This window comes from Aquirufa sp. TARAVU-A1A (assembly GCF_054558675.1).
In genome coordinates, this window is the sequence record NZ_JBPXKP010000007.1 from 1 (window position 1) to 114,074 (window position 114,074).

114 protein-coding genes, 6 tRNA genes, 1 rRNA gene and 1 riboswitch (1 of these 122 running past the window's edge) are annotated in these 114,074 nt (G+C 42.1%); of the genes, 53 read left to right on the plus strand and 68 right to left on the minus strand.

The genetic code is table 11. The features are described from left to right. From rrf to proC, 6 genes are all read left to right on the plus strand, one after another. A 5S ribosomal RNA gene (gene rrf, locus V7S75_RS09975) occupies positions 1–108 on the plus strand; the annotation flags it as partial. 579 nt (positions 109–687) lie between these two features. Further along, positions 688–1,239, plus strand: a complete 552-nt coding sequence (locus V7S75_RS09980) for a hypothetical protein (RefSeq protein ID WP_459513566.1) — start codon at positions 688–690, stop codon at positions 1,237–1,239. A gap of 8 nt (positions 1,240–1,247) precedes the next feature. Next, a complete protein-coding gene (locus V7S75_RS09985; protein WP_459513568.1) occupies positions 1,248–1,652 on the plus strand; it encodes a MerC domain-containing protein in 405 nt (134 codons plus the stop codon). Positions 1,653–1,716: 64 nt separating this feature from the next. After that, positions 1,717–3,177: an Asp-tRNA(Asn)/Glu-tRNA(Gln) amidotransferase subunit GatB gene (gatB, locus tag V7S75_RS09990; RefSeq protein WP_459513570.1), complete on the plus strand. Its 1,461-nt coding sequence runs from the start codon at positions 1,717–1,719 to the stop codon at positions 3,175–3,177. Then, positions 3,177–4,286, plus strand: coding sequence for a peroxiredoxin family protein (locus tag V7S75_RS09995; RefSeq protein ID WP_459513572.1), 1,110 nt, complete (start codon positions 3,177–3,179; stop codon positions 4,284–4,286). Before gatB ends, V7S75_RS09995 begins: the two co-directional genes overlap by 1 nt. 4 nt (positions 4,287–4,290) lie before the next feature. Continuing rightward, a complete protein-coding gene (proC, locus tag V7S75_RS10000) occupies positions 4,291–5,091 on the plus strand; it encodes a pyrroline-5-carboxylate reductase (RefSeq protein ID WP_459513573.1) in 801 nt (266 codons plus the stop codon). Here proC and mutL read toward each other — a convergent pair. From mutL to V7S75_RS10085, 17 genes are all read right to left on the minus strand, one after another. Then, a complete protein-coding gene (mutL, locus tag V7S75_RS10005) occupies positions 5,080–6,915 on the minus strand; it encodes a DNA mismatch repair endonuclease MutL (protein WP_459513575.1) in 1,836 nt (611 codons plus the stop codon). The two genes, proC and mutL, sit on opposite strands and share 12 nt — an antisense overlap. An 81-nt stretch (positions 6,916–6,996) precedes the next feature. After that, the gene (rplL, locus tag V7S75_RS10010; protein ID WP_377976610.1) at positions 6,997–7,383 is read right to left on the minus strand and encodes a 50S ribosomal protein L7/L12; all 387 of its coding nucleotides are present in this window, start codon (positions 7,381–7,383) and stop codon (positions 6,997–6,999) included. A gap of 68 nt (positions 7,384–7,451) precedes the next feature. Continuing rightward, complete coding sequence (gene rplJ, locus V7S75_RS10015; RefSeq protein ID WP_459513576.1) at positions 7,452–7,985, minus strand: 50S ribosomal protein L10; 534 nt, start codon at positions 7,983–7,985, stop codon at positions 7,452–7,454. A 2-nt stretch (positions 7,986–7,987) separates the two neighbouring features. Continuing rightward, positions 7,988–8,686: a 50S ribosomal protein L1 gene (gene rplA / locus V7S75_RS10020; RefSeq protein WP_377976611.1), complete on the minus strand. Its 699-nt coding sequence runs from the start codon at positions 8,684–8,686 to the stop codon at positions 7,988–7,990. A 37-nt stretch (positions 8,687–8,723) separates the two neighbouring features. Next, a complete protein-coding gene (gene rplK, locus V7S75_RS10025; protein WP_315577535.1) occupies positions 8,724–9,161 on the minus strand; it encodes a 50S ribosomal protein L11 in 438 nt (145 codons plus the stop codon). Positions 9,162–9,385: 224 nt separating this feature from the next. Next, a complete protein-coding gene (locus tag V7S75_RS10030) occupies positions 9,386–10,099 on the minus strand; it encodes an FkbM family methyltransferase (protein WP_459513577.1) in 714 nt (237 codons plus the stop codon). A gap of 67 nt (positions 10,100–10,166) precedes the next feature. Further along, positions 10,167–10,763, minus strand: coding sequence for a transcription termination/antitermination protein NusG (nusG, locus tag V7S75_RS10035; RefSeq protein WP_459513579.1), 597 nt, complete (start codon positions 10,761–10,763; stop codon positions 10,167–10,169). Positions 10,764–10,796: 33 nt separating this feature from the next. Next, positions 10,797–10,988 (minus strand): preprotein translocase subunit SecE, encoded by a 192-nt coding sequence (gene secE, locus V7S75_RS10040; protein WP_315577538.1) that lies wholly within the window; start codon positions 10,986–10,988, stop codon positions 10,797–10,799. A gap of 35 nt (positions 10,989–11,023) precedes the next feature. Continuing rightward, a tRNA-Trp gene (locus V7S75_RS10045) sits at positions 11,024–11,094 on the minus strand. A 65-nt stretch (positions 11,095–11,159) separates the two neighbouring features. Next, positions 11,160–11,906, minus strand: coding sequence for an NIPSNAP family protein (locus V7S75_RS10050; RefSeq protein ID WP_459513581.1), 747 nt, complete (start codon positions 11,904–11,906; stop codon positions 11,160–11,162). A 160-nt stretch (positions 11,907–12,066) separates the two neighbouring features. Beyond that, positions 12,067–13,254 (minus strand): elongation factor Tu, encoded by a 1,188-nt coding sequence (gene tuf / locus V7S75_RS10055; RefSeq protein WP_377976614.1) that lies wholly within the window; start codon positions 13,252–13,254, stop codon positions 12,067–12,069. 76 nt (positions 13,255–13,330) lie between these two features. Next, positions 13,331–13,402, minus strand: a tRNA-Thr gene (locus tag V7S75_RS10060). Between the two features lie 93 nt (positions 13,403–13,495). Continuing rightward, positions 13,496–13,568 (minus strand) — tRNA-Gly (locus V7S75_RS10065). 46 nt (positions 13,569–13,614) lie between these two features. After that, a tRNA-Tyr gene (locus V7S75_RS10070) sits at positions 13,615–13,697 on the minus strand. A 103-nt stretch (positions 13,698–13,800) separates the two neighbouring features. Continuing rightward, a complete protein-coding gene (locus V7S75_RS10075; protein ID WP_459513583.1) occupies positions 13,801–15,039 on the minus strand; it encodes an outer membrane beta-barrel protein in 1,239 nt (412 codons plus the stop codon). Further along, a complete protein-coding gene (locus tag V7S75_RS10080) occupies positions 15,036–15,758 on the minus strand; it encodes a hypothetical protein (RefSeq protein ID WP_459513585.1) in 723 nt (240 codons plus the stop codon). The genes V7S75_RS10075 and V7S75_RS10080 overlap by 4 nt, the downstream gene beginning before the upstream one ends. Beyond that, on the minus strand, positions 15,755–16,261 hold the full coding sequence (locus V7S75_RS10085; RefSeq protein WP_459513587.1) for an RNA polymerase sigma factor: 507 nt from the start codon (positions 16,259–16,261) through the stop codon (positions 15,755–15,757). Before V7S75_RS10085 ends, V7S75_RS10080 begins: the two co-directional genes overlap by 4 nt. Before the next feature lie 149 nt (positions 16,262–16,410). Here V7S75_RS10085 and murI point away from each other — a divergent pair, with 149 nt between their 5' ends. Next, positions 16,411–17,220, plus strand: a complete 810-nt coding sequence (gene murI, locus V7S75_RS10090; RefSeq protein WP_459513589.1) for a glutamate racemase — start codon at positions 16,411–16,413, stop codon at positions 17,218–17,220. Here the strand turns inward: murI and V7S75_RS10095 are convergent. From V7S75_RS10095 to V7S75_RS10180, 18 genes are all read right to left on the minus strand, one after another. Then, positions 17,217–17,507 carry a hypothetical protein gene (locus V7S75_RS10095; protein WP_377976618.1) on the minus strand — a complete coding sequence of 97 codons (291 nt, stop codon included), beginning with the start codon at positions 17,505–17,507 and terminating at the stop codon, positions 17,217–17,219. The two genes, murI and V7S75_RS10095, sit on opposite strands and share 4 nt — an antisense overlap. After that, positions 17,500–18,033: a DUF420 domain-containing protein gene (locus V7S75_RS10100; RefSeq protein WP_459513591.1), complete on the minus strand. Its 534-nt coding sequence runs from the start codon at positions 18,031–18,033 to the stop codon at positions 17,500–17,502. The genes V7S75_RS10095 and V7S75_RS10100 overlap by 8 nt, the downstream gene beginning before the upstream one ends. Positions 18,034–18,036: 3 nt before the next feature. Beyond that, on the minus strand, positions 18,037–18,753 hold the full coding sequence (locus V7S75_RS10105; protein WP_459513593.1) for an SCO family protein: 717 nt from the start codon (positions 18,751–18,753) through the stop codon (positions 18,037–18,039). Between the two features lie 24 nt (positions 18,754–18,777). Continuing rightward, positions 18,778–19,089 carry a cytochrome C oxidase subunit IV family protein gene (locus V7S75_RS10110; protein WP_459513594.1) on the minus strand — a complete coding sequence of 104 codons (312 nt, stop codon included), beginning with the start codon at positions 19,087–19,089 and terminating at the stop codon, positions 18,778–18,780. Positions 19,090–19,107: 18 nt separating this feature from the next. Continuing rightward, positions 19,108–19,875 carry a cytochrome c oxidase subunit 3 gene (locus V7S75_RS10115; protein WP_377976622.1) on the minus strand — a complete coding sequence of 256 codons (768 nt, stop codon included), beginning with the start codon at positions 19,873–19,875 and terminating at the stop codon, positions 19,108–19,110. A gap of 11 nt (positions 19,876–19,886) precedes the next feature. Next, positions 19,887–20,465: a cytochrome c oxidase subunit 3 gene (locus V7S75_RS10120; protein ID WP_459513595.1), complete on the minus strand. Its 579-nt coding sequence runs from the start codon at positions 20,463–20,465 to the stop codon at positions 19,887–19,889. Between the two features lie 3 nt (positions 20,466–20,468). Beyond that, positions 20,469–21,317 carry a heme o synthase gene (gene cyoE / locus V7S75_RS10125; RefSeq protein ID WP_459513597.1) on the minus strand — a complete coding sequence of 283 codons (849 nt, stop codon included), beginning with the start codon at positions 21,315–21,317 and terminating at the stop codon, positions 20,469–20,471. Next, positions 21,314–22,252: a COX15/CtaA family protein gene (locus V7S75_RS10130; protein WP_459513599.1), complete on the minus strand. Its 939-nt coding sequence runs from the start codon at positions 22,250–22,252 to the stop codon at positions 21,314–21,316. The genes cyoE and V7S75_RS10130 overlap by 4 nt, the downstream gene beginning before the upstream one ends. A 28-nt stretch (positions 22,253–22,280) precedes the next feature. Then, the gene (locus V7S75_RS10135; RefSeq protein WP_459513600.1) at positions 22,281–24,173 is read right to left on the minus strand and encodes a cytochrome c oxidase subunit I; all 1,893 of its coding nucleotides are present in this window, start codon (positions 24,171–24,173) and stop codon (positions 22,281–22,283) included. 36 nt (positions 24,174–24,209) lie between these two features. Beyond that, complete coding sequence (locus V7S75_RS10140) at positions 24,210–25,289, minus strand: cytochrome c oxidase subunit II (protein WP_459513602.1); 1,080 nt, start codon at positions 25,287–25,289, stop codon at positions 24,210–24,212. A 33-nt stretch (positions 25,290–25,322) separates the two neighbouring features. Beyond that, entirely contained in the window at positions 25,323–26,684 is a 1,362-nt protein-coding gene (locus tag V7S75_RS10145) for a quinol:cytochrome C oxidoreductase (RefSeq protein ID WP_459513604.1), read from the minus strand. Positions 26,685–26,715: 31 nt separating this feature from the next. Further along, positions 26,716–27,324: a c-type cytochrome gene (locus tag V7S75_RS10150; protein WP_459513606.1), complete on the minus strand. Its 609-nt coding sequence runs from the start codon at positions 27,322–27,324 to the stop codon at positions 26,716–26,718. A gap of 37 nt (positions 27,325–27,361) precedes the next feature. Further along, entirely contained in the window at positions 27,362–27,880 is a 519-nt protein-coding gene (locus tag V7S75_RS10155; protein ID WP_459513608.1) for a DUF3341 domain-containing protein, read from the minus strand. A gap of 28 nt (positions 27,881–27,908) precedes the next feature. Beyond that, positions 27,909–29,309 (minus strand): NrfD/PsrC family molybdoenzyme membrane anchor subunit, encoded by a 1,401-nt coding sequence (gene nrfD, locus V7S75_RS10160; protein ID WP_377976631.1) that lies wholly within the window; start codon positions 29,307–29,309, stop codon positions 27,909–27,911. 30 nt (positions 29,310–29,339) lie between these two features. Then, a complete protein-coding gene (locus V7S75_RS10165) occupies positions 29,340–32,384 on the minus strand; it encodes a TAT-variant-translocated molybdopterin oxidoreductase (RefSeq protein ID WP_459513610.1) in 3,045 nt (1,014 codons plus the stop codon). Positions 32,385–32,429: 45 nt separating this feature from the next. Continuing rightward, the gene (locus tag V7S75_RS10170; protein WP_459513831.1) at positions 32,430–33,635 is read right to left on the minus strand and encodes a cytochrome c3 family protein; all 1,206 of its coding nucleotides are present in this window, start codon (positions 33,633–33,635) and stop codon (positions 32,430–32,432) included. A 213-nt stretch (positions 33,636–33,848) separates the two neighbouring features. Further along, positions 33,849–33,919: transfer RNA gene (locus V7S75_RS10175), tRNA-Cys, on the minus strand. 163 nt (positions 33,920–34,082) lie between these two features. Continuing rightward, positions 34,083–35,318 carry a metallophosphoesterase gene (locus V7S75_RS10180; protein ID WP_459513612.1) on the minus strand — a complete coding sequence of 412 codons (1,236 nt, stop codon included), beginning with the start codon at positions 35,316–35,318 and terminating at the stop codon, positions 34,083–34,085. A gap of 50 nt (positions 35,319–35,368) precedes the next feature. On the opposite strand from V7S75_RS10180, the gene V7S75_RS10185 reads away from it, so the two are divergent. Then, a complete protein-coding gene (locus V7S75_RS10185; RefSeq protein WP_459513614.1) occupies positions 35,369–36,157 on the plus strand; it encodes an NAD(P)H-binding protein in 789 nt (262 codons plus the stop codon). Between the two features lie 130 nt (positions 36,158–36,287). On the opposite strand, the gene V7S75_RS10190 is transcribed toward V7S75_RS10185, so the two are convergent. After that, complete coding sequence (locus V7S75_RS10190) at positions 36,288–37,478, minus strand: M20 metallopeptidase family protein (protein ID WP_459513615.1); 1,191 nt, start codon at positions 37,476–37,478, stop codon at positions 36,288–36,290. Between the two features lie 174 nt (positions 37,479–37,652). On the opposite strand from V7S75_RS10190, the gene V7S75_RS10195 reads away from it, so the two are divergent. Both V7S75_RS10195 and V7S75_RS10200 read left to right on the plus strand, forming a co-directional pair. Further along, positions 37,653–38,168: an HNH endonuclease gene (locus V7S75_RS10195; RefSeq protein ID WP_459513617.1), complete on the plus strand. Its 516-nt coding sequence runs from the start codon at positions 37,653–37,655 to the stop codon at positions 38,166–38,168. After that, complete coding sequence (locus V7S75_RS10200; RefSeq protein WP_459513618.1) at positions 38,168–38,959, plus strand: DUF2520 domain-containing protein; 792 nt, start codon at positions 38,168–38,170, stop codon at positions 38,957–38,959. The genes V7S75_RS10195 and V7S75_RS10200 overlap by 1 nt, the downstream gene beginning before the upstream one ends. On the opposite strand, the gene V7S75_RS10205 is transcribed toward V7S75_RS10200, so the two are convergent. After that, positions 38,952–39,416, minus strand: a complete 465-nt coding sequence (locus tag V7S75_RS10205) for a hypothetical protein (RefSeq protein ID WP_459513620.1) — start codon at positions 39,414–39,416, stop codon at positions 38,952–38,954. The genes V7S75_RS10200 and V7S75_RS10205 overlap by 8 nt on opposite strands. 96 nt (positions 39,417–39,512) lie before the next feature. Between V7S75_RS10205 and prfA the strand changes: the two genes are divergently transcribed. Beyond that, a complete protein-coding gene (gene prfA, locus V7S75_RS10210; protein WP_459513621.1) occupies positions 39,513–40,583 on the plus strand; it encodes a peptide chain release factor 1 in 1,071 nt (356 codons plus the stop codon). A 34-nt stretch (positions 40,584–40,617) separates the two neighbouring features. Here prfA and V7S75_RS10215 read toward each other — a convergent pair whose 3' ends face one another. Further along, positions 40,618–41,646, minus strand: coding sequence for a sensor histidine kinase (locus V7S75_RS10215; RefSeq protein WP_377976640.1), 1,029 nt, complete (start codon positions 41,644–41,646; stop codon positions 40,618–40,620). A gap of 58 nt (positions 41,647–41,704) precedes the next feature. Between V7S75_RS10215 and purB the strand changes: the two genes are divergently transcribed. The 12 genes from purB (at position 41,705) to V7S75_RS10275 (ending at position 53,129) form a co-directional block, all read left to right on the plus strand. After that, a complete protein-coding gene (gene purB / locus V7S75_RS10220; RefSeq protein ID WP_459513623.1) occupies positions 41,705–43,060 on the plus strand; it encodes an adenylosuccinate lyase in 1,356 nt (451 codons plus the stop codon). A 48-nt stretch (positions 43,061–43,108) separates the two neighbouring features. Continuing rightward, positions 43,109–43,492, plus strand: a complete 384-nt coding sequence (locus V7S75_RS10225) for a VOC family protein (RefSeq protein WP_459513625.1) — start codon at positions 43,109–43,111, stop codon at positions 43,490–43,492. A gap of 188 nt (positions 43,493–43,680) precedes the next feature. Further along, on the plus strand, positions 43,681–45,090 hold the full coding sequence (locus V7S75_RS10230; protein ID WP_459513627.1) for an anthranilate synthase component I family protein: 1,410 nt from the start codon (positions 43,681–43,683) through the stop codon (positions 45,088–45,090). Positions 45,091–45,096: 6 nt separating this feature from the next. Continuing rightward, the gene (locus tag V7S75_RS10235; protein ID WP_377976644.1) at positions 45,097–45,663 is read left to right on the plus strand and encodes an anthranilate synthase component II; all 567 of its coding nucleotides are present in this window, start codon (positions 45,097–45,099) and stop codon (positions 45,661–45,663) included. 1 nt (position 45,664) lies between these two features. Next, positions 45,665–46,654: an anthranilate phosphoribosyltransferase gene (gene trpD, locus V7S75_RS10240; protein WP_459513629.1), complete on the plus strand. Its 990-nt coding sequence runs from the start codon at positions 45,665–45,667 to the stop codon at positions 46,652–46,654. Between the two features lie 12 nt (positions 46,655–46,666). Next, complete coding sequence (gene trpC, locus V7S75_RS10245) at positions 46,667–47,452, plus strand: indole-3-glycerol phosphate synthase TrpC (RefSeq protein WP_459513631.1); 786 nt, start codon at positions 46,667–46,669, stop codon at positions 47,450–47,452. A gap of 3 nt (positions 47,453–47,455) precedes the next feature. Beyond that, positions 47,456–48,052, plus strand: a complete 597-nt coding sequence (locus V7S75_RS10250; protein WP_459513633.1) for a phosphoribosylanthranilate isomerase — start codon at positions 47,456–47,458, stop codon at positions 48,050–48,052. Next, complete coding sequence (gene trpB / locus V7S75_RS10255) at positions 48,049–49,242, plus strand: tryptophan synthase subunit beta (RefSeq protein ID WP_459513634.1); 1,194 nt, start codon at positions 48,049–48,051, stop codon at positions 49,240–49,242. Before V7S75_RS10250 ends, trpB begins: the two co-directional genes overlap by 4 nt. Before the next feature lies 1 nt (position 49,243). After that, positions 49,244–50,023 carry a tryptophan synthase subunit alpha gene (gene trpA, locus V7S75_RS10260; RefSeq protein ID WP_459513635.1) on the plus strand — a complete coding sequence of 260 codons (780 nt, stop codon included), beginning with the start codon at positions 49,244–49,246 and terminating at the stop codon, positions 50,021–50,023. A 107-nt stretch (positions 50,024–50,130) separates the two neighbouring features. Then, positions 50,131–50,484 carry a 50S ribosomal protein L19 gene (gene rplS, locus V7S75_RS10265; RefSeq protein WP_377976650.1) on the plus strand — a complete coding sequence of 118 codons (354 nt, stop codon included), beginning with the start codon at positions 50,131–50,133 and terminating at the stop codon, positions 50,482–50,484. 123 nt (positions 50,485–50,607) lie between these two features. Further along, the gene (locus V7S75_RS10270) at positions 50,608–51,756 is read left to right on the plus strand and encodes a Gfo/Idh/MocA family protein (RefSeq protein ID WP_459513637.1); all 1,149 of its coding nucleotides are present in this window, start codon (positions 50,608–50,610) and stop codon (positions 51,754–51,756) included. Then, positions 51,753–53,129: a Gfo/Idh/MocA family protein gene (locus V7S75_RS10275; protein WP_459513638.1), complete on the plus strand. Its 1,377-nt coding sequence runs from the start codon at positions 51,753–51,755 to the stop codon at positions 53,127–53,129. The genes V7S75_RS10270 and V7S75_RS10275 overlap by 4 nt, the downstream gene beginning before the upstream one ends. Here V7S75_RS10275 and V7S75_RS10280 read toward each other — a convergent pair. Further along, complete coding sequence (locus tag V7S75_RS10280; RefSeq protein ID WP_377976653.1) at positions 53,126–53,836, minus strand: ABC transporter ATP-binding protein; 711 nt, start codon at positions 53,834–53,836, stop codon at positions 53,126–53,128. The two genes, V7S75_RS10275 and V7S75_RS10280, sit on opposite strands and share 4 nt — an antisense overlap. 128 nt (positions 53,837–53,964) lie before the next feature. On the opposite strand from V7S75_RS10280, the gene V7S75_RS10285 reads away from it, so the two are divergent. Beyond that, positions 53,965–54,999: an acyltransferase family protein gene (locus V7S75_RS10285; RefSeq protein WP_459513641.1), complete on the plus strand. Its 1,035-nt coding sequence runs from the start codon at positions 53,965–53,967 to the stop codon at positions 54,997–54,999. Positions 55,000–55,154: 155 nt separating this feature from the next. Here V7S75_RS10285 and fusA read toward each other — a convergent pair whose 3' ends face one another. Continuing rightward, a complete protein-coding gene (gene fusA / locus V7S75_RS10290) occupies positions 55,155–57,248 on the minus strand; it encodes an elongation factor G (protein ID WP_459513642.1) in 2,094 nt (697 codons plus the stop codon). 134 nt (positions 57,249–57,382) lie between these two features. Between fusA and V7S75_RS10295 the strand changes: the two genes are divergently transcribed. Continuing rightward, on the plus strand, positions 57,383–58,057 hold the full coding sequence (locus tag V7S75_RS10295; RefSeq protein WP_459513644.1) for a ComF family protein: 675 nt from the start codon (positions 57,383–57,385) through the stop codon (positions 58,055–58,057). An 8-nt stretch (positions 58,058–58,065) separates the two neighbouring features. Here V7S75_RS10295 and gldJ read toward each other — a convergent pair whose 3' ends face one another. Together gldJ and mfd are read right to left on the minus strand one after the other, a co-directional pair. Beyond that, positions 58,066–59,283 (minus strand): gliding motility lipoprotein GldJ, encoded by a 1,218-nt coding sequence (gene gldJ, locus V7S75_RS10300; protein WP_377977024.1) that lies wholly within the window; start codon positions 59,281–59,283, stop codon positions 58,066–58,068. Between the two features lie 111 nt (positions 59,284–59,394). Then, positions 59,395–62,724: a transcription-repair coupling factor gene (gene mfd, locus V7S75_RS10305; RefSeq protein ID WP_459513645.1), complete on the minus strand. Its 3,330-nt coding sequence runs from the start codon at positions 62,722–62,724 to the stop codon at positions 59,395–59,397. Positions 62,725–62,779: 55 nt separating this feature from the next. Then, positions 62,780–62,874, plus strand: a riboswitch (TPP riboswitch). Positions 62,875–62,965: 91 nt separating this feature from the next. Here mfd and V7S75_RS10310 point away from each other — a divergent pair. Next, positions 62,966–65,338, plus strand: a complete 2,373-nt coding sequence (locus tag V7S75_RS10310; RefSeq protein ID WP_459513647.1) for a TonB-dependent receptor — start codon at positions 62,966–62,968, stop codon at positions 65,336–65,338. A 38-nt stretch (positions 65,339–65,376) separates the two neighbouring features. On the opposite strand, the gene V7S75_RS10315 is transcribed toward V7S75_RS10310, so the two are convergent. Next, positions 65,377–66,114: a glycosyltransferase family 2 protein gene (locus V7S75_RS10315; RefSeq protein ID WP_459513649.1), complete on the minus strand. Its 738-nt coding sequence runs from the start codon at positions 66,112–66,114 to the stop codon at positions 65,377–65,379. Positions 66,115–66,171: 57 nt separating this feature from the next. On the opposite strand from V7S75_RS10315, the gene V7S75_RS10320 reads away from it, so the two are divergent. Next, positions 66,172–67,215: a TerC/Alx family metal homeostasis membrane protein gene (locus V7S75_RS10320; RefSeq protein ID WP_459513651.1), complete on the plus strand. Its 1,044-nt coding sequence runs from the start codon at positions 66,172–66,174 to the stop codon at positions 67,213–67,215. Positions 67,216–67,304: 89 nt separating this feature from the next. On the opposite strand, the gene V7S75_RS10325 is transcribed toward V7S75_RS10320, so the two are convergent. Further along, entirely contained in the window at positions 67,305–68,192 is an 888-nt protein-coding gene (locus V7S75_RS10325) for an AraC family transcriptional regulator (RefSeq protein ID WP_459513653.1), read from the minus strand. Positions 68,193–68,307: 115 nt separating this feature from the next. Between V7S75_RS10325 and V7S75_RS10330 the strand changes: the two genes are divergently transcribed. Next, positions 68,308–69,099 (plus strand): phytanoyl-CoA dioxygenase family protein, encoded by a 792-nt coding sequence (locus V7S75_RS10330; RefSeq protein ID WP_459513655.1) that lies wholly within the window; start codon positions 68,308–68,310, stop codon positions 69,097–69,099. Between the two features lie 170 nt (positions 69,100–69,269). On the opposite strand, the gene V7S75_RS10335 is transcribed toward V7S75_RS10330, so the two are convergent. Continuing rightward, entirely contained in the window at positions 69,270–70,103 is an 834-nt protein-coding gene (locus V7S75_RS10335; protein ID WP_459513657.1) for a dienelactone hydrolase family protein, read from the minus strand. Between the two features lie 80 nt (positions 70,104–70,183). On the opposite strand from V7S75_RS10335, the gene V7S75_RS10340 reads away from it, so the two are divergent. Further along, a complete protein-coding gene (locus tag V7S75_RS10340) occupies positions 70,184–73,552 on the plus strand; it encodes a ThuA domain-containing protein (RefSeq protein ID WP_459513659.1) in 3,369 nt (1,122 codons plus the stop codon). Between the two features lie 123 nt (positions 73,553–73,675). Here V7S75_RS10340 and V7S75_RS10345 read toward each other — a convergent pair whose 3' ends face one another. Genes V7S75_RS10345 through V7S75_RS10360 form a run of 4 tightly spaced genes read right to left on the minus strand, consistent with a single transcriptional unit; the run spans position 73,676 to position 77,933 of the window. Next, positions 73,676–73,897, minus strand: a complete 222-nt coding sequence (locus V7S75_RS10345; protein WP_377976670.1) for a VF530 family protein — start codon at positions 73,895–73,897, stop codon at positions 73,676–73,678. A 4-nt stretch (positions 73,898–73,901) separates the two neighbouring features. Continuing rightward, complete coding sequence (locus V7S75_RS10350) at positions 73,902–75,761, minus strand: ABC-F family ATP-binding cassette domain-containing protein (RefSeq protein WP_459513662.1); 1,860 nt, start codon at positions 75,759–75,761, stop codon at positions 73,902–73,904. A gap of 6 nt (positions 75,762–75,767) precedes the next feature. Continuing rightward, positions 75,768–76,631 carry a twin-arginine translocase subunit TatC gene (tatC, locus tag V7S75_RS10355; RefSeq protein ID WP_459513664.1) on the minus strand — a complete coding sequence of 288 codons (864 nt, stop codon included), beginning with the start codon at positions 76,629–76,631 and terminating at the stop codon, positions 75,768–75,770. Positions 76,632–76,640: 9 nt separating this feature from the next. Further along, entirely contained in the window at positions 76,641–77,933 is a 1,293-nt protein-coding gene (locus tag V7S75_RS10360) for a serine hydroxymethyltransferase (RefSeq protein WP_459513666.1), read from the minus strand. A gap of 155 nt (positions 77,934–78,088) precedes the next feature. On the opposite strand from V7S75_RS10360, the gene V7S75_RS10365 reads away from it, so the two are divergent. Continuing rightward, entirely contained in the window at positions 78,089–80,008 is a 1,920-nt protein-coding gene (locus V7S75_RS10365; protein WP_459513668.1) for a protein-disulfide reductase DsbD family protein, read from the plus strand. After that, the gene (locus V7S75_RS10370; protein ID WP_459513670.1) at positions 80,008–80,454 is read left to right on the plus strand and encodes a hypothetical protein; all 447 of its coding nucleotides are present in this window, start codon (positions 80,008–80,010) and stop codon (positions 80,452–80,454) included. Before V7S75_RS10365 ends, V7S75_RS10370 begins: the two co-directional genes overlap by 1 nt. A 59-nt stretch (positions 80,455–80,513) precedes the next feature. On the opposite strand, the gene V7S75_RS10375 is transcribed toward V7S75_RS10370, so the two are convergent. Both V7S75_RS10375 and V7S75_RS10380 read right to left on the minus strand, forming a co-directional pair. Continuing rightward, a complete protein-coding gene (locus V7S75_RS10375) occupies positions 80,514–80,762 on the minus strand; it encodes a hypothetical protein (protein WP_459513672.1) in 249 nt (82 codons plus the stop codon). A 58-nt stretch (positions 80,763–80,820) separates the two neighbouring features. Then, positions 80,821–82,548 carry a M3 family oligoendopeptidase gene (locus V7S75_RS10380; protein ID WP_459513674.1) on the minus strand — a complete coding sequence of 576 codons (1,728 nt, stop codon included), beginning with the start codon at positions 82,546–82,548 and terminating at the stop codon, positions 80,821–80,823. Positions 82,549–82,609: 61 nt separating this feature from the next. Between V7S75_RS10380 and V7S75_RS10385 the strand changes: the two genes are divergently transcribed. Next, on the plus strand, positions 82,610–83,431 hold the full coding sequence (locus V7S75_RS10385; RefSeq protein WP_459513676.1) for an aldo/keto reductase: 822 nt from the start codon (positions 82,610–82,612) through the stop codon (positions 83,429–83,431). 102 nt (positions 83,432–83,533) lie between these two features. Here V7S75_RS10385 and V7S75_RS10390 read toward each other — a convergent pair whose 3' ends face one another. Together V7S75_RS10390 and V7S75_RS10395 are read right to left on the minus strand one after the other, a co-directional pair. Further along, on the minus strand, positions 83,534–84,586 hold the full coding sequence (locus V7S75_RS10390) for a 2Fe-2S iron-sulfur cluster-binding protein (protein WP_459513677.1): 1,053 nt from the start codon (positions 84,584–84,586) through the stop codon (positions 83,534–83,536). Position 84,587: 1 nt separating this feature from the next. Next, on the minus strand, positions 84,588–86,090 hold the full coding sequence (locus V7S75_RS10395; protein ID WP_459513679.1) for a glycoside hydrolase family 10 protein: 1,503 nt from the start codon (positions 86,088–86,090) through the stop codon (positions 84,588–84,590). 163 nt (positions 86,091–86,253) lie between these two features. Here V7S75_RS10395 and V7S75_RS10400 point away from each other — a divergent pair, with 163 nt between their 5' ends. Continuing rightward, complete coding sequence (locus V7S75_RS10400) at positions 86,254–86,547, plus strand: hypothetical protein (RefSeq protein ID WP_459513681.1); 294 nt, start codon at positions 86,254–86,256, stop codon at positions 86,545–86,547. Then, complete coding sequence (locus V7S75_RS10405) at positions 86,535–87,170, plus strand: hypothetical protein (protein ID WP_459513683.1); 636 nt, start codon at positions 86,535–86,537, stop codon at positions 87,168–87,170. Before V7S75_RS10400 ends, V7S75_RS10405 begins: the two co-directional genes overlap by 13 nt. Before the next feature lie 6 nt (positions 87,171–87,176). Here V7S75_RS10405 and V7S75_RS10410 read toward each other — a convergent pair whose 3' ends face one another. Further along, on the minus strand, positions 87,177–87,872 hold the full coding sequence (locus V7S75_RS10410) for a response regulator transcription factor (RefSeq protein ID WP_459513685.1): 696 nt from the start codon (positions 87,870–87,872) through the stop codon (positions 87,177–87,179). A gap of 101 nt (positions 87,873–87,973) precedes the next feature. Here V7S75_RS10410 and V7S75_RS10415 point away from each other — a divergent pair, with 101 nt between their 5' ends. After that, the gene (locus tag V7S75_RS10415; RefSeq protein WP_459513686.1) at positions 87,974–89,035 is read left to right on the plus strand and encodes an AI-2E family transporter; all 1,062 of its coding nucleotides are present in this window, start codon (positions 87,974–87,976) and stop codon (positions 89,033–89,035) included. Here the strand turns inward: V7S75_RS10415 and V7S75_RS10420 are convergent. Genes V7S75_RS10420 through V7S75_RS10430 form a run of 3 tightly spaced genes read right to left on the minus strand, consistent with a single transcriptional unit; the run spans position 89,021 to position 91,443 of the window. Beyond that, positions 89,021–89,749 carry a LytR/AlgR family response regulator transcription factor gene (locus V7S75_RS10420; protein ID WP_459513688.1) on the minus strand — a complete coding sequence of 243 codons (729 nt, stop codon included), beginning with the start codon at positions 89,747–89,749 and terminating at the stop codon, positions 89,021–89,023. The two genes, V7S75_RS10415 and V7S75_RS10420, sit on opposite strands and share 15 nt — an antisense overlap. A 5-nt stretch (positions 89,750–89,754) precedes the next feature. Next, positions 89,755–90,798: a sensor histidine kinase gene (locus V7S75_RS10425; RefSeq protein ID WP_459513690.1), complete on the minus strand. Its 1,044-nt coding sequence runs from the start codon at positions 90,796–90,798 to the stop codon at positions 89,755–89,757. A gap of 3 nt (positions 90,799–90,801) precedes the next feature. Then, positions 90,802–91,443: a histidine phosphatase family protein gene (locus V7S75_RS10430; RefSeq protein WP_459513692.1), complete on the minus strand. Its 642-nt coding sequence runs from the start codon at positions 91,441–91,443 to the stop codon at positions 90,802–90,804. A 70-nt stretch (positions 91,444–91,513) separates the two neighbouring features. Between V7S75_RS10430 and V7S75_RS10435 the strand changes: the two genes are divergently transcribed. Together V7S75_RS10435 and V7S75_RS10440 are read left to right on the plus strand one after the other, a co-directional pair. After that, positions 91,514–91,936 carry a hotdog fold thioesterase gene (locus V7S75_RS10435; protein ID WP_459513694.1) on the plus strand — a complete coding sequence of 141 codons (423 nt, stop codon included), beginning with the start codon at positions 91,514–91,516 and terminating at the stop codon, positions 91,934–91,936. Beyond that, entirely contained in the window at positions 91,936–93,045 is a 1,110-nt protein-coding gene (locus tag V7S75_RS10440) for a chorismate-binding protein (protein ID WP_459513696.1), read from the plus strand. The genes V7S75_RS10435 and V7S75_RS10440 overlap by 1 nt, the downstream gene beginning before the upstream one ends. Here V7S75_RS10440 and V7S75_RS10445 read toward each other — a convergent pair. The 7 genes from V7S75_RS10445 to V7S75_RS10475 are packed head-to-tail and all read right to left on the minus strand — an operon-like array spanning position 93,029 to position 99,101. Further along, the gene (locus V7S75_RS10445; RefSeq protein WP_377976688.1) at positions 93,029–94,354 is read right to left on the minus strand and encodes a hemolysin family protein; all 1,326 of its coding nucleotides are present in this window, start codon (positions 94,352–94,354) and stop codon (positions 93,029–93,031) included. The genes V7S75_RS10440 and V7S75_RS10445 overlap by 17 nt on opposite strands. A gap of 1 nt (position 94,355) precedes the next feature. Then, on the minus strand, positions 94,356–94,577 hold the full coding sequence (locus V7S75_RS10450; RefSeq protein WP_377976689.1) for a hypothetical protein: 222 nt from the start codon (positions 94,575–94,577) through the stop codon (positions 94,356–94,358). Next, positions 94,574–97,120: a cytochrome c biogenesis protein CcsA gene (gene ccsA / locus V7S75_RS10455; protein ID WP_459513699.1), complete on the minus strand. Its 2,547-nt coding sequence runs from the start codon at positions 97,118–97,120 to the stop codon at positions 94,574–94,576. The genes V7S75_RS10450 and ccsA (V7S75_RS10455) overlap by 4 nt, the downstream gene beginning before the upstream one ends. 2 nt (positions 97,121–97,122) lie before the next feature. Beyond that, entirely contained in the window at positions 97,123–97,566 is a 444-nt protein-coding gene (locus V7S75_RS10460; RefSeq protein ID WP_459513701.1) for a cytochrome c maturation protein CcmE domain-containing protein, read from the minus strand. Continuing rightward, positions 97,563–97,769: a CcmD family protein gene (locus V7S75_RS10465; RefSeq protein WP_459513703.1), complete on the minus strand. Its 207-nt coding sequence runs from the start codon at positions 97,767–97,769 to the stop codon at positions 97,563–97,565. The genes V7S75_RS10460 and V7S75_RS10465 overlap by 4 nt, the downstream gene beginning before the upstream one ends. Position 97,770: 1 nt before the next feature. Beyond that, positions 97,771–98,445: a cytochrome c biogenesis protein CcsA gene (gene ccsA / locus V7S75_RS10470; RefSeq protein WP_459513705.1), complete on the minus strand. Its 675-nt coding sequence runs from the start codon at positions 98,443–98,445 to the stop codon at positions 97,771–97,773. Next, a complete protein-coding gene (locus V7S75_RS10475; RefSeq protein ID WP_459513707.1) occupies positions 98,433–99,101 on the minus strand; it encodes a heme exporter protein CcmB in 669 nt (222 codons plus the stop codon). Before V7S75_RS10475 ends, ccsA (V7S75_RS10470) begins: the two co-directional genes overlap by 13 nt. Positions 99,102–99,281: 180 nt before the next feature. Between V7S75_RS10475 and V7S75_RS10480 the strand changes: the two genes are divergently transcribed. Together V7S75_RS10480 and feoB are read left to right on the plus strand one after the other, a co-directional pair. Next, on the plus strand, positions 99,282–99,509 hold the full coding sequence (locus tag V7S75_RS10480; RefSeq protein WP_377976695.1) for a FeoA family protein: 228 nt from the start codon (positions 99,282–99,284) through the stop codon (positions 99,507–99,509). 3 nt (positions 99,510–99,512) lie between these two features. After that, the gene (feoB, locus tag V7S75_RS10485) at positions 99,513–101,639 is read left to right on the plus strand and encodes a ferrous iron transport protein B (protein ID WP_459513710.1); all 2,127 of its coding nucleotides are present in this window, start codon (positions 99,513–99,515) and stop codon (positions 101,637–101,639) included. Here feoB and V7S75_RS10490 read toward each other — a convergent pair. Both V7S75_RS10490 and V7S75_RS10495 read right to left on the minus strand, forming a co-directional pair. Beyond that, the gene (locus V7S75_RS10490; RefSeq protein ID WP_459513711.1) at positions 101,636–102,085 is read right to left on the minus strand and encodes a PaaI family thioesterase; all 450 of its coding nucleotides are present in this window, start codon (positions 102,083–102,085) and stop codon (positions 101,636–101,638) included. The two genes, feoB and V7S75_RS10490, sit on opposite strands and share 4 nt — an antisense overlap. A 23-nt stretch (positions 102,086–102,108) precedes the next feature. After that, a complete protein-coding gene (locus V7S75_RS10495) occupies positions 102,109–102,528 on the minus strand; it encodes a DUF2147 domain-containing protein (RefSeq protein WP_459513713.1) in 420 nt (139 codons plus the stop codon). 154 nt (positions 102,529–102,682) lie between these two features. Between V7S75_RS10495 and V7S75_RS10500 the strand changes: the two genes are divergently transcribed. Genes V7S75_RS10500 through V7S75_RS10510 form a run of 3 tightly spaced genes read left to right on the plus strand, consistent with a single transcriptional unit; the run spans position 102,683 to position 104,834 of the window. After that, on the plus strand, positions 102,683–103,444 hold the full coding sequence (locus V7S75_RS10500) for a phosphosulfolactate synthase (protein ID WP_459513715.1): 762 nt from the start codon (positions 102,683–102,685) through the stop codon (positions 103,442–103,444). Between the two features lie 3 nt (positions 103,445–103,447). After that, complete coding sequence (locus V7S75_RS10505) at positions 103,448–104,086, plus strand: VTT domain-containing protein (protein WP_459513717.1); 639 nt, start codon at positions 103,448–103,450, stop codon at positions 104,084–104,086. Between the two features lies 1 nt (position 104,087). Further along, on the plus strand, positions 104,088–104,834 hold the full coding sequence (locus V7S75_RS10510) for a shikimate dehydrogenase family protein (protein WP_459513719.1): 747 nt from the start codon (positions 104,088–104,090) through the stop codon (positions 104,832–104,834). Here V7S75_RS10510 and V7S75_RS10515 read toward each other — a convergent pair whose 3' ends face one another. Then, complete coding sequence (locus tag V7S75_RS10515; protein ID WP_459513721.1) at positions 104,835–105,338, minus strand: phosphoribosyltransferase family protein; 504 nt, start codon at positions 105,336–105,338, stop codon at positions 104,835–104,837. Positions 105,339–105,436: 98 nt separating this feature from the next. On the opposite strand from V7S75_RS10515, the gene V7S75_RS10520 reads away from it, so the two are divergent. Together V7S75_RS10520 and ruvX are read left to right on the plus strand one after the other, a co-directional pair. After that, a complete protein-coding gene (locus V7S75_RS10520) occupies positions 105,437–105,985 on the plus strand; it encodes a YcxB family protein (protein WP_459513723.1) in 549 nt (182 codons plus the stop codon). 1 nt (position 105,986) lies between these two features. Continuing rightward, a complete protein-coding gene (ruvX, locus tag V7S75_RS10525; RefSeq protein ID WP_459513725.1) occupies positions 105,987–106,400 on the plus strand; it encodes a Holliday junction resolvase RuvX in 414 nt (137 codons plus the stop codon). Positions 106,401–106,436: 36 nt separating this feature from the next. Here the strand turns inward: ruvX and V7S75_RS10530 are convergent, their stop codons facing one another. Continuing rightward, the gene (locus V7S75_RS10530; RefSeq protein WP_459513727.1) at positions 106,437–107,264 is read right to left on the minus strand and encodes a phytanoyl-CoA dioxygenase family protein; all 828 of its coding nucleotides are present in this window, start codon (positions 107,262–107,264) and stop codon (positions 106,437–106,439) included. A gap of 190 nt (positions 107,265–107,454) precedes the next feature. Here V7S75_RS10530 and V7S75_RS10535 point away from each other — a divergent pair, with 190 nt between their 5' ends. The 9 genes from V7S75_RS10535 to V7S75_RS10575 form a co-directional block, all read left to right on the plus strand. Further along, complete coding sequence (locus tag V7S75_RS10535) at positions 107,455–108,294, plus strand: hypothetical protein (RefSeq protein WP_459513728.1); 840 nt, start codon at positions 107,455–107,457, stop codon at positions 108,292–108,294. Between the two features lie 36 nt (positions 108,295–108,330). Beyond that, on the plus strand, positions 108,331–109,059 hold the full coding sequence (locus V7S75_RS10540; protein WP_459513730.1) for a transporter: 729 nt from the start codon (positions 108,331–108,333) through the stop codon (positions 109,057–109,059). 36 nt (positions 109,060–109,095) lie between these two features. After that, positions 109,096–110,499: a BatD family protein gene (locus tag V7S75_RS10545; RefSeq protein WP_459513732.1), complete on the plus strand. Its 1,404-nt coding sequence runs from the start codon at positions 109,096–109,098 to the stop codon at positions 110,497–110,499. A gap of 4 nt (positions 110,500–110,503) precedes the next feature. After that, positions 110,504–111,589 carry a chorismate synthase gene (aroC, locus tag V7S75_RS10550; RefSeq protein ID WP_459513734.1) on the plus strand — a complete coding sequence of 362 codons (1,086 nt, stop codon included), beginning with the start codon at positions 110,504–110,506 and terminating at the stop codon, positions 111,587–111,589. Continuing rightward, positions 111,589–112,029: a nucleoside deaminase gene (locus tag V7S75_RS10555; RefSeq protein ID WP_459513736.1), complete on the plus strand. Its 441-nt coding sequence runs from the start codon at positions 111,589–111,591 to the stop codon at positions 112,027–112,029. The genes aroC and V7S75_RS10555 overlap by 1 nt, the downstream gene beginning before the upstream one ends. 73 nt (positions 112,030–112,102) lie before the next feature. Then, entirely contained in the window at positions 112,103–112,714 is a 612-nt protein-coding gene (locus V7S75_RS10560) for a superoxide dismutase (RefSeq protein WP_459513738.1), read from the plus strand. Between the two features lie 91 nt (positions 112,715–112,805). Beyond that, positions 112,806–112,879 (plus strand) — tRNA-His (locus tag V7S75_RS10565). A 54-nt stretch (positions 112,880–112,933) separates the two neighbouring features. Further along, on the plus strand, positions 112,934–113,551 hold the full coding sequence (locus V7S75_RS10570; protein ID WP_459513740.1) for an NYN domain-containing protein: 618 nt from the start codon (positions 112,934–112,936) through the stop codon (positions 113,549–113,551). 11 nt (positions 113,552–113,562) lie between these two features. Beyond that, positions 113,563–114,074, plus strand: the 5' portion of a protein-coding gene (locus V7S75_RS10575) for a carotenoid biosynthesis protein (RefSeq protein WP_459513742.1). 127 nt of this gene lie beyond the right edge of the window; only the first 512 of its 639 coding nucleotides appear in the window; the start codon lies at positions 113,563–113,565; its stop codon lies beyond the right edge, outside the window.

Here is a 114,074-nt window from a genome sequence, read left to right on the forward strand (position 1 = left end):
GAGCCGATAGGACGGGTGTTCACCTCTTCCCATCTCGAACAGAGAAGTTAAGCCCCGCACCGCTGATGATACTGGGATCAAACCCGGGAAAGTAAGTAAGCTCCAAGTTATTATAGAAGACCTGCACTAAAAGTGTGGGTCTTTTTTTTTGGCCCAAAGGCATCAGTCGCTAGTCACTAGTCGTCAGTTGTCTGTGGTCAGTCCGGAGGGAATTAGTCCGGAGGGGGTTACTCACTAGTCTTCAGTCCGGAGGGATTTAGTCCGGAGTCCGAAGGAGCTGTACGTTTTTCACTCTTCACTCTTCGTTCTTCACTCTTACCTGGCGAGAAGTCCGGAGGGAATTAGTCGAGAGTCCGGAGGAGCTGTACGTTTTTCACTCATCACTCTTCGTTCTTAACTCTTACCTGGCGAGAAGTCCGGAGGGATTTAGTCCGGAGTCCGAAGGAGCTGTACGTTTTTCACTCTTCACTCTTCGTTCTTAACTCTTCCCACTTTCCTCTCCATTTCTAACTCATCGTTGTTAGTTCTACATTATTTCTTATGATAAACTCATACCCATGTGTTAAGTGCGCGCATCATCTCGTGCTATTCATAGTAATTTTTTGTAAATATTCTATTATTTTTTTATTTGCAACATTGTTGCAAAAACATATATTTGTTTATATTTGTGTATTATTTATTCAATTTATGTATAAGTATTGCTGGATTTTAGCTGCCTTTATCTTTGTTTCATGTATTCATGGAGACAACATTGAGCCAAGTGATGATAATGAATTAATCACGACGGTTAAATTAGTATTTACCCCTCAGGAAGATGAAGATAGTTCGATCCCTTTAGCTTTTTATTGGAAGGATACAGAGGGTGATGGGGTTGTTGATCGTCTAGATCCCATTGTTTTAGATGATGACACAAAATATGACTTACAGGTTCAGCTATTTGATGAAACGAAGACTCCTCGTGTTGATATAACAAAATCAATTGTAGAAGAAGCCGACGTGCATTTATTTGTATATAAAATCCTCCCTGCCTCATTGCTAAAACTAAGTATTAAAGACCGAGATTCTAAAGGTCTAGCGCTTGGTTTACGTGGGGATGTTAAAACAGGTTCCAAAGGCAATGGCAAGATGCGCGTGTTATTGAAACATCAGCCACCTGTAAATGGCCAAGTTGTTAAAAACGGACAAGAAGAACCCGGTAGTACGGATGTGGACATTGAGTTTAATATATCTATTAAATAATTAGCTTTATGTCTAAATATAAGCGTGTCAAACAAATGATTCCCATGGAAAGGTTAGGACTTTTTCTTTCTTTCCTTTGTGCTATTCATTGCCTGACAATGCCTTTTGTTGTTTTTTTTGCACCTTATATCTTAGGTAGTCTAGCATTTTCTGCTAAAATTGAATGGTTGTTAGTACTTTCAAGCTTTGGCTTAGCAGCCTACATTTTAATCCTCGATTATCAGAAACATAAACGTCTTAAGCCACTTTATTTTTTAGCCCTTGCTTTAGCTTTAAAGGTTTTAGAAGTTAGTTGGGGTAGTTCATCCTATAATTGGATTTTTGGCGTACTTTTAGGTGGATCCGTGGCCTATGCCTATTGGGTTAATTACAAACATAAAACTGCCTGTACGTGTAAAATGAAAGCATCTTAAGGGTATTTTTCGCCTAGGTTTTTTTATCTTTACTGAGTTTTACCTAGTATTAGCCTATAAATTCGTGAGTACTTTTCATTCTTCGACCTTTGAACCGGTAATTGGCCTTGAAATACATGCCCAATTACAAACGGATTCTAAAATTTTTGCTAGTGATCCGGTTCGTTTTGGTCAGGATGCGAATACACTTATTTCGCCCATTACCCTCGGTCATCCCGGAACTCTGCCGCATTTGAATAAAAAAGCAGTTGAGTTTGCTATAAAAATGGGCTTTGCCTTAGGTTCCGAAATCGCCCGTTGGCAAAATTTTGATCGAAAAAATTATTTCTATCCTGATCTTCCAAAGGGCTATCAAATTACACAAGATAAAACACCTATCTGTATTGGTGGTTCTATTCAAGTTCATTTAGCCGAAGGACTAAAAGTATTGCCTTTTCATCATATTCACCTGGAGGAAGATGCGGGAAAGTCTTTACACGAAGGCGATAATCCCTTTAGCTTTATTGACTACAACCGCGCCGGTACACCCTTAATTGAAATGGTGACTGAACCTGCCATTCACTCTGCGGAAGAAGCTTTCGCCATGGTGTCTGAAGTGCGTAAATTAGTTCGCTATTTAGGTATTTGCGACGGAAATATGGAAGAAGGCTCACTTCGCGCCGATGTGAACATTTCTTTGCGGCCCAAAGGTACTTTTACCTTAGGAACGAAAGTGGAGATTAAAAACATGAACTCTTTACGGAATATTCAACGAGCAATCGAATATGAATGCCGCCGACAAGAAGAGGCTTTGTTGAAGGGTGAACAACTCATGCAAGAAACGCGGACTTTTGATGCACATACAGGAAAAACGCATAGCATGCGGGTGAAAGAAACCATGAATGACTATCGCTATTTCCCTGAGCCTGATTTGGCACCTCTTGAAATTTCAGAGAAATGGTTAGCTGAGATCCGTGAATTGATGCCAACTTTACCTTGGGAACAAGAAAATAAATTTATTGAGCAATATCAATTACCTGCTTATGACGCTCATTTCTTAGCTGAAACGCGTGAAATGGCTTTGTATTTCGAAGCTGTAACTTCACATACTCAGGCATATAAAGCTGTCGCAAATTGGCTAATGGGCCCAGTGAAATCCCATCTAAATGATAAGGGATTATCAATTGCTGATTTTGAAATGGATGCCAAACATTTGGCTGAAATAGTGGATTTGGTCGAAAAAGGAATCATCACACACAATTTGGCAGTACACCAGTTATTCGAGCTTTGTTTAGCTTCTCCAGCCAAGGAACCTAACCAAATCATCGAAGAACAAGGTTGGTTGAATCAAGATACCAAAGACGAATTGCCCGCCTTTGTTGAAGCCGCACTTGCCGCATATCCAGATAAAATCAAGGAATATCATCAAGGGAAAAAAGGACTCATCGCACTATTCATTGGAGAAGTGATGAAGCGTTCGAAAGGAACTGCTGATCCCAAACGAGTGAATCAATTAGTCAGCGAAGCACTCCAACAACTTAAGTAATGAAGAAGATCCTGCTGTGCTGGTTGTTAGCTAGTTCATTTCTTGGCAAAGCGCAAGATTTTGTACTGACTGTCCGTGCTAATCAAGTAGCGGCGCAGCGGAAAATTTATTTGGAATGGATCAATGGCCGCGGTCAAGCGGTAAAGATCGATTCTTTGCTTCCTGATGCGAATCATCAAGTGATTTTTAAAGGAAAGGTGCTCGATCAAGGGGGCTTTTATCTGATTAATTTTTTCGATGTTCCTAATCCTCAAAAGGTATTGGTCATTCTTGAGGGCGGCGAAAAAGTATTTGTCCAAGCCGACGGTAGAAACACACCTGAAAAGGCTGGTACTTCTCAAGTCAAAAGCGATGCCGCCAACATCGTATTTATGAATCAAATAATTGCTCTGACGGATGTTCTAAAAGGGAAGGTTGAGGCCTGGACGAAGGAATTACAAGATAAACCGGGAGAGCAAGATCGTATTCAGAAGGCATTTGATGCGGCCCAACAAGAACAATTTGCTAAAATTAAGGCATTAATTCCCTCAATGGGTACGCATTTAGTGGCCTTGTGGGCGACTAATTTTTTACCAGCGGATAAAGAGCTAGCCTTATTAGAGGAAATCGGTGAGCGCTTTCGCAAAGCAAGACCCAATCATCCCCAAGTGAAACCTTTTCTGGAAAATTTAAAGCGACTGAAAGGTGTTTCCGTCGGTTCTGAAGCCCCAGAAATTGCTTTGCCTACTCCTGCGGGACCAATCATGCGCTTATCTGATTTAAGAGGAAAATATGTACTGATTGACTTTTGGGCAAGCTGGTGCGGCCCTTGTCGGCGCGAAAACCCCAATGTCATTAAAACCTATGCCGCTTATAAAGACAAAGGATTCGAAATTTTTGGGGTAAGTCTTGATCAAGATAAAGCTGCATGGACTAATGCCATTGCCAAAGATCAATTAACCTGGCCTCACGTGTCCGATTTACAATATTGGAATTCTGTAGCGGCTCAGGCCTATCAAGTTTCTTCGATTCCGATGACTTTTTTATTGGATCCGCAAGGCAAGATTATCGCCAAAGGGCTTCGAGGAGATTCATTGAATCAATATTTAGCAAACCTTTTTACCAAATAGCGTTATGAAAATCGCAATCATTGGATGTGGAAATATGGGTATGGCTTTTGCCAATTCATTTATTCAGTACAATTTAGTTCAAAAGGAAGATTTATTGTTGATTGAAAAGAATCAAGAACGTGGTGCTGTGTTACAAGAACAGAAAGCGGGGCTTGTCGTAGATACAATATCAGATAAAATTTCGGGAGTAGATTTGGTTATTTTATCCGTAAAACCGCAAGATTATCCCAGTGTGGCAAGTGAATTGGCTAGCTTATTATTACCTCATCAAATGGTGTTATCGATCATGGCCGGTATTCCGATTGCTAAGTTGCAGACTTCCCTGCAACATGATTTGATTGTACGTGCGATGCCCAATACGCCTGCGTTGTTAGGCATGGGAATGACTGCTTTTGCCGCTGCCGCTGCGGTAGGTTTAGCGGATATCCGGAAAGTGGAAAACTTGATTAATTCCACAGGCCGAGCCGTATTTTTAGAAGATGAGGCGCTTATTGATGCCGTGACTGGATTGAGTGGAAGTGGGCCTGCGTATTTCTTCTATTTAATTAAATCGATGATAGATGCAGGGATTGCCATGGGCTTTGATCCAGCGATGTCTGCTTTATTAGTTAAGCAAACGATGCTAGGATCTTATCACTTAATGCAAACCAGTGATAAGTCGTTGGATGAATTGATTCAAGCTGTTGCTTCTAAAGGTGGAACGACAGAGGCTGCATTGAAGACTTTTGCTGAAAAGCAAGTGGGAGAAGGCTTACAACAAGGTATTTTCGCAGCACGTGATCGTGCGGTTGAACTAGCGAAGTAATTGAATTAAAGACTCTTCGTTTAATACTTGGCTAATGGCTTCGCCATTAGGAGAAGAGTTTGGATTTGTACTCGCAAATAGTTGTTCAATTAGCGCATTAATCTCCAACTCATTTAATCTTTTTTGATGAAAACGGGCCGCTGACCGGTTGGCCATCGTTTGTGCAATCTTTTCAGCCCGATGCGCACTTAGGTCACTTGAGGCATGTTTTAACTGCTCCAATATACCTTCTAATAGCGCTTGGCCATCCTCATCCCCAATTTCCGATGGAACACCTAGGATTTCAATTTGACCAGTTGAATTTTTCTGTAATCTAAATCCTAGGTCATTGATTTCATGACTGATTTCGCTTAATAGAAGCTGATCCGCTGGATTAATATCTAGGAACTTAGGGAAAAGTAACTGCTGGGATGCCCCATTTTTGCGCTGCAAATTATCCATGAATTGATCGTAAAGAACGCGCTGATAAGCACGTTTTTGGTCGATTAACAATAATCCACTGGAGATACTGAGCACGATAAATTTATTCAGGATCTGAATCGACTGAAAATTGGATTGCGAACTACTTAATTCAGGGCGATCATTTGCTTTGCTCTGAACGGTTTTAAATTCGTTCATGGCAGAAGGAAAAAGGGCAGATTGCGTTTGAGGGGCTTGTTGTTCAAACGCGTCAATGTTATTCTGCAATCCTTCGTATAATTTCTTCCATGCGTCTTGAACGGGTTTCGGTTTGTAGCTTGAATCGCTGTAAGCCGAGTGTGGTTCTTGGCGTGGGCTGCTTGGTTGAGGCGAATGAAAATTAACATTGCTATCAAAGTCCAAGGAAGGAATTAAGTTATGAATACTTAAAGTCTTCCGAACGGCGGATTGAATAATGGCGTAAATGGACCTTTCGTCTTCGAATTTGATCTCTGTTTTCGTTGGGTGAACATTGATGTCAATGTGCGCCGGATCGATGCTTAGAAACAAAACATAGAAGGGGAAGGCCCCATCGGGCAATAGGCGCTCGTAAGCGCTCATGACTGCGTGGTTGAGGTAGGCGTTTTTAATGAAGCGATCATTCACAAAGAAGAACTGTTCGCCTCGTGTTTTTTTAGCATGTTCGGGTTTTCCCACATAGCCTTTAATGGATACGTAACTCGTATTTTCTTCACAAGCCGCTAATTGCTCCCGGTAGGTTTTGCCAAAAAGATCGACAATCCGCTTGCCTAATTTTTCAGGCGGCAGGGAATAGGTTTCTTGCTCGTTTTGAATGAAGGAAAATTTAATCTCGGGATGTGCCAAAGCGATGCGTTGGAATTCATCGAGTATGTGGCGAATTTCAACGGGATTGGACTTAAGAAAATTCCTTCTTGCGGGGATATTATAAAATAGGTTTTTGACAGCAATGGAAGTTCCTTGAGGAGCTTGAATACTTTCTTGGCTCTTTAAAACGGAGCCATCAATTTTGATGCAAGTGCCTAATTCATCATCGGCACGCCGAGTTTTTAATTCAACTTGTGCAACGGAGGCGATGGAAGCCATGGCTTCACCACGAAAGCCCATGGTTTTAATGCTGAATAAATCTTCTGCTCGGCGAATTTTAGAGGTAGCATGGCGTTCAAAGCACATGCGTGCATCGGTTTCCGACATGCCACAGCCGTCATCGATGACTTGAACGATGCCTTTACCGGCATCTTTGATAATCAGCTGAATAGAAGTAGCACCGGCGTCAATCGCATTCTCCATGAGTTCTTTGACGACAGAGGCAGGTCTTTGCACGACTTCTCCTGCCGCAATTTGATTGGCTATGGCATCGGGGAGGAGTTGGATAATATCGCGCATGTTTGTTTGTATTCAGCTTTCAAATAAACCAAAAAAAAGGGAATGTTGCCATCCCCTTTTTTGAATAATCAGGTAATTGAATTATTTCAATTCAACTTCAGCACCAGCTTCTTCTAAAGATTTTTTCAAACCTTCAGCTTCGTCTTTAGATACACCTTCTTTAACTGCTTTTGGAGCAGCATCTACTACGTCTTTAGCTTCTTTCAAACCTAAACCAGTTAAGTCTTTCACTAATTTAACGATCGCTAATTTGTTAGGACCAGCTGATTTCAAGATTACATCGAAAGATGATTTCTCAGCAGCAGCCTCACCACCGTCAGCGCCACCAGCTGCAGGACCTGCAACCATAACAGCACCAGCAGCAGCTGGTTCGATACCGTACTCATCCTTAAGGATAGTAGCTAATTCATTTACTTCTTTTACAGTTAAGTTCACTAATTGCTCAGCGAACGCTTTTAAATCTGCCATTGTTTGAAAATTTAATTGTTAAGAATTAATTATTTGTTGGAGCTAAGCTCCGATTAAACGTGTTAAAATTATTCAGGACGCTCAGACAAAGTCTTAACGAGACCAGCCAATTTCTTCTCACCGCTAAGTAATGCTGAAACAACATTTTTAGCAGGCGATTGCAATAAGCCAATAACTTCTCCAATCATCTCGTTTTTCGACTTGATGTTCTCTAGGGCTGTTAATTGACCTTCGCCAATGTACAAGCCACCTTCGATGGAAGCACCTTTGAATGTGATTTTATCTTTTCCAGCTGCTTTTTTGAATTCTTTGATCAACTTAGCCGGTACTTTAGCATCTTCTGGAGAGAAGATAACACCTGACATGCCAGTCAAAACTTCAGCATCAAATGGAGTATAATCGTTACCTGTTTTAGCTAAGGCTTTCGCGATTAATGTGTTTTTGAAGATTTTATACTCTAAACCTTTCGCAAAACACATACGACGGAATTCCGTTGCTTCGGCTACTGTTAAACCGGCTGTACTTGCAATGTAGAAGTACGGAGTTGCCGCGAACTTTTCGCTCAACTCATCAATAATCTGATTTTTTTCTTCTCTTGTCATGATTACAATCCAGCTATAGATCCTTTATCAATGATGATGCCCGGAGACATTGTCGAAGATATGTTGATCGATTTAACATATGTACCCTTTGCAGAAGATGGCTTCAATTTCAACAAAGTGTTGATAACTTCTTGCGCATTTTCAGCAATTTTATTTGCATCAAAAGAAACCTTACCGATAGAGGTATGGATGATACCAGTTTTGTCAACTTTAAAGTCGATTTTACCTGCTTTTACTTCTTTTACTGCATTTCCTACTTCCAAAGTTACTGTACCAGACTTTGGATTAGGCATCAGACCGCGAGGTCCTAACACACGTCCCAAACGGCCTAATTTTGCCATCACTGTTGGCATTGTAATGATTACGTCGATATCGGTCCAACCGCTCTCGATTTTTGCAATGTAATCATCCAATCCTACGTGATCAGCACCGGCTGCTTTTGCTTCCTCTACTTTATCTGGAGAACACAATACGAGTACACGTACGTCTTTACCAGTTCCATGAGGTAGGGCAACCACACCACGAACCATTTGGTCCGCTTTGCGGGGGTCTACGCCTAAGCGAACATCAATGTCCACAGAGGCATCGAATTTTGTATAGGAAATTTCCTTCAATAATGCGGCTGCTTGATCAAGCGTATACGCTTGCGTCGCATCGTATTTTGATAGGGCTTCCTTTTTTTTCTTCGTAAGTTTTGCCATTACCTTTTAATTAAAATGTTTATTTCTGATGGTTAAATCAGAACGGTTTATCACCAGAAACAGTAATACCCATTGATCTTGCCGTTCCAGCAATCATACTCATTGCCGCTTCAATTGTAAAACAGTTCAAATCTGGCATCTTCGTTTCCGCGATAACGCGAACTTGATCCCAAGTTACTGAACCTACTTTTTTCAAGTTAGGTTGAGCCGAACCGGATTTAACTTTCGCAGCGTCCAATAACAAAATTGGTGCTGGAGGAGTTTTTACAACGAAATCAAACGATTTGTCTGCGTAATAAGTAATTAGGACCGGCAATACTACGCCGTTTTTATCTTGAGTACGCGCATTAAACTGCTTGCAGAACTCCATGATATTTAATCCTTTCGAACCTAATGCAGGACCGATGGGTGGTGAAGGATTGGCTTGGCCACCTTTGCATTGAAGCTTAACGTAACCAGCTATTTCTTTTGCCATGTTAAAACATCGTTTATTTAGTGAAATTAGAGGTTTTTCTGCCAATAAGGGTGGAAGCTTCCTTATCTGAATCCCCTCCGGGTGACCTTCCTGTGTAACAATACATTCCGGCCCATTCTGCCTTTGAAATTTTCAAATGACATAATGCCGCTTTTTAAACGGACTGCAAAATTAAGGGAAAATAATTAGAATGCAAGTGTCTGCGAGAAGAATTTTAATTGATCTTAGGCTTTTTTGAAAATCATCTCATAGAAATTCCCAAATCCATGCTTGATCGTTCTTTCAACCTCATAGCCATTTGCTTGCAATAAGGCTTGAATGGTTTCAAAAGAGTCTAAATTTTGATACATGTCATCTTGATGATTTTCAAGTTGAATCCGGTCAATATGGCAACCCTCAATTGGGAATAGCCCTTTAAGGCATTTTAATTCATGCCCCTCCGTGTCAATCTTGAGGACATCGATATGTGTGATCTTCTGTTCCTGAATGTAATCACGCAGGCAAATTGTTTCGATTTGCAGCGTGTCGCTAATGATTTCCGTAGGCTTAACACCTAGTACCTGTGCCTTCTTGGCCAAATATTTGCTATCCGGATTTAAAGCTTCAAAAGATGAGGTTAAGTCTAATTTATTGATGTAAAAAGTAAGGACCTGTTTCGCATGCGATACGCCTTTATTAACCAAGCGGATGTTTGCCTGGCCTGCGTATTTATGTGTCAATAATTGAAATAGACTCGGATTGGGTTCGAAAGAGGTAATTTGGGCATTGGGACGAATGGAAAGAAAGAAATCTGCCGATTGCCCTTTGTTTGCTCCCACGTCAAAAATACGCGGGGTTTCGGGTAAAGCCTGTTTGTAAAATCGCTTTAATTTAGGGTAGAATTGAATAGCTTCATTCAGCCCAATAAGGTATGAAATAAGTCTAATTCGGTTGTTCATGCACCAAGTTTATTCTGTCAAAAAAAAAGCCTTGGGTTCCCAAGGCTTTTACTAGTAACTAGCGATATTATTTCTCTACTTGTGAGTAGTTTAATTCCAATGGTGTGTTACGGCCAAAAATCTTAACCATAACAGATAATTTTTTACTATTCTCGTGAATCTCTTCAACAGTACCTTCAAAGGAAGCAAATGGTCCATCGATTACGCGAACTGTTTCTCCTTTAATGAAGCTGATTGATGCATATTCTTCAACCGCCGCAGCTTCATCTACCTTACCTAAAATACGATTTACTTCGCTTTGGCTCATCGGCACAGGTTTTTTAACGATTACTTTCGTCTTTTTTACTTTTCCGCCTTCGACCTTTGTGACTTCAACCTCCTCATTGTTTGCCTGTAAAAAGCCGATTACACCTGGAGTAGAAGTTAAAATGTGACTTACCTCTCCAGCTAAGTCAGCTTCCACCATGATATACCCTGGAAACAAGTTTTTCTCACGAATAACTTTTTTGCCTTTACGGATTTCGTAAATCTTTTCAGTCGGGATTAGAATTTGTGGAACAGAATCTGACACACCTTGGCGTGCAAGCTCATTTTCCATATAGGTTTTCACCTTTTTTTCCTGCCCTGAGATTGCTCTCAATACGTACCATTTAGTCTCTGCCATGGAAATTGCTTTTTTAGGATTGGGTTAGCCTTATTAAAATGAACTATAGAATAAATCCAATCCAGATTTAAACGCCAAATCTACGACTCCTACCAATAAGGCAAAAATCAATGAGGCAACTAAAACTAAAACAGAACTTGATTGCAAGTCTGTGAATTTAGGCCATGTAACGTTCTCCGTTACTTCTACCCAAGATTCTTTAATCAATGATGTAAAACTGCTCATAATTTACCGATTATCGGTTTTTGTTAATTTCATTGCACGGGCACAAGGATTCGAACCCTGACCAAAGGTTTTGGAGACCTGCATACTACCATTATACTATGCCCGTAGAAAGGATTGCAAATTTAGATAAAAAAACCTAATTAACAAACCTCTCATCGTTTTATTGATTTTTTACCATTGCGAATAGCTTGTAGGTTCTAGAAACCGACGGACCGTTCTCGAATGGCTATTGACATATCGGGGATCATTAACAATGCGTTTCCAATCTGCATCAGCACTAAATTTGGCCCAATTCGCATCACGCTCCGCCATGCTTTCAAAAGCAACCATGTATGTGAGGCATGGCGTATTTTCGCCGGCTAATGCCTCGCCAAAGAATACATTATGTAAACCTACTTTGTCGAAGATTTTCAATTCATCATCGTTAAACATGGCCACTTTTCTGCGCAGCGCGTCTTCATTATAGGCCTCATAGGTACGCCATTCGTATATTCTGCCTGGATTTGTTACGGGTAATTTCATGGTCGGATGACCCGAAAAGCCTTTCGCCAAATACGTGCTAATTTTCTCAAACATGGGCTTTTCTAATCCGACATATTCAAAATAAGGCTTCGCCGTTTCTTGGTAATTGGCATCTTTGAGTAAGGCATCCTTGTATCCGGCATAGGCTTCGAGGGATGCAAATGGGATCGCAACAACGATAATGGCCGGTTCGGGCTTGCCTAAATCTTTGAAGACGCCAATTTTATTGACTCCGTATTTGTTTAACGCTGGTATTAATGCCTTGGATAAATAGTTTTCCAAAATCCCCGTATTCCCTCGGAACTTCATTTGATAGGTTCTGATTTCATAATATTCCTGGCTAAATGCCGAAATGGAATATAAGAGAACTGATAATAATAGAAATAACTTTTTCATGTGATAATATGTTCGAGGTTAAAATCGTTCAAGCCTCAGGCGTTAGCTTTGGCAAACCTGAAAGGATTGCCAAAGCTGAAGGACACGCCCAGGCTTCTCACAAGTATACAAAAAAAAAGAGCGGTCATTGACCGCTCTTTCCCGTATAGGCTAATTAAAATTAGTCTAAGATTTCAGTTACCTGACCAGCACCTACTGTACGGCCACCTTCACGAATCGCGAAACGTAACCCTTTGTCCATAGCTACTGCGTTCAATAACGTAACATCAATTGTTAAGTTATCACCAGGCATACACATTTCAACTCCTGCAGGTAAAGTAATTTCACCTGTTACGTCTGTCGTACGGAAGTAGAATTGTGGACGGTATTTGTTAAAGAATGGAGTGTGACGTCCACCTTCTTCTTTTGACAAGATATAAACCTCAGCTTTGAATTTAGTGTGAGGCTTCACTGAACCTGGCTTACAGATTACCATACCACGACGGATATCAGTTTTCTCAATACCACGTAACAATAAACCTACGTTATCACCAGCTTCACCACGATCTAAGATCTTACGGAACATCTCAACACCAGTTACTACTGATTTCAAGTTTTCAGCTCCCATACCTAAGATATCAACTGCCTCACCTGAGTTAATAACACCAGTCTCGATTTTACCTGTTGCTACTGTACCACGACCTGTGATCGAGAATACGTCTTCAACTGGCATCAAGAATGCCTTATCAACATCACGCTTTGGAAGTGGAATCCAAGAATCTACTGCATCCATTAATGCTTCGATTGTAGCTACCCATTTAGCATCTCCGTTCAATCCACCTAAAGCAGATCCTTGGATTACTGGAATGTTATCGCCATCGAATTCGTAGAATGAAAGAAGCTCACGGATCTCCATTTCAACTAATTCTAATAATTCTGGATCATCAACCATATCCACTTTGTTCATGAATACAACCAATTGAGGTACACCTACTTGGCGAGCCAAAAGGATGTGCTCACGTGTTTGTGGCATTGGTCCGTCAGTTGCAGCAACTACCAAGATAGCACCGTCCATCTGAGCAGCACCAGTAACCATGTTCTTCACGTAATCCGCGTGACCTGGACAGTCAACGTGTGCATAGTGACGGTTAGCTGTAGCGTACTCTACGTGAGCCGTGTTAATCGTGATACCACGCTCTTTTTCTTCTGGAGCAGAGTCAATGGAAGAGAAATCTTTCTTCTCAGCAAGACCTTTTTCAGAAAGAACTTTAGTGATAGCAGCTGTTAAAGTTGTTTTACCGTGGTCAACGTGGCCAATTGTACCAATGTTAACGTGGGGTTTACTTCGGTCAAAATTCTCTTTTGCCATGATTATTTAGTTCTTAATTAAGTTATAAAAAATTTCAAATTGTACTTATTCAAATTCGGCCTTGCTTCATGCCTAGAGCCTTTGAGCAGGATTGAACTGCCGACCTCTTCCTTACCAAGGAAGTGCTCTACCACTGAGCTACAAAGGCAAAACCTTGCGGCCATCTCGGTTCGTCTCGTTAGACTCACCACAAATAAAAATATTACTCAGGCGGTTTTCACCTAAGTAACATTTTATTCTGAGCGGGAGACGGGGCTCGAACCCGCCACCTATAGCTTGGAAGGCTATCGCTCTACCAAATGAGCTACTCCCGCTGGCTAGATTCTCCTGTAAAAAGAATCTAAATTCAATAAATAAATGTGGGGACAGATGGATTCGAACCACCGTAGGCATTCACCAGCAGATTTACAGTCTGCCCCATTTGGCCGCTCTGGTATATCCCCTTCATTTTGTTTCAGCGAAACGTTTTGCTGAAATAGTTCGCAAAAGTAGCTCCTTTTTTGATTTCCACAAAGCTCTCGCCAAAAAAAATGTGATAATTTTTTATTAAAGTTTAATTCCGAAGCTAAATGCCGTTAATTGTGGGCCTAAATTCTTTTGAAACAGAGGAGATAAATCATAATTAAAGAACAATTCTCCCACATGACGTAATGCAATTTCGGCCTTTACTCCATAGCGTACTTGATTCAGATTGAAATTCGAACCAATTCGGGCTAGGTTTTCGTTCTTTTCCTCTATGGTTTTTGTCCAGCTATCCAAGCGATAACTCACATAGCCTCCTAATCCGATCATACGAACTGCCGACTGCTTGCTAAATGCGAAATGCGGCATAATGGGTAATGTAATATAAGATACCGTGAGTTTATTTTTGCTAAATTGAATTTCATTGCCTTGTGCGTCTAGTAAAGGTTGAAAGATAGTCGATCCACCCGTTTTCGTAACCACACGATTGTGATCAAACATGAAATTATACCAATCAAATGAAAATCCATATCCCACACGAAATGCACTTTTCTTGCCTCGTGAAATCGTTGCGGAATGGGTAAAATCGAGACTAACAAATCTTGACCCTAAAGGCTTAAGTTCTGAATCCGATGATAGGTATGGGCTAGGATATATAGCAATTACATTTTCAGGCATTTTCCCAGAAAGCCCATTGAGTCCAATGTAAACGTTGAAGCCTTTTCGTTGGTATAGGTTTAATTGCTTCTCTTTAGAATTTACTTTAGTAGAGTCTCTGCCCCAAATTACTTTGGTCTCTTCGCCATTCGCCTCTTTGACCTGTACCCCATTCCAATCCACGTGCACCTCTTCCTTCCCATCTTTCACGTGAATGCCATTCCAGCCTACGCGCACTTCTTCTTTCCCATCACTGTGAATAACAAGCGCTTTGCCCAAGCTATCATTTTTAATGTTGATCCGCTTTTCTCCATCATTCGGATAGGTCATTTTGAACGTTTTTTCTGGCCCCGTATAGGTAGCGCCCGATTTGATAACGCCTATTTTGACTTTGCTATTCCCAATTTGAACGGACAAACTGCTATCTCCTTCCGTATTCGTTCGAATCACACCGCGTACAACTTGCCATAAACTATCCGAAAGTACTAAGCCCTTGCTTTGAAAGACCTTCTCCAATTCCTCCCGAAGACTTTTGTTTTTGTCTTGATTCCCGCCAATAATAGTTTGGTTTCGCTTGTCAATTTTTAATAATAAGCTGTCTGGATTATTATTTGCCCAAAGCTGTTGTGTCAATCCGAATAGGATGATGATTAATAATGCTCTCATTGTATTTGAAATGTTTGTTTAACGGTTTGTTCTGCACGATAATAGGTATTCGCTACCTGGTGAATGCCATCTTCCAATGGCCGATTTCCTTCTTTCAATTGCTGCCAGTCTAATTCCTCGCCAGCTACAACTTGCTTCACTTGTTTAATCAAACGACCCAGTAGGCCTTTTCTCTTTTTTATAGGCGTTGCATCAAGCTGAGCTACCGATAAAGGTTTTGGACTTTCGATCGGATCAATGTCTACCCGAACCCAAATTTCCTCTTCAGCTTCTGGTTTGGGATCTACCTTCGCTATCACGGGTTGTTGGTCATTGAGTATAATTCCAGGTTCAACGGATGGCGTATAAACTTGTTCGGGCTCCCTATGCTTTTGTTCTTTGATTATTACTTCAGGGGCAGCCTTTTGGGTAGCTAAAACCGGCATCTCATCGGGGGTAGCTTGATTGGGTTGCTTATTTTCAACTTGCGTTACGCTTGGCCCAGTTTTAGCAGAATCAACGCTGCTTTCCCAGTTCAAGCCAATCAAAATGGCGATAACTGCCGCTGCCGACCACACCCACGTATTCATGCGCAACCATATTGGCCGTACACGTTTTTCGTCTAACTGTTTTTCCATTCGCTCCCACATATTCGCGGGAACCTCTGATTCATGTGCTTGAATTTGCTTTTGCCAAGCTTTTTCAAGCGCTTCCCAAGAAGTATTATTTGGCTTTTTCATGATTCAATTAATTTTATTTTTTGCTGGATCATTGTCCGAGCTCTTGATAACTGTGATTTTGATGTTCCCGAAGAGATAGCTAATAACGTGGCGATCTCATCGTGGCTGTATCCCTCTATCGCGTACAAATTAAATATGGTTCTGTAGCCCGGGGGTAATTCAGCAATGATGGCTTCGATTTCCGCTGTTCTCAAGTGCATCAACGCATCTGCTGGTTCTCCCACATCCCAAGCTTCTTCAATGTTCTTGGTGAATACATCCCCTTGTTTTCGAATTTTCATCAAACACTCATTCACCACAATCCGACGAATCCACCCTTCAAAACTGCCAGATTCATTAAAGGTTTCCACTTTTGAAAACACTTTCATGAAACTTTCCATCAATGTATCTTCTGCATCTGGCCCGTTGCCTAAATACCTTCGACATACGGCCATCATTTTCCCCGAGTAGCGATTAAATGTCGCATGTTGCCCCTTGCGGTCCTGTTTTTTGCAGGCCTGCACCAATGATAGCTCAAGGTTTTCGGAGGGTAAATGTTTATGCAAAGTTGACAAAATGTTAATTGTACGTAAAGATGGTTAAAAAGTCAAAATGGTTGCGTGGGTTTGAAAAGAATCCCAAAATTCCGTTCTTTACATCCAATTAGAATCATATGCCAAACGCAGCACCCATTGGGATTTTTGATAGTGGAATCGGCGGATTAACGCTCGCGCATGCCATCACCGAAGTGATGCCCCATGAGAATATCGTCTATTTTGGCGATACCGCGCATTTACCTTACGGGGATAAATCTTCCACTGCCATACAAGCATATTCCTTAAAGATCTGTAATTTCTTGATGGAAAAGAATTGCAAATTAATTCTCATAGCCTGTAATTCTGCTTCCGCTGCTGCTTATGATTTGGTAAAAACCTATGTAGGAACCAAGGCCATCGTTGTCAATGTCATCGATCCAGTCATTGATTATTTAGACCAAAACTGGGAAGGGAAAACAATTGGTCTCATCGGGACAAAACAAACGGTCAACTCAGGTATCTACGCGACCAAAGCCGAAGCGCTTGGAAAAAATATCCATATCAAATCGCTCGCAACTCCTTTGTTGGCCCCCATGATTGAAGAAGGGTTTTTCAATAATAACATCTCGGAACAAATCATTAAGGAGTATTTGGCGCATGAGAATTTAGCCAATATCGAAGGCCTGATTCTGGGATGTACCCATTACCCCTTGATTAAGAAACAGATAGATGCGTATTTCCAAGGGAAAATTCCTGTGATAGATACTTCTTTGATCGTTGCGGCAGCCATTAAACAGCTTTTAGCGAAGCAAGATTTATTGGTTGATTCGCAATCGAAAGCTTCCCGACAATTCTTTGTGTCGGATTACACGGACTCTTTTGAAAAATCGACGCAGATTTTCTTCGGAGAAACAATCAAGCTGACGCAGTATCCGATTTGGGATTAATTAGCCTTTCCCATCAATTGAGAAACGCGTTGACGTAATTGCCATTTGGCAATGCGCTCCTTTTGCTCCTGTTTGCTTTGTTTGAACCAAAGCCAAGCAATGCCACCCACTAACAAATAAGGTGCTGTCAATAAGTACAAGATACCCGTGTTCAAGCCTGTTGCGATATTCGAGCGACCATTGGAAACGGTACTTTCTACTGTCGTCCGACACATCGCACATTGTGCATCGACATCCAGTTGGATGAACAATAATAAGCAAACGATGAAAAATATACGCTTATACATAGTAAGGGGAAATCATGAGGTAAACAATTACACCCGAAATTGAAACATATAACCAAATCGGATAAGCCCATTTAACCGTTTTCTTATGGGCAGCTATATCACCTGTCAAGGCATGGTATAAAGCCATCAACACGAGACGAACAACTCCGATGGACAAGATAATGTGCGAAGCAAGTAAGAAAAAATAAATGCTTTTGATTATTCCTTCGCCTCCAAATTTGGTGGATTCGTTGGCTACGTGGTACAAAATATATAAGATAAGGAATATAGCACCTTGTAATACCGCAGCACCCATGGCTTTGCGATGTCCCTCAATGTTCTTTTTCTTCACAGCGATTAATCCAATAATTAAACTCAACGCGGTCGTACTGTTGATAATTCCGATTAAATGGGGAAGAACCTTTGTCCAATCGCCCAAGGGTAATTTACTTGGCAAGGATAACAAGCCCGCAACGGCTAAAGGTATCGCAATGGAGATCACATTGATGATCAAATTATTTTTCGGGGACTTGGTTAATGTTAACATCTGCTATTCTGTCGTATAAATGCTTTTTAAAACTTTGATTTCCATAATCAAACGGTCCACTTCTTTCTTATCCGTACCATCGTAGAATCCACGAATGACGCCTGATTTATCTACCAATACTAAACGCTCAGAGTGAATAAATGTTTCGTCGGGATTCTTAATCGCCGCATCATATTCCGAAGCATCTGCCAGTGGTACATGGAAGCCTTTTAAAATTAATGGATAGATTTCTTTTTTCGCTCCGGTTAAAAATGTCCAACGTGTCGAATCGGCCTCGAAGCGTTTCGCGTATGCCGAAAGCTTTGCAGGCTCATCGTAGTTCGGATCGACCGAAATGGAAATAAAATGAACGTCTTTATCTTGGTTGAAGGTATCTGTAGCCCGACTAACCTGCGAAGTGATTTTAGGGCAAATGGTTCCGCAACGGGTAAAGAAGAAATTGGCAACATAAATTTTGCCTTGTAATGCTTTGGAAGAAAATACCTTGCCGTTTTCGTCGGTCAGTTGGAAAGCTGGAATCGTTTGAAATACCGTATCGAGTTCGGATTCGTTCCAGCGGGGATTTAATCGTTTGGCCATTTTGATTTCCCCGGTCGTAGAATCGATCGCTGGAATAAAACGGGGTAGGGTATAATGATTGGTACCGAATGTCTTTAGCCCTAAAAAGATAAAGACAGGCACTATTAATGTTATTAACAAGATGCCTGTCTTCTTATTCATAATTCCTGTAAGGAAAATGGTCTACTAATACATGTGACCGCCTTCGTAAATCAAGGCTACTAAAAGCCAAACTACAAAGATTGTCGGAACTAAAATCATCCAAATTAGTGACTTCACTTCATGCTTTAAGTGCATGAATTCACCTACGATGTAAAATGCTTTAACGATTGTCATGCCGCAGAAAATAGCAACACGCAAGGTATTAGCTGGCATGGTGAATGCGATAACGAATTCAATAGCCGTTAAGATCAATAAGATCCAAAATGTTTTCCAAATCGCTCCTGTGTTTGGAGCGGCGATTTCTTTTTCAGAAGTTTCGTGTGCTACGTGAGCCATAATATCGATGAATAAAGATTATACTAAATAGAAGAAGGTAAATACGAATACCCAAACCAAGTCAACAAAGTGCCAATAAAGACCTACTTTCTCAACCATTTCATAATGCCCTCTGCGCTCGTAAACGCCAGTCGCTGCATTAAAGAAAATTAAGATATTCAAGATAACTCCTGAGAATACGTGTGTTCCGTGGAATCCTGTAATGAAGAAGAATAAATCCGCAAATGCAGGAGGACCATATGGATTACGAACCAAATTAGCTCCTTCGATGGGTGTTACTACGCCATCAATCAATTGCTTCGCTGCGATTGACAAATCTTCTGGACCGTGGATAAAGTGTGTCCATTCCCAAGCTTGTGAACCCAAGAAGGTAAATCCACCTACGATAGTCCACAACATCCATTTCTCAACATCTTTACGGTCTCCACGGTGACCAGCTTCTACAGCTAATACCATGGTTACAGAAGAGGCAATCAAAATGAAAGTCATGATACCTACGAATACCAATGGCAATGACATTCCATGTAAAAATGGAACGGCTTCAAATACCTTTTCAGGGATAGGCCAGTGTGTTGTAGCAAAATAGAACGTATCAGGAGTTCCTTCCCAAGCGGGTTGGCTGAAACGGATCATTCCGTAAGTGATCAATAAGGCTGAGAACGTAAAGGTATCTGATAGGAGGAAAAACCACATCATTAATTTTCCGTAACTCGCTTTTAAAGGTTCTGATCCACCCGACCATGTTAGGTTTTCGGGTACAGCAGGGGCAGTGTGTGCAACTGACATGCGGTAATTGCTTAATTGTTAAAAACTAAAAATAAAAATAAATATACCCATAAAGCATCTAAAAAATGCCAATAGGTGGTACAAATCTTAATTTGGGTCAATGCTTTTGCATTAATCTTCAGTCGGAAAGCTGCCACTAATGCAACCAATAACACAATCAATCCGGAGATTAAGTGTAGCCCATGTAGGCCTGAAAGTACATAAACAAAAGAACCTGACGGATTTCCTACAAAGAATACGTTCTTTTCCACTAATTGGATCCAACCGTAAAATTGCATGATTAAGAATATTAATCCGAGCACAAAAGTAATAGAAATACTTATTCGAAGCGCATTAAATTGGTCTTTTTTTGCTGCTAGGTATGCAAAATGCATGGATACGCTACTGGCTAGTAAAACGATTGTACTGTAAGTAAACAAATTTGGTAATTCGAATTCAACCCAGTTACCTTCTGCTTTTCTTACGAGATATGCACTCGTAAACGCAGCAAACAACATGATAATGGATACAATGAATAACCACATAGTAAATACTTTCGGATTCACCGAACGTGTTTCATTGGCTGCAAGGAGTTCTTCTTGATTTTTCATGACTTAAGCTTTATCAAATAAAAAGGCGATTTGAACAATTAATAAATAAATGAAGGAACCAAACATCATCCAGCGGGCTGCCTTGTCTGTGGGTTTCATCATTAAGTAAAAGGTCTGTCCTAAGAACAAGCTACCGGCCACAATTGTTATGATGGCCGACGTAATTCCTGTCATATGCATCATATACGGTAGGAATCCCAAAGGAATCAAAAATACCGTGTAAATCATGATCGTAAATGCCGTTTTCAAATCCTTTTTCCCATCATTCGGCAACATGCGGAATCCCGCTTTTTTATAATCTGCGTCTGCCACCCATGCAATCGCCCAAAAGTGAGGGAATTGCCAGAAAAATTGAATAGCAAATAATATTCCTGGTTCCCAACCGAAACGCTGTGTGGCTGCGACCCAACCGATCATCGGAGGGAATGCGCCTGGGAATGCACCTACAAATACAGAAATGGGCCCCACTCGTTTTAGCGGTGTGTACACATAGCCGTAAAGGATGTACGAAAGTAAGCCAATCGCTGCCGCTTTCCAGGTGAAATAGCCTAATAAGCCTATTGCGAAAGCCGCAATAATCAGCCCGTAAATCTGCGCATTCTTTGGTGTAAGCGTTTGGGTGGGTAGTGGACGTTTGGCCGTACGCTTCATCAATTTATCGTACTCAATTTCTTTCAATTGGTTTACGATATTAGCGGCGCCCGTTAGGAAAAATCCTCCCAAAGAAATCAGAATAATATCAAGTGCCTTATGTTCTACCGGGGCCAATAAAAAACCAAAAGTTCCCGAAAACGCTACAGTCATCGAGAGTCTTGATTTTAATAAAGCGATGTAGGGTTTTATATTGTTCATATACTACGTGTTTTTAACCACGCATGCACGTGAAGACCCAATAAAACTAATGAACTCGTTAAGTGTATCGGTTGGGAGCCCAATGGTAACGCGAAATAGGCCATAAGTACACCTGAAAACAAGGATATTCCGATGCAAATGACAAATGCCTTTACGTAGAGTGTATTATTTAATTTAGTCGTTTGAACATTTTTCCAAAGGAAATAATGGCTAATCAGAATCGCCCAAGAAAATGTACGGTGTACGATGTAACCTAAGTCTAAGTTTTCAATCCATTGAGCTTTGGCATTTTCGCCTAATGCACGAATCACCTCATCCATGTTTTCACGCACTTGTGTTCCCAGTAAAATTTGAATACAGATAATGATTGCATTGATTGCAATCCATTTTCGTTGTGACTGCGCTAAATCAATTTTGGGCTTGTCGGTCTGTAATGCTTTTAATAGGAAAAATAATACGCCGGTGGTCAACAGCATGTGCATGGTCACCACACCGGGTAAAAGGAAGGAATCAACGACATATTTTCCTAATACAGCATTAGCCAATACAAGTAGAAATGCAGCCAAAGTTGGTAGAAATACGCTACGACCTTTTTTAATGGATAATACAAGGCTTGTAGCCATAAAAAGACCTGTAAGGGCACCCATTAATCGGTTAAGGTATTCAATCCATGTTTTGGTTGGATTAAATAACACCTCTCCATGTAGCTTTTCCTTGTAGATTTCTTGGTAGTTGAAGGGCAATTCCGAAATATGGGTAGGAGGGATGAATTGTCCAAAGCATTTAGGCCAATCAGGGCATCCCATACCGGATCCTGTGCTTCGTACGATTCCACCTGCTAATATGAGCACATATAAGCTGATTAAGGTGATTGTACCGAAACGTTGGAAGGTCATGTAGGTAGCTAAAAAAAGGATGCATCCAAATGAAACCATTTCGATGCATCCTTTAGGTTGTTTCTAATTAACGGTTATATGACTCGTTTTGCGCAGCCAATAAACTTTCAATTGCTTTTTCGTTCGCAATTTCTTCGTTTTCCTCTGGTAAGTTAGATTCTGGTGTTGCAGAATATGGAACATTTTGAGGAATGAAATCTGACTCAGCACCTGGTTTTGAGTAGTCATATGGCCAACGGTATACTGCTGGAATTTCTCCTGGCCAGTTTCCGTGTCCTACTTCTACTGGAGTTGTCCACTCCAAAGTAGTTGAGTTCCATGGATTCTGTGTTGCCTTTTTCCCTTTGAAAATTGAGTAGAAGAAGTTCCAGAAGAAAATGGCTTGTGCAGAGAACGTTAAGATCGCAGCGATTGAAATGAACATATTCAAATCAGTAAATGCTTCTTCGCGACCGTTTCCTAATGCCGTAAATGAGTAATAACGACGTGGGAAACCTGCGATACCTGTGTAGTGCATTGGGAAGAATACGCAGTAAACGCCTACGAATGTTGCCCAGAAGTGAATGTAACCTAAGGTCTTATTCATCATGCGACCAAACATTTTTGGATACCAGTGGTAAACACCAGCCATCAAACCAAAGAATGATGCAGATCCCATTACTAAGTGGAAGTGCGCTACGACGAAATACGTATCGTGTAAGTTGATATCCAATGCCGAGTTACCCAAAATGATACCTGTAACACCACCTGAAATAAATAGGGATACAAGACCGATTGAGAATAACATGGCCGGAGTAAAGATCAAGTTACCTTTCCACAAAGTTGTGATGTAGTTAAATGCTTTTACCGCTGATGGTACCGCAATGATCAATGTCAAGAACATAAATACAGATCCCAAGAAAGGATTCATACCCGTTACGAACATGTGGTGAGCCCATACGATAAACGCAAGGACTGTAATACCCATCATCGAACCAATCATCGCACGGTATCCGAAGATAGGCTTACGTGAGTTCGTTGCAATAATTTCAGAGGTCATCCCTAATGCTGGTAACAATACGATGTATACCTCAGGGTGACCTAGGAACCAGAATAAGTGTTGGTATAAAATCGGTGAACCTCCCATGTTTGGAAGCGCTTGTCCTTGAATATAGATTTCCGACAAATAGAATGATGTTCCAAATGAACGGTCAAAGATCAATAATAAGGCAGCTGATAACAATACTGGGAATGATAACAAACCTAAGATTGCTGTAAAAAAGAATGACCAGATTGTTAAAGGCATCTTCGTGAAAGTCATACCACGAGTACGCAAGTTGATGATTGTACAGATGTAGTTAATACCACCCATCAACGATGAAACGATAAACAATGCCATGGAAGTCAACCACAATGTCATACCTAAACCTGAACCTGGCATAGCTTGTGGCAATGCACTTAATGGAGGATAAATTACCCAACCACCTGAAGCAGGTCCTGTTTCAAGGAATAGTGATGAGAACATAACTGCTGATGACAAGAAGAAGAACCAAAAGGATAACATGTTAATGAATCCTGAGGCCATATCACGTGCACCAATTTGTAATGGAATCAAAAAGTTTGAGAATGTTCCAGATAAACCTGCTGTTAATACAAAGAATACCATGATGGTACCGTGCATTGTTACTAGCGCTAAATAAAACTCTTTATCTAATTTTCCTGACTCATCAATCCATTCGCCTAATAAAGGGCGTAACCATTCCAATTGCATTTCTGGGAAACCCAATTGTAAACGGAAAAGAATGGATAAAGATCCTCCTACAAATGCCCACAAGATACCCATGATAAGGTATTGCTTAGCAATTGTTTTGTGATCTTCAGAGAAGATATACTTCTGAATAAAATTTGGCTCATGATGCTCGTGTTCGTGATCATGTGCGTGAGCGTGAACTTCTTCAGCGTGTGTTGTAGCAGTTGACATAGGAATATATTTTTCTTTCTACTGTTCTATTAAAAATTATAAAGCTGCAGCTGTTGCAGTGCTATCTGTTGCAATAGGCTCAGCAGGGATATACTTGCTCGCTTTTGCTTTCAAATTTGCAGGTACTTTCTCCAAATAGCTTGGATTCGTAGCCAAGAATGGTTTTTGCTCTGCACACCATTTTTTGTAATCTGCAGGCTCATCTACGAATACCGTAATAGCCATACCAAAGTGACCACGGCCACAGATTTCTGTACAGTTTAATTTAAAGTTGAAATCCTTGTTGTTCAACTTCGCACGCATTTCATCTGTAGAAATTGTTGGCGTAAACCAGAATTTCGTTGGCATACCTGGTACCGCATCCATTTTAACACGTTGGTATGGTAAATAAACCGAGTGCAAAACGTCTTGCGCTTTGATCTTCAAAAGTACAGGCTTACCTTTTGGAATGTGTAATTCAGTTGCTGTAAAGTCGTCAAATGAATTTTTGTCTGTGAAGTCGATACCGATGCTATTTGTCTCATCGATCAACTTGTAATTTTGATTGCCTAATTGGTTATCATCATTACCAGCGTAACGTACATACCAACCGAATTGGTGTCCTGTGATTTCAATCACAACAGCATCGCTAGGAGCCTGTGAAGTAATATCTCTCCAAGTTCTCCATCCTGTGAAAACTAAGATTGCCATAACAACCGCTGGGATTACCGTCCAGATTAACTCTAATTTGTGGTTAACTGGGTAGAATGTAGCTTTTCTGTTTTTGTTGTAACGGTATTTGAATGCAAAGAATAACAACAAGGTATTTGTTGCAAAAAATGCGAATGTTACAACGGCCATAGAAACCCAAAACATTTTATCAGTATCGATACCGTGTTTTGAAGCTGCTTCTGGAAGAAAATCAGGTAAGCTATGTAAGAATGACCAAACTCCTGCAATAGTTCCTAGTAACCAGAATATCAACATGCCATAAGCATTTGTATTGTTACTTGAATCTAGCGGAGTAGACTCATCTTCTCCTTGTGCTAGGTTTTTATTTAACTTCATACTCTTTGCAATCACAGAGATTGCCAAGATGAAGAATACTACGGATAAAAGACCAATTAGGTAATTCATATATGTATTTGTTAAAATCGTAATCGCTTAATACTAAATATCGTGATGTAATGCTTCTGGTAAGAACGGGTGATTCTTTGCTACCAAGGAAGCTTTCGTTAATTCACCTGAAATCACATAAATGAATGCAGATGCAAATACGGTTACCATCCCGAATTCAACTAATCCGTAACCCCCGTGTTTTCCTAATACACCTGGCATAATCATTTGATAGAAGTCGATGTAGTGACCAGCAATGATTAAAAATGCAGCGATTTTTAAGAAAATACGCGTTCTTTTTGCATCACGTGTCATTAGAACTAAGAAGGGTAGCAAGAAGTTTAAGATTACCATCAAAATTTCTGATGTTTTGTAAATTTTGTTATGACCTTCCCAACGCTCCAAGAAATAAATCGTTTCTTCAGGTAGGTTAGCATAGTAAATCAACAAGAATTGTTCAAACCAAACATATGACCAGAAGATAGAGAACGCAAACATAAACTTACCTAAATCATGTAAATGGTTTTCATTTACATAGCCCATCAAGCCTTTGTCTTTCAAGTAAAGAACTGCTAATACGATAACTGCATATGTCGTTACGTGCCATGAAGCGAACATGTACCATCCGAACATCGTTGAGAACCAGTGTGTGTCGATTGACATCACCCAATCCCAAGCAAAAATTGAACTAGAAGCACCGAAAACCACGATGAATGCTGTACCGATTTTTACCATTTGTGTGAATAAGTCACTTCCACCTACTAAATCTTCTTCTAAAGACTTTTTACGCAACATGTTCCATAAAATGATCCACAATGCTCCAAAGCCTACTAAACGGATTAGGAAAAAGTTCTTGTTTAAATAACCAGATTTCCCTGCAATGATTTTGTCATAGTTTTCACTTCCTACTTCTGTTACACCATGGTGCATCCAGTGGAAGATCACATCTCCTTTGAAGAAGAATACCAAGATCAAAATAGGTAATGAGATGTATAAGAACTTAGGGAAAGCCTCAGGAACACGTTTCATAACTGCAGACCAACCTGATTTAGTTAAGTATTGCAAAGAAACAAAGAACATACCCACAACAGCGATACCTGTGAAGAATACAGCGTTCAACCATACGTTTGCCCAGATACGATTTGTCCAATCGTAATGTTCTTCGGCACCTGCTTGGTGTGAAACGGCTCCACCGGAAAGGTGCTCGCCAGCTGCTTCATGTCCTGCTTTAACTGCATCGTGTCCCGCATTCGCTACTTCGTGTCCGCCAGCTTCGCCTTTTGATAAAAGGTAAATACCGAGCGCTAAAGCAGCTAAACCAGCGATGAAAGCATAAATAATACGTTTTTTGCCTTCAGCACTAAATTCAAAATGCTCTTCTACGTTTGCTGGGGAAAAATGTGAATGTCCCGCCATCTTGATCTCTATTTAATTTAAATTGATTGAATTATTGTTTTTGTAGTTCGTGTACATACAACACGATTTTCCAACGGTTTTCCGAAGAGATTTGTGATCCATGTGGCCACATTCTTCCTTTTCCGTGTGTAATGACGTGGTAAATATGTCCGTCATTCATCGTCTTTAATGCATCACTTGAGTAAACAGGAACCCCTTTGTAAGCTTTTGCTACCAAGCCATCTCCTTTACCAGCTTCACCATGGCAATGTTGGCAAAAACGCTCATATTGAGCCTTTCCTGCTTCGATGTTCTCTGGAGTTGCAGCGATTGGGTTGTACAAAGATTTTTCTGAGTAAGAAATGCTATCATTTGGAATCGTCTTAGCAATCATTTCTTGCGCTAAGAAAGCTTGCTTTAAACTATCTGAACCTGTGTAACGCTTACGTGAAACGGTACCTTTTACAGGTAAACGCATATTCATTCCTAATGGATTGATGGTGTTCGTGTCACCTTGTGTTTGAGTCATTGGCTCATACGCTACAGAATGATACATGTTTGGAGCAAATTCTGTTCCTGTATCGTTCGGGTCTGAACCGCATGACATTAAGCCTGCAACTACACCAGCTAATAAAACGAATTTAATTCTTGGATTAAACATCTTGTTATGCTTCTTCGTGAACAATTGTTCTTGTTAATTATTTAGTATTTACTTCTATTGCGCCAGAATCTTTCAAGGCTTTCTTGATGTCAGCTGCACTAACTTTGTTTTTGTCAACATTAATTGCCATCACAAATTTGTCGTCTGTGATACGCAAGTCCAATGGCTCAACCTTGTTGCCAGGGTATAAGTTATTGGAAGCACAAAATGTTGTTACTAAACCAAAGGCTGTAAATAATACAGTTCCTTCAAAAGTTACTGGAATCCAGTTAGGCAACGCAAAGAAATCTTTACCACCGATGATCATTGGCCAATCGAATACCATCGTATAGCTGATTAGTGATAATGCACAAATCATACCTAATGTACCAAACATAAATGCTGCGATTGGTAATCGTGTACGTGCATGTCCTACTGCTACGTCTAATCCGTGAATTGGGAATGGCGTAAATACGTCCTCGATTTTGATTCCTTGTGCTTTCACCGCTGTTACTGCGTGTAAAACCTCGTCCTCATCGTCATAAACACCCAAAATGTAGTTAGTTGTCGAACTCATATTGTTTTAATTTCGAATTGCTTAATAATTATTCTTCCGTTTTTTTAGCTGCTTTCGCCTTCTTCGCTGGGAAGTTGGACGATACACCTTTCATTACCGATTTCACCTCTGCCATATTTACCACGGGTAAGAATTTAGCGAATAAGAAGAATAAGGTAAAGAATAAACCAAATGAGAAAATGTAATCTCCGATATCATACATCGTTGGTGAGAACATCGCCCATGAAGATGGAATGTAATCACGGTGTAATGATGTTACGATAATTACAAAACGCTCAAACCACATACCTACGTTAACAACGATTGATAAGAAGAATGAAACCATCAAGTTTGTACGGATCGCTTTTGACCAGAATAATTGTGGAGAGATAACGTTACATGTCATCATCATCCAATATGCCCACCAGTATGGACCCGTTGCACGGTTGATAAATGCATAACTTTCATATTCTACCCCTGAATACCATGCGATGAAGAATTCAGTTAAGTAAGCAATACCTACTACTGAACCTGTCACTGTTACGACAATGTTCATCATTTCGATGTGCTCAATCGTGATGTAATCTTCTAATTTGAAAACTACACGTGTGATTAACAACAACGTTTGTACCATCGCGAAACCAGAGAAAATTGCACCCGCAACGAAATATGGAGGGAAGATTGTCGTGTGCCATCCTGGGATAACAGACGTTGCAAAGTCCATGGATACAATTGTGTGTACAGAAAGTACTAGGGGAGTAGAGATACCTGCCAAAATCAATGACATGTATTCATAACGTGCCCAAGTCTTTGAAGAACCTGTCCAGCCTAAGCTGAATAAACCGTACCAGAATTTACGTCCTGCTGTAGTCGCGCGGTCACGAATTGTTGCCAAATCGGGAACAAGGCCCATGTACCAGAACAATAAAGAAACTGATAGGTAAGTTGAAATCGCAAATACGTCCCAAACCAATGGCGAGTTAAAGTTAACCCATAATGAACCGAAGGCATTTGGTAATGGTAATGCCCAGTGTGCCAACCAAGGACGTCCCATGTGCGCTAAGATAAACGATGCAGCACATAATACGGCAAAGATTGTCATCGCTTCCGCAGAACGGTTAATAGAAGTTCTCCATTTTTGACGGAACAATAATAATACGGCAGAGATCAAAGTACCCGCGTGACCGATACCAACCCACCAAACGAAGTTAGTGATATCCCAAGCCCAACCTACGGTTTTATTTAATCCCCAAACGCCAATACCTTGCCACCAAGTGTAGAATAGGCAATAAGCACCATAAATGAATACAAGACATGAGATCCCGAATGCAATTTTCCATTCTTTGGTAGGCTCTCCCTCTACTTGTTTGCAGATATCGTGGGTAACATCGGAATAAGATTTTCCACCAGTAACTAGTTTCTCTCTTATGGGTGATACAACGTGCGACATATTTTTATTTACTGTTTTACGATTAAAAAATTATGCTTTTTTAGCATCCTTGTTACGAACTTTCTTCAAGTAAGAAATATTAGGCTTCACGTTAATTTCTTCAATTACGTGGTAAGCACGTCCTTCTTGTTCAACCAATAACAATTGTGAGATTGCTGATTTTGGATCATTCATATCACCAAATGTAATTGCATTCGTAGGGCAAGATTGTGCACAAGCTACTTGAATTTCACCATCCACTGGACGACGTTTTTCTTTCTTAGCTGTCAATTTACCTTCTTGGATACGTTGAACGCACATAGAACATTTTTCCATCACCCCACGTGAACGAACTGTTACGTCTGGGTTAATCACCATACGACCTAAATCGTTGTTGAAGTGGAAATCAAAATCATCTGTTTGGAAATAACGGAACCAGTTGAAACGACGTACTTTGTATGGACAGTTATTTGCGCAATAACGAGTACCGATACAACGGTTATATGTCATTTGGTTCAATCCTTCAGTTGAGTGAGTCGTCGCTAATACTGGACAAACTGTCTCACAAGGAGCATTATTACAGTGTTGGCATAACATCGGTTGGAAAACGACCTCTGGATTATCAGAAGCAATTTCTAAGCCTTTTAAATCTTCTACCTCAGCGTCTGATGAATAATAACGGTCGATACGCATCCAGTGCATTTCACGACGGTTAATTACTTCTTGGCGACCTACTACCGGTACGTTGTTTTCAGCATTACATGAAATCACACAAGCTGAACATCCTGTACATGTATTTAAGTCGATCACCATTCCCCACGCGTGGTTGTTGTATTCGTGACCATTCCAAAGTGTTAAATCTGTTGCGTCTTTTTCGCCTTCAGATGTCTTAACTCTTGGTTTGTAGCTTCCTGCTAATGGGTTTTTCGCAAATTCAGCTAAAACAGTTTCTTGAACAACCGCTTGACGCGCCATCACCGTTTGGTGAGTTTGTGTTTGAGCGATGTCTTTTGTTTCACCTGTTGCAGTTACTGAAACACCTTGTGTACATGTTCCTACACAAGCGCCATTAATTTCTGAGATGAATGGATAAGCGTTAACACCTACGCCGTCCGCTGATTTACCAGCTTTCGTACGTCCGTAACCAATCGCAATAGCAATGGTTCCTTGTGCTTGACCTGGTTGAACCAAGATAGGCAATGTAACTTCGTATCCTTTGGCACTTACTTTAACTAAGTCGCCTTGCTTTAATTTTAATTCGGTTGCAGTGGGTTGTGAAATGGCTGCATAATTGTCCCAACAAGCTTTTGAAACTGGCTCAGGGAATTCCTGTAACCATGGGTTGTTCGCTTGAGAACCTGTACCTAAACCAACTTTCTCGTAAACGGAAATTTCTAATCCTGTAGATGAAGCTGAATATGCTTTTGCAATCGCAGCAGCTGCAGCATTCACGTCAACCGATGGGCTAGAAGCAGAAACGCTACCTGCATTCGGTTCGAAAACACCATTGTGCAATGCGTTATTCCAAGCTACTTTACCTCCTTTTAAGATGTTGTTCTCCCAATTGCTTTCTAAGTAAGCTGCAAAATCACCTGACAACCCTGCCCAAGTTAAGAAACTTGCTTGTGCTTGACGAGTTTTGAAGATTGTAGAAATGGTTGGTTGTGTTAATGAGTAGAAACCAGCTTTTGGTTCTGCATCATTCCATGACTCTAAGAAGTGTGAATCTGGTGCGATGAATTGACATAAAGATGCTGTTTCATCTGCCCGCTCGTTTGTAGCTAAGCTAAGTTCTACTTTCGGTAAAGCTGTTGCTAAAGCTGCTCCCATTGGGTGATTATAAACTGGGTTGGCGTTATAGAAAATAACGGCACCAATTTTACCTGCACCTGCTTCTTTAATGAAGTTGGCCATCGCCATGTCATTACCTTGACGGTAGTTCAATGGAATAGCGGTATTTAATGTTGAGCCATAAGCGCCTACTAATGCGTTTGTCGCTGCAACAATTTTTTGTACTTCTGGATCATTTGAACCTGCAACGATGATTGAAGCACCTTTAGATGCTACTAAATCTTTGGCTGCTTTATCTAAGTGGTCAACTTTAACGGCTGCTCCAGCAATACCAGCTGCACCCGTTAATTTAGCTACCGCATTGTATAAAGCTACAGCTACTAATCCTTCTTGTGATGGCTTATAAGTTGCACGGTAATCAGCGTTCGCACCTGTCGTTGACATGATTGTCTCAAACTGGTAGTGACGTGACATATCTTTTTTACCTCCTTTTTCTGAGCTTACACGACGTGTAACAGCCCATTGAGAAGAGAATTCACTAGGTGCAATCCATGTACCTAAGAAATCAGCTCCTACAGAAACGATTGTTTTTGCTTTGCTGAAATCGATGCTTGGGATAATTCCGCCATGTGCCGCAGATAATCCGTAAGCTGGATTCGCATCGTATGAGATATGTTGAGTTGTTGGGTATTTCGCTGCGAAATCAGCAATCACCTTTTTCGTTGTTGGCGAAAGAATGGTATTAGATACAATTCTGATTTGACCACCTTTCGCAGCTACTGCCGCTAATTTTGCTGTGAATTCAGCATCTAATTGTTTCCAATCGCTAGCTTTTCCACCAATTTGGGGTCCTTTTAATTTTTCATTGTCATATAGACTCAAAACAGATGCGTGTGCACGGCCTGAAAGAGCTCCTTTTGAAACAGACGATAAGGTGTTTCCTTCGATCTTGATCGGACGACCTTCGCGCGTCTTAACTAGGATTGAAGCGTAATCGCCACCATCCGTATAAGTCGATGCATACCAGTTGGCAATCGTAGGCTCAACATCCTCCGGTTTGTTCAAGTATGGAATGGTGTTTTTAACCGGCGCTTCACATGCTGCTAATGAAACAGCTGCAACTCCGAAACCCAACATCTTTAAAAAATCACGACGATGAGTTCCAGAACCGTCTACTAAGGCTTCGCCTTTCGCATCGTTTTCTGATGGCATGTTGCCAAACTCATTGTGGATATTTTTTACAAACGATGGTTCATTGGTTAACTCCTCAATTCCTTTCCAATACCTCTTGTTCGAATTTTCCATATAATCTTTCTTATTCAGACTAATTTTGAATCTATTGTAATATGATTAATAGTGACACTTAGAACACTCTAAGCCACCAATGTTTTGCACTTTAAGTGGTGTTTTGCTGTCTTTGTTATGCACCTCAACTAATTTGTCGTAGTATGCATTTCCTTTCGCGTTCACATCTGTTTCGCGGTGACAATCGATACACCATCCCATTGTTAATGAAGAACGTTGCTCAACAACTTCCATTTTTTCGATTTCGCCGTGGCAGTTTTTACACTCTAATCCACCTACGTTTGTATGTTGTGAGTGATTGAAATATGCCAAATCTGGCAAGTTGTGAACACGTACCCATTGAATAGGCTCGTTGTTTTCAATCGCGCTATAGATTTTTTGAATTTCTGGAGACTCACGCTTGATTGCGTTGTGGCAGTTCATACAGATGTTCGCTGAAGGAACGTTAGCTCCTTTTCCTGCATATACACCTGTGTGGCAATAGTTACAGTTGATTTGATATTGACCCGCGTGTAATTTGTGCGAGAATTTGATCGGTTGTTCTGGGGCATATCCTTGGTGAATACCTACGCCGTACGCTGCATCGATTGTTGCTTTTCCACCTAATAATAAAGCTAGAACTAAAATACCTGTTTTAACAGCTGAATTAGCTGCCAAAGCTTTTGCGTTTGCTGCCAAACGTTGCATCAAAGGAGCTTCTGTCGAAGCTTCACCTGAAGTAATTTTGCTTAATGTACTAACGATAGACAATAAAGCGATTAAAACGATCACCATGATGATCAATAAACCAACTAAAAGAACTTCTAACATGCCGCCTGAGCTTTGAGCTGCTGGAGCTGCTGCGCCTGCTGCTGGAGCTGCACCCGCTGCCGGAGCCGCTGGAGCTGCATTAGCTGCATCAATATAGGCAACAATGCTTTTGATTTGAGGTTCTGTAAAGTTCGGGTAAGGAGTCATTGCCGCCTTATTGAACTTGTTGTAAAGGTCGTTTGCGTATTTGTCACCTGAAGCGATAACTGCTTGTGGATTATGAACCCATTTAACGATCCATTCGATTGGGCGTCTTTCGCTAATTCCCTTTAAACCAGGCCCTACAAGCACTTCGTCCGATGTGTTGTGGCATGCCGCACAGTTGTTTTTGAATAGGGTTTCGCCTTCTGCTGCATCCTGCGCAAATGTTGCGCTCACGCTAGCTAATAGTATCGCAAAGGATAATAAGGTTTTAACGAGTGTTAATTTTTTGCAAAACATCATGTTGGTTTTCACATTTTAATTCAGTTCGCAAAACTACATTCCGATTTTTTAGGAAACAATTTATAGGAGAAACAATTTCAGGTTTTTTTAAGGTTTAATCAATTATTTAGAATCTTTCAAAATAAACCTAAAGTGAAAGTGTAATTTTTTGAGAGGGATTTGTACAAAATGGAGTTAAACAAAAAAACCTTCCAAACGGAAGGTTTTTTGAGGTTTCGAGCGGATTCGAACCGCTGTAGAAGGTTTTGCAGACCTCTGCCTAGCCACTCGGCCACGAAACCAAATTAATTGGGATGCAAAAATAGCTTTTTTTTAGAAAGGAGCAAAAGGAAAGCGAAAAAAAGTAGGCAGTGGTCAGTCACTAGTCATTAGTCCAGAGTCCGAAGTCCGGAGGTCCTAATTTCAACTTTTACCTCTTCATTCTTCACTCTTCGCTCTTAACTCTTAACTCAATGTAAATACCGTGATCTCTGGCGGCATCCCCACTCGCCCTGGATATCCTAAATATCCAAATCCTCGATTCACATATAATTGCTGCCCGTTTTCTTCATACAAGCCCGCCCATTGTTTATAAATGTATTTAGCCGGTGACCAAGTTTCAAAGCCTGGAATCTTTACCCCAAACTGCGCACCATGTGTATGGCCCGCAAAAGCAACATCTATGTCATGGAATTTGCTGTTCTTCGTCACTTCCGCATTCCAATGCGTTGGATCGTGCGATAAAAGTAATTTGGTCGATGCATCTTCTGTGCCCGCATAGGCTTTGGAAAGATTACCATACCATGGGAAACGACCGATGCCTATGTTTTGAACACCGATGATGGCCAATTTCTCTCCGGATTCTGTGATGATATGATTCTCATCCATCATCAGATTCCAGCCCATCAATTCATGCGCCTTCATCAAATCCTGTAAGTTTTGCTTTTTAGCCGCGGCACTTTTCCACTTCACATAATCGCCGTAGTCATGATTTCCCAACGTACTGAAAACACCATAAGGGGCTTTTATTTTAGAAAACATGTTGAAGTAATCCTCCACCTCTTTGGACTCATTATTGACCAAATCTCCCGTGAAAAACACCATGTCGGCCTTTTCTCGCATCAACATATCCACGCCACCTTGAACAGCCGTTTTGTTGAAAAAACTTCCTGAATGGATATCCGAAACTTGCGCGATGCGCATGCCGCGGAACTCTTTGGGAAGTTTAGGAATCTTTAAACTCACCTTTTCAATGCGGTAATCATGTGCTCCCGAGAGAATCCCAAAAGCAAATGTTGCGGCAGGAACTGCGCCAACAGCGAGGGCGGCTTGGGATAAGAACTCATGCCGACTAATTGCACTCGGATCTTTTTTGCGGATTTTATTGCTTCCCCAGCGGAAAAAGCGGGTGATGTCTTCTAATAGTAAGAAAATGATGATGAACAATTTGCTGATGACCGAAATCATTACAAGTGCCATGAAGGTAATTCGGAATTCGTTTTTCCACGCATGCAATGGCAATGCATTATACGAAATGGTTCCTATTAGTACGAAAGCGGTAAATCCCCAGTAAATGATGGCTGCTGTTTGGCGAACACTATTACGCGATTTACGAAGAGCCGTTTTAACCGCCATCCAAACATAATAGTCTAATGCGACTAAGACGATGGTGATTAAGGGCACAAAAAACATTTTATTCATGGCTTATAAACTATCTTTGTTTTGCATTTGTTCCAAAGGTGCATAAAATTATGAAAAAGAACCTAAGTATTTACGGAGGCGGTTGGGTAGGCGCACCATTGGCATTTAAACTGGCTTTAGCGGATTTTGAGGTTAAAGTTTCGGCATCGCAAGTGCACCAACAAGCAAAGCATCCCAAAGTTCAAGTTGTGGATTTTCGCGCGACGGACGAAACCACCGAAGGGGAATGGGCGCTGTTAAATCAATCGGCCATTCAAGTATGGGCTATTCCGCCCCGTAGAAAGAAAAACTCAGAGGAACAATATTTGCGCATCGTGCAAGCTTGGGTCGATGGCTTAGATCCTAAAAAAGTTGACAAAATTATCTTCCTTTCTTCTACCTCCGTTTATGCCAATGTTTCAGCGATTGTTGATGAAACGGCTGAAATAAACGAAAATTCCTTAATGGCACAGGCAGAAGCTATTGTTAAAGCATCACCTGTTTCTTCCGTGATTTTGCGTCTTGCCGGCCTAATGGGTGGCGATCGTTTTGTTGCTAAATACTTCGCAAACAAACGTAATGACGGGGCGAATTGCCCAGTGAATTATGTGCACAAAGATGATGTGGTGAATTTGATTGCCTTGACTTGCGAGAAAATTTCTTCGGGTGTTTATAACATTGTTGCTCCCGAGCATCCAACCAAACAAGATGTGGGAATGAATGACTGTGAAAAACGCGGGATGAATCCAGGGTATTGGGACTCAAGCCAACCGTGTTTAGGGGGTAAAATTGTTTCCGGTGATAAAATCGTGGAGGAACTAAGCTATGATTTCAAATGGCCTGATCCGATGGAGTTTTAATCCTTAATATGTAGAGACGCGATACTTCGCGTCTCTTTTTGATTTGTAGAGACGCAATACTTTGCGTCTTTTTTGTATTAGACGCGAGGTATCGCGTCTCTACATAATTCATATGCGAGGTGTCACGTCTCTACAAGGATAATTCATTCACCGCCAACCAAGCCATCAATCCCGGTCCTATCGCCAACGCATCCTCATCGATATCAAAAGTAGGTGTGTGAACGCCACTCGTGATGCCTTTAGCTTCATTGCGAATTCCTAAACGGTAGAAACATGCATCCACATGGTGTGTGTAAAAAGCGAAATCTTCCCCGGCCATCCAGAGATCTAAATCGACCACATTTTCTTCGCCCATGTAGGCAATTGCAGCAGCTTTGGCCTTACGCGTTAATTCAGGATTGTTTTGTAAGAATGGATAGCCTTTTAAAACCTCGAAAATAGCTTGGCCTCCCATGGCATCGGCAATGCCTTCCGCCAATTTCTTCATCTTCTCCAATCCTTCAGCACGCCATGTTTCATCCATCGCCCGGAAAGTTCCCGCAATATTAACTTCGTCAGGTATCACGTTCGTCGCCCCCAATCCTTCAATCTTACCAAAGGTCAACACCGATGGAAACTTAGGGTTCTTATTGCGAGAAATGATTTGCTGCATCGCCACAATGATGTGCGAAGCTATGACAATCGGGTCAATGCAGGCATCTGGCATGGCACCATGTCCTCCTTTGCCAATGACTTTAATATATAATTCATCCGTACTGGCCATATACATGCCCTCACGGAAACCTATTTTCCCCACAGGAACGTTTGTGGCTACATGTTGGCCAAATATACTCACCGGTTTCGGGTTTTCTAAAACGCCCTCTTTGATCATGATGCTAGCTCCACCCGGCGCTTTTTCTTCTGCCGGTTGGAAAATCAACTTCACTGTTCCTTCAAAATCCTCCTTAATAGATTGCAAAATATGTGCCGTTCCTAATAAGGACGATGTGTGCACATCATGTCCACAAGCATGCATCACACCGGAGTTTTGTGATTTATAGGGGACATCGTTCGTTTCGATAATTGGTAAGGCATCCATATCAGCCCGCAAGGCCACTACTTTTTTCGCTGGATTTTTTCCTTCAATGATGGCCACAACGCCCGTATTGGCTAAACGGCTGTTTGGGATTCCCCAAGTATTCAATTGGCTTTCTACAAAAGCTTGCGTCGCTGTTTCCTGAAAAGATAATTCGGGATGCATGTGCAAATGATGGCGGTTGCCAACCGTTTCTTGTGCGAGCGAAGTAGATAATGCTTTAATTTTTTCAACCAGGGTTGTCATGTGCCTTTGCTTAATTTTCACAAATCTACTAAAAAGGGCTCAAAATGCCGTTTTTATCTCAACAATCGAGGTTAAATTTTTGTGGCAAGTCCTTGTTTATCAGTTGATTATTTTCTGTAACTTTAAAGCATGTGATGGATTTGCGCAGGGATTACCTTATAAAATTGGATGTCTATGAGTCAGAAAGTTTTAGTCCTTAATCAAGATTACAGTGCATTGACAATTTGTTCTATGCCCAAAGCTTTTTTGCTGGTTTACCTCAATAAAGCCGAGCTTATTGCTGAGTCAAGCACAGAAAGACTCCATTCCATCTCGCAATCATTTCCTTTTCCTTCCGTCATTCGTTTAAATCGCTATGTGTATTTTCCCTACAAAGGGGTTGTTTTAACCCGTCAAAATATTTTTAAGCGCGACGGAAATCGTTGTCAATATTGTGGCTCCCCCGACCACCTCACCTTAGATCATGTGATTCCCAAATCACGCCAAGGAAGAACGTCTTGGGACAATTTGACGACTGCATGTAAATATTGTAATTCAAAAAAAGGGCATAAAACACCAGAAGAAGCAGGGATGCATTTGGCACGCCAACCGTTCAAACCTTCCTTCGTTATGTTTTTGCGAAATTTTTCCGGAATTTTGGATAATCAATGGATGCCCTTCGTCGGGGCGAAACACGAAAAAATTCAGTAATGATTAAAATTTCATTTATCGGTGCGGGGCACGTGGCATGGCATTTATCGCAAGCGTTGGAAAATGCTGGAAATAGTGTTCAAGAAGTTTTCAGTCGGGACCCGGAGAAAGCACGCGATTTAGTTAGCTATTTGTATAATGCCCGCGTTCAAGAGCATTTGGATTTTTCGGAATCAAGCTCCACTGTGTTTTTCCTTTGTGTGCCAGAGTCGGCCTATCCGCAGGTGTTACCTGAATTATTATTGCCCAAATATGCGACTTTAGTGTTGGTCGCAGGAACCGTTTCCTTGACGGAATCTATGATGCAATACGACCCCTTGCGCGAAAGCACAAATCAAGTTGGCGTGTTGTTCCCCGTTCAGCATTTACAGGCCGAACGGAAAATTAGTTTATCGAATGTGCCGATTTGTATTGAAGTATTGGTCGAAGAAACGGAGGCAACCTTGGTCCATTTGGCCAAAGATATTTCGAAATCCATCTATTTAGTGAGCGGAGATGAGCGCAAGAAAATCCATTTGGCGATGCTGATGGCTGGATTGTTTACGCAACAACTTTGGCAACAAGCTCAAGAGTTATTAGAATCGATTGAATTAGACAAAAGCTTGATTCAAGGCGTTGTTCAAAATTATGTGCAAGCCTTTTTTGCAAACCAGACCTTACACGCTGATCAAGATATTGCGAAATTGAGTGATTCACGGGTGGTGTTTGACCAACAAGCCTTTATGACGCGACCGGAAATGCAGGAAATCTATAAGAATATGTTGGCGCTCGTAAAATCCAATTCTATTTAATCAGCGGCTTATCCATTTGAATAATCACTTGTTTTTTGCTGAAGCCAATCAGCGTAACGTTTCCATCTTTTGTGGGGTAGATATAGTATAGGCTGTCGCCTGAGCTGTTTTTCTGAATACTTGCAGGAATATCTTGTTTTTGACTTAAGCCAAAGGCTATAGCATCAAGCATTTCATTGATTTTGGAATCTTTCACAGATTTTTTGAGTGTTTCGATGCTCCCGGATTGAATGCTTACCTTATTTTTTGAACTCAATGTGTCCGCAACCTGGCCTTTTGCCAAATTTGCTTGAAGTTCCTGCCCCCAAACATCCACCTGATTCACGATATCTTGTGGCAATACACGCTTGACTTGACGTTCGCGCATTTCTTTTACAGCTGCTGTGGTGTCAATTCGTTTGGAAAAGTCACAGGCATAAACAGTGAAAGCAAGAAAGATTATCAGGTATTTTTTCATGGGTTCTGGGCGAAAGAACAAAGGTATTCATCTTGAGCAGAAAGGCCAATGAATTTAATTGTTATCTTTGCGGAGATTTTTTAACCCCGATTAGACATGCTGGAGCAGCTAGAAGCCATCCGAGAACGATTCATCGAAGTAGAACAACAAATTGCGATGCCGGAAATTGTTTCCGACTTAAAGAAATTCAAGACGTTAAGTAAGGAATACAAGGACTTGCAAAAAATCGTCGAGCAATACATGACATACCAAAATTTGTTGAAATCCATCGAAGAAGCTAAGTCGGTGATTGCCACTGAAAAGGATGAAGATTTCCGTGATATGGCGAAAGCGGAGTTAGAAGAATTGGTTCCGGCAGAAAAGGAAATGCAGGAGGTTTTGAAGGAGATGTTGATTCCAAAAGATCCCAATGATTCCAAAGACTGTATCTTGGAGATTCGTGGGGGTACCGGAGGAGATGAGGCGTCCATTTTTGCAGGAGACTTATTCCGGATGTATCAGCGTTTTGCGGAAAAGCAGGGCTGGACATTCCAGATTATGGATTACACAGAAGGAACTGCTGGCGGTTATAAAGAGATGATTGTTTCCGTTCAAGGAGAAGATGTATATGCCAAATTGAAATTTGAATCAGGTGTTCACCGCGTTCAGCGTGTTCCTGCTACGGAATCTGCTGGTCGTATACACACCTCTGCAGCGACTGTCGCTGTTATGCCAGAAGCTGACGAGGTGGATGTGCAGATCAATATGAATGACATCCGGAAAGATACGTTCTGTTCGTCTGGTGCGGGTGGGCAGTCGGTTAATACTACCTATTCAGCTGTTCGTGTGACTCACATTCCATCCGGATTAGTTGTTCAATGCCAGGATGAGCGTTCGCAAATCAAGAACTTTGATAAAGCGATGACAGTATTACGTTCTCGACTATACGAAATTGAGTTAGCTAAACGTAATGCGGAAATTGCAGGTAGTCGGAAATCCATGGTTGGGTCTGGCGACCGTTCCGATAAAATTCGTACCTACAATTATCCACAGGGCCGTGTGACGGATCACCGTATCGGTTTAACGGTTTACAATTTGCCTACCGTAATGGATGGGGAGATTGGTGAGTTTATCGAGCAATTGCGGATTGCGGAAAACGCAGAGCGTTTGACTGAAGGGGCGGTTTAGTCCAATTCCCTAGGCTGAAGCCTAGGGTTATAAATTAGGCTTTCTCCAACTTAAACTCGAACCGAGTACCCTTATTTTCTTCGGATTGTACGGAGATCTTGCTGTTGTGTGCCTGAACGATGTGTTTGACAATGGAAAGTCCTAAGCCTGTTCCGCCGGAGTTTTTGGCCCGACTTTTATCTACCCGATAAAAGCGTTCAAAAATTCGGTGTAAATGTTCGTCTGGAATACCAGGGCCATTGTCCACCACCGATATTGTGTAAGCCTTTTTCTTCTCCGTGATGATAATCTGAACAAGGCCTTTTTCATTCCCGTATTTAATGGCATTCACGACCAAGTTCATGATGACTTGAGAAATTCGTTGGGTATCTGCTTTTACCTGAATTTCGCCTTTGGGGGCTATGAGTTTAAGTTTGACATCCCGTTTTTTTGCTTTCGCTTCTACCTGTTCAAATATCTCCTCAATTAATGGGCGTAGATTAATTTTCTTTTTCTCAATCTTGATCGCACCGGTTTCGATTTGGGAAACGGTTAATAAATCTTGCACCAAATTATCTAAGCCGTCCAAACTTTTCGCCGCCTTTTCTAGAAATTTCATCCGGATTTCCAGGTCCTCATCCGGATTGTCCAAGAGCGTATGAACAAAACCTTGAGCTGCAAAAATGGGTGTTTTTAATTCATGCGAAACATCCGCCAAAAACTCTTGTCGGTATTTAGCCGCCTTTTTCAAATCTTGTACTTCACCCTCTTTCGTCGCGACATATACGTTCAACTCCTTCTTTAATAATTCGATTGGGTTTTCTTTTTCAACAAGTTGTTTGCGCGGTGTTACGCTGAAATCCTTCTTTTTAATCTGTTTAATACGATCATATAGGGAGTTTACTTCTTGGAATACCAAGTAGTCCAAGGCAAAATAAATGAGCACTCCTCCGAAAATAAAACAGGTTAAAAACCCGATTGTCATCGTGACTAAATCCGAGCTCGGAATAAATGACAAAAAAGCCGTCGTTACGATGGCGATGACCAATGCTAATATGACCGAAAGATATCTAGGCTGTAACATGCTTGAAATTACAGATAAATTTTTAAAATGTTGTACCTTTGCGCTTTGAATAGAACTTATGGAATTAAATCTGCTTTCGGCGATCTCGCCCGTTGACGGTCGTTACCGTCGCCAAACCCAATCACTCGCTCCGTATTTTTCTGAGTTTGGCCTAATCCAATACCGTGTTCGTGTAGAAATTGAGTATTTCATCGCTTTGTGTGAAATTCCTTTAGCTCCTTTAGCAAGTTTCCCCAAAGAACATTATGGAGCCTTGCGTGCGATGTACACCAACTTCTCCGAAGCAGACGCGCAATGGATTAAGGAAACCGAAAAGGTAACCAATCACGATGTGAAAGCAGTTGAATATTTCATCAAAGATCGGATGTTGGCCTTGCCAGGCGATTTAACTCCTTATGTTGAATTTATCCACTTTGGCCTAACTTCTCAAGATATAAATAATACCGCGATTCCGCTTTCCATCGCGGAGGCGCATCGCGATGTGATTTTGCCTGCTTATCAGGCAGTTGTTGCGACGTTGGATGCTTATGCGACCGAATGGAAAGAGATTCCTTTGTTGGCCCATACCCATGGCCAACCCGCTTCTCCGACGCGTTTAGGCAAAGAAATTAAGGTTTTTGTTGAGCGTTTAAATCGCCAATTAGACTTATTATCTCAAGTGCCGTTTACGGGTAAATTCGGCGGGGCGACAGGTAATTTCAATGCGCATCAAGTTTCTTTTCCGGAGATTAACTGGCCGGAATTTGCTGCCAACTTGCATGCAAATCTAGGTATTACGCGCTCGAAATACACGACTCAAATCGAGCATTACGATAATTTGGCAGCCTATTTTGACGGCTTAAAGCGTTTGGATACGATTTTGATTGATTTGTCTCGCGATATTTGGCAGTACATTTCGATGGGCTATTTCAAGCAAAAAATCAAAGCTGGCGAAATCGGATCTTCAGCGATGCCGCATAAAGTCAATCCAATCGATTTCGAAAACGCGGAAGGGAACTTCGCGATGGCAAATGCTTTCTTTGAATTCTTGTCGGCGAAATTACCTATCTCCCGTTTACAGCGTGATTTAACGGATTCGACGGTTCTTCGTAATGTAGGAACGCCATTGGCTCATGTCGTGATTTCGTTGAATTCCTTGCAACGTGGTTTAGGGAAATTGGAATTGAATAACAGCAAAATCCAACAAGACTTAGAAGATAACTGGGTGGTAATTGCGGAAGCGATTCAAACGGTTTTACGTCGTGAAGCATTCCCGAAACCGTATGAGGCGCTGAAGGATTTGACACGTCACCACGGAAAAATTGACCAAACGGTCTTCCATAATTTCATCGACGGCCTAGCCGTTTCAGATGCCATTAAAGCCGAATTGAAATTAATCAGCCCATTCAACTTCGTGGGTCGCGACGAAAACTAAAACTAAACCCCTCCGGACTCTTTCCCTCCGGACTTTGGACTTTTTACTATGAACCATCGCCTCATGCACATCGCCCTTGTGGTGGCCGACTACGACGAAGCAATTGCTTGGTATACCGAAAAACTCGGTTTTACTTTGGTGGAAGACACGCGGCTAAGTGATGTGAAACGCTGGGTGCTGGTCCAACCTTCGGGTGAAGGCTCTTGTCAATTGCTATTGGCCAAAGCCGCAACGGACGAACAGCGTTCTCGTGTGGGCAATCAAACAGGTGGCCGAGTTTTCTTGTTTCTACATACGGATGACTTTGAAAAAGACCATCAAAATTTGCTCAAACACAACATCAAAATTGTCCGTGGTCCGGTGCTTGAAGAATATGGTAAAGTGCTCGTATTCGAGGATTTATATGGAAATTTGTGGGATTTAATCGGCTAAAATTTTGAATTAAGAGATTTCAGTTTACATTTGCATCAAATTAATACCAAGATGACAAAAGCAGCATACAACAAAAACTGGTGGCAAGGCTAATATTTCCTTGAACAGTTTTGCTGTGTGTACATGATATGTTTACGAAAGGCTTGCTGTTCTCAGTAAGCCTTTTTTTAATTTTGTCCCTAGAAAACATGTCTACAATACAAATTCGAACTGCGAGAAAAACCCAATTGGCGGATACCCTTACGCCTATCGGTATTTTCATGAAGATTCGTAAAAACTTCAAGAATTCCGTCATCCTGGAATCGGCGGATTACCACGGCCGGGAACATGGATTTTCACATATCGCTTTTGATCCGGTTGCTTCATTCGAATTAACCGATTCGAAGGTTACCCAAAAATTCCCTGACGGCTCGCTGGAAAATTTCACCTTAACGAATCGTCGGGATGCTGTTCAAGCTCTCAAAGCTTTCGCGGATCGTTTTGATTTCCAAAAAGAAAAAGGGGATTCGCCGATGGCGAATGGCTTGTTTGGCCATATTTCTTATGATGCAGTAACCTATTTTGAGGATATCGAGATTCAAGCAAAAAATCCAGAAACAGAAATTCCATCGATTCGCTATTATGTGTATCGATATGTGGTTGCGGTGAACCATTTCAACAACCAAATGTCGCTTTATGCGCATAGTTACGACGGGTCTGAACCTTCTTTTGATACGATTACGTATTTGTTGAACATGCCGCATTACGATTCGGAAAGATTCGAACGTGTAGGTGAGGAAGTAAGTAATTTGAACGATGAGCAAGTGAAGGAGATTGTGGAAACGTGTATCAAGCATTGTTTACGCGGTGATGTATTTCAAATTGTTCCTTCTCGTCGTTTCTCACAAGGTTTCAAAGGGGATGATTTTCAAGTGTATCGCGCTTTGCGTTCCGTGAATCCGTCGCCTTATTTGTTTTACTTTGATTACGAACAATACCGTATTTTCGGTGCATCGCCCGAAAAGCAAATTAAAATTGATGGAGATGTCGCTGAAATTCATCCGATCGCTGGAACGTTTAGACGCTCGGGAGATGATGCACGGGATGCGGAATTAGCGCAAGAACTTTTGGCAGATCCGAAAGAAACGGCTGAGCATGTGATGTTAGTTGATTTAGCCCGCAACGATTTGAGTCGGAGTGCGGATCATGTCAAAGTGGAGACCTTTAAAGAAGTTCAATTTTTCTCGCATGTCATTCACTTGGTATCCAAAGTGACAGGTCGCTTGCAAAAGGGCGTGAATCCTTTGCAATTAGTGGCAGATACCTTTCCTGCGGGGACATTGAGTGGTGCGCCTAAGCACAATGCAATGACGATTATTAATCGGCTGGAGCCAACAAACCGAGCGATCTATGGCGGAGCGATTGGTTTCATGGATTTTCAAGGAAATTTCAATCATGCCATTGCGATTCGGACCTTTTTGAGCAAGGGAAATACCTTATTTTTCCAAGCAGGAATGGGCGTTGTAGCGAAGTCGGTTGTTGCCAGCGAAATGCAAGAAATACATAATAAATTAGCAGCTTTGCGTCGGGCATTGGAAGTTGCGGAGAACTTAGCATAAGAAGACATGAAGAACGTTTTGGTTTTAGATAATTATGATTCCTTCGTGTACAATTTAGTATACCTCTTAAAGGAATTAGGTGCGAATGTGGATGTATTTCGCAATGATAAAATTAGCTTAGAAGAAGTGGGCAAATATGACCAAATCCTTCTTTCTCCGGGTCCTGGGATTCCTTCCGAGGCGGGAATTATGATGGATTTATTGAAAGAATATAAGTCAACTAAAAAGATTTTAGGTGTTTGTCTAGGTCATCAGGCGATCGCGGAGGCCTTTGGGTCTCAATTACAGAATATGGGAGAGGTTTTGCATGGCGTGACGACGGAATGTCAAGTGATTGACCCGACCGAGCGTTTGTTCTTGGATATTCCATCGCGTTTTGAGGTTTGTCGTTACCATTCGTGGACGGTAATCCCTGACTCGATGCCAAAGGATTTGAAGATTACAGCCCAAGATGACAAGGGCTATGTGTTGGCGGAAGCGCATCAGCAATACGATGTACGTGGGGTGCAATTTCACCCGGAGGCCTATTTGACCCAACACGGATTACAAATGATTAAAAATTGGTTAAAATAAAATGAAAAAGGTTCTAGAAAGAAGAGTGAGTGGTGAGGCGTTGTCAGAACAAGAGGCGCACGAGGTTTTATTGCAAATTGGGAATGGCGGGGTGAATCCTAGTCAAATTGCCGCATTTTTATCATCTTATTGGTATCACCCGATTCAAGTTCAAGAGTTAAAGGGATTTGTTTCGGCGATGTTGGATTTAGCTGTCACAGTTGATTTGTCGGAGTTCGATGCCATGGATGTTTGTGGAACAGGAGGGGATGGAAAGGATACATTTAATATAAGTACGACTTCCTCGTTTGTAATCGTAGGTGCTGGCCAAAAGATTGCTAAGCATGGCAATCATGGGGTTTCTTCATCGGTAGGTTCTTCCACGGTTTTGGAGTTTTTGGGTTTGAAATTCAATAATGATCCCAAAATCTTGAAGCGCAAAATGGAAACTGCGGGCATGTGTTTTTTACATGCGCCTTTGTTCCATCCAGCCATGCGGTTTGTAGGTCCGATTCGCAAAGAATTAGGAATGAAAACCTTTTTTAATTTATTGGGGCCTTTATTGAACCCCGCAAATGTGAGTAAGCAATTAACAGGTGTTTATTCCCCTGAGGTTTTTGAATTATATTCTGGTTTTTTCAAAGATTCTAGCAAGAAATTTGGGATTGTTTATGCGGAGGATGGCTATGATGAAATTTCGTTGACATCTAATTTTCGTTTAGAGACGCGCGCCGGCCGACAAGTTCATGAACCTTCAGAATTAGGATGTGAATATGTGCAGCAATCGGAATTGTTCGGAGGAGCGAATGTGGAAGAATCGGCCAATATGCTTTATAAAATTTTACAGCGCGAAGGGACAGCTGCTCAAACTAATGCGGTATTGGCGAATGCTGGGGCGGCACTTTGGGTTGCAGAGAAAGCTCCATCGTTAGCGGATGGATTTTTAATGGCCAAAGAGTCATTAGAAAGTGGAAAAGCATTCCAGGTGTTTAAGAAGTTTATCATGGATTAATCGCATCGCGCTATGACTATTTTAGATCAAATCATTGCCACCAAACGTACGGAAGTTGCCGCTGCCAAAGCGCGCGTTTCCATCTCCGCACTGGAAAAGCAAGGTTATTTTGCCCGGGCTTGTCATTCCTTGGCCATGTCTTTGGTTCAGCCAGCTTCTACAGGCATCATTGCGGAATTTAAACGCAAGTCTCCTTCCAAAGGCATCATTAATGATACGATGGGCGTTGATGAAGTTACGCGTGGTTATGTGACAGCAGGAGCGGCTTGCTTGTCGGTGTTGACGGATACGGATTATTTTGGTGGGACCTATGCCGACTTTGATTTAGCGCGTCGGACGAATCCGAATACGCCTATTTTGCGTAAAGACTTTATGGTCGATGAATATCAAATCGTAGAGGCGAAATCGATGGGAGCGGACGTGGTATTATTGATTGCGGCAGCATTAAGTCCTGCAGAAATCAAAACCTTAGGGACCTTAGCTCGTTCATTAGGTATGGAAACCTTGTTGGAGGTTCATGACCAGGAAGAATTAGATCGTTCGTTGGGCGATTATATTTCCGTTGTAGGTGTGAATAACCGCAACTTGAAAAATTTTGCCGAGCAAAATGTGGAAGCATCCAAAGTCCTTGCGGATAAGATTCCTGCCCAATTTGTGAAGGTTTCTGAGAGTTGTATCTCAGGTCCTGAAATTATCAAGGAGTTGAAGGCTTATGGATACCGTGGCTTTTTGATCGGTGAGAGTTTTATGAAGACGAGCAATCCCGGTCAGGCATTATCAGATTTCTTAAAGCAATAGGATATGAAGTGGAAGGTTTGTGGCATGCGGGATTTGAATAATATCGAAGCAGTTGCGGCTTACGAACCGGATTATATGGGCTTTATATGGGCTTCCAAATCGCCTCGCTATGTAGGGCAAGATTTTGTTATCCCGGCCTTGCCGACTAAGACAAAGGCGGTGGGTGTGTTTGTGAATGAGCCCACCGAAAATATCATTGAATTGTCTACAAAGGCCGGATTTCAGGTTGTGCAATTGCACGGCGATGAGGGGCAAGGTGAGATTGATGCCTTGCGTGCTGAGGGTTTGACGGTGATCAAGGCTGTCAGTGTGGCGACGGAGGAGGATGTTAAAGTGTTGAATTTGGAGCCCGATTATTATTTATTTGATACGAAAAAGGGATCTCAAGTAGGCGGAACAGGGGAGCGATTTGATTGGTCTATTTTAAAGGCTTATGAATTGGATATTCCTTATTTTCTAGCGGGAGGTTTGGATGAGGCGAGTATCGAAGAAGCGAAAAAATTGCCAGGGCTGTATGCCTTGGATTTCAATAGTAAATTAGAGTCAAGTCCAGCATTGAAGGATTTGACAAAGGTGAAGTTAATAACTCAAAATATATGAACCATTCATTTCAAGTTGACGAGCGTGGATACTACGGGGATTTTGGCGGTGCCTTTATCCCGGAAATGTTGTATCCCAATGTAGAAGAATTGCGCAGTCGCTATTTGGATATTATCGCGGATCCGTCTTTTCAAGAGGAGTTTCATGCTTTGTTAAAAGATTACGTGGGCCGACCGACCCCCTTGTTCAAGGCTGAGCGTTTATCGGCGAAGTACAATACGAACATTTATTTGAAGCGGGAGGATCTTTGTCACACGGGTGCACATAAGGTGAACAACACGATTGGTCAGATTTTGGTTGCGAAGCGTTTGGGGAAAAATAAGATCGTAGCGGAGACGGGTGCGGGCCAACACGGCGTAGCTACTGCAACGGTTTGTGCCTTGATGGGGATGGAATGTATTGTTTACATGGGGGCGATTGATATCGAACGTCAAGCACCTAATGTGGCGCGTATGCGTATGTTGGGAGCGACTGTTGTTGCGGCGCAGTCGGGCTCGAAGACCTTAAAAGATGCGACGAATGAGGCGATGCGTCACTGGATCAATAACCCGGTGGATACGCATTACATCATCGGTTCGGTGGTAGGGCCACATCCTTACCCGGATATGGTTGCTCGATTCCAGTCGGTGATTTCCGAAGAAATGCGTAGTCAATTGCAGGAAAAAGAAGGCCGGGATTATCCGGATTATGTGATTGCTTGTGTGGGTGGTGGTTCGAATGCGGCGGGAGCTTTTTATCATTTCTTGGATGAGCCTCGGACGCAATTGATTGCAGCGGAGGCGGCGGGTCAGGGAGTTAGTACAGGTCATTCAGCAGCGACGACTTTCCTAGGAAAGCCAGGTGTTTTGCATGGCAGCAAGAGTTTGTTGATGCAAACGGAAGATGGACAGGTGATTGAGCCTTACTCGATTTCGGCAGGTTTGGATTATCCGGGCATTGGGCCGATGCATGCGCATTTGTTTAAGTCGGGCCGCGCAAAATTCTATGATATAACGGATGAGGAGGCTTTGGAGGCTGCTTTGGAATGCTCGATGTTGGAAGGAATTATTCCGGCTTTGGAATCAGCCCATGCGCTCGCGGTCTTTGGCAAATTAAACGCCAAGCCGAATGAAGTTGTCGTGGTGAATTTGTCGGGAAGAGGGGATAAGGACTTATCCACGTATCAGCAACGTTTAAAATTGAATGATTAGGATGAATCGGATTACGAAATTATTTGCGGAGGCGACGGAGCCTATTTTGAATGTATATGCGACGGCAGGTTACCCGAATTTCGGGGATACGATGACCGTGTTGAATGCCTTGCAAGCGGGTGGCGTGGATATTATTGAGATTGGGATGCCTTATTCGGATCCTGTGGCGGATGGGGAAACGATTCAGCAATCCAATCAGGTTTCTTTGGATCAAGGCATGACGGTTGCGCATTTATTTGAGCAATTAAAAGATATGCGCCAAACGGTTTCTGTACCTGTTTTGTTGATGGGTTATATCAATCCCGTGTTACAATATGGGGTGGAGGCGTTTTGTAAGAAATGTGCGGAAGTGGGTGTAGACGGCTTGATTTTGCCGGATTTGCCTATGGCCGAATATGAGTCGGAATACCAAGCGATTTTCGAACAATACGGTTTGTATAACATCTTTTTGATCACGCCACAAACTACGGATGCGCGCATTGCTCAAATAGATGCGATTAGTAAAGGCTTTATTTACATGGTTTCGTCCGCAAGTACGACCGGGGCGAAAACGGGAATTTCGAGTGACCAGGAAACTTATTTCAAGCGGATTGAGGGAATGAATTTAAAAAATCCTCGCTTGATTGGTTTTGGAATTTCGGATCGAGCAAGTTTCTTGAAAGCTTCGGAATCAGCTGCTGGAGCGATTATTGGTAGCGCTTTTGTGAAGTTATTGGGGCAAGCACAAGATCTTCATAGTGAGATTGTTGGCTTTGTTCAATCCATTAAAGGTAAAAAGTAAGCAATTGTTTTTGGAAAGAAATATTTTTCCTATCTTTGCAACCCAATCAGCAATTTTATGTACGAAGTGACCGCTGAGTGCTGATATTACACAAAATAAAAAGTCAGATGAGTGATTTAATTAAATTTGTAGAAGCAGAAAACGCAACGCGTAGAGCTGAGCATCCAGAATTTGCAGCTGGAGACACAATCAATGTACACGTGAAAATCCGTGAGGGTAACAAGGAGCGTATCCAGGTTTTCCAAGGATTGGTTATCCAACGTAAGAATTCAGGTGCTGGTGAGTCTTTCACTGTACGTAAAGTATCTAACGGAATTGGTGTTGAGCGTATCTTCCCAATCTTGTCACCAAACATCGATAAAATCGAAGTATTGCGTCGTGGTAAAGTGCGTCGTGCACGTTTATTCTACATGCGTGGTAAGCAAGGAAAAGCTGCTCGTGTTAAAGAGAAGAAAAAATAGGTTTGAGATTTTTTTATATAAGAGAAAGCTGTTCAGAAATGGACAGCTTTTTTTGTGTTTAATATTCAGTATGTTTGAGCTAAGTCTGACTTTTAAACATAGTTTAAAAAAAACTATTCAATCATGAAATCGAGTTCCTCTAATCGTCGGAAGTTTCTTCAAGACGCAAGTTTATTAAGTGGTTTGGCATTTATGCCTACGATTAAAGACGCTACGGCCTCTTTTGTCAAACCTTCAGCCGAAAAAATCTTGGCGCCACGTTTGCGTTTTGGCGTTGTGGGGATTAATCATGGGCATATTTATACCATGGCGAATTCCATCATACGAGGTGGAGGAGAATTTGTTTCTTATTATGCTAAAGAGCCGGATTTAATCAAAGATTTTGCCAAGCGTTACCCGCAAGCCAAATTGGTGAAGAGTGAGGCGGAGGTTTTGGAGGACCCAACAATCAAGCTGGTATTGAGTTCGATTACACCGCATGAGCGTGCGCCTTTGGGAATTCGTGTCATGCAGCACGGAAAGGATTACATGGTGGATAAGCCAGGGATTATTAGTTTGGAGCAATTGGCGGAGGTGCGTAAGGTCCAACAAGAAACCAAGCGTATTTATTCGATTTCGTTCAGCGAGCGTTTTGAAAATAAAGCGACGGAATTGGCAAGCCAATTGGTTGCGCAGGGAAAAATAGGCAAGGTGATGCAGACCTTGGGAACTGGGCCACATCGGATGAGTGTAAATTCCAGACCCGATTGGTTTTTTGATACTAAATATTACGGTGGAATCATCACGGATATTGCATCCCATCAGGTGGATCAATTTTTGCATTTTACGGGATCAACACAAGGTGAGGTTGTTGCTTCGCAAATCGCGAATCATTACCATCCGCAGTATCCGAAATTCCAAGATTTTGGTGATTTGATGTTGCGTAGCAATAAAGGTTCTGGATATATCCGCGTGGATTGGTTTACGCCCGATGGTTTGAATACTTGGGGAGATGGTCGCTTGACTATTTTGGGAACGGATGGCTACATCGAGGTGCGTAAGAATACAGATATTGCATCGCCACATGGGACGGGAAGCCACTTGTACATCGTGAATAATAAGGAGACTTTATACATCGATTGCAAGGATGTGAATTTACCGCACGGCGAGTTATTGGTCGACGATGTATTGAATCGTACCGAAACGGCAATGACACAGGCTCATTGTTTCTTGTCGACGGAATTAGCCTTAATTGCGCAGAAAAATGCCACCAACATATCCATCAAAGCATGAAAAGGAGAAATTTTATTAACAACCTAGCGATAGGTGCCGTGGGAACATTCGGTTTTCCTACGATTGTTCCTGCGCATGTGTTGGGTGGCAAAGATGCTCCCAGCAATAAGATTAATATTGGTCAAATCGGTTGTGGGCGAATTGCTCGTGGACATGATTTGCCAGGAACTTGGAAGTTCGACAAGGCTCGGATAATGGCAGTCTGCGATTTAGATCGTCATCGGACGGAGGAGACGAAACAATTGGTCGAAGAGTATTACATGAAGAAGACAGGTCAGTCGAATTACATCGATGTGAAGATGTATGACGATTACCGGGAAATGTTGTTGAACAAGGACATTGATGCGGTGATGATTAGTACGCCCGACTTTTGGCATGCACAGCCAGCGATGGAAGCGGCATTGGCAGGGAAGGATATTTATTTGCAGAAGCCTACTTCGTTGACGATTCATGAAGGGCGTCAACTGGCTGAGGTAATTAAAAAGACAGGACGAATCCTGCAGGTGGGTACGCAGCAGCGGTCCACATCGCAATTTCGAATCGCAGCGGAATTGGTTCGTAACGGACGGATAGGGAAATTGCATACGGTCAAGGTGGGTTTACCTGGAGATCCTTCAGGACCAGCTGCTCCTGCGATGCCTATCCCGAAAGGATTTAATTATGATATGTGGTTGGGTTCTACACCCAATATGCCTTACACGGAAATCGCGGTGCATCCGCAAAAAGGCTATGATCGACCGGGTTGGTTGCGCATGGAGCAATTCGGTGCGGGTATGATCACCGGTTGGGGACAGCACCATTACGATTCTGCGGCATGGGGAATGGATACAGAATACACGGGACCTATTTCGGTGGAGGCTGTGGCAGAGTTTCCTAAATCAGGTTTGTGGAATGTGCATGGGGATTTCATGGCCAAAGCAGAATATGCGAATGGTATTACCATGTATACTTCAGGGGGCTACCAAAATGGAATTCGATATGAAGGATCCGAGGGCTGGATTTTTGTTTCGCGGGGTGATTATTCGGCTACGGCAAGTGATCCTACGGCTAAAGTGAAGGCCAAAGCATTAGATGCGTCGGATCCGAAGATATTGGAATCGGTGATAGGGCCAAACGAATTGCATTTATATCATTCAGATGACCAACATGGCAACTGGTTGGATTGTATTGAATCTCGCATGGAGCCTATTTCGCCAATCGAGATGGGACATCGGGCGTGTACGGTTTGCTTAATTACACATATTGCGATGAAGGTACCCGGTAAATTACAATGGGATCCTTCGAAAGAGCATTTCGTGAATAATACGGAAGCCAATAGTTTGTTGCGTCGTACGCAGCGCGCACCTTATGGAACAGACCGGGTAAAGGTTTAGATTTTTTCGACCTTCCGTACGTTCTGATTGATGGTGTCAGATTCCACGACACCATCGCGTAAACGTATGATGCGGTGGGCATATTGGGCAATATCGTCTTCGTGGGTAACCATGACGATGGTATTGCCTTTTTTGTGTAGTTGATCAAAAAGGTCCATGATCTCGTAGGACGTTTTGGTATCCAAGTTACCCGTTGGCTCATCGGCCAATAAAATCGATGGATCGTTCACCAAAGCGCGCGCGACAGCGACACGCTGTCTTTGGCCTCCTGAGAGCTCGTTGGGTTTGTGAAGGGCCCGATTGTCCAAGCCAACACCTTTAAGCGCTTCCATGGCGATTCTCGTGCGTTCTGATTTGGAATATCCCGCATAGATTAAGGGAAGTGCAACGTTTTCTAAGGCAGATTGTCTCGGAAGGAGGTTGAACGTTTGGAAAACGAAACCAATTTCTTTGTTTCTCACGGAGGCTAACTCATTTTCCGACATGGTCGAAACGTCTTGGCCGTTTAAGATATAGGTACCTGTACTGGGCGTATCCAAGCAGCCGACGATGTTCATGAGGGTTGATTTTCCTGATCCGGAGGGACCCATGAAAGCAACATATTCCCCTTTATTTACAGAGATTGTGACGTCTTTGAGTGCATCAATAATCTCTTCTCCCATCACGTAGCGTTTGGAAATATGTTTGGTCTCGATAATTTTTGTCATGGTATCAGAAAAATTCGAATCAAAAATACATGCTTCCGTTGATAATCTGGGAACTTTTCGACGAAAGATATTTTGCGGGGATGAAGCGGTTATAGGAAGGATAAGAGGTTTTACTTAGTTTTGTTGCTATGAAGTACATCCCTGCACTGGACGGAGTTCGTGCCTTAGCGATTTTATTGGTTTTGGTTTATCATTGGTTTCCTGAAGGTCAGGGGATTAATGTGATGCCGAATGGTCCGATCGGGGTGACGCTGTTTTTTGTATTGAGCGGCTATTTGATTTCCAATATCTTGATGGAGCAGCAGACCTTAGGGACGTTTGCTCGATCGTTCAAGAATTTTGTGGTTCGCCGGGCACTCCGGATTTTCCCCATTTATTTTCTGCTTTTAGGATTGTTATTCGTTTTGAAGCGTTTTTCGATTGTGTTGCATACGGATTTTTATGAGCACCCTGGGTATTATTGGACCTATTTGGTGAATTATTGGATTGAATTGCATGGCAATTGGTCGGATGCCTTGTCGCCTTATTGGTCCTTAGCGGTGGAGGAGCAATTTTATTTGCTTTGGCCGTTTTGCGTGTTGCTGTTGGCGACGCGTTTTCGCGCCTATTTCTTGTGGTTTACGGTTTGTTTTGGGATCGTATTTCGCTATTTCTCTGTGCATGTGGATGGAGGACAGGGGGTGAGTATGTTTTCCTGTGTAGATACCTTTGCCTGGGGAGCTTTGTTAGCCCATTACCTGCGGGCAGGTCATGAGGTAGTTATAGGGGTATGGATTAAGCGGTTGATAATCCCGGTGGGATTTTGTTTTTTGATGTTGAGTTTAAAACATACGGATGCGGATTTAATTCGCCAATTGTTGTTTAGGACATTTACGTCGATGGTTTCGGTGGCAGTAATATTTTACGCGATGAAACCCGGATTGTGGGCGCGCGTTTTATCAGTTCAACCTTTGGGTATGATAGGCCAAATGTCTTATGGGCTATATTTGTACCACATGGTGGTGCCTGATTTGTTTTTTCAGTTGGCTGGTCGATTAGGGATTTCTATTCCTGAATTGCCATATCACATCGTACCCTTGGGGGTACTCAGTTTATCCGCTTATTTATCATATCGTTTGATCGAATTGCCAATTCAAGCCTTTAAGCGTTATTTTGTAGCTTAAAATAATCAGTTTTCTGGGACGAATTGCAACTGGCTTTATGTAGCTTTGAGCGGTAACGCTGCCGGGGTCGCAGACCCCGGCAGCGTTTACCCCCACCATCCACAAAAAAAGCCCGGACTGTGAAGTCCGGGCTTTTGCTATTTTAAAAGAATTTCTTACAATCCTTTTGCTTTCTTAACTACTTCGTCAGCAATGTTTTGCGGAACGAATTCGTAATGAGAGAACGTTAACGAAGCTGTTGCACGTCCTGAAGACATCGTACGTAAATCTGTTACGTAACCGAACAATTCAGAAAGCGGCACATCAGCCTTCAAGATAACAGCTCCTTGACGAGAATCCATACCCTTCATGATACCACGACGACGGTTTAAGTCACCTGTGATAGGTCCAGTGTATTCGTCTGGAGTAACTACGTCAACTGCCATGATAGGCTCCATTAACTTAGCACCTGCTTGTTTTGCTGATTCTTTGTAACCCATACGAGCTGCTAATTCAAATGATAATGAATCTGAATCGACATCATGGTATGAACCGTGGAATAAACGAACTTTCATTGAATCCATTGGGTATCCAGCCAAAGCACCTGTTTTCATTGCTTCTTCGAATCCTTTTTGAACCGCTGGGATGAATTCACGTGGAATAACACCACCTACGATGTTGTTAACGAATTCTAAACCTGGTTTGTCATCTTCTCTTGGTCCGATTTCAAATACGATATCAGCAAACTTACCACGACCACCTGATTGTTTCTTGTAAACCTCACGGTGTTCTGTCGTCTTAGTCAATGACTCTTTGTAAGCTACTTGTGGAGCACCTTGGTTAACTTCTACTTTGAACTCACGACGCATACGGTCGATGATGATCTCTAAGTGAAGCTCACCCATACCTTTGATGATCGTTTGACCAGTCTCTTCGTTTGACTCAACTTGTAAAGTTGGATCTTCTTCGATCAATTTCGTGATCGCTTTTGAGAAGTTATCTGCATCAGCCGTTTTCTTAGGCTCGATTGCATAACCGATAACTGGCTCTGGGAAGTCCATTGCTTCTAAGATGATTGGGTGTTTCTCATCAGAAAGGGTATCACCCGTTTTGATGTCTTTGAAACCTACTACCGCTCCAATATCACCTGCACCTAAACGCTCAATCGCATTTTGCTTGTTCGCGTGCATTTGGAAGATACGAGAGATACGCTCCTTATTGCCTGAACGGTTGTTCAATACATAAGAACCTGAATCCAATCCACCTGAATAAGCACGGATGAAACATAAACGACCAACGTAAGGATCCGTTGCAATTTTAAATGCCAAAGCCGCGAATGGCTCAGACTCACTTGGCTTACGCAAGATCTCAGCACCTGTATCTGGGTGAGTTCCTTTTACGCCTTCTTTGTCTAATGGAGATGGTAAGATCGCCATTACATAATCCAACATTGTTTGAACACCTTTGTTTTTGAAAGATGAACCACAAAGCATTGGAACGATTTTCATTGAAATTGTAGCAGCACGTAATGCAGCTAAGATTTCATCTTCTGAGATAGATGCTGGATCTTCGAAATATTTCTCCATCAACGTCTCATCAAACTCAGCTACCGCTTCTAATAATTTCTCACGGTATTCTGTTGCTTCTTCCAACATATCATCTGGGATAGGTACCTCAGTGAATGTCATTCCCTTATCTGCCTCGTTCCATTTGATACCACGGAAGTTAACCAAGTCAACTACCCCTTCAAATCCTTCTTCAGCTCCGATAGGCAATTGCAATGGCACAGCGTAGCTACCTAACATTTCTTTCACCTGCTTACACACGTTTAAGAAATCAGCACCAGAACGGTCCATTTTGTTAACGAAACCAATACGTGCTACGTTATAGTTGTTCGCCAAACGCCAGTTAGTTTCTGATTGTGGCTCTACACCGTCTACGGCAGAGAATAAAAATACTAGACCATCTAATACACGTAATGAACGGTTTACCTCTACTGTAAAGTCAACGTGACCTGGAGTATCAATAATGTTAATGTGGTAATCTTGATCGCGGTATTTCCAACCTACTGTTGTCGCCGCAGATGTAATCGTGATACCACGTTCCTGCTCTTGCTCCATCCAGTCCATTGTTGCCGCACCATCGTGTACCTCACCAATTTTGTGGGAAACCCCTGCATAATACAGGATACGTTCCGTGGTTGTGGTTTTACCCGCATCAATGTGCGCAGCAATACCGATGTTTCTAGTGAATTTTAAATCGCGTGCCATTTTAAAAGGTTAATTATGAAATGATTTTTTAATCCGTTTGTTAATAATCAAATACTTGGACAATGATTTGTCTAGGTACTCGTTTAGGGGTGCAAAATTACTGAAACTTAATTAAATACAAAAATATTTTGCAGATGTTTAATGCCTTTTTACAATTGCTTTACCCAAAGCTCTGTTTCGCTTGCGAAGACCCCCTTTTTGAGTCGGAAGATTTTATATGCACCTATTGCCGAATCTCCTTAGCGCGAGTCGATTATGCGGATAATTCACCCTGGTGGCTACGCGCGAAGTTTGATGGTTTATTTACTTATTCAGAGGTTCAAACCTTTTTTATCTTTGCCGCTGGCGGACGCGTACAGCACCTCATGCACGCAATCAAGTACAAAGGAGCTAAAGACTTAGGGTCGTTCTTAGGATTTTGGGCAGGTCAATCATTGAAAAAGTTCCATTTTTTCCAAGAAGTTGATTGTGTCATCCCCATTCCTTTGCATACCAAAAGGCTACGCGAAAGAACCTATAACCAAGCGGAATGTATCGGAAATGGCCTCGCCTCGGGATTGCAAATTCCCATACTCCCACTTGGACTACAGAAATCCCTGCAATCCCATTCGCTCATCGGACAAGATCGCTCTCACCGATTTGACTTACTGAAAGATTCTTTTGAGGTACTTGCAGACGTACGAGGCAAGCATATTTTGATCGTGGATGATACTTTGACCACCGGCGCAACGTTATTGGCCGCCGCAGAAAAAATAAAGGCTGCTGGTGCAAAGGAGGTTTCCTTTTTCACACTAGCAGCCTTGAAATAAGCTTCTTATTATTTGTTTGTTCCCGCAGAAATCATCGCACAACGGAATCCAATCGTTGCCGTTGCTGAATCCTCATCCAAGAAACGACGTGAGCCTGGAGCTAACCAATATGCCACATCCGCCCATGAACCGCCTTTGTAAACACGTACTTTATTTGTGATCAACGATTGATTGTTCTTGCTATCGTAACGGGACTCTTTGTCTTCTTTGTCATTCCGACGAACCGGATTCAAATCATTAAAGTCTTGGAATGATAATGGACGGTACAAATCTTGCACCCACTCATTAACGTTTCCGGCCATTTGGTATAAACCGAAATCGTTGGGCGCATATTTGTAAATCTCTGCCGTGATAATCGCTCCGTCATTCGACTTGCCTGCAATACCGGCATAATCTCCTCGTCCACGCTTGAAGTTGGCAAGCATCGTTCCACGACCTTTTCCAGATGACTCACGCAACGATGGCCCATCCCATGGATAGATACGTTGGTTTACTTGATTCTCATCCTGTTGTTGTGTACCAATCATCGCCTTCGCTGCATATTCCCACTCCGCTTCCGTAGGTAGTCGGTAAGACGGTAAAACTCGTCCTGATTCGATCGTCAAACGGGCATTGGTATTCGTACGAGGTGCCGCTGCAGTTGTAGCAGCTCCTGCTGCAGATTTCTTAGGTAATTTGATTTTGGATGCAGGCGCTGCAGCTAAATTATTATTAACAGCTGCCGTTCTCCAGATGCAATAATCTGTCGCTTGTTTCCAAGAAACACCTACAACAGGATACATACGGAAACCAGGGAAACGTAAATATTGCTCTACGTATGGGTCATTAAAGGCCAAATCATTGCGCCAAACCGTCGTATCTGGCAATGCTGATTCGTAAAAATCTTGTGTCGAATCCTTCTTGACAGCACTCAAATATTCCAAATAATGAACGTTGGCAATCTCCGTCTCATCCATGTAAAAGGACTGAACTGACACCGTACGCTCGATATTATCATGTAAGCCTAAGACATCTTCTTCCAAAGAACCCATCGTAAAACGGCCTCCTTCAATGAAAACTAAGTTAGGGCCTGTTAATTGTCCTGTGAATTTTTTGTCTACCTGAAAACCATTTTTGGTATTGTAGGCTAATCCGGTTGTTGTTGAAACATTACCGATATTGACACTATTGGGCTTTGAGCCACTTGCAAGTCCACCTTTCAAGCCACCTGGGCAAGAAGTCAACATGAATAAGCTAGCACAAAGGCCTAGTACGTTTAATAATTTAGCAATCATCTATATGCTCTTTCGTCAGAATTTGAAAAACAAAGGTATAAAAATCAACTTAATCCTGCTATGCTATCCTAAAATATCCACCAAAATTGTGTTTAATTCTGGTATAGTGCTTATTCTGTCCACTTGTAAAATCATTTTTCCTGATTTTTCTCGAAGCTGACATTGGCCTTTTCTGCCATTCACAAATTGGATTACCTTCAGCACAAGCTCCTGCGGAATCTCTTGAGAAACGAAATACAATTTCAATATATTGCTCTTCAAGGTGATTTTTTCCACCCGCAATACTTGCGCCTTCCAGCGACATCGTACCAAGTCAATCATGTCTTGTACTTCTACAGGCATTTTGCCAAAACGATCTTCCATCTCCGTGATGAATCCAGTCAAACTCGTTTCATCATCGATCTCATCCAGGCGCGTATACAAGCCTAAGCGTTCAGAAATACTTGAGACATATTCCTCTGGAATTAAAACACGCAAATCGGTTTCAATTTGGCAATCGACCTTCAATGCCTCCGCGATTTCACTTAAATCCGTTTCAAATAATGCCTTAAATTCATTCTCCTTCAACTCCTGTACCGCCTCATCCAAAATTTTGTGGTACATGTCATAGCCCAAATCGTTGATAAAGCCCGATTGCTCCGCACCTAATAAATTCCCCGCTCCCCGAATATCCAAATCGCGCATCGCAACTTTAATCCCATCGCCCAAATCCGAAAATTCTTCCAATGCGCTTAATCGCTTACGCGCATCGCTGGTTAATGCGGAAAGGGATGGCGTTACCAAATAACAGTAGGCTTTCTTGTTGGATCGCCCAACCCGACCGCGCATTTGGTGTAAATCTGATAAGCCAAAATGATTCGCATTGATGATGAAAATCGTATTTGCATTTGGAATATCCAAGCCGGACTCGATGATGTTGGTCGCCACAAGGACGTCGTAATTACCCTCGATGAAATCCATCATGATTTTTTCGAGTTTGTCGCCTTCCATCTGGCCATGCGCTACACCTATCTTCGCATCAGGCACTAATCGTAAAATACGATTCGCCGTGCTTTCTAATTCGTTGATGCGGTTATGTACGACAAAAACCTGTCCGCCACGGGCCAACTCATCTCGAACACCATCGCGTAATAATTCATCGGTCATAACAACCAATTTCGTTTCGACCGGTTGACGATTCGGTGGAGGTGTTGCAATAATAGATAAATCACGCGCCCCCATTAATGAGAAATGTAAAGTACGTGGAATCGGAGTGGCGGTTAGCGTCAATACATCCACATCCACGCGCATTTCTTTCAATCGATCTTTGACCTTCACCCCAAACTTCTGCTCCTCGTCGATAATCATCAAGCCTAGATTCTTGAAATGTACATCTTTGTTGACTAATCGGTGGGTGCCGATTAATATATCCGTTTGCCCATTGGCAACGCGTTCCAGGGTTTCCTTGATTTGTTTCGTAGACTTAAATCGGTTTACGTATTCAACCTTACAAGGGAATGCCGCCAATCGATCATGAAAAGTTCGGTAATGCTGCATGGCTAATACCGTTGTGGGAACGAGTACGGCAACTTGTTTCGAGTCGGCAACGGCTTTAAATGCCGCCCGAATCGCAATTTCAGTCTTACCAAAGCCCACATCACCACAGACCAATCGATCCATTGGATGCGGTTTTTCCATATCAGCCTTGACATCTGCCGTTGCTTTGGCCTGATCGGGGGTATCTTCATATAAGAAGGAAGATTCCAATTCGGCTTGTAAATAGGTATCACGCGAAAAGGCAAAACCAGGGGCGTTTTTACGTTTGGCATACAAGGAAATCAGTTCCTTGGCGATGTCTTTGACCTGTTTTTTAACGCGGGATTTTTTGTTTTCCCATTCGGGTGTCCCCAACTTCGACATGGTCGGTGGGGCACCTTCCTTGCCGGCGTATTTGGAAATTTTATGTAATGAATGAATGGAAACCGACAGTACATCGTCATCCCGGTAAATCAGTCGGATGACTTCTTGTTCGCCATTCGAGGTCTCAATCAAATTTAACCCAGCAAATCGGCCGATTCCATAATCCACGTGCGTGACGAAATCGCCAACTTGAAGACTTCGCAATTCCTTTAAGGTTAACGCCTTGCTCTTGGAGAACTTATTTTTCTCTTTGGAGCGATGAAAGCGGTCGAATAATTGATGGTCGGGATAAAAGGCGATGTTCGTTTGCTCGTCGATGAAACCTTCCCGCAAAGAAATCTGCAAGGGTTTAAACTGAATACTCGTGTTGATTTCATTGAAAATCACATCGAGTCGTTCCAGTTGACGTGGCGATTCCGAACAAATGATGTTTTGAAATCCAGCAGTTTGATTGTCTAAGAGGGTATTGGCTAAGCGTTCGAAATCTTTTTGGAAGACACCTGGGTTTTTAGACGGATAAACGATGGCCTGGCTATTTTTCAGGTGTGTGCGTTTGCCAAATTCTACGCTACTGAATTGTTGCAAGGATTTTTTAATGCTTTTATTCGTTTCCCAGCGCTCTTCGGGCTTATTCAGCACATTGATATCCGAACTGCTATTGGCCAAATAAGCGGCCTCTCCCTTTTCAAAATTGGTCTCAATGGCATCGATTAGTATGCTAAAATCCTTCAGCCAAATGCGTGTCGTTGCAGGTAAAAACGTAAAAAAGGATTCGCGAGTTTCCTGAACTAATTTGGTTTGAACATCCGGAATAAGGTGCATGGCCGAAACGGATTGTATCGATAATTGCGTTTCTGGATGAAAAGTTCGGATGCTATCCACTTCGTCGCCAAAGAAATCTAATCGGTAAGGGTACTCTGCCGCGTACGAAAATACATCCAAAATTCCCCCGCGAACGGAATATTGCCCCGCTTCGTAGACGAAGTCGGTGCGTTCAAAATCATATTCATTGAGCGTTTCCGCCACAAAATTGCGATCGATTTTATCTCCAACCCGAATGGAAAGCGTGTTTTTAACCAATGATTTCCGGTTGATCACTTTTTCCGTCATGGCCTCGGGGTAGCTGACGATGATTAAGGCTTGACCACTGTAATTGCTCAGTACATTGAGGACTTCCGCCCGCATGAGTACATTGGCATTGTCAACCTCTTCCCATTCATAAGGTCTTTTATGCGACATGGGAAAGAGGATCACAGCCGCTTCGCCCAATAAGGATTGTAGGTCGTTTAGGACATATTGCGCCTCTTCTTTGGCTTCACAAATGACTAGAAAGGGATTGTTTTCTTTCAGTAGGGCTGCGATGAGTACGGTATCCAATGCGCCACAAAGTCCTTTGATGTAGGTGTTTTGTGGTTCGGGACGATGAATTTGTTCGGAAATGTGTTGAACAATTCCATCTGATTTGTACAGGGAAAGAAACTCTTTGACAATCATAAAATTATGAACAGGCGAATGGCTTGCAAAGGTAGAAAAATTTGTAACTTTGTGCATCCACAAAAAGGGGTGCCTCTAAAAAAGGCTGAGATTATACCCATTGAACCTGATACGGGTAATGCCGTCGAAGGGATTTTGTCGAGTTTTTAGCGCTGAAAACTCGGAAAAAATCAAAGTAATAAGGGTTATTGTTAAATCATACAGGATTTGACTCCTTTACCTGTTGTTAAACTTTTCAAAAATGAAAAAGCTAACGACGCTGTTTTTTTTATTCATTACGCATGTGTTATTCGGCCAAAGAGTCGAAGGGATCGTTATCGATCAAGAGACGAATGCACCTTTATGGGGGGCTTCGGTACGTGTTCAAGGTAGCCAACGAGGTGTATTAACGGATGCCAATGGGCATTTTTTACTAGCTGATTTGCCTGCTTCTGCAAAATTAAGTGTTTCATTTGTGGGCTATCAAGCGCAAGAAGTTGTCGCTTCTGCAGCTGCTCAAATCTTGTTGCACCGTTCCAGTTACTTACAAGATGAGGTAGTTGTTCAGGCGACTCGTGCCGACGAGAATTCTGCCATGGCTTATTCGAACGTTTCTGCCAAAGAGTTGGGGAAGAGTAATTTAGGCCAAGATATGCCGATGTTACTCAATTTTACCCCATCGGTCGTGACGACTTCGGACGCGGGAGCGGGTGTCGGTTATACAGGTATTCGTATTCGGGGTAGTGATGCAACGCGTGTCAATGTCACAATCAATGGAATTCCCGTGAATGATTCTGAATCGCAAGGAACTTATTGGGTCAATATGCCCGATTTTGCTTCGTCGGTTAATTCGGTGCAGATTCAGCGCGGGGTGGGTACATCCACCAATGGAGCAGGGGCTTTTGGCGGTTCGGTTAATATGCAAACGAATACCTTTGAAGAGAAGGCTTATGCCGATATAAATGCATCGGGCGGATCATTTGGAACCTTGAAAACTACCCTAAAAGTTGGGACAGGTCTGATGAACGGCAAATTCACCGTGGACGGACGTTTGTCACGAATTGTGTCAGACGGTTATATCGATCGTGCGTCTTCTAATCTCCAATCTGCTTATTTATCAGCGGCATATTTTGCCAAAAACTCCTTCATTCGTTTCAATTATTTTACCGGACGGGAGAAAACGTTTCAGTCTTGGTATGGTACGCCGGAATCTCGTGTGACGGGTTCGGTTGCTGACATGCAAGCCTATATTGATCGGAATTATTTGTCATCAGATGAAGCAAACAATTTGCTTACAAGCGGACGAACGTATAATTATTATACCTACGCGAATCAGACGGATAATTATTCCCAAGATCATTTACAGTTGTTGACAAATCATCGGTTATCGCCCAATTGGGATTTGGACTGGAATTTTCACTATACCTATGGTCGCGGGTATTATGAAGAGTTTAAACCTTCAGCAGATTTAAGTTCGTATGGAATTGCTAACAAACCTTCAGTCGATGTAGTTCGCCAAAAATGGCTCGACAATGATTTTTATGGTTCAACGTTTGCCTTAAAATATGAAGGATCGCAGCGCTTAAAATTGACGTTTGGCGGTGCTTGGAATCGCTATGTAGGTCGGCATTATGGCTTATTGATTCAGCCCGTTGCTTATGCGGGGCACGAATGGTACCGCAGTCGGTCGCAAAAAACCGATTTGAATTTATATGCCAAAGCGAATTGGGCGATTACATCTTCATGGAATGCTTATTTGGATTTGCAATACCGGACGGTAGGGCATAAGATGGCTGGGATTGCTGATAAGATGCAAGACATAAGCCAGATTTGGTCCTATCAATTCGTGAATCCTAAAATTGGTATTACGCATCAGATTTCATCGAATGCGAAGGTTTATGCTTCGTATGCACTGGGAAGTAAGGAGCCAAGCCGACAAGATTTTGTCGATAATCCTGGAATGACGCCACGTGCAGAATTTTTACGGGATTTGGAAGTAGGTTATCAAGCTGGCCGTGCGAAGGTATCTTATCAGTTGAACGCTTATTTTATGAATTACACGGATCAATTGGTGTTAACAGGCGCTGTAAATTCGGTAGGAGAGGCCATTCGTACGAATGCCCCGTCAAGTTACCGTTTAGGTTTAGAGGCATCTGTAAATGTGCAATTGGCGACTAACTTGACTTGGCAGGCTAATGCGACAATTTCTCGCAACCGCATACAAGATTTTACCGAAAAACTCGTTGAATATGCGGATTACAGCATTGTGTCTGTTAAACATGGAGAAACGGATATTGCCTATTCGCCATCGCTGATTGGCGGAAGTACGTTGACCTATACGCGAGGAAAATTGGAAGCGTCGTTATTGAGCAAGTATGTGGGCCAACAATATTTGGATAATACATCCAATGCTGCACGTGCTTTGCCGGCTTATTTCACGCAAGATGTGCGCTTGGGATATGGGCTGACGAAAAAGATTCGAGCGACGATGTTGCTGAATAATGTATTGAATGCGATGTATTCCTCGAATGGATATACGTTCAGTTATTTATATGATGGGGCATTAACGACAGAGAATTTTCATTACCCGCAGGCAGGATTTAATTTCTTGTTGGGGTTATCAATTAGGTTGTAGTGTACTAAAAAAGGCATTGCGTTTGCAATGCCTTTTTATTAATTCATTAGGTCCCATTTCAAACCCCATTTCGCGAGGCGGTATCGGATCGAATACCAAATAACGCCTAAGCCATAGATGGAGCTGCGTTTGAAATTGATGGATGAAGCTTCTTCGAAATATTTGGTTGGGCATGTCACTTCGCCTACTTCAAAACCTTTCCAAAAAATTTGTAAAATCATTTGATTGTCGAAAACGAAATCGTCATCGCATTTCGTGAACTGCACGGCTTCTAATACTTCTTTTGAAAACGCTCGGTAACCTGTGTGGTATTCCGATAACTTTTGATCGATTAAGATATTTTGGAATAAAGTCAGAATGCGATTAGCAAAGTATTTGTAGATCGGCATGCCACCTTTAAGAGCACCTTTCCCTAAAATTCGAGATGCGAATACGACTGGATACAAACCGTTGCCAATGATGGAAATCATGGCTTTTAAAAGCATCGGTGTGTATTGGTAGTCGGGGTGCAACATGATCACGATATCGCCACCTAATTCCAAGGCTTTGGTATAGCATGATTTCTGATTTCCGCCGTAACCTTTGTTTTTGTCGTGGCGGATGATGTGTTTGATGCCAATTTGCTTAGCTACTTCCACGGTATTATCCGGGCTGTAGTCATCTACGAGAATGACTTCATCAACCCAATCGTGTGGGATTTCATTGTAAGTTTTTTCAAGTGTCAATGCTGCTTTGTAAGCGGGCATTACGACGATTACCTTTTTGCCTTCGTACATATAATATTGGCCAAATTTTACGACCTTTGTGCCTTTAAAATGTAAAATTACTTATTTATGAGTGAAACGCTATTTTTTCTTGTGTTTTCAGTTGCTGTCATGGCGGTGATGTTGGTGGATTTGGGGGTGTTCAAGAAAGAAGGAGCGGCAGAGGTTACTTTCAAGGAGGCTGGTTTCTGGAGTGGCGCTTGGGTATTGTTGGCCATCATATTTTACGTGTTTTTGGGCTATAATGGCGCAATGGTCCATGGGATTCAAGATGTTGCGGGGCTTCGAGCGGTGCAGCAGGCCTACGCGCCACATATTGATTTAGGAACTGGAAGCTATTTTGATCAAGTTGCTATTTTTCAAGATAATTTATCTTTAGAATTCATCACGGGTTATTTGGTCGAGTACTCGTTGTCGGCGGATAATGTCTTCGTCTTTATATTGATTTTTAATTCCTTTGGGGTTCAGAAACGCTATTACAAGAAGATTTTGGTGTGGGGGATTTTGGGAGCGATTGTGTTGCGCTTGATTTTTATCTTCTTGGGTGCGGCCTTGTTGCAGAAATTTGATTGGATTATTTATTTATTTGGCGCGTTCTTGGTGTATACGGGCGTGAAGATTTTACTTTCCAAAGAGCATGAGGAAGAAATTAATCCAGGCGACCATCCGGTTGTTAAATTGTTGTCTAAATACTTTAATGTATACAAGCGAAATGTAATTGGCCGCTTCTTTGTTCGGATGAAGACAGGCAAATTATACATTACGCCTATTTTCGTGATTGTGGTTGTGATTGCGTTTACGGATATATTGTTCGCGGTAGATTCTATTCCGGCGATATTTTCGATTTCGAAAGATCCATACATTGTCTTCTTTAGCAATGTCTTTGCCGTGATGGGGCTTCGGTCTTTATTTTTCTTTTTATCCAGCTTGATGGGCTTGTTCCGTTTCTTGCCGATGGGCTTGGGGGTGTTGCTCAGTTTTGTCGGATTGAAGATGATCGGGCATCATTATTTGGAACAATGGGGTTTTGGAACCCTGGCTTCATTGGGTGTGATTCTGGGAATATTGTCCGTAAGCATCGGATTGAGCCTTTTATTTCCAGAGAAAAAATAATCAGTTTATTATCAGTTTTTTCTTAGGTGGTTTCCATCTTAAAACTGATTTTTGCTAACGCTGCCGGGGTCTGAAGACCCCGGCAGCGTTTACCCCACCTCCCATTCTCGAACTAATTTCCGGTACTGCAAGGGTGTTTCGTTCATGTATTGCTTAAACTGCTTGTTGAAGTGAGACAAATTGCCAAAGCCACTCTCAAAACAGATTTCTGCCATCGCTTTATTGCTCGTACGTAATAATTCACAGGCATGTTTGATTCGGAATTCCGTCACCAAGGAAACAAAGGTTTTTTTAGTGACCTTTTTGAAATACCGACAAAATGCGGTTTCAGTCATGTTAGCTAAATGCGCCACCTCATCCAAATGTACCTCTTGGGTATAGTTAGCAATCACATAGGCATAAATGCGATTAATGCGATCTAGGTCTGTACTGGATAATTGATAGGAAATTTCATTTGTATCAATCGGTTGCGAATCTGCTCCTGAATTAGCGATCAACTGCAAGATGTTCAACAGGGACATCAAGCGTGCAAATGGATTTAACTCCTTCAGTGCCAGCATTTCTCTAACCACACGATCTTGCGTAGGTCCTTGAATCGAGAAGCCACCACGCGATTTGTCTAATAATTGTTTGATCGCCTTACATTCCGGCTTATTAAAAAAATCCGCCCCTAGAAAATCCGCGGTAAAGTGAATAACCAATGCCTGTGCTTGTTGGGAATCTTCCGATTCGACAAGCCAGTCTTGGCGGTGATTTTGCCAACAATGCGGTAGGTTTGACCCTAAAAGAACTAGATCTCCTGGATGAAAGTCGGCAATGTGATTCCCCACAAAACGTTTGCCTTCGCCTGCAATTATCAAGGTCAGTTCAAAAGCAGGATGGTAATGATATGGGGCATCAAATCGATTTTGAATGACTTCTTTGATTTGAAAAGAGGAGTTTTCTTGGGAATCTAAATGCTCTAGGCTTGCTTTCATTTTAGCTGACAGGTAAGTCGGGAAATCGTCATTAGGTAAAATTGCATTATTTTTTGCAAATATTGATGCGTTTTATGCCAAGGATTTTTGAGAATTTTGGCCCAAATCCAAATTCATGTTGAACACAGATTATCCTATTCAAGCCCAACAAGTTGCTGATTTTCAGCGCGACGGTCATATTTATTTGCCAGAACTTATTTCTCCCGAAGCTTTAAAACCCTATCGCGATTCCATCGTTCAATGGGCTGATGATTTTCGGAAAAAACAGAAACCTATGGCGGAGCGAGACACCTATGGCAAGGCATTTTTGCAAATGATGAACTTATGGGAAGAGGATGCTAACATCAAGGAATTTGTACTCGCGAAGCGTTTTGGGCAGGTTGCTGCGGATTTATTGGGGGTGGAAAAAGTCCGACTTTATCACGACCAAGCCTTATTTAAAGAGGCAGGTGGTGGGCATACGCCTTGGCATCAAGATCAATATTATTGGCCCTTAAGTAATGCGAAAACGGTCACGATGTGGATGCCTTTAGTTAATATCACAGAAGATATGGGCTTGTTAACATTTGCCTCTGGCACGCAACATGTGAAATTGCCGCCGATGCCCATTTCGGATAAATCCGAAGAAACGATTGCTTCATTTGTTCAGGATCAAGGGTTTCCCATCAAGGCGCAGAAAATCATGCGAGCGGGGGATGCGACATTTCATATGGGATGGACTTTGCATGCCGCACCTGGGAATCATTCAGAAACGATGCGCGAAGTAATGACGATTATCTTTATGGACGCAGATATCGAAGTGGCTGAGCCACAAAATGAAAACCAAGAGGCCGATCGTAAACGCTGGTTGGCTAATAAGCCAGCAGGCACCCGAGCAGACTCTTGGTTAAATCCGATTATAAATTAGGGCAATCGCACTTTTTGGGTTTCTTTTTAAATAGACCCCATAAAAAGCCTTTTTTCTTCTTGTAGACCTTTGGTTTGGCATAGCTAAACACGGTCACATGCGCGGATGCCTGATAAATAGGTCCCGCGAAAAACATTCCCAGAATCAATAAAAGGACAAATTTAAGCATGTTATTTTAAACGAGCTTTGAAGTAGTTTATTGCCATATTCCAAGCTTCTTCTGTGGCTGCTTTGTCATAAGCTGGATTCGATGGATTTGCAAACGCATGTTCCGCATCGAAAATCTTCGTTTGAATTCCTTTACCAGCTAATTTCATATTTGCTTCAAACTCAGCAACAACTTTTGGCGATATCCATTGTTCCTTGCCAGCGAATAATCCCAAAACATCCGTATTCAATGTTTTCAATTGGTCCACATCTTTCACCGGCATGCCATAATACATGACACAAGCAGCCGCTTGAGGTCCCGCTAATATCGACGCTTTCAAGGAAAGGCCACCGCCAAAACACCAACCCACGGTTGCGATCTTTGCTTGAGGTCCGGCATATGCGATGGCACCTTTGATGATGTTTTCCAAACGCAAGGGATTCGCTCCGCCCATGTATTTTCCAGCATCTTCACGGGTTGTCGCAACTTTTCCATCGTACATATCGATTGCAAGCACATTGACATTACCCAACGTTGTATAAAAATGCTCTGCCTCACGCTTGATGTGATCATTCAAGCCCCACCATTCTTGAAAAACGAACAAGGTATAATTGGTCGGCTTAGCTGCTTTGATAAAAAAGGCGTTCGCTTGTTGGCCATCCGGCGTCGCAAACGTAATCATCTCACCACCCGCTTGGCTAATGTGATGATAGGGTTTCGGTAATTTATGAGAGCGCTGAAAGGCTTTATTCGAAGCCATTAATTGCATTTCGTCTTTCGTTACGAAACAGCAGGATTGGCCAAAGGCATAAACACTTACAAAAATCAGCGCAATTGTGGTGACTAGTTTGTTCATGGTAGAAATATTTGAGGAAATTTATGAATAAAATTGGCATTTAGGCTATCTTGCAAGACCTATTGTTAAAATTATCAACTATGAAAAAGAATTTGTTCGGTTTAGGCCGAGTAATGTTTGCCGTAATCATAAGCATAACATCAATCACAATTGCCTTCGCACAAGAGGCTAACCCATTAAAAGGCCAAAAGGTTTTGGTCTTCTCACTTACCAAAGGATTTCGCCATAGTTCGATTAAACCAGGTCAAATTGCCTTGTTTAAAATGGCCAAAGAAAAAGGCTTCTCCGTGGATACCACTGAAAACCCAGCCATGTTTACGGAAAAGAACTTGAAAAATTACCGGGTTGTTGTTTTCATGAGCACAACAGGTAATGTGTTAAACGAACAACAACAAAACGCTTTCGAACGCTATATTCAAGCAGGTGGCGCCTATTTTGGGGTACATGCTGCGACGGATACGGAATATGATTGGCCTTGGTATACGAAATTAGCTGGTGGACAATTCGCTTCACATCCAGGTCGCCCGAATGTTCAAAAGGGTACTTTCACTGCGGTAGATAAGTCACATATCTCAACGGCTCACATGCCTACGACCTTTGATCGTACGGATGAATTCTACGATTTTAAAAACTTCAACAAGGATGTTAAGGTCTTAATTACCTTAGATGAAAAGTCTTATAAAGATGGCAAAATGGGGGATTATCACCCAATGGCCTGGTATCACGAGTTTGATGGCGGTCGGTCATTTTACACCAACTGGGGTCATACGCATGAGACATTTGATGAGCCTTTAGTATTGCAACATATTTGGGGAGGTCTTCAATGGGCAGCTTCAGGACCTGCAATTAATTACAACAAGCCATTGCGCACAGGACCACTTCCTGAAGACAACCGTTTTACCAAAACGATTTTAGACAAAAATTTAGATGAGCCTACCGAATTGGCTTTGACAGATGGAGGGAAAATTTTCTTTGCTGAGCGTAAAGGTAAATTGAAGATGTTTGACCCTAAGAAAGGGAAAACGAAAATCGTTGCGGACCTAAACGTGTTCTCGAAATTTGAATATGGTTTAATGGGGGTGAATGTGGATCCCAACTACAATAAAAACCACTGGATTTACTTATACTATTCTCCTCAAACCGGGCAAGCAGATACAGCGCAGCACCTTTCGCGTTTTGTTTACGACGACTTGAAGGATACTTTAGTAATGGACAGCGAAAAAGTGTTATTGCGTGTTCCTGTGAAGCGCGACGGATGTTGCCATACTGGAGGTTCGATCGCTTGGGATAAAACTGGTAATTTATATTTATCAACAGGTGATGATACGAATCCTTTCGATTCGAATGGATACGGTCCGATGGACAATCGTGACAAGCGTGCCGGTTGGGATGCACGCGCAACATCTTCGAACACCAATGATTACCGTGGAAAAATCTTACGTATTAAGCCTACGGATGATGGTAAATACACCATTCCTGAAGGGAATTTATTTCCAAAAGGATTATACCACACAAAACCTGAAATTTATGTCATGGGAAATCGTAACCCTTATCGGATTGCGGTAGACCAACACAATGGTTTCTTGTACTGGGGTGAAGTAGGTCCAGATGCTGGTGAAGACTCGCCTAAATACGGTTCTAAAGGTCATGATGAAGTAAATCAAGCGCGCGAAGCTGGGTATTTCGGTTGGCCTTTATTCGTGGCCGACAACCGCCCTTACAACCAACGTGATTTTGCGAAAGACAGCACTTGGGCTAAGTTCAACCCGAAGGCTCCTGTAAATGACTCGCCACACAATACAGGTTTAGCCCATTTGCCAGCAGCACAAAAGGCGTTTATTTACTATCCTTATGGGGAATCTCCTGAATTCCCAGTGATGGGTAAAGGCTCTCGTAATGCGATGGCAGGTGGCGTTTACTACAGCGCTGACTATCCAAAGGACTCAAAGGTTAAATTGCCAAACTACTACGATGGCAAGTTATTCGCCTACGATTGGGCACGTGACATGGTTTATACCGTGAGCATGAAGCCAAATGGCGATTATTTGAGTATGGAGCGTTTCTTGCCTGGAACTACCTTCTCACATCCGATGGACTTTACGTTCTCGAAAGATGGAGCTATCTATGGTTTGGAATATGGTCCAAACTGGTTCGCACAAAACGAAGAGGCTGTGTTGTTCAAATTGGAATACAATGCAGGCAATCGTACGCCTAAAGTCGTAGCTTCTGCAAGCAAAAAAGAAGGTGCAGCTCCGATGCAAGTGAAATTCTCATCGGAAGGAACGCTAGATTTTGATAAAGATCCGATCACGTATCAGTGGAATTTTGGTAATGGCCAAACAAGTTCTTCCGCGAATCCTTCATATACCTATACGAAGGCGGGTGTTTACAATGTAGTCTTGAAAGTAAAAGACAACAAAGGAAATTCAAATACAGCTTCGTTACGTATCAAAGTAGGTAATGATGTGCCGAAAGTGGATGTTCAAATCGAAGGGAATAAGAGCTTCTATTGGAACGATAAATCGGTGAAATACCAAGTATCCGTTGATGATAAAGAAGATGGTTCTTTGGCAAGCAATAAAATTGCGGAAGAAGATGTTGTGTTAAATATCAACTATTTGGAAGGTTATGACAAAACAATCATTGAACAAGGTCATAAGAGCAATACGACGTTCTCGAATGGAAAGCGTTTAATTGATTTGTCGGATTGTAAGACATGCCATGCATTGGAAAAGAAATCGATTGGACCAGCATACAATGAAATCGCGAAGAAATACCGTGCGAGTTCACAGAACATTGATGAGCTTTCGAAGAAAGTCATTAGTGGCGGAGGCGGTGTTTGGGGCGAGCAAGTAATGGCTGCCCATCCGCAAGTTTCGAAAGCTGATGCGCGTGAAATGGTTATTTATATCTTAGGTCTTTCGGATAAGAAGAAAGCTTCCCAACCAGTTAAAGGGGCCTATGTGACATCTGATAAGGGTAAGCCAGGAACGTTTATTTTCTCTGCATCTTACACGGATAAAGGAAATGGAAAAATGGCTCCTGCAACAGGACAAAAAGTAGTGACCTTGCGCGATGCCAAAGTAGCTGCGGGTTCTTGTGATGCCAATGCGAAAACAATGAAAACGAAAGTGGATGGTTTGGGCGAAATTTTGGTTGCGACGGGTGATCAAGGTTACGCATCTTTCAATCAAATCGATTTAACAGGCATCAAAAATATCAACGTAAGTGCGTTTGTTTTACCAGGTCAAACGGCTGGTGGTAAGCTTGAGTTGCACTTAGGTAGCCCAACCGGTAAACTTGCGGGTAGCATTGATATTCAAAAAGCAGGTCAAACAGCTATGCCCGTTGAGGTTACAGGCGTGAATGATTTGTACTTTGTATTTGTCAATCCTGGCGCTGGTGATAAACCATTATATGCGTTGAAAGAGTTCTTCTTTGAGAACTAATTTTAATCGCCCCCAGGTTTAAACCTGGGGTTATAAATTTAGATTCAGAAAACTATGTAACCCTAGGCCTTAGCCTAGGGGACAAGTACCAAACGAAAGAAGCCCCAAACGGGGCTTCTTTTTTTATTTCGGAGGATGCTCATCCATGCGGATGGCTTTGATGTATAAATTTTCGACCTTCTTTCTGGCCCAGTCGGTTTTGCGTAAAAAGGTTAGGCTCGAATTAACACTGGGTTCATGTGCGAAGCAATTGATTCGTATGCGACTCGCAAGGCCTTCCCAGCCATATTTGTCAACCAAATATTCGATAATAAACTTAAGCGTTTTGCCTTCTAATGGATCCATCGTTTTATGCTCTTTCAGATAGTTCTAACCAGCGTAATTCTTTTTCTTCTAAGGTATTCTTTAATATTTCAATTTCTTTCGCCCAGTTGGCCAATAACTGAAAATCCTCTGAGCCTCCATTGAGTTTTTCAATCAAAGCTTCTTTTGCAGCTTCCAATTTGGCCATTTCTTTCTCCAAATCTTCAAATTCTTTCAGTTCCTTGAAACTCAATTTAGCCCCTTTTTGTACGGATACAACAGGTGCCTCTACGGGTGCAGCTTTTACAACGGGTGCCGGTTCCTTCTCCTTGTTCTCTAAGGAAATGCGGTAATCCGTATAGTTCCCATTAAAGAAATTCACTTCGCCTTCGCCTTCCACCAAGATCAATTGGTCTACCAAATTATCCATGAAGTAACGATCGTGCGAAACAAGTAATAGGCAACCTTGGAACTCACTCAAGAAGTCTTCGAGTAACTGAAGCGTATCTAAGTCCAAATCATTTGTAGGCTCATCCAGAATCAAGAAATTCGGATTCTTTACCAAGACCTGCATCAATTGCAAACGCTTTTTCTCGCCACCGGATAGCTTCGCCACAGGGGTGTATTGCTGGGCCGTTGGGAACAAAAACTTACTCAAGAACTGACTAGGAGTAAGGGACTCATTCTTGCCATAAGGAATGACCTCCGCAATCTCCGTAATCGTATCGATGACGCGTTGTTCCGGCTTGAATTCGAAAGGTAACTGCGTATAGTAACCGATGACCAAAGTTTCACCCGGATCAATCGTTCCTGAATCAGGTTGCTCTAATCCGGTCAATAATTGCAAGAAGGTTGTTTTTCCAGCACCATTTTTACCCACAATCCCAATACGATCTTTTTTCTTAAATGTATACGTGAAATCATTGACGATTTTCTTCTCGCCCCAGGCCTTTTTCAGGTGGTTGATTTCAATGATTTTATTTCCCAAACGGGACATTTGAATATTCAATTCCAATTTGCTGTCATCCACTTTACGGTGGGCAACTTCTTCTGTTTCGGCGAATGCATCGATGCGAGATTGGGATTTGGTACCACGCGCTTTCGGTTGGCGACGCATCCATTCCAATTCCTTTCGGTAAAGGTTTTTCGCTTTCGCTACGGTACTCGCTTCGGATGCCTCACGCTCCGCTTTTTTCTCCAAGAAATAGCCGTAATTTCCTTCGTAGGTATAGATCGAACCGTTTGCAAGTTCCATCATTTTGTTACAAACCTTATCCAAGAAATAGCGGTCGTGGGATACGACTAAAACAGTCACATTAGGTCCAGATAAAATACCTTCTAACCATTCGATGGTCTCAATGTCCAAGTGGTTGGTCGGCTCATCCAGAATCATAATATCCGGACTTTCGATCAATAATTTCGCCAAAGAAAGGCGTTTCTTTTGTCCCCCTGAAAGCGTAGAGACTTGTTGGTCTCCATCCGGAATCCCCAATCGGGTAATGATTTGTTTGGCTCTTGCCTCGTAATCCCAGGCATTATTTGCCTCCATCAAGGCGAAGGAGTCTTCTAATTCTTGTGGATCGCCGGATAGCATGGCTTTTTCGTAAGCTTTAATCGCTACGGCGCTTGGTAGATCATCCGAAAACAGATAATTCAAGACACGTTCATTCTCGGCAAAAATGGGGTTTTGCGGCAGATAACCTACTCGGATTCCCTTGCGGATGGTAATCTTACCTTCGTCGGGGGATTGCATGCCCATGATGGATTCCATCAGAGTTGTTTTACCCGTTCCGTTTTTTCCGATGAGCGCTACTTTTTCGCCTTTCTGCAAGCCGAAAAACAGGTTTTTAAACACCCAGCGTTCGCCAAGATTTCGCGAAATATTCTCCGCCGATAGATAATTCATATGGTTTTAGTCGTTTGCTTCTGCAGCCTCTTCACGCATTTTTCTGCGTAATACGCGGCCCGAAACGATGATGCTGATTTCGTATAATCCGAAAAGAGGAAATGCGACCAGCAATTGGGAAATCACATCCGGTGATGGCGTAATAATCGCTGCCACTAACAAGATGACGATCAAAGCATGCTTGCGGTATTCACGCATGAATGAGGGCGTCAAAATACCCACTTGCGATAACACGAATGCAATCATGGGTAATTGGAATGTTAAGCCACAAGCGAGTGTCAACATCGACAATAACGAGATGTAATCGTTGATGTCAAATTGATTTTGGATGGACGGGTCCAATTTGAAATTAGCCAAGAAATTGATCGCCATGGGTGCCACCACGAAGTATCCGAACGATACACCGATGAAGAACAACATAGATACCCAGAAAACCGCACCCCGTGCCGCTTTTAATTCTTTGGATTTAAGACCTGGACGAATGAAGCGCCAAACCTCGTAAAATGCATACGGAAACGCGAACATCAATCCCACAATAATCGATTGCGTCAAGGCCATCATGAATTGGCCTGAAACTTCTCTAGACTGCAAGATAAAGTCAGCTTGCTGCATGCAAAGACTCGTCATCCCAGTAACATCTGCTAAGCGGCAAAGGACTTGATTCGTCCAAAAATCCACTTTGGTAGGTCCCATGATGATGATTCCGAAGATTTCGTTTCGGAATATCCAGGCAGCAATGGTAAAAATCAAGATAGAAGCGATGGACCGGATGATGTGCCAGCGCAATTCCTCCAGGTGATCGAGAAAGGACATTTCAGTCCCATCCTTCTCCTCGTCTAATTCATCGTCCCAATCTTGATCTAATGCCATTTTCGTTTATTATAGATATAATGGGAATTGTTTCACCCATTCGTTTACTTCTCCTTTGATTGTTTTTAATACAGCCTCGTTATCGTGGTTCATCAAAGCCTTGTCCACCATCTCAACGATTTGAGACATGTCCGCTTCTTTCAAGCCACGCGTCGTCATCGCTGCTGTACCCACACGCATACCCGATGTCACAAATGGAGATTTGTCATCGAAGGGTACCATGTTCTTATTAATAGTGATATCTGCTTGGATCAACGTATTTTCAGCCAATTTACCGCTTAAGCCTTTTGGACGTAAGTCGATCAACATTAAATGATTGTCTGTTCCTCCTGAAATGATATCGTATCCTTTTGCCAAAAATGCCTTCGCCATCGCTTGCGCATTCGATTGCACTTGCTTTGCATAGGTTTCGAATGTAGGCGTTAATGCTTCCCCAAAAGCGATTGCTTTGGCAGCAATTACGTGCTCTAATGGTCCACCTTGTGTTCCTGGGAATACGGCGCCGTCTAAACAAGCCGACATTAATTTCAAATCACCTTTCAATGTTTTGAAACCAAATGGGTTTTCAAAATCATTGCCCATCATGATCAAACCACCACGTGGTCCACGCAATGTTTTGTGAGTTGTAGTCGTAACGATATGGCAATGTTGCATCGGGTTGTTCAACAATCCTTTCGCGATTAATGCCGAAGGGTGTGAAATATCGGCTAATAAGATGGCACCTACTTGATCAGCAATCGCGCGTAAACGGGCATAATCCCAATCACGCGAGTAAGCAGATGCACCACAAATGATCAATCTTGGTTTTTCTTTTACAGCAGTTGCTTCTACTTTATCCCAGTCGATTAAACCAGTTTCTTTTTCTACACCGTAGAAAAATGCTTGAAAGTATTTTCCAGAGAAATTCACTGGAGAACCGTGCGATAAGTGACCGCCATGTGATAAGTCAAATCCCAAAATTTTATCGCCTGGATTTAAAAACGAAAGAAAAACAGCAGCATTCGCTTGTGCACCTGAGTGTGGTTGTACGTTTGCCCACGTAGCTCCGAACAATTTTTTCGCACGCTCAATAGCCAAGGTTTCAACCTCATCTACTACTTCGCAACCACCATAATAACGCTTCCCTGGAAGTCCTTCCGCATATTTATTTGTCAAAACACTTCCTTGCGCTTCCATCACCTGTGGGGATGTAAAGTTCTCAGAAGCAATTAACTCAATCCCGAATTCTTGTCGGTGAGCCTCTTGACTAATCAGTGAAAAAATTTCGTTGTCTCGTTGGGTAGGGAATGTGCTAGCAGCCATGAATATAAGATGTTCTTGATTACGTATTTTAAGGGTGTAAAATTACGTTTTTTTATCTGAATAGAAAAACGCTAATTGCGGGAACTCTGTCGACAAAAAGGAGGTTTGTATCCCAACAAAAAAGCGTAATTTTGAAGGCATTAATTTTTCAAGAAATGAAATTAAAATTCCTAGCCCTGTTTCTGATCTTTTCAGTTCAACTATTCGGTCAAAAAATCACACCGGCAAAATGGTCTTGGACATTATCTCCCGCACAACCTACTGTTGGCCAAGAGGCGGAGTTGATATTTAAGGTTTCGATCGACAAAGGTTGGTATTTATATTCATCGGATTTTGATAAGGAATTAGGACCTGTTGTGACAACGATTTCGTTAAAACCGGGTTTGGGTGTCGAGGCAGTTGGGCCTTTGAAAGCGATTAACCCACATAGTAAAGAGGATAAAGAAATTTGGGGAGGGACCTATACGTATTTCACGGAGCAAGGAGAATTTCGACAAAAAGTTAAAATTACCTCAGAGAATTGGGTAATTGATGGGTCTTATGATTCCCAAACCTGCTCAAATGAAAGCGGACTTTGTGTACCAATCAAAGGGAATTTCAAGATTTCAGCTACGGAGGAATCAAAAAAAAAAGCCTCTGATGTAGCCGGTGGTGGTCTTATCGAATTCTTTTTCGTGGCATTAGGCGCTGGCTTACTCGCTCTATTGACCCCTTGTGTTTATCCTTTGATTCCGATGACCGTGAGTTTCTTCACGAAGAAACAAGGTGGAAAGCGTCTTGCATTTCTATACGGGCTATTCATTGTATTGATTTATGTCTTTTTTGGAACGATACTCGCATTTTTTGCGGGGGCTAGTTTTGCGAACTTCTTGAGTACCCACTGGATTCCGAATCTCCTGTTCTTCGTTATTTTCGTGTTTTTCGGGATCTCTTTCTTGGGTGCTTTCGAAATCGTCTTGCCTTCTGGCTTGGTGAATTCGGTGGATGCCAAATCGGATAAAGGCGGATTGATGGGTGTCTTTTTTATGGCTTTTACGCTAGTTTTGGTGTCTTTTTCTTGTACGGGACCTTTGGCAGGATCCATTCTTATTGCTGCATCGCAAGGGGTTTTCTTGAAACCGATCATTGGGATGTTGGGCTTTTCCCTAGCCTTCGCGATTCCATTTACCTTGTTTGCTGTCTTCCCTGGTTTCATGAAATCTTTGCCTAAATCGGGTAATTGGATGAATGAGGTAAAGGTTGTGTTGGGCTTCTTAGAAATTGCCCTAGCCTTTAAATTTTTAAGTGTAGCGGATCAGGTTTACCACTGGCATTTATTAGATCGTGAGATTTTCTTAGCGATCTGGATTGCGGTATTTACAGCCTTGACTTTGTATTTATTCGGGAAGATTTCCTTGCCGCATGATGGGCCGGCCAAAAACTTATCCGTACCGCGCACCTTGTTCGCTACGGCTGTTTTAGCATTTGTGATTTATTTAATTCCTGGCATGTTTGGTGCTCCATTAAAAGGACTATCAGGATGGTTGCCTCCATTGAGTTCGCAAGATTTTAAGGGTTCTGAAGCAAGTATCGCAGTACCTGTGAAAACAGATCAAGGCCAAAAGAAATATGCAGATTTTCTAACATTGCCTTTGGGCTTACAAGGGTTCTTTGATTTTGAAGAAGCCAAAGCCTATGCGCTGAAAGTCAATAAACCTTTATTCATCGATTTTACCGGTCATGGCTGTGTGAACTGTCGGAAAATGGAAGAGAATGTGTGGTCGGACCCGCAGGTATTAAAACGCTTGCAGGAAAAATACGTTGTCGTTGCGCTCTACTGTGATGACAAGACTGAGTTACCTGCGGATCAATGGTTCGTTTCCAAAGTGGACGGGCAAGAAAAGAAAACCTTAGGGGATCAAAACCTCGATTTTCAAATCGCTCGTTTTAATTCGAATGCCCAGCCGCATTATGTTTTGTTGGACCCACGCAAGGATGCCGCACCGATGGTCAAGCCAGTTGCATTTGATGCGGATATTAATCATTTCGTATCCTTTTTAGATCAAGGACTAGCCATTTATCAAGCGGCCAACTAATGCAATGGGGAGCCTATTTTGCGGTTATGGCCGCATCGTCGATTAAATTTGTCGCGGGACCTTTGACTGGTTTTGGTTTAGGGCTTTCGATAATCGAAACCATCCTTTGTACCTGGGTGGGGATGATGACCACGGTGACGATCATGTTGACGATGGGGCGCTTTATCGTTCAGCAAATTGCCCGACTTCGCGTTCAAAAACCCAAATTATTTTCAGGCCGCGCACGTTATGCCGTTCGTGTTTGGCAGCGTTTTGGTATCAAAGGAATTGCTGTGATGACACCTTTGCTTTTCACGCCGATTGGTGGAAGCTTATTAGCTTTATCATTCAAGGTTCCCACCCCGCGCGTGTTGTTTTTCATGGCCATTTCCGGGATTTTTTGGGCCGTGGTATTTACAGTCATGTTTTACCAATTGACCTTCCTCCGAGATTTATTAATCAAATAGGGGCATAAAAAAAGCCATCCGTCATGACGGATGGCTCTCTCTTCAATTTATATTGGTTATTAGTTCCCTTTCGAGATTTCTTTTCCTTGGAATAATTTCTCACGAATTGCATTGGCACGAACTTCTAATTCTGGTTTCGCAGTATACGTATTTTTCGTCTGAACAGCTGCTGAATCCGGATGAACGCCATAAACGTATTCATCACCTGCATGCACATCTTTTTGTTTGATGCGGTTGTTCTTTTGGTAATCACATGCCGTAGCTACGAATGCAAGGGCAACAATTGGAAGTAGATTTTTTAATTTCATTGTTCTTGTTGGACAAAAATACGTTGCAAAAATAAGGCCAATTTTTGGTTTAAAAAAATTAGCTTTCTTCTAATTGATTAATTTTTTCGACTAGAAAATCCATGAGCTCAGCGATATAGCTTTGGCTAAAGTTGAAGGAAATGCCTGCCGTGGCGTAGATTTCTTTCATGGGTTTTGTATATCCCAAACTCAAGGCATCTAAATATTGATTCAATGCCTGGTTCGGATTTTGGCAATAATTACGCCAAACCGCTAACGCGCCTAACTGTGCAATCGCATATTCGATGTAGTAAAAGGGCACTTCAAATAAATGTAATTGCTTCTGCCAAAGCTTCGCTTTTACTTGTTCGTTCCCCGACCAATCCGTAATAGAATCCGAGAATGTCGAAAAGATGCGATCCCAGGCCTCACTACGTTCTTCATTGCTATGTGTTGGATTTTCATAGATCCAATGTTGGAAGGCATCTATCGTTGCCACCCACGGCAATGTATCGAGTATGTCTTCCAAATGCTTAATTTTTGCTCGCTTGGCATCTTTTGGATCTTGAAAATATTGATCCCACTGATCCATGGTGATTAATTCCATGCTCATGGATGCGAGTTCTGCGACTTCTGATGGGAAATTGCGGAAGGCATTCAAGGCCAAATCTTTCGTCAAAATCGAATGTACTGCGTGTCCGCCTTCGTGGAGCAAGGTCACCATGTCGCGCACCTGGCCTGCCGCATTCATGAAAATGAAAGGAAATCCGCTTTCTTCCAACGGATAATTATATCCACCTGGATTTTTACCTTTCCGCGAGTCTAAATCAAAGCGATCTAATTTTACCATTTCCTTCAAGCAATCGCTTAAAAATGGATCGATATTTTCGAAGACCTGAATTGTTTTATCTAATAGTTCCTGTCCCGTTTCAAAGGGTTTCAAGGGCTTGCGGCCGAGTACATCCACCGACTTGTCCCAAGGTTTCAAGGCCTCGAGTCCTAAGGTTTTTTTGCGTTTTTCGGCTTGTTTGTTGATGATCGGAACAACGGTATTAGCTACTGCTGCATGAAATTCAAAGCAATCCGCTGGGCTGTAATCAAAGCGTCCAAGGCTCGCAAAGGCATAATCTCGGTAATTTGCGAAGTCTGCGTTCAGCGCTACTTGATTTCGTTTTTCAACTAATTGCGTGAATAAGGCATCCAATTTTTCTTGGATGGCTAAACGCGCGTCCGATACTTTTTTGTACACATCTTGTCGTTTGGCGCGATCGGTCGATTCTAAATAAGCATTGGCTTGTTGGAGTGTTTTTTCTTCTCCATCAATTTCCACCATTAAAGAGCCTGTTGCCGCTCCATATTGTGTTTGCAGGTTTTGTAATTCCGTAAATAGGGGAATGTTTTCTTCCCGAAAAATCTCGATGGATTTCTTCATGCCGCGCAACATAACCGCATAACCTGTTTCAGGAAGTTCCGAAACGAATGGGCTCTCGGTTACTTTCTTATTCCAAGCATCATCGAAAACCGATGCATTCGGCATGATCTCATTGACAAATTGCTGATAGCTTTGTTGGTGCGCCTCATTTTGATTGTCACAGGACATTTTGATATAACGCCAGGCGAAGTTCTCCGACAAATAACTTTCCAGTTCAGACCGGTTTTCGCAAAACTGAATGAGGTCCGCTAAGGAATTAATTTTCGTTTCGCTGAGTTGTTCGAAATAAGGCAAAACGCTTTCCCATGTGCTTAATTGAAAGTCTTGTGCAAGAAATTTTCGTTGGATGTTTTGGGCGGATACTTGTCGGGTCATGTGCTTAATTTTTTGTAAAAATACATCAAATTTGGCTAGCTTTAAATCTAATTTTAGCGATATGAATCTACAAATACCATCCGTTCAATTAAATAATGGGAAATCGATGCCGACTTTGGGCTTGGGGGTTTACGCCCCAGAACAGAAGCAGGAAGTAGGACAAGCGGTGGAAGCTGCTTTATCTGTTGGCTATCGACTATTTGATGCTGCGGCAATTTATGGGAATGAAATTGAAGTAGGACAGGCTTTAAATCAAGGCGGAGTTTCTCGCAAGGAATTATTTGTGACGAGCAAAGTGTGGATGGATGACATGGGATATGATTCCACGATGCGCGCTTTTGAGAAGTCCTTGAAGGATTTGGCTTTAGATTATTTGGATTTGTATTTGATTCATTGGCCGAAAGATCAGCATCGCAAAGAAACGTGGAAGGCTCTGGAATCGCTACATGAACAAGGCGTTGTACATTCCATCGGAGTGTCGAATTATTACCAAAAGCATTTAGAGGAATTATTTGTTTATGCGCATGTTTGTCCGGCGGTGAATCAGATTGAGCTTAGTCCGTTCTGTTATTTGCCGGAGGAGCTCGCTTTTTGCAAGCAAAATAATATTCAAGTGGAGGGCTATGCGCCGGTGGTTCGTGGATTGAAAAAAGAACATCCGGTTTTGGTTGGCATTGCACGAAAATGGTCAAAATCAACCTATCAAATTTTGATTCGTTGGGTCATTGAACAAGGTGCCGTCACGATACCCAAGTCGATCAATCCGGAGCGGATGATTGAAAATGCGGAAGTCTTTGATTTTGCTTTGGATGCCGAAGATATGGCTCGGTTGGCTGTTTTGTATGATAATACGCGGGTGGCTTGGGATCCCCGGGATTTTTAATTCCACCTTACCTTTGGGTATCATCACTTACCTTTGGCAATCCTCCAAGGTTTGCCAAAGGTAGTAAGAAAAAAGGGGCTTGCGCCCCTGAAAACTGATAAATTAATCGAGGTCAATCACCACTCCATCGCTTTTTGGATGTGCGACACAAGTCAGCACATAACCTTTAGCAATTTCTCCAGCAGTCAAACCATCTTCTTCATCCATTACGACGTTACCTGATTTACATAGACCCATGCAAGCCGTGCACATCCCCGCTTGGCATGAATACGGAATGTCTAAATCTGCCTCAAGTGCTGCTTCTAAAATCGTTTCATGTGGCTGAACCGTCACCTGATGTTCTTTGCCTTCGTAGATCAACGTGATTTCACGAGCCACATCGTTGTCGGACGCCGCAGTTTCCACCGAAGGTGCGGTATTGAATAGCTCTTTATGAATTTGGCTACTTGGCACTTCGAAAATCCCCAAGGCTTTTTGTACTTCTTCCATCATATCAAGCGGTCCGCACAAATAATAATGTGCCTTGGCGATGTCAATGCCTAATTCTTGTTTCAAATAATATACCGTAGAGGCCTGATTAATTCGCCCTTTTAACCCGGGCCAATTGGCTGCTGGTTGGCTGATCACATGTAAAACCGTAAATCGGTCAGCATAATCATTCTCTAAAACATCCAATTGTTTTTTAAAGATGATTTGATCTTCATGGCGCGATCCATAAATCAAGTGAATTTTTGATTTAGGTTCTTTGTGCAAAAGCGTTTTGATCATGGACATCAGCGGCGTAACCCCTGATCCAGCCCCTACAAACACATAGTTTTTGGCGGCATCCGCATCTGGCTCAATCACAAAATTCCCCATGGGTTCGATCACTTCGAGACTATCTCCGACCTTCACATTGTCGCATAGAAAATTAGAAACCAATCCTCCTGAAATGCGTTTTACGGTAATTGCAGGTGACATATCCGTTGCTGGAGAAGAAGAAAGCGAATAACTTCTGCGCGGTTTTTCGCCAGCGATGTTGGGAATGACCGTTAAAAATTGGCCTGCCAAATAATGCAAGGTGTCGTGGATGGGATGCCAAAAATGAATGGTTTTCGTATCCGGTGTTTCCTCCGTGATGTCTTTGACAGTTAAATGTAAAAATCGTAAGCTCATATTAATTGGAATTAGGAACGATCCATTGAATTGTCCCAGCAGGTGATTCGTTGTGTAAGCGATCAAATGCCGTTACAACAAATCCGTGGCCGGATTGCATTTCAGATGGGTCAATCAAATATTCTGTTTTTTGTCCTTTGTAAATAATGTTTGCTGCGTTTTGAATGCCACGAATTCCCTCAGTCCGATGAATCCGATAAACGACATAATAGGCGGCTGGGTCTTTGTCAAGACTAGGTTCGCCTGCTTGCCAGCGCATCGTCCATTTTCCCGATTGCTTCGATAAAGAAACTTTATGCGGTGCGGTGGGAGGAATGCTATCAATCCAGGGCATCGGAGGAACTAATGCCATGTGTTTGAAATGTGAGTTCCGTAACGTGTCACGCCAACCTTTGGCATTATTCGTTAATTGACTCGAACTAAAAAAGATAGACCCTTTCACCTGATCTAAACTGCGCGCTTGTGTTAATTGTTTCGATAATTCGGCTGCATTCCACTGGTCATTGAGGTGGTATGCGGCGTGTCCAATGTACACGGGTTTCCCATAACCATGCTCACTCCACCATTTCGCTAAGGGCCCAAATGTGGCCACCCGATGCGTCGTGCCCCAATATAATTGAGGCGCTAAATAATCCAACCAACCCGATTTAGTCCATTTTTCTGTGTCGGCAAACAGGTCATCGTAGGATTGCAATCCCCGACTCGTTGGCGAACCATATTCCGGATCTGAACTTTTATGTCGCCAAATGCCAAATGGGCTAATGCCAAATTTTACCCGTGGGTTTACTGATTTTATGGTCTTGGCAATCTCTTCAATCAATAAATTAATATTCCGACGGCGCCAGTCGGCTAAACTTTCATTCGGCAATTTGTATTGTATATAAGCCTCATCATCATTGAAATGAGCTCCTTTGATTGGATAAGGGTAGAAATAGTCATCGAAATGTATGCCATCCACATCGTATTCTTGCACCATGTTTTTGACCACTTGCGTAATGTAATGGCGTACTGCGGGAATTCCGAAATTGAATAAATGCTGGTTGTTATAAATAACCATCCATTCGGGATGTTGTCTGACGATGTGATTCGCAGCCAACAAATTCTTGGTAGACATGCTTGCTCGGTTCATGTTCAACCAAGCATGAAATTCGATGCCGCGCGCATGAGATTCCTGAATCATAAATGCCAAAGGGTCGTAATTTGGCTTGGGAGCTTGTCCTTGTAGGCCGGATAAATAGCTCGACCAGGGCTCGTCACTTTTGGCATAGAGCGCATCAGCTGCGGTACGAACTTGGACAAAAAGCGCATTAATGCCAGTTTGCTGATGTGAATTCAGGATATCAAGAAATTCTTCTTGCTGTTTAATGGCATTATAATTCCGGGGACTAGGCCAATCGATGTTTTGAACGGTGGCAATCCATACGCCGCGAAGTTCGCGTTTGGGATATTGCGCGAGCAAGGTGAAACTAAACAATAAACAGAAAAGGATTCGCCAACTAGTCATGAAGGCGCAATTTACTAATAAGTGTTGGGATGCGGAAAAAATGCTTCTTACATATAAAGTATAATTTATAATATTGGATGAAACGAAAGCAGATTATCAGTTTTTCTTAATCCATTTCTATAAATATTTCTTACTATTGTTAACCACTAATAAATCTAATTATATGAAAACCAACCATCGATTATTTGTCATTAAATTAAGTTTTTTAATTCTTTTCATGTTTTTGCCCTTGTTTCTATGGGGATATGAAGAAAATATATGCACTGAACCTTCATGGCGTTTTTGGGGATCAAGTATTGCCGATTGCGCTTTAAGTGGCGGCTCACAAGAAGTTAGCCACAGTCATTTACCTGATTTATCAAATTGTGTATATTATTATAAGGTCCAAGAATATATATTTGGATTCAAAGTTGGTGATTTTGCCATAATTCAAGTAGTACGACCATGCGCAGGCTAATTTTAATTAATCGATTATTCATTTTTCTATTAACTATCACCCCTTTACTTCTTCAAGGGAAAGTTGACAGTTTGAGAAATGTCGTATTAGATGAAGTTCAGGTATTTGAAAAAACTTCGGGTAGTTATGTGACTGATAAGCCTAAAAGAAAGAATTTCAATGGATTACGACTTATTGAGCCGTCTCAATTGGCAGTTGTCTTTAATCAGAAGGAATTGTTTTTCAAAAAAATAAGTCGGATATCTATTTGCTTTACCGATAATTATCCGGCAAATTATGTTTTCCGATTAGCTTTTTATACTGTTGGTAAGAATCGGCTACCTGAGCAGTTGATCAAGACTAGGGAATTGATAATGATGAGACAAAAATCAGGATGGCAAGACTATCAATTAGGTTCAGAAAATATAAATATACCTGCTGGTGGATTGACCGTGGTATTATATTTTATGCCACAAACTAAGCTATCAGGTCCGGCAGTTTCTCGCGTAGGTATGGGAGTATATAAGAATCTACCTAATTTTTATACAAGGTCTTCAGATTCTGTAAACTGGATTCCGGTTTACCAGTACTTTAAGGATCAAGGAATTGCACCTATGGTACAACTTTCCGTGGAAGATGAATGACGAAATTTAGGCCTTCTCAATCGAGAATAAATACCCGACTCCCTTCAAGGTTTTGATGTAATGTTCCGGGATTTTTTCGCGCAATTTACGGATGTGTACATCAACGGTACGTTCAACAACATATACGTCAGCACCCCAGACTTTTTCTAATAATTCATCCCGATTGAAGACTTTATTCGGGTTTTTAGCTAAATAAGAGAGTAGTTCAAATTCTTTTTTGGGAAGTATCAACGCGCGACCTTCAAATGTCGCAGCATATTGGGTGCGGTTAATTACTAAGCCGCCTATTTCAATGATATCTTGTGTTTCCTCGGTTGTTTCGCGCTTTAGTAAGGCATTGATACGACTGACTAATGCACGCGGTTTGATCGGTTTGATGATGTAATCGTGTGCTCCTGCATCGAAAGCGGCTACTTCTGTGAATTCCTCACTGCGGGCGGTTAAAAACAAAATTATTGTGTTTTTCAACTCGGGCATTAATTTCATTTTGCGAGCTGTCTCGATTCCATCCATCACGGGCATCATGACGTCCATGATGATCAGTGCGGGTTTGAAAACCTGTGCGATTTCTAGGGCTTCTTTGCCATCATAGGCCTTTGTTAATTGGTAATTTTCTTTCGCTAGATTGTATTCCAACAGCTCAAGGATATCCGGATCGTCGTCGACCAATAAAATTTTCGCTTGATTTAGCGTTTTACTCATGGTTTTAGCGCGTTGGATGTTAAATGATGTCGCAAAGATAGACAGGCCTAAGTTACTAAATTGTTAAATTTTACGTAATTTGAAATACATTTAATTGAATTATGTCGAAAGATACTGCATATCCCGTTCGTTTAGCCGCTGTGTTAATCAGCATTGCCCTCGTTGTTTTGGGCTTGTATCTATTGCAAGATCTGTTGATTCTTCTCTCATTCTCCATGATTTTAGCGATGCTAGTCTTGCCGGTTTGTAGCTGGTTAGAAACAAAAGGCATTGCGCGCTCTTTAGCTATTTCCCTGTGTATCTTAATTATGTTTGCCTTTATTGGCTTACTTCTTTTATTGCTTGTGGGTCAAATTGCCGAGTTTGCAAGTGATTGGCCTATGTTCATACGAAAGGCAGAAAAATGGGTTGCGGGGCTACAAAGTTTCTTGTCACATAACCTAAACATCTCTCGCAAAAAACAAATGGTGGAGGTGAGTAATCAGACCATTAATCTATTAAAGAACTCAGGTGATATCATCACAACGACCTTTGGGACTGTGATTCACGGCATTACAACGCTGATTATTGTTCCTATTTTTGTCTTTTTCTTTCTCTATTACCGTCAGTTTTTTGCTGATTTTTTAGCTCGCGTATTTCCCACAACGGATCGAACTGTTTTGCATGGCATCATGCAAAAAACGGGAAGTGTTGTGCAAAGTTATCTGGTGGGTTTGTTAGCCGTTATGCTGATTGTCTCTTTGCTTTGTGTGGCGGGATTTTGGTGGATAGGTGTAGATTATTTTATGTTTTTTGGCTGTTTAACAGGTATTTTGTTGTTGATTCCATACATCGGTATCTGGATAGGTGCAGCCTTGCCGATTATCCTAACTTTGGCAAGTTTGGGGCCAAATTATGCGCTGGGTGTCATTGCATGGGTGGCGGCCGTTCAATTTGTAGAAGCAAATTTCATTACACCGCTGGTGATTGGATCCAAGGTCAGCATCAATCCTATGGTAGCCATGTTAGCCTTATTAGCTGGCGAAATGATTTGGGGAATTCCAGGGTTGATTTTGGCTTTACCGTTAACTGCAATTCTCAAGGTTATATTTGACCACGTGCCCGCTTTAGCACCTTATGGATTTCTACTCGGGGAAGCGCCCAAAAGATCAAAGGGAGAGTAATTCTTTAAAACGGATCGACTGGCGTCTTGATATTTCTATTTTTTCTCCTTTCCCTGACAAGGTCACTTGTAGGCCTCCTGAAAACCACGGTTCGATTTTATCAATGTAGTTCAAATTGATGATGTGCTTGCGATTTGCTCGGAAGAATACTTTAGGGTCCAAACGCTCCTCGAGTGCATTTAAAGATTTTAGCACCAAAGGTTTTTGGTCATCAAAAAATAAACGGACGTAGTTACCCATGGATTCGCATAAACGCACACGATCTAATCGAACAAACCAGCAACGTTCACCGTCTTTTACGAATATTTGATCTTGGGCACCCAAGACATGATTGGGTGATGCAATTGTCCGAGTTTGTTGAATCTGTCGCTTATCAAGTTTCTGAATGCTTTCACTTAAGCGTGCAAGTTCAATGGGTTTTAATACATAATCGAGCGCATTCACCTCAAATGCTTTTAACGCATACTCATCAAAGGCCGTTGTGAAAATAACTTCGGGCAGGTAACCTTCCCAACTTTCCAACCATTCAAAACCTGTTTTCCCGGGCATTTGAATGTCGAGGAATAATACATCAGGCTGCATCGTTTCCAATAAAGCCGAAGCTTCGTCGGTATTTGCCGCCTCCGCGATGACTTCAATGTGTGGAAAGTTTTCCAATAAGCGTTTCAGTTCATTACGCGCTAAACGCTCGTCGTCTACGATGATTGCTTTCATATGTATTAAATTTCTTCAAGATAAGGCAATGTCACAATTGCACATACTTGATTTTTGTTTAGTGGTTGAAGTTCGATTTGAGCGGTTTTGCCGTATAATAAGTGTAGCCGATTTTGCGAATTGATCAGGCCAACTCCCTCGCTTGTTTCTTTGCTCGGTTTGAGATGTCCTGGGTTGATGACAAAAATTTGAATGAGGTCTTCTGTTCTTTGGGCTGATAATTCAATCAATCCACCTTTCATGGATCGAGAAATACCATGCTTGATTCCATTTTCCACGAGGGTCTGTAGCAGCATGGGCGGTATTTGCGCTTTCGCACATGCGGGATCGATGCTTATTTTCCACTCCAAGCGGTCTTCGTAACGGATTTTTTCCAAGGATAAATAATCCGTGATCGTTTCTAGCTCCTCCGCCAAGGATATTGTTTTTTTGCGTTCGGTCAACAAAGAACTTCGCAATAATTTTGATAATTGGTTGATGCCTTTTTTTGCCTTTTGTGGGTCTTCGGTGATCAACGCGCGAACACTATTTAAGGCATTAAAAACAAAATGGGGGTTCATCTGGGCGCGCAAAACTTTTCCCTCTGTTTCCAAAATAGCACGCTCCAGTTGGTCATTCTCCCGCTCCATTTCCAAGCGCTTATTCGAATATTGGAAGAAGAAATAGATCAGTGCCCAAATCGCAAGTGGTTTGATAAAATTGAAAAAGATTTGAATCAAAATAAATGGGCTCAAACTGACTTCGTAATTTTCTTGTAGGAAAATATAGTCTAATGGAATATTGAGCGCCATTAATAGCAGCGCCATCAAAACGAGGGCCAGAAAATTAAGTTGGAGCATCTGCCACAAATTCTTATCCTGCCAGCGGAACCGTTTGGTGATGCGTCGATATTGATGGGTAATAAAAATGGCTAAAGCGATATTGGCTAACGAGGAAAATACCCAAGCCCATTTCCACCCATACTGATTGGTATAAAGCAATGCCTCGTTCAGCGCCCAGGCAAACCAGCCGAAACATTGTAATAGCCAATACAGACGCTTTCTTTTCATGGATTACATGGAGTCTGGTAAGCCTGCTAAATGGGCTGTATGATTCGCTTTGATGACGTTGAATTTCTGAGTTTGGTAATCGTATTGCAAGTGGTATAGACACAGGTTTTGATGGCCAAAGGTGTCCATGTCATGTAGTGGTTTTTCGAATAAGTGGGTAAGCAATACGCGCATCGCCCGACCGTGCATGGCAATTAAAATATGGCGTTCTTCGGGTCTGGATAAGATTAATTCCACGACGGGTTTTTGCTTTTCAAGCACATCGATGGGACTTTCCCCTTCTTCAGAAGGAACATCCACATGACCCTCTCGCCATGTGCGAACGAGGTTGCGATAATATTGGTCATCGTCATTGTTCGGTGTGCGACCTTCGCGAATTCCCCAGGAAATTTCATTCAGACCTGCATGTTGCTCCCAAGGCAATCCTTTCGCAATAAAACCATGTACAGATTGATGAGTACGCTTTAAAGCCGAAGTGTATATTTTGTCAAGAGGTAAACTCTGATAATGTTCAAAAAATGCCTGTGCTTGTTGCTGGCCTAATGCATTCAAATCGGCATCTATTCCACTTCCTTGAACCACCCCCATGCGGTTGTAGTCGGTTTCCCCATGGCGAATCAGGTAAATGTCTTTGATGCTATGCATATTAATTGATTGAATTGAGATTGATTTCGCCAAATAATTGCGAATTTTACGCCACTAAAATACGAATTATATGTTTAATACTTCCATCAGCATCGACGAGATCAACGCATGGAGCCGCGGCAACATGATTGAGCATTTGGGAATTGAGTTTACGGAAATCACGCCGGAGTTTCTTAAGGCCAAAATGCCCGTGGATCATCGCACCAAACAGCCCTTTGGGTTGTTGCATGGTGGAGCTTCAGTTGTCCTCGCTGAGTCAATCGGAAGTATTGCTGCTTTATTAGCAGTTCCCGACATGAATCAATATAAAGGAGTTGGTGTAGAAATTAATGCCAATCATCTGAAGTCGGCACGTAGTGGCTATGTCTATGGAACTTGCACGCCCTTACGCATTGGAAAAACCTTACATGTGTATGAGATTAAAATTTACGATGAGGCTGAACAATTAATCTGTGCAAGTCGTTTAACGGTAGCTATCTTGAAAGTCGATTAATGTTAGAATCACAGGCAGATTGGAAAGAGATTTGGGCGCAGGCTCCTGCTGAAGGAATTGCGCTAGCGATGTGGCGTCTTCCAAATCAAAGCCAACAAGTTTTATTGCAAGACTATACGGGAGGTGCTCGAGTGGATGCAGCCCAATTAGAACAGTTAGGTTCGGGATTCTTGGTGGCTCCTTTTGTAGGGCAGCCTTATTTTTTGCAAGCGAGTTCATTGGCTTATAAATCAGCGTCAAATCCCGTAATTTTTCAGCCTTCGTCTGCTCAAATTGATGAAGATATTTTACTGAAGGATTCATTCAAGGCTCAGGTCGCTGATTCTGTAGAACAGATAAAAAAGGGTCAATTTCAGAAGGTTGTTTTGTCCCGTATCGATGTACAAGGATTACAAGCGGATTTTGACCTTTGCGATGCATTTGAGCGACTTTGCCAAGAATATCCAAGTGCATTTGTGTCGGCAATTTACCTACCTGAATTGAAAAATATTTGGCTCTGCGCGACGCCAGAAACCTTGGTTTCGCAAGATTCAGCAGGAATTTTTCGAACCATATCGTTGGCAGGTACGCAGTCGGGATTAGATGCAAATGGAAATAAGCTAGCACCGTCAGAAGCGCGCTGGTCTCAAAAAGAAATCGAGGAGCAGGCCTATGTGAGTCGCTATATCATCGAGTGTTTTAAGAAGATTCGTTTGCGTGAATACATCGAAAATGGTCCTAAAACAGTGTTGGCTGGCAATTTGATGCACTTAAAAACGGAATATGCTGTAAATACGCGAGAGCATGCCTATCCGGGTTTGATCACTCAAATGTTGGGTTTATTGCATCCAACCTCAGCTGTATGCGGTACGCCAAAAGAGGCCGCATTGGACTGGATTCTGCAGACCGAAAAACATGATCGTTCCTTGTATAGCGGATATTTGGGGCCGATTAATTTGGCTTCAGAAACGCATTTGTTTGTGAATTTGCGTACGGTACAAATTTCGGATAATCAGGCTTGTTACTTTGCTGGCTGTGGAATTACGGAGGACTCAGATCCTGAAAAAGAATGGCAAGAAACACAAATGAAGTGTCAAACACTTCAGCGTGTCATTAATGCTTCCCTTTAATCTCCTCCTTCTGTGTGATTTTTCCAGTAATGATTACCTTAACCGTATCGATTCGCGCATCGGTTACCGTCAAAATTTGGAATTGAAATGGACTTAAAATGATCGTTTCATTCGCTTCAGGAATGTCTTCGTAGAGGCTAATCAACATGCCTCCTAAGGTCTCGTAATCCCCCTCAGGCAGGTTCCATTCGTATTTTTCGTTCAGGTAATCGATCTCATGCCGACCGGACAAAACGTATGTGTTCTCATCCAATTGTTTTTCAATCCAATCTTCGGAATCATCATATTCGTCTTGAATTTCGCCAAAGATTTGTTCCATGACGTCCTCCATACTAACTAATCCCGACGTACTTCCAAACTCATCCACGACGATCGCCAAGGATTTACGTTCTTTGGAGAATTTAATCATCAAATCATTCGCTGGCATCGCCTCAGGAACAATCGGGATAGGGGTTAAGATAGATTGTAAATCCTTCGGTTTTTTAAAGAGGGCCAAGGAGTGGCAATAGCCAATAACCTCTTCCAAGGTTTCCTTGTAAACCAACACTTTCGAGTGCCCACTTTCAATGAATGTTTTGGTCAATCCTTCGATGCCCTCTTCTAGTTCGACCGCTGTAATTTCCGTACGAGGAATCATGCAGTCGCGTACTTTGACCTGTTTAAACTCCAGGGCATTGTGGAAGATTTTCGTGTCTACTTCATTTTCCTCTTCAGTCGAAACCTTGCGATTTAAATTTTGGAGGTAATGGTTTAAATCGGTTAATCCGAAAGCTGGCTTTTCCTCGGAATAGGTTAAACGCAGTACTTTGGTAATAAACCATTTGGATAATCCCACCGTTAACCAAACCAAGGGGAACATTAGCGTATGAATGATCCAAATCGGGATGGCTAAGAATTCCAAAATGGCATCAGGATTAATTAAGAAGATGCTTTTCGGCGTAAACTCGGAGGTTGTTAGAATTAATATGGTCGCAAGAACAGATGCCAGTAAACGGGCAAACAATTCATTTTGAATCAGGGGAATGTTCGCAAGAATCAGATGATGCAAATACTCTTCCATGAAGATACCATAAGCAACAAGCGATAATGTGTTGCCAATTAACATGGTACCAATGAACCGAGAAGGCGTTTTGTTGAAATGCGAGATGATTTTCGCACTCAAAATATCTTGTTTCGCCTTTAATTCGAAGTATAATTTGTTGGAAGAAACGAATGCCATTTCCACGCCAGAAAAGAAGGCAGAAAAAACCATGGAAGTAATGATTCCGATGATTTGGGCACTCTGTATGGTATATTCGGGGTCGGGCATATTAATTCTTTTTGTTCTTGTCTTCTTTCGATATTCGCTCGTTGCGCGCGAATTGATAGTAAAAAAGACATCCCACGGCAAACATGAGCCAGCTATAATGATAGCCGATTTCTTGCCAAAATAGTCCTTGGATTTCCTTTGGAGTAGGCGAATTTAAATCCAATATCCAAATTAATAGGAAACCAACGGCAATAAATAAACTTAGTTTTTCCTTACGGCTCATGAGGCAATCGGTTTTTCGGTTCGACGGAAGGTTGCGATGAAAAGACCAATAAAGATCATGATTGATCCAATCCAAACCAAATTTATGTAAGGTTTTTCGAGGGCCTTGATGATGATCAAATCTTGTTGGGTTGTATTCACCGCAAAACTAAATTGTTGTGTTTTCGGATTAATCGTTGTGAATTTAATCTTGATTCCCGTTTCCTCACTTTCATAAGCAGGCATCGCTACCATACCATCTTTGATGATGAACGTGGGTTTCAATTCGAATTTTTGATCATTTTTTCCAAGTACAAGGAAGTTGGCTTGCACCGCAGCATCATTAGCACCCAGTTCAAAACCTTCTAATTTTGTAATTCGACTTACTTCTTTAAGCACCGCGACGAAGTCATTCAAAAATAAGGTATCGCCAACCATAACCGTAGAGTTCACCGTTTGACTCCACTGTTTTTCTTCACCAGCTTCTGCTGCTAAGCGGGGGTCTAAGGAAACATAGGTGTAAATGTCGTGGCTAAAGGCATGCTTGATGTCGGGCGAAATAGCAGTCCCCATCTTGGGATTCACTTGCCAGCGTGGAAACAAGGATACGGCTTTTCCTTCCGCGTTTTTGAATTCCAATTCGTAATAGTTATTCTCTGGTTCTACGGTGACCGTATCGCCCTTTTTCGCAATAGATTCGCCGTTTACGGCTACGTCTCTTAAGGCAACAGCGTGAAAATCGCCTTCAATGATTTCGAAATCTTTCTTATTGTAATAGCCCGGTTTGCCACGCAAGGCAATTTTACGGCCTTTATAAGTTACCAGGTAATCTTGCATTTGGGCGCCTTGTCCGAGCCATAATGGGAGATTCTCTTTGTTTTCCTTATTATCGTCTTTGGTAAATTGTTCTACCTTATTGGAAATCGCAAAGCCTGATCGGTTCAGTGATACAACTTTGGAATAGCCGGATGAAAATAAAATACCGATCAACATGACCGCTAATCCTACGTGTGACAGTGCGCCCCCTGCGATGGAAACTTTTTGACGTGCCAAAAACCATAAAATACTCGCGTTTGCGTAAACCGAAAACAAGCTCGACCACAATAATACGATGTACGATAGGGTGTATATTTTACCCAGATTAACAAATAAGACGGTTAATAAAGTTGAAACGAGCACCGAATTCCAAAGGGCTTTCCATTGGTTTTTGTCTTTAATTTTTCCCCACCAAACGAATTGACCTATAGCACTTAGGATGGCCACTCCGATAAATATCCAAATCTGAATTTTGCTGTAATGTTCAACCTGGTCTGCTGGCAATGCAAGGTTCGAAACCAAGCCAAAGGCCTCCGCAATTTTATTGTAAACAGGTATCGAAGTCGTAAATGTCAATTGGAAAGCCGAAAGTCCCAAGACCGAAGCTCCTACGAAAATCCAAAACTCACGCGAATAGATTCCTAATTCTTTCTCATCTGTAGGTAAGTCTTTCCAGCGATACCAAGCTAATGCGATTGCGCCCACTAGGAATGTTCCCATGTAAAGCAATAGCTGGCCAGATAGACCTAAGTCGGTGAAGGAGTGTACCGACGCGTTTCCTAAGATCCCCGACCGGTTCAGGAAGGTCGAGTAAAGCACCAAAATAAAGGTGGTAATCACTAAGATAATCGACGTTTTTAACGCAGAACTTGAATTACGGTAGGCAATCATCGTGTGGATAGCACCGATCCAAACCAACCAAGGTACAAAAGATGCATTTTCCACCGGATCCCAATTCCAGTACCCGCCGAAATTCAATGTTTCATACGCCCAATATGCACCCATCATGATGCCTACGCCCAATACGCCACCCCCAAAGAGTGACCAAGGTAAGGCAGGAGTTATCCATTCCGTTAATTGTTTTTTCCACAGACCTGCAATTAAAAAGGCAAAAGGGACTAAGGTTAAGGCAAATCCTAAGAATAGGGTAGGCGGGTGAATAACCATCCAGTAATTCTGCAATAATGGATTTAATCCCCGGCCATCCGCTGGAATGAAGTTGGGCTGCATGCTCCAAACCGGCAAATCAGGTTGGGCTTCTCGCAGCAATAAGAAAGGCGAAGAGCCAATCTTTAATTCAATACCCGGAATAATGACACCTAAAATCATGGATGTCAAGAAAGTTTGTACGAGGGCAAAAACCGTCATGACTGGGCTTTCCCATTTGGGATTGCGGAACATGAGTAAAACGCCTAATAAGGCTTGCCAGAATATCCAAAGCAAAAATGAGCCCTCTTGTCCTTCCCAAAAACAGGAAACGATATAAGCGATCGGTAAGGCCTTCGACGCATGTGAAAATGCATAATGGTATTCGAAATAGTGGTTGTAAATGATAATATACAAGGTCGTCGCAACCGCGATGACAGCAGCTAAATGTACAATGAATAGCGTGCGAGCTGTTTGCCGCCAATCGTTGGCCAAAGAAGCTTCTTGGCTAGAACGGAAATAGGCATAAGTTGCCAATAAGGCGGTTACGAAGGAAACAATGATGAGCGCATGCCCGACTTGTCCAATGGTTTCGTGTATCATATTTATTTTTTGGCTTCAAAGGAAGCGCTAGAGTCGGCAGATATTTTCCCCTCTTGGTATTTAGAAGGACATTTAAGCAATATTTTATCGCAATAGAAAATCTTGTCGGGCTTCATGCTGCCAACTAAAACAATCTTTTCCGATTTTTCGAAATCTTGCGGTTTGGGTGCTGCGTAAACCACTTGGTTCTCACGACCTAGGCTATCCTCAACAATGAATTCTAGTCGGTTGGCATCCAAAGCTGGATTGAAAATCATCCCAACAATTTTTCCCGCGGCATCTTTTTTTAATTTTCCCACCACATGTACCTTTTGGCTAGGATCTTGTTGGCTGATGCGTTCTGCCTCATCAAAACCCACATAGGTACTTGCGTCGCCGGTCGTAATCAAGATGATTCCGATGGCAATGGCGATTAATATAAGTCCGACGATGTGTGTCTTTTTCATTTGATGCGTTTTTCTAAATCGGTGATTTTGCGATCTAAACGGAATAGGTAGATGAATATGCCGCTCAAAATGATTGCTACGATGGCGATTACGACATAGATTTTACCATCGGCACGAAATTGATCGGCCATTTCTACCGGTGCTTGAGCTTGTCCTGCAAAGGAAATAAGCGCCATGATGAAGCTGAAAATGTATTTTTTCATGTTAGTTATTTTCTTCGATTTGTTGGTCCAATTGTTTGATTCGAATGCGTAATCCTGCAATCCAAAAGCCTAATAATGTCCATCCGATGATAGCAGGGTAGAACACCATGCGCATGCGGTTGTCTAGGTCCATCGAGTTAAATCCTGGGTTTCCACCATTTCCGGGGTGTAAGGAGTCGGTCATGCGTGGTAGAATCCAGATTAAAACCATAAACACCACAAAGGCAAAAATGTTGTAAACGGAGGATACGCGGGCTTTTTGTTGTTCTTCGGGAAGTGAAGAGCGGACTAACAGATAGGCTAGGTATATCAATAGTCCTACTGCAACGGAATTCAATTTGGGGTCATTTGTCCACCAGTCTCCCCAAGTGAATTTGGCCCAAAAGCTGCCCGTTGCCAAGCCCATCAAGGCAAATACCAAGCCTGTTTCAACATAGGCATAGGATTTTAAATCCGCTTGCACATCTCCTGTCCGAAGGTATTTGATGGAATGATATACAGATGTTCCTAAAAGGAAAATCATGCTAAACCACATGGTTACATGGAAATACAAGTTTCGAACGGTTTCGTTCAAGATAGCTTGCCGAGGAACTTTCCCTTCAAACCCTGCATATACCGTGTAGTAAAGCAAAATCATGCAGAGGATTTTGCCATAGTGCTTTTTTAATGTTTCCATATAAACGGGAATAGAATTCCAGATAAGACAATGACGATGGTATCAAGCGAACTCAAAATGGCAATTTCATCCCAGTTTTCCTGAATGGATATGCCGTCCATGGCGCTTTTGGCCAATTTTAATATCAATAATAACAAAGGAATGATGATCGGAAAACTTAACACGGCCATGAGTGTGGCAGAGTTTTCTCCTTGCGCAGCTATGCCGGCCATTAAGGATAAAGTCGAAGCAAATCCGATGCCTCCCAGCACAATGGCCACGAGGTACAAGGGAATATTTCCCACGGGATTTCCCATCACCCAAGAGTAAAAAAAGAAGCCCACGAAGGAGATTCCAATCATGACCAACGAATTATAGATGATTTTCGAATAGATAATCGCTTCGGGACTGACGAGCGTATAGTAAAACAAGTTCCGATTCGTAGATTCCTGTGTGAAGCTTTTTCCGATCGCGTTGATGGCAATAAACAACATGATAATCCAGAACAAGGTGTTCCAAGTAATTGGATTAATTGCTTGTTGTTTGGCTTTAAATGAAAGGTAGCAAACGAAGATGGTCGAGGCTAGATACAAGAGTAATCCGTGCAGCGCATAACGCTGCCTCCACTCAAGATGTAGCTCCTTTTTAACCAACACGTGTATTTCATTCAGGATCATGCCTCGATTTCCATAAAGGACATGCAATTTACAATAGAAAATTTGCTTTAAAGTATATTCTGCTCAGTATTTTAACGATTTCAAATCATTTAAGCCAAAACTGTAACTTATCATTTTTTAGGTCGGAAATACTTAGTACATTTGTCCTAATTTTGAACAATTCTAAATAAGTAAAACTAGATGTCGGGTACTTTAGCGGATTTAAAGGTGGGCGAGCAGGCGGAGATCATTGGTTTTACAGATGAATTGCTTTCGTTGAAATTATTGGAAATGGGTTGCTTACCCGGAACCGTGATCGAGTTGACACATCAGGCGCCTTTTGGTGATCCGATTGCCATCAAAGTTTCGGGTTATACGCTGAGTATGCGAAAAGAGGAGGCAGCAACCATTCAAGTTAAAACCAAATAAATTTTGTCCAAACTACCTAAAATAGCTTTAATCGGGAATCCGAATGCGGGAAAGTCGTCGCTGTTCAATAGCCTTACGGGCTTGAATCAGAAGACGGGTAATTTTCCTGGGGTTACCATGGACAAATTGACGGGTATCTGGGAACTTGAACCCAATCGGAAGGTAGAGGTGCTCGATTTACCGGGTATTTATAGTATTTATCCCAAATCCATCGATGAGGAATTGGTGATTAATATTTTAGGAAATCCTGCTCATGCGGATTATCCCGACATGGCGATTGTGGTCGCTGACGCTTCTAATTTAAAGCGGAATTTACTATTGTTTTCTCAGGTTCGTGATTTAGGAATCCCAACCGTTTTGGCATTGAATATGGTTGATGTGGCTGAAAACCAAGGCTATGTCATCAATTCCATCAAGTTGGCGCGCGAGCTCAACATCGAAGTAGCAGAAATCAATGCTAAAAAAGGAATCGGAGTAAATGGATTGCGTTTGGCGGTCGAGAAGACCTTGAAAAATCGTTATGCATCCAATGACGCATTGCCTTTGCCTGTGGGGGATGATTTATTAGCCGACATTACAGCACAATATGGTGAGGCAGATCCCTATCGGTCCTTGTTGTGGTTGATGGAACATGATCGCATGAAGATGTTCTCGGAAGAGCAGCGGATTGGATTCGATCGTTTACAGGAGAAACATCGTTTCGATGCTAAATCATACAAAACTTCTGAGACGGTTAAGCGTTATGAGGCATTATCTGAAATCGTTGAGCGCTGTGTGATTAATTTGAACCGGCAATGGGACGCTCCTCCGGTTAAAACCATGACTGACCGACTGGACAAGTTCTTTTTGCATCCCGTGGGAGGCTATTTGATTTTCTTGGGAATTTTGTTCTTGATGTTTCAGGCCGTATTTACTTGGGCTGCTTATCCAATGGATGCGATTGATGGGGGAGTTGCCCAACTGAATGATTATTTGAAAGAAATATTGCCAGCGTCAGCGTTGACAGGTTTACTTACCGACGGCCTTATTGCCGGTATCGGTGGGGTATTAATATTTGTTCCCCAAATCGCCTTCTTGTTTTTCTTTATATCCATGTTGGAAGAGACGGGTTACATGTCTCGCGTGATGTTCATTATGGATAAATTGATGCGCCGCTTTGGTTTGAATGGAAAATCAGTCGTGCCATTGATGTCGGGGGTTGCCTGTGCTGTTCCTGCGATCATGAGTACGCGATCGATAGGTTCATGGAAAGACCGTTTGATTACGATTATGGTGACGCCTTTGATGTCCTGTTCGGCACGCTTGCCTATTTACACGGTGTTAATTGCCTTGGTTGTGCCAGAGAAAAGCACTTTGTTTGGTATGTTTAATCTGCAAGGTCTTGCCTTGTTTGGTTTGTATTTATTAGGCTTCTTCATGGCAATTTTGTCGGCATGGGTCATGAAACAGCTTTTGCAGGTTAAGGAAAAAAGCTATTTCATTATGGAATTGCCTACGTACAAGGGGCCGCGATTCAAGCATATGGCCTTGTCGATTTACAATTCGGTCAAAGCTTTTGTTTTTGAGGCTGGTAAAATCATCGTAGCGATTTCGATTGTTTTATGGGTATTAGCGAGTTATGGTCCGGGAGATAGTTTGTCGACTGTCGAGCAATCAGTACGCCAAGCGAATCCTACATTAAGTGCTGCTGAACTAGCCAATAAAGTTGCTGCAGAGAAATTAGAGCAGTCTTACGCGGGGCATTTTGGACACTTTATTGAGCCCGTGATTAAGCCGCTGGGCTACGATTGGAAGATTGGTATTGCTTTGATTACGTCCTTTGCTGCACGTGAGGTGTTTGTTGGGACGATGTCAACGATTTATAGTTTAGGCGGAGAAGTTGATGATGAAAATGCGACCATCAAAAATCGGATGCGTGCGGAGATTAATCCAGAAACGGGCAAGCCGCTTTATGATGCAGCGCTGGGATTCTCCTTGTTGATTTTTTATGCCTTTGCCATGCAGTGCATGAGTACGCTCGCGACAACCTATCGCGAGACGAAATCATGGAAATATCCGGCCATTCAATTTTTATATATGACGACTTTGGCGTATTTGTCAGCCTTTATCGTTTATCAGCTTTTGGCTTAAAATTGAACAGGGATTGAAGTTGCAGCTAAATTGCTTGTGCTCTTCGCAAGTAATTTGCCTTCAGAATTATAAAGTTTAGCTTCAACATTGGCGATCTTTTTTCCTACACGAAATACTTCGGAAACAGCTGTTACTTTTTCTCCTGCTTTTGCACCAAAAAGAAAATCAACATGCAGGTTGATGGTTACGTACAAATGCTCAATTTCTACGGTGATCAGGGTCATGCCCATGATTTCGTCCAAAATGGTGGTAATGATTCCCCCATGCATGACTTGGGCGTGATTACACTGATCTTCACGAACCGTAAATTCGGCTGTGATGGACCCAGCAGAGGCCTTAATTAGCGTCCCGTCAAGCCAGGTTGTAATTGGATTTGGATTGCCATCTGCAATTTTCTTATTGAGATTTGCATTGAGGTAGGCAATTATTTTTTCGTTAGGTTTCATGGATTTACGTAGGCGGATGGAGATTAATTTCGGGACCAGGTGGAGGTTCTACCAAACATGGCCATACCTACAAATCCTCGAATATCTAATTTTTGGTTATTGTCTTTTACCTTTAAAATGCAATCATAGGTTTTGCCTGAATGTGGGTCGTAAATGGTTCCGCTTTCCCAGCTTCCTCCCTTAAAAACAAAATCTTTGAGGATAACTGTTCCTACTAACTCGCGATTTCGTAAGCGGCTATCAGGATTATTGGCATCTTTTTTACCTGGTGTTTTCCCCCAGGTGATTTTCCCATAATAGCGGTCACCTTGTTTGAAAATGACTATTTTCCCGTCTTTGGGTTCGGAGATCCATTCTCCTAAAATGACGTCACCATTGTTGGCAGCCAAGAGAGAAATGCTTGTTAATGCGAAGTAGACTAGTAATGCAATTGTTTTTTTCATCGTGTGTGTAAATAGTGTAACAAATATAGGATGATTTTGGGATTTGTTGATTCGAAATCGCTGAACATAGTGTTTGTCTCAGTCAGATGTTATGCTTATTTTTGTAGGATAATACCCGCTGAAATTTTATTTCATAACAAGCTAGATTGAACGTATGAATTACAATTTGAATCAAATACCTGATAGAACAACCAAACCAAGACAAAAAGGTTTGACGATGGTCATGGATAAAGGATTAAGTCTACGTCAAGTAGAAGATTTTTTAGAAATGGGGGCAGGTTACACGGATATCGTGAAATTAGGTTGGGCGACTTCCTATGTGACGCCTAATTTAAAAGAAAAATTAGCCTTGTATAAATCAGCCGGTATTCCTGTTTATTTTGGGGGGACCTTGTTTGAAGCTTTTTATATTCGTGGCCAATTCGACGAATACCGTCGTGTTTTGGACCAATACGGCATGGAATATGCGGAGATTTCAGATGGCTCTGTGGAGATGGAATCAGATGTGAAATGTGAGTTTATTCGTACGCTATCGCAACAAGTAACTGTTTTATCTGAAGTGGGATCAAAAGATGAGGCCAAAATTATTCCTCCGTACAAATGGATTAAATTGATGCGCATGGAGCTTGAAGCTGGCGCTTGGAAAGTAATCGGAGAAGCACGTGAGGGAGGTAATGTGGGTTTATTCCGTTCTTCTGGAGAGGTTCGTCAGGGCTTGGTTGAAGAGATATTGACTGAAATTCCTGAGGAGAAAATTATTTGGGAAGCACCGCAAAAATCCCAACAAGTTTGGTTTGTGAAGTTGGTAGGTGCCAATGTCAATGTGGGAAATATCGCGCCAAACGAGGTGATTTCGTTAGAAACAATCCGTTTAGGTTTACGTGGGGATACTTTTGATCATTTCCTAGATAAATAAAAGATGCTCCATTTTATTCTTGATCTACTCAAAGATCCATTGACTTTTTTAAGTGATTTTATCGCGGCCAATGGCTCTTTAACTTATGCCTTATTATTCGCCATTATTTTTGTCGAAACGGGATTCGTCATCATGCCATTATTGCCTGGCGATTCTTTGTTGTTTTCTGTGGGATTATTAGCCGCAGCAAGTGGTCAGTTGAGTTTAACTACGGTTATTCCGTTGATGATTATTGCCGCTTTGCTAGGAGATCAATTGAATTATTATATCGGTCGGAACTTCAGTGAATGGGTTAAGAGCCGTGAAAAAATCTTGTTTTTAAAGCGGGAGCACATAGAAAAAACGGAATCCTTTTATGCGGAATATGGGTCTAAAATGGTTATTCTAGCTCGATTTATCCCTATCGTACGTACTGTTGCTCCATTTGTTGCGGGTGCCGGTCGGATGTCTTACCCTGTTTATTTATTCTTTGGCGTTGTAGGGGCTTGTCTTTGGGTGTTTAGTATTACATTGGCAGGTTATTTCTTAGGGGATAACGCATGGATAAAAGACAATTTCGAGAAAGTCGTTTTAGGGATCGTCGGGGTTTCGGTATTGCCCATTATTATCGGTGTTCTCAAACAACAATTTTCAAAGAAATAAGATGAATTCTCTGTTTGGATTGATCGGTTACCCCTTAGGGCATTCCTTTTCAAAACGCTATTTTACGGAAAAATTTGAGCAATTAGGATTGCAAGATTCACATGCTTACACACAATTTGAGATTCCGTCGATTGATGAATTTCCTGTGCTGTTAGCAACTCCTGCGATCAAAGGGTTTAATGTAACGATTCCTTACAAACAACAAATCATTCCGTTTTTAGATGAAATTGATCCGGCTGCTACTCGGATTGGTGCTGTCAATACGATCAAGATTTTGCCTGACGGGCGAACTCGTGGATATAATACCGACTATTTTGGTTTTCAAGGTACGTTAGAAGTATGGTCGGCTTTCGAGGATTTCAAAGCGCGTAAGGCTTTGGTTTTAGGTCAAGGTGGTGCTGCGAAAGCGGTTATTGCTGCGATTGAAGATTTGGGGATACCTGTAATCAAAGTATCGCGTCAGGCAGCTGAAGGTATCATTTCTTATAATGAATTACCTGCCTTGATGGAATCGATTGGACTGATTGTGAATACGACTCCGCTGGGGATGCATCCGAATGAAGCAGCTTGTCCGCCTATTCCTTATGAATTATTGACGAGCCAACATTACTTATATGACATAGTCTATAATCCTTTGGAAACTACTTTTTTAAAAGAGGGTTTAGCACATGGTGCTGGGGGAATCCATACAGGAATTGAGATGCTCTATGGACAAGCAGATAAGGCTTGGGAGATTTGGCAATCTTAGTTATTTCAAATACACGCCGCGTTTTACATCGTCGGTAACAATCACCTCCACATGCTCAGCGATTGTCGTTGAAAGTTCATAGCCTTTGTAATCTGCGGCAATCGGGAACTTCCGGTAATTACGGTCGATTAATACGGCAACTTGTAGTTTTTTAACGGGAATCGTTAAAAAGGGTGCAAGGCTGTAAGAAAATGTCCGTCCTGTGTTGAGAACGTCATCCACAACTATAATGACCTTGTGCTCAAATGTTTTCATGTCGGCAGAAAACTGAACCGGACTTTCGTAGGGAACCTCCTTGTTGAGTTTAATTTCGACTGGAACTGCGTGAATCGTTGAAATTTCCGCTAAATGTTTGCTAAGCATGTCGGCTAAGGCAAAACCTTGCCCATGAATACCCGCAATGATGATCTCTTGTTCTTCAAAGTTGTTTTCAAAAATTTGAAAAGCAATCCGTCTGATTTTTTGTAGGAGAGCGGGTCCGTCTAAAACTTGTTTTGCCGACATATTCTTTCGCTTATTGTCTAAATTAGCCGTTTAAAATTACCCAAAATTATCCAATTTTTGTACCTTTGGCCTTTATTTAGCGTTTAAAATAATTACCTATGGCGAAGAATTACGGAGCACAACAACGTGCCCAAATGCAAGCACCTTCCAATCCTTTAGCAATAAAAACGAAGAAATACGGCTTAGAGAAGAATAAATACATTGCGATGTGTATGCGTCAGTTATTCGCTAATCAATGGAAATGGGCTTTTTTGCCTTTGGCCTTGGTGGGGCTTAATGTATTTCTTAATATTTCAGGTACCTACAAGAATTACTGGATTTACATCTTTTTAGCGATTGGTGTGATTGGATATATCTTGTTCTGGTTAATTCAGTTTACCGGAATTACGCAATTAGCGCAATACAAGCAATTGTTCGACAAATACCGTTACGAAATTGATAGTCGGCAGATATTCATGAAAATTTCCGACAAAGAAGGCGGGATGATTAAGTGGGATATGATTTTATCGGCTTATAAGGATAAAGAAGCGTATGTGTTAGAAATGGGTAAATATCAGTTTATCTATTTGCCATTAGCTATTTTCAATAATGACAATGATCGCAAGTTGATGGATAAAATCATGCGTGACAAGGGATTGATCAACTAATATGGGAAGACTGCTAGCCATTGACTTTGGATTAAAGCGTACGGGTTTAGCGGTGACGGATTCCTTGCAGATTATCGCAACAGGACTGGAAACAGTGCCTACACACACGTTGCTGGACTATCTTCAAGCCTATTTTGCGAAAGAAGCGGTAGACAAAGTCATCATCGGTATGCCTAAGAATTTAGACAGTTCTGATACGGATTCCACACATGGGGTTCGGGTGTTGATTAAGCATTTCAAAAAGAAATTCCCTGCCATGCCCATAATTGAGCATGACGAACGATTTACTTCCCAAATGGCGATGCAAGCCATGATTTCGGGAGGTATGTCGAAAAAAGATCGAAGAGAAAAGGGAACGGTTGATCGCATATCTGCGACGATTATTCTACAATCCTATATGGAATCACAAGCATAAAAAAAGGCCATCTGTCGATTGACAAATGGCCTTTTTTTATTTCGTAACCACCTTCGCAAATCGGTGGTAGAATGGTGTTTTGCTGTTGGCTGATTTGGGTTTGTATTTACCCGTGATGATGGGCACATACATAACACGGCGTCTCGATTTTTCGCCAAAATTCGGAGATACCTCGACACGATGCCACAAGCGACCATCGTGGATGGTTAAGTCACCGCGGTCGATTTCAAATGCTGCTTCGCGCGGGTCTGGTCGGTGATCGATGAATTGTTTTTTCCCGAATAACAATTTCAAAATACTCTGATTCTGTGTGCCAGGCAATACGCGCAACCCGCCGTTTGAAGAAGGGCATTTGTCTAAGTGAATACCTACGTTTAACATAGGAAGGATTTTTTGTCCTAAAAACAAATCGCGTGGGGAGTCAGTATGCCAGCCCATTTGAGTGAATTTCGAATTCGGCTGGTTTACATAATGGTTAAATACAAGGCCGTCTTTTTCATCCGCACCGATGCGTCCGTCATAGGGGCCTAATAATTCTAAGAGCAATTCAAAGCGGGGATCTTTCAGGAATTCTGCTAGAACGTCGCTGTATTTATTGGTGAAACACATGCGTTGTATCATGTCTTTTCCTTCGGGATCTTTTCCGAATTTCAGGGGAATGCCATTGATTTTCTCGACCCCTTCAGCTAACCAATTAGCCTCAATTTTAGCTAACTCAGCGATGAAAAGCTCAGCAGTTTCGTTTGAGATGAAGTTTTTAAATTGAATAACACCATACTTCTGGAAGTATTCTTTTTGCTCCTCCGTTAAGGCTTCGCCTAAGGTGAAGGTTTTGTATTCAAATTTGGGTGTTGCTTTTCTCATGTTGATCAAGGCCTTGATGGCTTATGTTTCAATGGTATTCAATACTTAATGGCAATAATTGGACATGCAATTTACGCCAATGTTATTGAAATATTTCCAAATGCTTTTAAAATTCTGACCAAAATCAGCATTTTATCAGTTTAATCCCTAAAAATATTTGCAATTTTACTTTTTCAAAATTCTTCAACGAATGTCTAAGTTTTATATATTACTTTTTAGTTGTTTTTCATTCTTTGCGCAAGCGCAACACGAGGGTCGAAAGGGTTCATTTTACGCATTTTGGGGCTATAATCGGTCCGATTATCCCACTTCTGATATTCATTTTACGGGTCCTGGGTATGATTTCACGTTGGATAATGTCGTAGCGGCTGATGCGCCTACACCTTTCGATGGTTTTACGACCTATTTTAATCCGAACTTGTTCTCTATCCCGCAGTTTAACTTGCATGCGGGCTATTTTATTAAAGACAATTTATCGATCAGCCTAGGTTGGGATCATATGAAATACGTCATGGTTCCTGATCAAGCTTCGCACATTACCGGGATGATTTCGCCCCAAGTTTCAAATCCTTCGTTTACGATCAATCCTGCCTATGTGGGAAATTATAGCAATACCCCCTTCACGATTGCATCGAAGGATTTTTTGCAATACGAACACACGGATGGCTTTAATTATGCCTCTGTAGAATTAGAGCATTACACACCTTTATGGAATCCGGGCATAGGGAAATTGGAATTGGAGTGGATGCAAGGTGTAGGTGTAGGTTTCGTTGTTCCTCGCTCAGATGTACGATTGTTTACGCTCGGACGAAATAATTATTGGAATTTAGCTGGTGCAGGAGCATCCCTAAAAACAGGTTTGCGTTTGAATTTAACCAAGCTATTGTTTTTTGAAGCTACAGCAAAAGGCGGGTATACGAATTTGTGGGACGTGCATACGACCGGCCAAAGTGGGGACCATGCTGAACAAAGTATATGGTTTGGAGAGATCTATGGAGCGCTTGGCTTTTCTTTTGGGCGCAAAAAATAAATTTTAGATTAGCCTAAAAAGTGATAATTTCGTAACATGCGTTACGGACTTATCATTTTTTTGTTTTGGGGGTATGTGCTGCATGCCCAACAAAGCGGTCGGATTGAGACAGATCGTCCAGATCAAACGGAATGTCCATTCATCGTCAAGAAAGGTTATTTTCAGGCAGAAATTGGTTTTAATCGGGCTAATGATGCTGGATCGATTCAATACCTTTTACCCACGAGTTTATTGAAAATAGGGATTCATCCGCTCGTCGAATTACGATACACGTTATTACATGAGCCTAGTAAAGGCGTATTTACGGAATCTTTTGGGTTTAAATCTCATTTGTTCAAAGAGCGAGGTGCTCTTCCCCGGACGGCTATCATTGTACAGTACCATTTAAATCAAGATCGCCGAGATCAATCAGAACTTAATCCATTGCCGCATTCTGTTGGGGAAACCATTTTGACTTTTCAGAACTCCTTAGGAGGGCCTTGGGGTATAGGCTATAATTTTGGGGCAGAATATTATTCAGATGGAGCTGTGGAAGGAATTTATCGAATTGCACCTAATGTGAATATCGGTAAACGTGGATATGCTTATGCGGAGGTTTTTGGCCGATTTCCGGAGACTCAATTTACGGATACCTGGATTGATGGCGGTCTGGCCTATTATGTTACGGATCATGTGAAAGCTGACGTGTCAGCGGGAAAGAGTCTTCGCTCGAGTGATGCTTGGTATGTGGCCTTAGGGATTTCTTTTCGAATGCGACTTTGGTGATTGTGCTTAAAACCGATAATTGTGTAAATTGCGGGGATGCGGTATATTTTATCCTTTTTAACGATTTTGTTCGCTGGGCTTTTCTTGCCCTCGGAACAATTATTGGGTCAGACCAAGGAAAATATTGTTGTTCAAACAGGACCGAAATCCATTGCCACCATAGATCAATTCAGTCTTCAGTTTTCAATTACTGCATCCGAGCAATTACCCAATTATCGTTTTCCCGAGATTAATGGATTCCGAAAACTCGGCGTGAGTAGGAGCAAGGCATCCAATTTCGAAAATGAGCAGGTAGTGCAGACCTTGACATTTACACAATATTATCAGCCAAATGCTAGCGGGACTGTACTCGTTCCCTTGTTAGAATTGGAGGTAAATAAGCAGATTTTTAAGATCGAACCTTTTGTGATTCAAGTGGTTCCCGGCGTAGAAAAGACGGATGATTTACCTAATGAAATTCAAGTTCCAGCAACAGTCGATCTCGCAAATAACAAACCCTTTTTTCTTGTACGCTCTGATGTGGCGCATCCTTTTGTAGGACAATCGTTTACGTTGACGATGTCATTGTATGTCCCTTCAAATAATACGCTGGAATTAAGTTTTGATCGAAATGATATTCAAATTCCTGCCTTAATACAGCAAATTAGGCCGCATAATTGTTGGGAAGAGAATTTCAATTTACAAGTAGAGCGTGTCTTACAAGTAAGTTTTCGAGGGAAAAAATATACGGAATATCGCTTCTTTCAAGCATCCTATTTTCCCTTGGATGCGCATAAAATTCAAATTCCATCTATTCGTTTCCGCGTATTGCAAAAAGGAAAGTCCAAGGAGAAGACGCCATTAATTTTAAATTCCCCGTCCTTCATTATTCAACCTAAACCAATGCCTAAGCATGTGCTTTCTGGTAAAGTTCCAGTAGGTCGCTATACGTTGGTGGAGGAAATAGATAAGTCGATTGCTCAAACGGGAGAACGAGTTACCTATCGTTCTAAAGTCATTGGAGATGGGAATAGTATATTGTGGGATAATAAGGCCGTCGCGTCCGATTATTTCTTGAGTTTCAATCTTTTGTCTACCGAACGAAGCGTTTTCCCTTACCGAGATCAAATGTTTGGGAATAAATCTGACTTGGTACGTATTATTCCGGAGCAAGCAGGTAAATTTGCATTAGCCAATTATTTCAGTTGGGTTTATTTTAATGTAGATAAGGCTCGTTTTGATACCTTACGCTCCAAATTAGTCTTAACTGTCAAAGGCCAGCCAAGAGATCGAAAATTGGATACATCGCTTGAAAAGGGCGGGATTTATGAGTCGATTGAAAAGCAGGATAGTTTAGATGTACGATGGGATCGCTGGGTCAACTGGCGACAATTGGTTAATTTTGTGTTGATTGTCATGTTTGGGTTCATTGTCTTCCTATATTGGAGGGCTTCAAAATAGGATTATGAGTAGTATATACGGTAAGATTTTTCAAATTAGTACATTCGGCGAATCACATGGTGCGGCGGTGGGAGTTGTTATTCAAGGTTGTCCTTCGGGCGTAAATTTTGATTTGGAATTTATTCAGTCGGAACTTGATCGCAGAAAACCGGGTCAATCACGTATCACCACGCAGCGTAAAGAGGCGGATTCCGTGGAAGTGGTTTCTGGTGTTTTTGAAGGAAAGACTACAGGTACACCTATCGCGATGTTGGTATGGAATGGCGACCAGCGTTCGAAAGATTATTCGCATATCGCGGATCAATTTCGCCCTTCACATGCTGATTATACGTATTTCGCAAAATACGGACTTCGGGATTACCGTGGTGGAGGACGCTCTTCGGCGCGCGAAACTGTTGCCCGTGTCGCGGCAGGAGCATTAGCCAAATTGGTTTTGAATCAATTGGGAGTAAAAATTACAGCTTATGTTTCACAAGTAGGTACGCTGAAATTAGAAACCCCGGTTGAGGCATTGGATTTAAGTTTGACCGAAACGAATGCGGTACGTTGTCCTGATCCTGTTCTCGCAGAAAAGATGTTTACTTACATTGATGAAATTCGGAAAGAAGGGGACTCGGTTGGTGGCGTTGTTTCAGCTTACATCACGGGTTGTCCCGTGGGTTTAGGTGAGCCGGTATTTGATAAGTTGCACGCGGAATTAGGCAAGGCGATGTTGAGTATTAATGCTGTAAAAGGCTTTGAGTATGGAAGTGGATTTGATGGCGTTGCTTTACGTGGGTCCCAGCATAATGATTTGTTTGAAAAGCGTCCGGATGGAACGTTAAAAACCTTGACGAATCATTCGGGAGGGATTCAAGGCGGTATTTCAAACGGAGAGCCCATTTACTTTCGTGTGGGATTTAAACCAGTTGCCACGATCATGCAAGATCAAACGAGTTTGAATGAGAAGGGCGAGCAGATTACGGTTTCGGGAAAAGGACGTCATGATCCATGTGTCGTGCCGCGTGCGGTTCCGATTGTTGAAGCCATGGCAGCGATCGTGCTATTGGATTTTTATTTACGTAATCGTGTCATTCAAATGCCTGCCTAATGGTCTTGAATGAGGATGCATATTACATGGGTTTAGCACTCCGACAAGCCGAGCAAGCTTTGGAGGAAGACGAAATACCTGTGGGAGCGGTGGTTGTTTGCCAGGGCAAAATCGTTGCTAAGGCGTTCAATCAAACGGAGATACTAACGGATGTGACTGCGCATGCAGAAATGCTGGCGATTACTTCAGCTGCACAGACGATTGGTGGGAAATACCTAAAAGATTGCACCTTGTATGTGACGCTTGAGCCTTGTTTGATGTGCGCGGGGGCGTTGTATTGGTCTCAGTTGGGCCGATTGGTTTTTGGAGCCTCAGAGGAAAAGCGGGGTTTTCGCGCCTTGGGTCCGAAGGTATTACATCCCAAAACCGATATTGTTGGGGGTGTTTTAGCGGAGGAATCAGAGGCGTTGTTGAAAGAGTTTTTTTCACGTAAGCGATAGTTTAACGAACAAAAAGTTTGCTTGACGTGTTTAATGGATTCGGATTATCATTCACAATTTTAATTATATAGATATGGCTTTTGAATTAGCACCCTTACCTTATGCGAATAACGCATTGGAACCACATTTTGATGCATTAACGATGGAGATCCACCATGATCGCCACCACAATGCTTATGTGACGAACTTGAATGCTGCGGTAAATGATACACCGTTGGCAGGTAAGTCTTTGGAGGAATTGTTTTCAACAATTTCTACTTTGTCTCCAGCTGTAAGAAATAATGGCGGCGGTCATTATAACCACGATTTGTTTTGGAATATTTTATCTCCAAACGGCGGCGGTTCTCCAGTAGGTACGTTGGCAAAGGCGATTGATGCAAAATTTGGATCATTTGACGCATTTAAAGAAGAATTTAAAAAGGCAGGTCTTACTCGTTTCGGATCAGGCTGGGCTTGGTTAGTTGCTCAAAAAGATGGTTCAATTGCTGTTTCTTCTACACCCAACCAAGACAATCCTTTAATGGATGTGGCTGATGTGAAAGGTTTTCCAGTAATTGGATTAGACGTTTGGGAGCATGCCTATTACTTGAAGTTCCAAAACAAGCGCCCAGATTACATCGATGCATTCTGGAGTGTGATTGACTGGAATAAGGCTGAGGCACGTTACGTAGCTGCTCAGAAATAATTTATTGTGGGGGATTTGAAAAAATCTCCCGCTTTTTTTGTGTTAAGGTTTGCAATATTGCAAGCTTTCTGTATTTTTGCAGTCCTAAATGGCGGTTGTAGCTCAGTTGGTTAGAGTAGGCGTTTGTGGTGCGCTTGGTCGTGGGTTCGAGTCCCATCATCCGCCCGTTTCATTTGAGAAGTCCTGGTATAATGCCAGGACTTTTTTTTATTTTTGGGTATGAACGAATCCAAGCAGCGTGTAATCGCCTACATTGATGGCTCTAACCTATACTTTGGTATGGTGGATGCTGGATTGAAATTTTGCAAATGGTTGGATGTCAAAAAACTCATGGAAAGTTTTTTAGATCCGAATCAGGAATTGGTTGCGGTGAAGTTTTTTACCTCACGATTAACCCATGATGAAGCGAAAGAAGCCCGCCAAGCCACTTATTTAGAAGCGCTCGCTTTATCAGGGGTAGATTTAATCTATGGCTCCTACCATAACAAAACCATTGAGTGCTACCATTGCAATCACAAATGGGTGACGCCTACCGAGAAAATGACCGATGTTAATCTAGCAACCCATTTGTTGATGGATGCGCATTTGGATGCTTATGATGTGGCTTTTGTGGTAACGGGAGATACCGACTTTACGCCATGTGTTGAGGCGGTTAATGAAAGTTTTGCAGACAAATCGGTGGTGATGTTATTCCCTCCGTTGCGAGAAAATGACACCCTGGAGGAAGAGGCACGTTCAAGTCAATTGATTACAAAAGAAAAATTAATCGAATGCCAATTGCCCATGCAACTATTGGGGAAAGATGGCATCGAATTGCATAAGCCTGTGGGCTGGTAAAAATTTAACATATGAATCCTCAATTTTTAAAACGTTTTTTAATCGTGGTGTATGCAGCTGGATTGTTTGGCATGCATATTCCAGAAACATCTGCTCTTTTTACATCCTTGGTGCCTTTGACACTTTGGTTTACAGCATTTATATGTGTGATTTATTATCCTAACCCGAATAAGAACGCCTATGTGATGCTATTTGCTTTAGCGTTCGCTGGTTGGATGCTAGAGGTTGTAGGCGTAAGAACAGGTCAAATATTTGGATCCTATGCCTATGGTAAGACCTTGGGTGTTCAGGTTATGCAAGTTCCGGTTACGATTGGATTGAATTGGGTCATTTTAGTTATCGCGACGAATGCGGTTGTAGCGGAATGGAATATTGCTGGGCGAATTGGGCAAGCGGCTTTGGGTGCAGGGCTGATGACAGCCTTGGATTTATTAATTGAGCCCGTAGCGATGCATTATGATTTCTGGCAATGGGCGGGAAATTCCGTGCCAGTTCAAAATTTTGGTGCATGGTGGTTGGCCAG

Bases quoted from the DNA above. Each gene is read 5' to 3' on its own strand.
- V7S75_RS09980 (WP_459513566.1), top strand. From the start codon at position 688: ATGTATAAGTATTGCTGGATTTTAGCTGCCTTTATCTTTGTTTCATGT.
- V7S75_RS09985 (WP_459513568.1), top strand. From the start codon at position 1,248: ATGTCTAAATATAAGCGTGTCAAACAAATGATTCCCATGGAAAGGTTA.
- V7S75_RS09995 (WP_459513572.1), top strand. From the start codon at position 3,177: ATGAAGAAGATCCTGCTGTGCTGGTTGTTAGCTAGTTCATTTCTTGGC.
- proC (WP_459513573.1), top strand. From the start codon at position 4,291: ATGAAAATCGCAATCATTGGATGTGGAAATATGGGTATGGCTTTTGCC.
- mutL (WP_459513575.1), bottom strand. From the start codon at position 6,915: ATGCGCGATATTATCCAACTCCTCCCCGATGCCATAGCCAATCAAATT.
- rplL (WP_377976610.1), bottom strand. From the start codon at position 7,383: ATGGCAGATTTAAAAGCGTTCGCTGAGCAATTAGTGAACTTAACTGTA.
- rplJ (WP_459513576.1), bottom strand. From the start codon at position 7,985: ATGACAAGAGAAGAAAAAAATCAGATTATTGATGAGTTGAGCGAAAAG.
- rplA (WP_377976611.1), bottom strand. From the start codon at position 8,686: ATGGCAAAACTTACGAAGAAAAAAAAGGAAGCCCTATCAAAATACGAT.
- rplK (WP_315577535.1), bottom strand. From the start codon at position 9,161: ATGGCAAAAGAAATAGCTGGTTACGTTAAGCTTCAATGCAAAGGTGGC.
- V7S75_RS10030 (WP_459513577.1), bottom strand. From the start codon at position 10,099: ATGAACAACCGAATTAGACTTATTTCATACCTTATTGGGCTGAATGAA.
- nusG (WP_459513579.1), bottom strand. From the start codon at position 10,763: ATGGCAGAGACTAAATGGTACGTATTGAGAGCAATCTCAGGGCAGGAA.
- secE (WP_315577538.1), bottom strand. From the start codon at position 10,988: ATGAGCAGTTTTACATCATTGATTAAAGAATCTTGGGTAGAAGTAACG.
- V7S75_RS10050 (WP_459513581.1), bottom strand. From the start codon at position 11,906: ATGAAAAAGTTATTTCTATTATTATCAGTTCTCTTATATTCCATTTCG.
- tuf (WP_377976614.1), bottom strand. From the start codon at position 13,254: ATGGCAAAAGAGAATTTTGACCGAAGTAAACCCCACGTTAACATTGGT.
- V7S75_RS10075 (WP_459513583.1), bottom strand. From the start codon at position 15,039: ATGAGAGCATTATTAATCATCATCCTATTCGGATTGACACAACAGCTT.
- V7S75_RS10080 (WP_459513585.1), bottom strand. From the start codon at position 15,758: ATGAAAAAGCCAAATAATACTTCTTGGGAAGCGCTTGAAAAAGCTTGG.
- murI (WP_459513589.1), top strand. From the start codon at position 16,411: ATGCCAAACGCAGCACCCATTGGGATTTTTGATAGTGGAATCGGCGGA.
- V7S75_RS10095 (WP_377976618.1), bottom strand. From the start codon at position 17,507: ATGTATAAGCGTATATTTTTCATCGTTTGCTTATTATTGTTCATCCAA.
- V7S75_RS10100 (WP_459513591.1), bottom strand. From the start codon at position 18,033: ATGTTAACATTAACCAAGTCCCCGAAAAATAATTTGATCATCAATGTG.
- V7S75_RS10105 (WP_459513593.1), bottom strand. From the start codon at position 18,753: ATGAATAAGAAGACAGGCATCTTGTTAATAACATTAATAGTGCCTGTC.
- V7S75_RS10110 (WP_459513594.1), bottom strand. From the start codon at position 19,089: ATGGCTCACGTAGCACACGAAACTTCTGAAAAAGAAATCGCCGCTCCA.
- V7S75_RS10115 (WP_377976622.1), bottom strand. From the start codon at position 19,875: ATGTCAGTTGCACACACTGCCCCTGCTGTACCCGAAAACCTAACATGG.
- V7S75_RS10120 (WP_459513595.1), bottom strand. From the start codon at position 20,465: ATGAAAAATCAAGAAGAACTCCTTGCAGCCAATGAAACACGTTCGGTG.
- cyoE (WP_459513597.1), bottom strand. From the start codon at position 21,317: ATGAACAATATAAAACCCTACATCGCTTTATTAAAATCAAGACTCTCG.
- V7S75_RS10130 (WP_459513599.1), bottom strand. From the start codon at position 22,252: ATGGTTTCATTTGGATGCATCCTTTTTTTAGCTACCTACATGACCTTC.
- V7S75_RS10135 (WP_459513600.1), bottom strand. From the start codon at position 24,173: ATGTCAACTGCTACAACACACGCTGAAGAAGTTCACGCTCACGCACAT.
- V7S75_RS10140 (WP_459513602.1), bottom strand. From the start codon at position 25,289: ATGAATTACCTAATTGGTCTTTTATCCGTAGTATTCTTCATCTTGGCA.
- V7S75_RS10145 (WP_459513604.1), bottom strand. From the start codon at position 26,684: ATGGCGGGACATTCACATTTTTCCCCAGCAAACGTAGAAGAGCATTTT.
- V7S75_RS10150 (WP_459513606.1), bottom strand. From the start codon at position 27,324: ATGTTTAATCCAAGAATTAAATTCGTTTTATTAGCTGGTGTAGTTGCA.
- V7S75_RS10155 (WP_459513608.1), bottom strand. From the start codon at position 27,880: ATGAGTTCGACAACTAACTACATTTTGGGTGTTTATGACGATGAGGAC.
- nrfD (WP_377976631.1), bottom strand. From the start codon at position 29,309: ATGTCGCACGTTGTATCACCCATAAGAGAGAAACTAGTTACTGGTGGA.
- V7S75_RS10165 (WP_459513610.1), bottom strand. From the start codon at position 32,384: ATGGAAAATTCGAACAAGAGGTATTGGAAAGGAATTGAGGAGTTAACC.
- V7S75_RS10170 (WP_459513831.1), bottom strand. From the start codon at position 33,635: ATGTTTTGCAAAAAATTAACACTCGTTAAAACCTTATTATCCTTTGCG.
- V7S75_RS10180 (WP_459513612.1), bottom strand. From the start codon at position 35,318: ATGAATAAAATGTTTTTTGTGCCCTTAATCACCATCGTCTTAGTCGCA.
- V7S75_RS10185 (WP_459513614.1), top strand. From the start codon at position 35,369: ATGAAAAAGAACCTAAGTATTTACGGAGGCGGTTGGGTAGGCGCACCA.
- V7S75_RS10190 (WP_459513615.1), bottom strand. From the start codon at position 37,478: ATGACAACCCTGGTTGAAAAAATTAAAGCATTATCTACTTCGCTCGCA.
- V7S75_RS10195 (WP_459513617.1), top strand. From the start codon at position 37,653: ATGAGTCAGAAAGTTTTAGTCCTTAATCAAGATTACAGTGCATTGACA.
- V7S75_RS10200 (WP_459513618.1), top strand. From the start codon at position 38,168: ATGATTAAAATTTCATTTATCGGTGCGGGGCACGTGGCATGGCATTTA.
- V7S75_RS10205 (WP_459513620.1), bottom strand. From the start codon at position 39,416: ATGAAAAAATACCTGATAATCTTTCTTGCTTTCACTGTTTATGCCTGT.
- prfA (WP_459513621.1), top strand. From the start codon at position 39,513: ATGCTGGAGCAGCTAGAAGCCATCCGAGAACGATTCATCGAAGTAGAA.
- V7S75_RS10215 (WP_377976640.1), bottom strand. From the start codon at position 41,646: ATGTTACAGCCTAGATATCTTTCGGTCATATTAGCATTGGTCATCGCC.
- purB (WP_459513623.1), top strand. From the start codon at position 41,705: ATGGAATTAAATCTGCTTTCGGCGATCTCGCCCGTTGACGGTCGTTAC.
- V7S75_RS10225 (WP_459513625.1), top strand. From the start codon at position 43,109: ATGAACCATCGCCTCATGCACATCGCCCTTGTGGTGGCCGACTACGAC.
- V7S75_RS10230 (WP_459513627.1), top strand. From the start codon at position 43,681: ATGTCTACAATACAAATTCGAACTGCGAGAAAAACCCAATTGGCGGAT.
- V7S75_RS10235 (WP_377976644.1), top strand. From the start codon at position 45,097: ATGAAGAACGTTTTGGTTTTAGATAATTATGATTCCTTCGTGTACAAT.
- trpD (WP_459513629.1), top strand. From the start codon at position 45,665: ATGAAAAAGGTTCTAGAAAGAAGAGTGAGTGGTGAGGCGTTGTCAGAA.
- trpC (WP_459513631.1), top strand. From the start codon at position 46,667: ATGACTATTTTAGATCAAATCATTGCCACCAAACGTACGGAAGTTGCC.
- V7S75_RS10250 (WP_459513633.1), top strand. From the start codon at position 47,456: ATGAAGTGGAAGGTTTGTGGCATGCGGGATTTGAATAATATCGAAGCA.
- trpB (WP_459513634.1), top strand. From the start codon at position 48,049: ATGAACCATTCATTTCAAGTTGACGAGCGTGGATACTACGGGGATTTT.
- trpA (WP_459513635.1), top strand. From the start codon at position 49,244: ATGAATCGGATTACGAAATTATTTGCGGAGGCGACGGAGCCTATTTTG.
- rplS (WP_377976650.1), top strand. From the start codon at position 50,131: ATGAGTGATTTAATTAAATTTGTAGAAGCAGAAAACGCAACGCGTAGA.
- V7S75_RS10270 (WP_459513637.1), top strand. From the start codon at position 50,608: ATGAAATCGAGTTCCTCTAATCGTCGGAAGTTTCTTCAAGACGCAAGT.
- V7S75_RS10275 (WP_459513638.1), top strand. From the start codon at position 51,753: ATGAAAAGGAGAAATTTTATTAACAACCTAGCGATAGGTGCCGTGGGA.
- V7S75_RS10280 (WP_377976653.1), bottom strand. From the start codon at position 53,836: ATGACAAAAATTATCGAGACCAAACATATTTCCAAACGCTACGTGATG.
- V7S75_RS10285 (WP_459513641.1), top strand. From the start codon at position 53,965: ATGAAGTACATCCCTGCACTGGACGGAGTTCGTGCCTTAGCGATTTTA.
- fusA (WP_459513642.1), bottom strand. From the start codon at position 57,248: ATGGCACGCGATTTAAAATTCACTAGAAACATCGGTATTGCTGCGCAC.
- V7S75_RS10295 (WP_459513644.1), top strand. From the start codon at position 57,383: ATGTTTAATGCCTTTTTACAATTGCTTTACCCAAAGCTCTGTTTCGCT.
- gldJ (WP_377977024.1), bottom strand. From the start codon at position 59,283: ATGTTGACTTCTTGCCCAGGTGGCTTGAAAGGTGGACTTGCAAGTGGC.
- mfd (WP_459513645.1), bottom strand. From the start codon at position 62,724: ATGATTGTCAAAGAGTTTCTTTCCCTGTACAAATCAGATGGAATTGTT.
- V7S75_RS10310 (WP_459513647.1), top strand. From the start codon at position 62,966: ATGAAAAAGCTAACGACGCTGTTTTTTTTATTCATTACGCATGTGTTA.
- V7S75_RS10315 (WP_459513649.1), bottom strand. From the start codon at position 66,114: ATGTACGAAGGCAAAAAGGTAATCGTCGTAATGCCCGCTTACAAAGCA.
- V7S75_RS10320 (WP_459513651.1), top strand. From the start codon at position 66,172: ATGAGTGAAACGCTATTTTTTCTTGTGTTTTCAGTTGCTGTCATGGCG.
- V7S75_RS10325 (WP_459513653.1), bottom strand. From the start codon at position 68,192: ATGAAAGCAAGCCTAGAGCATTTAGATTCCCAAGAAAACTCCTCTTTT.
- V7S75_RS10330 (WP_459513655.1), top strand. From the start codon at position 68,308: ATGTTGAACACAGATTATCCTATTCAAGCCCAACAAGTTGCTGATTTT.
- V7S75_RS10335 (WP_459513657.1), bottom strand. From the start codon at position 70,103: ATGAACAAACTAGTCACCACAATTGCGCTGATTTTTGTAAGTGTTTAT.
- V7S75_RS10340 (WP_459513659.1), top strand. From the start codon at position 70,184: ATGAAAAAGAATTTGTTCGGTTTAGGCCGAGTAATGTTTGCCGTAATC.
- V7S75_RS10345 (WP_377976670.1), bottom strand. From the start codon at position 73,897: ATGGATCCATTAGAAGGCAAAACGCTTAAGTTTATTATCGAATATTTG.
- V7S75_RS10350 (WP_459513662.1), bottom strand. From the start codon at position 75,761: ATGAATTATCTATCGGCGGAGAATATTTCGCGAAATCTTGGCGAACGC.
- tatC (WP_459513664.1), bottom strand. From the start codon at position 76,631: ATGGCATTAGATCAAGATTGGGACGATGAATTAGACGAGGAGAAGGAT.
- V7S75_RS10360 (WP_459513666.1), bottom strand. From the start codon at position 77,933: ATGGCTGCTAGCACATTCCCTACCCAACGAGACAACGAAATTTTTTCA.
- V7S75_RS10365 (WP_459513668.1), top strand. From the start codon at position 78,089: ATGAAATTAAAATTCCTAGCCCTGTTTCTGATCTTTTCAGTTCAACTA.
- V7S75_RS10370 (WP_459513670.1), top strand. From the start codon at position 80,008: ATGCAATGGGGAGCCTATTTTGCGGTTATGGCCGCATCGTCGATTAAA.
- V7S75_RS10375 (WP_459513672.1), bottom strand. From the start codon at position 80,762: ATGAAATTAAAAAATCTACTTCCAATTGTTGCCCTTGCATTCGTAGCT.
- V7S75_RS10380 (WP_459513674.1), bottom strand. From the start codon at position 82,548: ATGACCCGACAAGTATCCGCCCAAAACATCCAACGAAAATTTCTTGCA.
- V7S75_RS10385 (WP_459513676.1), top strand. From the start codon at position 82,610: ATGAATCTACAAATACCATCCGTTCAATTAAATAATGGGAAATCGATG.
- V7S75_RS10390 (WP_459513677.1), bottom strand. From the start codon at position 84,586: ATGAGCTTACGATTTTTACATTTAACTGTCAAAGACATCACGGAGGAA.
- V7S75_RS10395 (WP_459513679.1), bottom strand. From the start codon at position 86,090: ATGACTAGTTGGCGAATCCTTTTCTGTTTATTGTTTAGTTTCACCTTG.
- V7S75_RS10400 (WP_459513681.1), top strand. From the start codon at position 86,254: ATGAAAACCAACCATCGATTATTTGTCATTAAATTAAGTTTTTTAATT.
- V7S75_RS10405 (WP_459513683.1), top strand. From the start codon at position 86,535: ATGCGCAGGCTAATTTTAATTAATCGATTATTCATTTTTCTATTAACT.
- V7S75_RS10410 (WP_459513685.1), bottom strand. From the start codon at position 87,872: ATGAGTAAAACGCTAAATCAAGCGAAAATTTTATTGGTCGACGACGAT.
- V7S75_RS10415 (WP_459513686.1), top strand. From the start codon at position 87,974: ATGTCGAAAGATACTGCATATCCCGTTCGTTTAGCCGCTGTGTTAATC.
- V7S75_RS10420 (WP_459513688.1), bottom strand. From the start codon at position 89,749: ATGAAAGCAATCATCGTAGACGACGAGCGTTTAGCGCGTAATGAACTG.
- V7S75_RS10425 (WP_459513690.1), bottom strand. From the start codon at position 90,798: ATGAAAAGAAAGCGTCTGTATTGGCTATTACAATGTTTCGGCTGGTTT.
- V7S75_RS10430 (WP_459513692.1), bottom strand. From the start codon at position 91,443: ATGCATAGCATCAAAGACATTTACCTGATTCGCCATGGGGAAACCGAC.
- V7S75_RS10435 (WP_459513694.1), top strand. From the start codon at position 91,514: ATGTTTAATACTTCCATCAGCATCGACGAGATCAACGCATGGAGCCGC.
- V7S75_RS10440 (WP_459513696.1), top strand. From the start codon at position 91,936: ATGTTAGAATCACAGGCAGATTGGAAAGAGATTTGGGCGCAGGCTCCT.
- V7S75_RS10445 (WP_377976688.1), bottom strand. From the start codon at position 94,354: ATGCCCGACCCCGAATATACCATACAGAGTGCCCAAATCATCGGAATC.
- V7S75_RS10450 (WP_377976689.1), bottom strand. From the start codon at position 94,577: ATGAGCCGTAAGGAAAAACTAAGTTTATTTATTGCCGTTGGTTTCCTA.
- ccsA (WP_459513699.1), bottom strand. From the start codon at position 97,120: ATGATACACGAAACCATTGGACAAGTCGGGCATGCGCTCATCATTGTT.
- V7S75_RS10460 (WP_459513701.1), bottom strand. From the start codon at position 97,566: ATGAAAAAGACACACATCGTCGGACTTATATTAATCGCCATTGCCATC.
- V7S75_RS10465 (WP_459513703.1), bottom strand. From the start codon at position 97,769: ATGAAAAAATACATTTTCAGCTTCATCATGGCGCTTATTTCCTTTGCA.
- ccsA (WP_459513705.1), bottom strand. From the start codon at position 98,445: ATGGAAACATTAAAAAAGCACTATGGCAAAATCCTCTGCATGATTTTG.
- V7S75_RS10475 (WP_459513707.1), bottom strand. From the start codon at position 99,101: ATGATCCTGAATGAAATACACGTGTTGGTTAAAAAGGAGCTACATCTT.
- V7S75_RS10480 (WP_377976695.1), top strand. From the start codon at position 99,282: ATGTCGGGTACTTTAGCGGATTTAAAGGTGGGCGAGCAGGCGGAGATC.
- V7S75_RS10490 (WP_459513711.1), bottom strand. From the start codon at position 102,085: ATGAAACCTAACGAAAAAATAATTGCCTACCTCAATGCAAATCTCAAT.
- V7S75_RS10495 (WP_459513713.1), bottom strand. From the start codon at position 102,528: ATGAAAAAAACAATTGCATTACTAGTCTACTTCGCATTAACAAGCATT.
- V7S75_RS10500 (WP_459513715.1), top strand. From the start codon at position 102,683: ATGAATTACAATTTGAATCAAATACCTGATAGAACAACCAAACCAAGA.
- V7S75_RS10505 (WP_459513717.1), top strand. From the start codon at position 103,448: ATGCTCCATTTTATTCTTGATCTACTCAAAGATCCATTGACTTTTTTA.
- V7S75_RS10510 (WP_459513719.1), top strand. From the start codon at position 104,088: ATGAATTCTCTGTTTGGATTGATCGGTTACCCCTTAGGGCATTCCTTT.
- V7S75_RS10515 (WP_459513721.1), bottom strand. From the start codon at position 105,338: ATGTCGGCAAAACAAGTTTTAGACGGACCCGCTCTCCTACAAAAAATC.
- V7S75_RS10520 (WP_459513723.1), top strand. From the start codon at position 105,437: ATGGCGAAGAATTACGGAGCACAACAACGTGCCCAAATGCAAGCACCT.
- ruvX (WP_459513725.1), top strand. From the start codon at position 105,987: ATGGGAAGACTGCTAGCCATTGACTTTGGATTAAAGCGTACGGGTTTA.
- V7S75_RS10530 (WP_459513727.1), bottom strand. From the start codon at position 107,264: ATGAGAAAAGCAACACCCAAATTTGAATACAAAACCTTCACCTTAGGC.
- V7S75_RS10535 (WP_459513728.1), top strand. From the start codon at position 107,455: ATGTCTAAGTTTTATATATTACTTTTTAGTTGTTTTTCATTCTTTGCG.
- V7S75_RS10540 (WP_459513730.1), top strand. From the start codon at position 108,331: ATGCGTTACGGACTTATCATTTTTTTGTTTTGGGGGTATGTGCTGCAT.
- V7S75_RS10545 (WP_459513732.1), top strand. From the start codon at position 109,096: ATGCGGTATATTTTATCCTTTTTAACGATTTTGTTCGCTGGGCTTTTC.
- aroC (WP_459513734.1), top strand. From the start codon at position 110,504: ATGAGTAGTATATACGGTAAGATTTTTCAAATTAGTACATTCGGCGAA.
- V7S75_RS10555 (WP_459513736.1), top strand. From the start codon at position 111,589: ATGGTCTTGAATGAGGATGCATATTACATGGGTTTAGCACTCCGACAA.
- V7S75_RS10560 (WP_459513738.1), top strand. From the start codon at position 112,103: ATGGCTTTTGAATTAGCACCCTTACCTTATGCGAATAACGCATTGGAA.
- V7S75_RS10570 (WP_459513740.1), top strand. From the start codon at position 112,934: ATGAACGAATCCAAGCAGCGTGTAATCGCCTACATTGATGGCTCTAAC.